We start from the raw sequence: 115,343 nt of genomic DNA, 5'->3' as shown, positions 1-115,343 counted from the left end.
CGAGACGATGCCGTGTTCATTGGCAAGCGCACCGTATTTCGTGGCGTTGGTCGAAAGCTCGTGCAGCGCCATGCCGAGCGTCTGGGATGCCTGCGGATCGAGCAACACAGCAGGTCCGGCAATGCTTACGCGCGAGGCGTCGTCGGGCGTAAAAGGTTTCAGCTGGTTTTTTGCGAGCTCGACAAGGTTGATGCCTTCGGTGGCATTGGCGATCATCAGGTCCGTCGAACGGGCGAGGCCAGAAACGCGCTTGCGGAAGGTTTCGGCAAAATCCGCGGCATTTTCCGCGCCCGACGCCGACTGGTTCAGCATGGCCTGGATGACGGTGAGCTGGTTCTTGGAGCGATGCGCCACCTCGCGCATCAGGAAACGCACCTCGTTTTCCGATTTCGCCCGGGCATCGGCGGCTTCCGACAGCGCACGCGAAACCGTTACCAGTTCAGAAATGGCATAGCGGCGCGCGGCAATCCGCTCGCCATGCCCCAGCCGGCGGGCATCCGCGGCAAGCAGGCGCACGTCGCGCGACAGGAGGCGCGCGATGCCGATGGCGCTGACGGCGGCAAGAAGCGCGAAAACCAGGCCCCCGATGGCCAGCCACAGGAACGAGGAAACAGCGGGCGCCTGCACATCGGCGGCTTTCGCCCAGGCGATCATGCGCCAGCCGGCAAGCGAGGAGAACTCTGTGACGACCTGGTAATCGGTCCCGTCCTGGCCCATGGTACTGACGCCAAGCCGGAGCGCCGGCACCACCCGCAGGAAGAACGGCTTGCCGCTTTCCTGCTTGTCATCCGTAGAGGCGATGACCGTGCCCCGGCTGTCGAGCACGGCGGCATTCCAGCCGGGAGACAGGATATCCGGATTGACGGCATGACGCAGTGCATCGGCATTCTTGGTCAGCGTCAAAAGCACATGGTCACCACTCGCAAGCCGCATGGGCTGATAGACGTTGAACACCCATCGCTGCGCGGTCTTGCCGAAGAAAAGATCGGAGACCATGCGCTCGCCACGTGCCAGCGCCATGCCGGCGGACACCGGATCGGAGGCCATCTTCAGCGGTGTGCCATAGGAGACACGCGTGTTGACGAGCTGATGCATCGTCTGATCGATGATCAGAAAATTGGTCTCCGTGCCTTCAAGCGTCTTGACCGCCTGCGCATGCAACGCAGCATAATCACCGTTTTGCAGGTTTTCCGAGGTCGAAAGGAAATTCAGCGTCGAGAACATGCCGGTAATCTCGCGCTCGACGGCGCGGTTCACGGCCGTTGTCGACGTGCGCAGCAGCGATTCGAAAATGCGCTCCTGGGCTTCGTTCGTGCGCTTCAGCACAACGATGGAAAAGAGGAAGGCCGGAATGACGATGACGAGGATCAGGCAGACGAGGTAGAAGGCAACCGGGTAGTGCATGCGCCGGCGGGCGTCGGCGGGCGTTGCGTCCACATCCCCAGCAGATACCGATCTGTCGGTCGGTGACATCGTCAACGGCCAGCCCTTTCCACCCTTCTCCCCAGAAAGACCGAACGGCAAAGCACCGCCCGGCGTACCCTGAAGCGAACCTCGCCAGCCCATAAAGCCTGTAGCTTATGGTGAAATCAAGTCGGGAGCCGTTGGTTCCGCCCCCCGATTATTAGCCCTGCTCTTAGCCCTGGAACACGCGCTTGGGTCGGAATTCGCCCCCGGCGATCTCACCGATCGCCACCAGCTTGCCGCGCGCCGAAGCATAGGCTTCGTCGGCCGAAACCGGCGCATCGCGGCCACGCACGATGATGGGATTGCCCATACGAAGGCGGTGCGCCTGGTCGTCGTTGATAACGATTTGCGGTAGGCTGGATAGCGCTTCGCCGGTATCGATCAGGAATGCATCGAGGGCCGCAAGCCGCTCGACCTCGTCCTCAATCTTTTCCAGCGCGACGAGATCGGCGAGCGGCACCATGTCGTCTTCGCCAAAGGGCGCGACGAAGGTGCGGCGCAGCGACGAAATATGACCGTAGCAACCGAGTTGACGGCCGAAATCACGGGCGAGCGCACGCACATAGGTGCCTTTGCCGCATTCGACTTCGAACCGGGCGGTATTCTCGTCAGAACCGATCAGCGTGAGCCGGTGGATTTCCACTTCGCGCGACGGGATTTCTACGACCTCACCTTCGCGGGCCAGGTCATAGGCGCGCTCGCCGGCAATCTTGATGGCCGAGAACTGCGGCGGGATCTGCTGGATGATGCCGGTATAGTCCGCGAGGATCGCCTGGATCTCGTCGGCGGTCGGCCGCTTGTCCGCACTTTGCGTCACCTCGCCCTCGAGGTCGTCGGTCGTACGCTCTTCGCCCCAGGTGACGGTGAATTCATAGATCTTGCGGCCGTCCATAACATAGGGGACCGTCTTGGTCGCGTCGCCAAGCGCGATGGGCAGCATCCCGGAGGCTAGCGGATCGAGCGTACCGGCATGGCCGGCCTTCTGTGCCTTGAACAGCCACTTGATCTTGGAAACAGCCTCGGTTGAGCCGAAATCGAAGGGCTTATCGAGGATCAGCCAGCCGGAAACCGGCCGGCCCTTGGGTTTGCGGGGTCTGGACATCTTGAACCTGGATTATTTGTCGTCTTCGCCGTCATCGGCGGAGAGATCGCGCGATACTTCCGGCGAGCGCAGGAGTTCGTCGATCTTCTTGTAATTGTCGAAACTGGTATCGTCGCGGAAGCGGACGTCCGGCATGTATTTCATCTGGCGCAGCTGCGAGCCCATACGGCCGCGGATATATTTCGCATTGCGGTTAAGCGCCTCGATGACCGTGTCGTGGTCCTTGACGCCGAGCGGCGTCACATAGGCCGTGGCATGCTTGAGATCCGGCGACATACGCACTTCCGATATGGAAATGACAGTCGTTTCAATCAGCGGATCGCGCACTTCGCCGCGCTGGAGAACCTGGGTGATCGCCGCGCGCACCTGCTCGCCCACGCGCAGCATGCGTTGCGACGGCGCTGAGGATGTTGCTCTTACCATGGTCGTCACCTTCAAAAAAATGCGAGCGCCGAAACGGTCCGGCGCTCGCACGATGTTTGGATCGCCGGACGCTTACAGCGTGCGGGTGATGTGCTCCACGCGGAAGCACTCGATTGTGTCGCCGGCGCGGATGTCTTCGTAGTTCTCGAAGGCCATGCCGCATTCCTGGCCCATCGGCACTTCGGACACTTCGTCCTTGAAGCGCTTGAGCGTCTTGAGCTTGCCTTCGTGGATGACGACGTTGTCGCGCACGAGGCGGACACCCGCACCACGCTCGACCTTGCCTTCGATGACACGGCAGCCTGCGACCTTGCCGACCTTCGTGATGTTGAACACCTCGAGGATCTCGGCATTGCCGAGGAAGGTTTCGCGGCGTTCCGGCGAGAGCAGGCCCGACATCGCTGCCTTCACGTCATCCACCAGGTCGTAGATGATGTTGTAGTAGCGGATCTCGAGACCGGCGCGCTCGGCGGCCGTACGAGCCTGGGCGTTGGCACGAACGTTGAAGCCGATGATGGCTGCGTTCGAGGCCTCGGCAAGCGAGATATCGGACTCGGTGATACCGCCGGCACCCGAATGGACGATGCGCGCGCGGACTTCGTCCGTGCCGAGCTTTTCGAGAGCACCGGCAATGGCTTCGATCGAACCCTGCACGTCGCCCTTGATGACCAGCGGGAACTCCTTGAGACCGGTGTTCTGCAGCTGGCTCATCATCTGCTCGAGCGAGCCGCGCGAACCGGCCTGGCGTGCCACCTGCTTTTCGCGGGCGAGACGCTGGCGGTATTCCGAGATCTCGCGGGCGCGGCTTTCGTTCTCGACGACGGCGAACTTGTCACCGGCGGCCGGGGTGCCCGACAGGCCGAGAATTTCGACCGGCATGGACGGGCCGGCTTCCTTGACATGTTCGCCCTTGTCGTTGACGAGCGCGCGCACACGGCCCCACTGGTCGCCGGCCACGATGATCTGGCCGGGCTTCAGCGTGCCCGTCTGGACGAGAACGGTGGCGACGGCGCCGCGACCGCGGTCGAGCTGGGCTTCGACGACGACACCCTCGGCCGTGCGGTCCGGGTTTGCCTTGAGATCGAGGATTTCGGCCTGCAGCAGCACGGCTTCGAGCAGCTTGTCCAGGTTGACGCGGTTCTTGGCCGACACTTCAACGTCGAGCGTTTCACCGCCCATGGATTCGACGAAGACCTCGTGCTGGAGGAGCTGGTTGCGCACCTTCTGCGGATCGGCTTCGTGCTTGTCGATCTTGTTGATCGCCACGATGATCGGAACACCCGCCGCCTTGGCGTGGTTGATGGACTCGATCGTCTGCGGCATCACGCTGTCGTCGGCCGCGACCACGAGGATCGCGATATCCGTCGCCTGCGCACCGCGGGCACGCATGGCGGTGAACGCCGCGTGGCCGGGGGTGTCGATGAAGGTGATCTTGTGACCGTTGTGCTCGACCTGGTAGGCGCCGATGTGCTGCGTGATGCCACCGGCTTCGCCGGCGACAACGTTGGCCTTGCGGATGGCGTCGAGCAGCGAGGTCTTGCCGTGGTCAACGTGGCCCATGATGGTCACGATCGGCGGGCGGTTTTCCAGATCGCCGGCATCGTCGGCAACGTTGAAGATGCCTTCTTCGACGTCGGATTCCGAGACGCGCTTGACGGTGTGGCCGAATTCGCTGGCGATGAGTTCAGCCAAGTCGGCGTCGATCAGATCGCCGGGCTTCATCATCTGGCCTTCCTTCATCAGGTACTTGATGACGTCGACGGCGCGTTCGGACATGCGCTGCGACAGTTCCTGAATGGTGATGGTCTCCGGCAGGATGACTTCGCGAACAACCTTTTCGCGGGTTTCCTGCATCTGGCTGCGCCGGAACTTCTCCTGACGGCGGCGCATGGCCGAGAGCGAGCGGCCACGCTGTGTCGCGTCCTCATCGGTCGAGGCTGTGGTCAGCGTCAGCTTGCCCTGGCGGCGGCCGTCGTCGGCCTTCGGACGGGCAGGAGCCTTGGCGGGTTCCGGGCGCTTCACGGGGCCGCGATTTGCAGGCGCGCCACCACGCGGACGCTTGTCGTCGTCCTCGTCGTTTTCGCGACGACGGCCGGCGACCGGCGTGGAAACCGGGCCGGGTGCCGGCGTGCGGCCGGGCTGCGGGCGGGTTTCGGCAGCGGCCGGAGCAGGCCTTGCGACCGGCTGCGCGACAACCTCTTCCACGACGGGCGCGGGAGCGGCGGCCTCAGCGGCGGCGCGTTCTGCCTCTTCCTTCTCGCGGACGAGACGGGCTTCTTCCTCGGCAACCCGGCGGGCCTCATCCTCGACCTTGCGGCGGGCTTCGTCCTCGGCGCGCTGACGGGCTTCGGCGGCGTCGCGGATCTGCGCTTCTGCAAGCGCGCGGCGACGGGCCTCGACTTCGTCAGGCGAAAGCTGGTTCAGCACCACGCCGCGCGGACGGTTCTGCTCGACCGGGCGCGAGGGCTGCTGGTGCACCGGGCGCGACGGCTGCTGTAAGGGGCGCGAAGGCTGCGGCGCGGGATGCGTCTGCTGCGGCTCCGGCTGGCGCTGCACGGGTGCTGCCGGCGCAGATGCCTGGCGATCTTCACCCGGACGGCTGAAGTGGCGTTTCGTGCGGGTCTCGACCACGACGGCCTTTGTGCGGCCACGACCCATGTCCTGGCGCACGGTTCCCTGCTGAACCCCCGAGGGCTTCAGGCTAAGGGTCTTCTTGCCAGCCACATTGATCGTCTTGTCGTCTTCGTTGTCGGTCATTCCGTTCCGTTCCTAAGATCAGAGCCGGATGCGTACCACCAGACTCTGTCGTTCAAATGTGTTCGTCCAATGCGATTTCGGCCGGCCGAATGCCGGTAACCGCGTCATTGGTTTGTCTGGCGAGCGCCACCCTGTGCCATCATTTGGCTGTCGCCCCGGTATTTCTCGAGCATGATTGCGCGCTTCACTACACCCTCACCCGCCTGCCCTGCAAGCGCTGCGGCATGGATAAACGCATTACTTCCCAAAAGGCCCTCCAATTCGCTCTCCGAAAAGAGCTTGAAGGAGGGTATTTCCGTTTCATCATCGGTGAGAAAGCTCGAAGCCTTCCGCGCCTGGTCTATTTTCCGCACACCGTCGGCCGCCGCATCCGTCGCATGGAAGACGGCAAGAGCCGCAAGCGCCCGTACGGCCTGATCAACCTTCGAGGAGCCCGTGATGAATTGACCCGCCTTGCGCGCCATGTTCATCATGCCGCCGAGCTGGGCGGCGATCAGCCGGTCCACCTCGGCGCCGAGATCGGGCGCCGCCTTGGCTTCCGTCTTCAGCGCACGCCCGAAAAGCTTCTTGGCGACCGCCTTGTCGACGATCGCCCTTTCAGCCTTTACCCAGCATCCGCGTCCGGGGAGTTGACGCTTCAGGTCCGGCACGACGCTGCCGTCGGGACCTGCGACGAAGCGGATCAGATCATCCGCCTCGCCCTTTTCGCGCGTCACGATGCACATGCGGTCGTTCACGCCGTCCTCGTCCTTCTTGCCCATATAGGTTTCCGTTTCTGCCAACGCAAACCGCTGTGCAAAATCAGCGGGCGACATGTTTATCGTTCAAGGACGCCGATCAGGCGTCCTGTTCGCCACCCTCGACGACCGGCTCTTCCTTTGCCAAGTCCTCTTCGGTGATCCAGCCGGCCGCAAGGCGGGCCTGGACGACCATGGCTTCAGCTTCGGCGCGGGAGACCTCGAACTTCGAGAACAGGCCCTCGAACTTCTTCGTCTCGCCGTCCTTGCGTTCCGACCAGCCGACGAGATCGTCCGCGGCGCAGCCAGCGAAGTCTTCCATAGTCTTGATGCCGTCTTCGCCGAGCGCGACGAGCATCTGGCTCGTCAGGCCGTCGATCTGGCGCAGGTCGTCGGAAACGCCGAGTTCCTTGCGCTTGGCGTCCATCTCGGCCTCGATACGGTCGAGATATTCGCGGGCGCGGGTCTGGATTTCCTGGGCCGTGTCTTCATCGAAACCGTCGATCGAGGCGATTTCGTCGAGATCGACGTAAGCCAGTTCTTCAACGGCGGCAAAGCCTTCGGACGCCAGAACCTGGCCGACCATTTCGTCGACGTCGAGCGATTCCATGAAGAGGTTGGTGCGCTCGTTGAATTCCTTCTGGCGGCGCTCCGACTCTTCGGCTTCCGTGAGGATATCGATGTCCCAGCCCGTCAGCTGCGAAGCGAGGCGCACGTTCTGGCCGCGGCGGCCGATGGCCAGCGACAGCTGCTCGTCAGGAACGACGACTTCGATGCGCTCGGCATCCTCGTCGAGAACGACCTTGGCGACCTCAGCCGGCTGAAGCGCGTTGACGATGAACGATGCCGGGTCCTGCGACCACGGAATGATGTCGATCTTTTCACCCTGAAGCTCGCCGACGACGGCCTGGACGCGCGAACCGCGCATACCGACGCAGGCGCCGACCGGATCGATCGACGAGTCGTTCGAGATGACGGCGATCTTCGCACGCGAACCGGGGTCACGGGCGACCGACTTGATCTGGATGATGCCGTCGTAGATTTCCGGAACTTCCATGGTGAAGAGCTTCACCATGAACTGCGGATGGGTACGCGACAGGAAGATCTGCGGGCCACGCTGTTCGCGGCGCACGTCGTAGACGAAGGCGCGGACGCGGTCGCCGTAGCGCATGTTTTCGCGCGGGATCATCTCGTCGCGGCGGATGATGCCTTCGCCACGGCCGAGATCGACGATGACGTTGCCGTATTCGACGCGCTTGACCGTGCCGTTGACGATCTCGCCAATGCGATCCTTGTATTCGTCGAACTGGCGGTCACGCTCGGCTTCGCGCACCTTCTGCACGATGACCTGCTTGGCCGACTGGGCGGCGATGCGGCCGAAATCCATCGGCGGCAGCGGATCGGCGATGAAGTCGCCGAGCTTGGCGTCCGGGTTGCGGTCGCGCGCCAGCTCCAGCGGGATCTGGGTCGAGTAGTCCTCGGCGTGATCGACGACTTCCAGCAGGCGCTGGAGGCGGATTTCGCCGGTCTTGGAATTGATGTCGGCGCGGATGTTTGATTCCGTGCCGTAACGCGAGCGGGCTGCCTTCTGGATGGCGTCGGCCATCGCGGCAAGCACGATCTCGCGGTCGATGACCTTTTCACGGGCCACGGCATCCGCGATCTGCAGAAGCTCAAGCCGGTTCGCACTGACTGCCATTGTCTCAGGTCTCCATGGTCGAGCCGGGTTTTTCGCCCCCGGCAATCGGGAGCGGCTGGGCCGCTCCGGTTCCGTCCTCTCCGTCCCGCCACTTCGGGCGAAACGCACGCACTTACTTATTCTTCGTCGTCGCCGTCTTCGTCGTTCTGGTTGGCCGCCTGCGCGGCCTTTGCCTTCTTGTCGGCAGCCAGCGCGTCGCGGATCAGCTCGTCGGTCAGGATCAGCCGGCCCTCGGCAAGCGCCGTGAAGGGAATGACGACCGTCGGCGCTTCGCCGGGTGCAGGCTGGTCACGCTCCAGCGTGAAACCGTTTTCGTCAGCGGCAACGATCTTGCCGCGGAAGCGCTTGCGGCTTTCGACGAGGATCGAGGTCTCGCATTTCAGCAGATGACCGCTCCAGCGCGAAAAGTCCGACTTGCGCACCATCGGCCGGTCGATGCCGGGCGACGACACTTCGAGATGATACGCCTTGTCGATCGGATCCTCAACGTCGAGCACCGGCGAAACGGCCATCGAGACGGTCTCGCAGTCTTCGACGGTCATGGTGCCGTCGGGACGCTCGCACATGATCTGCAACGTCGCGCCGTTCTGCGCCGACAGGCGCACGCGCACCAGCTGGTAGCCGATCTGCTCGATGGTCGGCTCGATTATGTCGGCAACGCGGCGGTCGAGGCCGGTCTCGACGATCAGGCGCGGCTCGATCGCCACGGTTTGCGTTTCACTCGTGTCGGACATGACATGCCCTCCCGGGATGGTCGTTATCATGCACCTGATCGCGGCAACAAAAAAGAGCGGGTCCTCGCGGGCCCACTCTTCATCTGACGATCAAGAATTTGGGAGTGATATAGACCGGGTTTGTCACAAATGCAAGGTCAGGCCTGAATGCGCCTGTGGGCGAGCGATTTGCGCGTCATCGCCTTGCCGCTTTTGTTCTTTGGACTAGATTGCAAGTGATCACTGCGTCGAGAATGAGTGCCCCACCGTGCCGGACCGGAAATCCCCCCTCGCCCCCTTCCGAAACGAAACCTTTCGGCTGATCTGGGCGGCGAGCCTGATCTCCAATTTCGGCGGGCTCATCCAGTCCGTCGGTGCGGCCTGGATGATGGCCTCGATCTCACCCTCCGCCAACATGGTGGCGCTGGTGCAGGCCTCGACCTCGCTGCCGATCATGCTGTTTTCCGTCGCCGCCGGCGCGCTCGCCGATAATTTCGACCGGCGCAAGCTGATGCTGACGGCGCAGTGTTTCATGCTGGCGGTCGCGATCGGCCTCACCCTCTGTACCTGGTATGGCGTCATCACGCCCTGGCTGCTTTTGACCTTCACCTTCCTGCTCGGCTGCGGGGTGGCGCTCAATAACCCGGCCTGGCAGGCCTCCGTCGGCGACATGGTGCCGCGAGAGGACCTGCCCGCCGCCGTATCTCTCAACAGCATGGGCTTCAACCTCACCCGCTCCGTCGGCCCAGCGATCGGCGGCGCGATCGTTGCCGCGGCTGGTGCCGCAGCCGCCTTCGCCGCCAATGCGCTCAGCTATTTCGCGCTGCTCTATGCGCTGATCCGCTGGAAGCCGAACGTCTCGCCGCGTGCCTTGCCGCGCGAAGATTTCGGCCGCGCCATCTCGGCGGGCCTGCGTTACGTCTCGATGTCGCCGAATATCGGCAAGGTTCTGCTGCGCGGTTTCGCCTTTGGTCTGGCGACCAGCTCCATCCTTTCGCTTCTGCCGCTGATCGCCCGCGATCTCGTGGCCGGCGGGCCGTTGACCTACGGCATCCTGCTCGGCTGTTTCGGCCTCGGCGCCATCGGCGGCGCGCTGATGAACGCACGGTTGCGTGAAAAATTCACCAGTGAGACCATCGCCCGCATGGCCTTCACCGGCTTCGCCATCGCAGCCACGGTATCGGCGATCAGCACTTCGGCGGCGATCACCGGCGCCGTGCTGTTGATCGCGGGCTCCTCCTGGGTCATGGCGCTCTCGCTGTTCAACACGACGGTGCAACTCTCCACTCCGCGCTGGGTCGTCGCCCGTGCGCTGTCGCTCTATCAGACCACCACCTTCGGCGGCATCGCCGCCGGCAGCTGGATCTGGGGCACGACCGCCGATACGCACGGCGCGCAGACCGCACTCCTCGCCTCCGCCGTCGCGATGATCGCGGGTGCGGCCCTCGGCCTGCGCTATGCGCTGCCCGAACTACAAAGCCTCAATGTCGATCCGCTCAACCGCTTCAGCGAGCCGGATCTGCCTCTCGACCTCAAACCGCGCAGCGGCCCGATCGTCATTCTCATCGACTACCAGATCGCCGAGGGCGACATTCCGGAATTCCTGGAGGCGATGACCGAGCGGCGGCGCATCCGCATCCGCGACGGTGCCGGTCAATGGGCGCTGATGCGCGATCTTGAGAACCCGACGATCTGGACCGAGACCTATCACGTGCCGACCTGGGTGGAATATGTCCGCCACAACCAGCGCCGCACCCATGCGGACGCCGCTAATGGCGAAAAGCTGCGCCAGCTGCACAGCGGCGCGGAGGACCCGCGCGTCCACCGCATGATCGAGCGCCAGACCATCGTCCCGCACGAATACGAGCGGTTCAAGCGGCAGGTGGACATGCACTAAGCGGAGGAAAGCCGCTTGGTGCTTTTGCTGGAAATGTTTTACCGCAGTTTAGATTTCAGCAAGGCATCCGGGTAGCAGGTCGGCGCAAGCCCGTTCTTCGCCTGCCAGTCGCCGAGCGAGCGGCGGGTCTTGTAGCCCGGCAGGCCATCGACCTTTCCGACATCGTAACCCTTGGCGACCAGCGCCTTCTGCATGGCCAGCACATCCGAGCGCAGCATCTTGCCGATATCGCCCCACTGGCCCTGGAACGCCCCGCCGCCATAGGCGATGCGATCGGCGAGATTGCCGAGGAAGAGCGCATAGAGGTCGGAGTTGTTGTATTCCTTGAGCACGTAAAAATTCGGCGTGACGATGAATTCCGGCCCATGCGTGCCTGCCGGAACCAACATCATGCCGGAAGCTTTGGCCTCGCCACCCGAAAAGCCCTTGCCGGAAATGCGCTTGATACCCGTCGCCGCCCAGGCCGAGATCGGCTTGGCGAGGTCAGGCCCCTCCTGCGCACAGGACACGCCATCGGGAATGGAGACCTCGTAGCCCCAGCTGCGACCGGCCTGCCAGCCCTTCTTGGCGAGATAGTTGGCAATCGACGCCAGGCTGTCCGGCACCGAGCCCCAGATATCGCGCACGCCGTCGCCGTCGAAATCGACGGCATATTGCAGGTAGCTGGTCGGCATGAACTGCGGCTGGCCGAGCGCGCCGGCCCAGGAGCCTTTCAGTTGCGCCACCGTGCGGTCGCCGCCATCGACGATGTGCAGGGCGGCGATCAGCTCCTTGCGGAAAAGGTCCTTGCGCGTCGACATGAAGGCCTTGGTGGCGAGCACCTCGACGGCAGAATAGGGGATCTTCGCGCTGCCGAAACCGGATTCACGGCCCCAGACGGCAACGACGATCTCGCCGGGAACGCCGAATTTCTGCTCGATCTTGCGCAGCGTCGAACCATGCGTTTTGGCAAGGCTGCGGCCGGTACCCGCCAGCCCCTGCAGGCGCTTTTCGGAGAAATAGGCACCCGGCGAGGAGAACTCCGCCTGGCTCTGCGCCTGCTCCTTCTTCGGCTTGGAGCCGGGCGGCACGAGATCGGGCAGATCCCAGTTGAGCGTCACACCCTCCATCGCCGCGCGAAAGGTCTTCTCGCTGACGCCGGTCTTCTTCGCAGCCGGCCAGAGATCCTTGTCGATCCATGCCCGGAACATCTTCTCGACCTCGGCCTTGGACGCGGCCGCCGCCGGCAGGGCCAAAGCGAGGGAAAACAGGGCGATGCCAATGGAGGCCTTCAAGGCTTTGCGCATGCTCAAAAGGGGTCTCCTCAGATCGCGGTGCGGGCGCGGAGTGCGGCCGTCAGGGTTCCTTCGTCGAGATAATCGAGCTCGCCGCCCACCGGCACGCCGTGGGCAAGCCGCGTGATCTTCACGTCTAGGCCCGAGAGCTGGTCGGTGATGTAATGCGCCGTCGTCTGGCCCTCGACGGTGGCGTTGACGGCGATGATCAGTTCGCGCACGCCGCCCTTCGCCACCCGGTCGACAAGGCCGCGGATGTTGAGATCGTCAGGCCCCACGCCATCGAGCGGCGAGAGCGTCCCGCCGAGCACATGATAGGCCGCGTTCATCGCGCCAGCGCGTTCCAGCGCCCAGAGGTCGGAAACGTCCTCGACGACGATGATCATCGCGTGGTCGCGGCGCACATCCGTGCAGACGGTGCAGGGATCGCTGGTATCGACGTTGCCGCAGCAGGAGCAGATGCGCACCTTGCGATGCGCTTCGCCCATCGCGTCGGCGAGCGGGCCGAGCAGCTGATCCTTCTTCTTGACGAGATGCAGCGCCGCACGCCGCGCCGAGCGCGGCCCGAGGCCCGGCACCTTGGCCAGGAGCTGGATGAGTTTTTCGATTTCGGGGCCGGTGACTCGTTTTGCCATTGCCGCTATCTAGAGCATTTCCGCGTTTCTTTGAATCGCGAAAACGCTCTGCCTTTTGTTTTGCGCAATTCCGGACGCAAAACCGCTTCGCACTTTTACTGGAATTGCTCGGCCCCATATCAAGAGGAAACGGAATCTTTGGAGATCGACGCTTGATCAAAATCCTCGCCGTCTGTACGGGCGTCGCCCGCCCCATCCCAGGCAAAGGCTACAAGACCGGCATTTTCAAGGTGCCGACCGATGCGGCCATCGTCGTCGATCGCGAGGGACTTCTGGGCGACGCGATTTGCAACCGAAAGCACCATGGCGGCCCGGAACAGGCCGTCTATGGCCTTGGCTCCGTGGATCTCGACTGGTGGGCGAAGGAGCTTGGCCGCAGCATCGAGCCCGGCACGCTGGGTGAAAATCTCGTCATCCAGGGTATCGACAGCCGCTCCGTCTCCGTCGGCGACCGGTTCGAGACGGAGAGCGTGCTTCTCGAAGTGACCTCGACGCGTATTCCCTGCAACACGCTGACGGCGAAGATGGGCGATCCCGGTTTCGCACGCCGCTTCATGCAGGCCGGCCGGCCGGGTTTCTACTGCCGGGTCCTGCGCGACGGCGTGGTGCAGGCGGGCGATGCCGTGACCTATACTCCGTTCCACGGTGACCCCGTCACCATGCCGGAACTGCTGCGTACCTACGGCAAGAACATATCCGAAGACGACCGCATCCGCTATCTCGCCGCCCCTATCGCCGACAAGTTGCGCGCCGCGCTGACCGGCTGATCAGCGCGCGGCAATCGCCGCCGCGGCACCCGCCATGGTGCCGGCGCTGAGCCGGTTGGCGATGCGCACGGCACGCGGGCTCTTCAGGAACAGGCGGGCGCGGGAGGCGAGGAACACCCAGGCGAGATCGATCGCCACGAGCACGACGAACATCGTCACGACCAGTTCGGCCCAGCCGACCAGCGTAACGGCGCCGAGATCGATGATCGCAGGCAGAAGCGCCACGTAGAACATCATGATCTTGGGATTGCCGAGCGTCACCGTCAGCCCGGCGAAGAACAGTTTTGCGCCGGAGCGCGCCTCGGGCAGCGCCTCCTCCCCGGTGTCGGTCGGCGCGAACCACATTTTCCAGGCGAGATAGAGCAGATAGGCGACGCCGAGCCATTTGATGGCGACGAAGGCGGCGTGGAAGGTTTCGGCAATCGCGGCAAGACCGAGCACGGCGAAGGTGAGCCAGACACCCTCGCCGATCCACATGGCGGCGAGGAAGGGCAGCACATCCTTAGGCCCGCGCGACAGCACGCGGGCAACGAGGGCGGCAATGCTCGGACCGGGCGAACCGGCCGCCATCATCAGCGCGCCGGCAAAGACAAGCAGGGTCATCAGGCTCATCGGAAATCCTCCTCGGGAGCCCTTACCCTACAGGATCAGAACGGCAGTTTGAAGCCGGGCGGGATCGGCAGGCCGGCGGTCAGCGCCTTGGTCTTTTCGGCCGCCTGGGCCTCGGCCTTGTCCTTGGCATCCTTGTGGGCCGCGACGATCAGGTCCTCGAGGATTTCGACGTCGTCTTCCTTGAAGAGCGAGGGATCGATCTTGAGGGCCTTGAGGTTGCCCTTGCCGTCGAGCGTGACGGAGACCATGCCGCCGCCGGAAGAGCCGTTCACCTCAAGGGCGGCGATCTCCTCCTGCATCTTCTCCATCTTGGCCTGCATTTCCTTGACCTTGCCCATCATGCCCATGATGTCGCGCATCGGTCTCTCCTCTTATTTTTGGATATTAATGTTCAATATCGTCGCCGGGCAGGATGTCACCCTCGGCGGATTCCGCTGCGGCCGCGACCACGACCGTCTCGGGCTCATCTTCGGTTTCCTGTACCTTGATCCGTACGTCGGTGATCTTGGCGCCGGGAAAGCGTTGCAGAATGGCCGCGACGTCGGGGTCCTGGCGCGCGTCCGCCACACGAGCTTCCTGCGCCATCGTTTCGGCTTCCGAAAGCGTGGGGCCACCGGCCTCGCGCGACAGAATGACCAGCCAGCGCTGGCCCGTCCATTCCTGGAGCCGGTTCGAGAGGTCGGCGACCAGCGATTTCGGCGCGTCGTCGGTCAGACTGATTTCCAGCTTGCCGGGCTCGACGCTGACGGGCCGCACGAAGGCGCGCACCAGCGCCCGGAGGCGGATATCGCGGTTCTTGGTGCAGAGATCGGCGACGTCGGAAATCGAGTTGACCGGGACTTTTGGCGCGGCGGCCGGCTGGGCGGCAGGCGCGGTCTCAACCCGGCCGACTGGCTGCGCGGCGGGCTCGGGCTGCGGGACGGGGCGCAGCATGGTGACGGCGCCACCACCGGCCTGAGCCCGCAGCGGCTGATCCGGCTGGCGCGCGACGGCGGAAACGGAAGCCTGCGCCGATGGCTGGCCGCCATTCCCGCCCGATGGCGGTGCTCGAAAACCGTTGCCGCCGCCGTCACCGCTGGTGAGGTCGGCGAGCCGGCGCGCGGCGTCTTCCGGTGAAGGCAGGTTGGCCGCATGGGCGAGGCGGATGATAACCATTTCGGCGGCCCCGGCCGGACGGCTGGAGGCCTCGGCTTCCGGAATGCCCTTGAGCAGCATCTGCCACATGCGCGACAGCGCCGTGACCGCGATGGAATTGGCGAATTCGACGCCGCGCACGCGCTCGACCTCGCTCAGCGACTGGTCGCCGGTCGCGTCCGGCACATATTTCATGCGGGTGACGAGATGGGTGAAATCGGCAAGGTCCGTTAGCACGACGGAGGGGCTGGCACCCGCCTCGTATTGCGCGGCGAATTCGGCAAGGGCTGCCGCGGCATCGCCCTTCACGATATGCGCGAAAAGATCGACGATGCGGGCGCGGTCGGCAAGGCCGAGCATGGAGCGCACGGCATCGACTTCGACGCGGCCGGCACCGTGGGCGATCGCCTGGTCGAGCAGCGACAGGCCGTCACGCGCCGAGCCTTCGGCGGCACGGGCAACCATGGCCAGCGCATCCGGCTCGAACTCGACGCCTTCCTTGCCGAGAATGGTGGTGAACAGGCCGACGAGATCCGACGCGCCGATGCGGCGCAGGTCGAAACGCTGGCAGCGCGACAGGACGGTGATTGGAACTTTCCGAATTTCCGTCGTCGCGAAAATGAACTTCACGTGCTCCGGTGGCTCTTCGAGCGTCTTCAAAAGGCCGTTGAAGGCCTGCGTCGAGAGCATGTGCACTTCGTCGATGATATAAACTTTGTAGCGCGCCGAAACCGGGCGGTAGCGCACCTGCTCGATGATCTCTCTAATGTCGTCGATACCCGTATGCGAGGCGGCGTCCATCTCGATGACGTCGACATGGCGGCCTTCCATGATCGCCTGGCAATGTTCGCCGGGCACACGAAGGTCGATCGTCGGCTTGTCGATCTCAGGGGTCTTGTAGTTCAGCGCGCGGGCCAGGATGCGGGCGGTCGTCGTCTTGCCGACCCCGCGGACACCCGTCAGCATATAGGCCTGGGCGATACGGCCGGTCTCGAACGCATTCGTCAGCGTGCGGACCATCGGCTCCTGGCCGACCATGAGGTCCGAGAAATTCTTCGGCCGGTACTTTCGCGCAAGGACGCGATAGGCGGCGGGCTTTTCGGTGGACGGTTTGGAGGTTTCGTCGCTCATCGACCCTGCCGTTATTCAAATGTCTGTCCCGACAGGACGGCCAGAAGCAGGACGGTAAGGTGGGAGGCTGGCACGATGACCCGTGCCGGAGCTCGTTGGGGCTGCTTCCTTCCGGACCTGACCCGGTTGGCGAGTGGCTCGTCCACCACCAACCTCCCGTCCCCCATATCGGCAATATTCCATCCGAATGCAAGCGCGGCTTATAAAAAACTGTTGGAGGGAATTCGGGCCCATGGCATGAATCGTTGATAACAGCATGCGGGAGAACCCGATGAGCGATTTTCGACCCGACGACCGGCTGGCGCGCGACAGCGATCTCCTGACGAAGATCGGCCTGTGCGAGCTGCGCCTTATGAAGGACAGCCGCTGGCCCTGGCTGGTTCTGGTGCCGCAGCGCCCTGATGTCAGCGAGATCTTCCACCTCACGCCGCTCGACCAGACCATGCTGACCTTCGAGACCACGCTCGTCGCCGAGGCGTTGAAGAAGGTGACGGGGGCAACGAAGATCAATACCGGGGCGCTCGGCAATATCGTGCGCCAGCTTCATGTTCATGTCATCGCCCGCAGCGAGGGCGATCCCAACTGGCCCGGCCCCGTCTGGGGCTTCGGCACCGCCGAGCCGCGCTCGGCCGAGGAAACCAAGGCCTTTTCAGCCAAGCTTTTGGACGCAATGACCCCATGAAGCCATCGCTTTTCGATCTCTATCGCCCGCATGCGGAACCCAGCACCATGGTGGCCTTTGCGGAAAACACGCTCGACCGCCAATCCGAACACCGCGCCGCCGATTGCCTGGAACAGGCCTTCAAGGCGGAAAACGTGCATGCCTTCGCGCTCGCCAGCGGCAAGCTCGTCGTCAAGCATGACGAGAAGATCATAGATCCACTCTTTGCGCCCTACGAGCTTGCCGAACTCGATCCTATCCCGGACGAATCCATCCTGCTCGGCTATCTCAAGAACGGTGAGCCGCGGCTGGCGATCCCCGTGCGGGCCGATCCCGATACGCTGCAGGAACCGCTGAAGGCCACCGACGGGCGCACGCTCTATCGCCAGCAGATGCTCGACGACGACCTGCTCGGCCAGTTCGCCCAGGCCTCCAGCCTGATGACCTGGAACGGCAACAACCGGTTCTGCGGCAAGTGCGGTTCGCCCACCCGCTCGGAGATCGGCGGCTATCGCCGTGTCTGCGAGGCCTGCAACCACACGATCTTCCCGCGCACCGATCCGGTAGCCATCATGCTGGTCATCGATATAGAACGGGACCTCTGCCTGCTCGGCCGCTCGCCGCACTTCCAGCCGGGCATGTATTCCTGCCTCGCCGGCTTCCTGGAGCCGGGCGAGACGATAGAACATACGGTGCGCCGCGAAACGCTGGAAGAATCCGGCATCAAGGTCGGCCGCGTGCGCTACCATGCCTCGCAGCCGTGGCCGATGCCGCATTCCCTGATGATCGGCTGCTATGCCGAGGCGATCTCCTTCGACATCCGCCGCGACGAGACGGAGCTGGAGGACTGCCGCTGGTTCACCCGCGACGAAACGGCCGAGATGATCGAGCGCAGCGCCACGTCCGGCACAGCAGCGGGCACCACCACGCCGCCGCCGAAGGGCGCCATCGCGCACCGTCTGATGCGCGACTGGCTGGACTGGAAGATTTAGAGCGTTTCAGCTTTTCTTCGAATCGCCGAATTGCTCCAGTTCTTTGTTTTTACGCAATTCCGGACGCAAAGCAGCTTCGCACTTTTGCTGGAATTGCTAGAACGCGCTGCGCATCGGATGCGCCCGGTAGGTGCCGAGGATACGCACCTTTTCCGAGAAGAAGCGCAGTTCGTCGAGCGCGCGACGGACATGCGCATCGTCGGGATGGCCCTCGATATCGGCGTAGAACTGCGTGGCCGTGAAAGTGCCACCGATCTGGTAGCTTTCGAGCTTCGTCATGTTGATGCCGTTGGTGGCGAAGCCGCCGAGCGCCTTGTAGAGCGCGGCCGGGATGTTGCGCACGTTGAAGATAAAGGTCGTGACGATGATCTCGTCCTCGACGCGTTCGGCGACAACGGGCTCGCGCGACAGGACAACGAAGCGCGTGACGTTGCTTTCGGTGTCCTCGACATTTTCCGCGATGATCGACAGGCCGTAGAGATCGGCGGCGAGACGGGGCGCCAGCGCCGCCATCGAGCGGTCGCCGGTTTCCGAGACGAGCTTGGCCGCGCCTGCCGTATCGCCTGCGATGACGGGCTTCCAGCCGTTGAGGCGCACGATCTTGCGGCATTGGCCGAGCGCATGGATATGGCTGTGGACCGTGCGCACCTCGTCCTTGGTCACGCCGGGCAGCACCATGAGTTGAAAGCGGATCGGCATGAAATATTCGCCGACGATGTGCAGGCGCGATTCCGGCAGGAGATGGTGGATGTCGGCGACGCGGCCGGCAATCGTGTTTTCGATCGGGATCATGCCGAGATCGGCATCGCCGTTCTCCACGGCCAGCAGCGCATCCTCGAAGGTCTGGCAGGGCAGCGGATCCATGGTCGGAAACATGTCGCGGCTCGCCATGTCGGAATTGGCGCCGAACTCGCCTTGGAAGGCGATGCGGTTGGTCTTCATGGTCATGGCAGGATCCGATCAGATGGGATTGGCCGCAAGCATCAGGCGGGCCTTTTCGAGGTCGGCGGGAGTATCGACACCAAGCGGAACCGTGTCAACGATCTCAACATCGATGCGCATGCCGGCTTCGAGCGCCCGAAGCTGCTCCAGCGATTCCCGCTTTTCCAGCGTCGAGGGCTTCAGCGCGACGAAGGCTTCGAGCGCCTTGCGGCGGTAAGCGTAGAGCCCGATATGGTGATAGAGCGGGCCATTGCCGTGCGGCGCCGTCGCGCGCGTGAAATAGAGCGCGCGCAACCGGTTTTCGCCGATCGGCGAACCGACGACCTTCACGACGTTCGGATTGGTCTTTTCGTGCTCGTCGCGGATTTCCGTCGTCAGCGTCGCGATATCGGTCGCGGCGTTTTCCAGCGGACGAAGTGCTGCGCGGATCGTTTCCGGATCGATGGTCGGCAGGTCTCCCTGCACGTTGATGATCAGCTCGGCGCGGCCGTCCGGATCGCTCTTTGTGAGCGCTTCATGGATGCGGTCGGAGCCGGACTGGTGGTCGACGCGCGTCATGACGGCCTCGAAACCGGCCGCAACGACGGCGTCGAAGACTGCCTGATCATCGACCGCCACCACGACGCGTCCGACATCGGCAGCGGCAGCGCGGCGCGCGACCTGTACGATCATCGGCAGGCCGGCAATATCGGCGAGCGGCTTGCCGGGGAGCCGGGTCGAGGCCATGCGGGCCGGAATGAGCACGAGGGTCTTGTCAAATTTGGCGGAATTCATCGCAGGCCCTTCAAAACCCCCGGGAAAAGTGTCAAAAAGTCTCAGTGCGGGGGCTACAATCACTGTTGCAACGAAGCAGCAAAAGACATAGGTTCCGCGCGATTTCAAGACTGGCGGGTATCAGGTCCGCCGGTCGCTAGGGGAGCGTTTGGATGAACTCTTATGTGAACATGGGCGTGGGTGCCCTGCTCGGCACCGTTTTCGTGTTGATGTCCGTGTCGATCGCTTCTGAAGGCATTTTCCATTCGGGCCATCCCGAAAAGGAAGGTTTCGCGATCGTCGCCGCCGAAGGTGGCGAAGAGGGTGCGGCAGGTGGCGGTGAGGCCGCAGCCGGCACGCCGATCGCGACCCTGCTCGCCAGCGCCGATGCAACGGCCGGCGAAGCCGTCTTCAAGAAATGCGCAAGCTGTCACACCGGGGAGAAGGGTGGACCGAACAAGGTCGGCCCCAACCTCTTCGACGTCGTCAACCGCCCGATCGCCTCGCATGAAGGCTTCAGCTATTCCGCAGGCATGACCACCTTCTCCGAAGGCCACAAGGTCGTTTGGGACTATGATCACCTGAACTTCTTCCTGGAAGCGCCGAAGAAGCACGTTCCCGGCACCGCCATGGGCTTTGCCGGCCTGAAGAAGGAAGACGAGCGCGCCAACCTGATCGCCTATCTGCGCACGCTCTCCGACAACCCGGCCGCCCTGCCGACCCCGTCGGCCGAAGGCGCTGCTGCGACCGGCACGGATGGTGCAGCTCCCGCCGAAGGCGGTGCTGCTGCCACGACCGAGGGCGGTGCAGCCGCTACGACGACGGAAGCCAAGCCCGCCGAGGGCGGCGCTGCAACGACCACGACCGAGGGCGCAGCCCCGGCCGAAGGCACGACGCAGGGCACCACGACCGAACAGCCGGCCGCTCAGTAAAGCAGGCCAAGCCAGAACACCGAAAACCCGGCCTTCGTGCCGGGTTTTTTGTTGCCTGCCAATAAAGGTTACTCTCGCTGTCGATAGGTTCAGCCTTGTTTGGGACTTCCATTTTCTTCCCTCGCTCACCTACCCTCCTCCGTCATCCTCGGCCTTGAGCCGAGGATCCATGCCACAAGCGAGGCGGTGCGGAGGTGTGGATCCTCGGCTCAAGGCCGAGGCGACGGAGGAAAGGGTGTGGCTCCCCTCACCCCAAAAGCCAGGCCCAGAAGGACACGGTGAACACGCCGAGCGCCGTCGTGATGGTAATGGTCGAGGACGCCAGGCCGTGGCCGACGCCGAAATGGTTGGCGAGGAGCCAGGCATTGACGCCGGTCGGCACGGAGGAGGTGAGCACCATGGCCGCCGTCCATTCCGGGCTGAGGCCGAGCAGGCGGCAGGCGACGTAGACGCAGCCCGGCAGCATCACCAGCTTGAGGCCGGTCATGGCGAGCGCGATGCCGGCATTGCCGCCGACCTTGTATTTGTTGAGCGCCATGCCGATCGAGACGAGGGCCGCCGGAGCCGCCATCGCCGCGATCTGGTCGACCACGACCTTGACCGGCCCGACCAGCGGAATGCCGCCGATGTGAAACACGGCACCGAGCGCCAGACCGATGACCAGCGGGTTGCGTACCAGGCTTTTACCGATGCCGAGAAGCAGGCTGGCGAAACTCTGCGGCTCGCGTGTGCCTTCCTTGCGCTCGGCCCGCTCCATCAGGATCGTGCCGGCGATCATCATGGTCGGCAGATGCACCGAGAGCAGTACCGAGATTGCGACAAGACCATCCTGCCCGACGACGCGCGCCACGAGCGGCAGGCCGATGAAGACCGTGTTGGCGAAGCCGGCGGAGACGCCGGCCAGTACGCCGATGCGCCGGTCGCGTTTGAAGCCGATCGTCGCGATCAGATGTGCCACCGTCCAGGTGACGGCGACGCCGCCGAAATAGGCGACCCAGATGCGCCAGGGCGCATCGCCGGCAAATTCGGCTTCCGCTATGGTGCGGAAGAGCAGCAGCGGCACGGCGACGCGGAAGACGAATTCGCCGAGCCCTTCCCCCAGTTCCTCCCGGAGGTAGCCGGTGCGCACGAGCAGCCAGCCGATAAGAATAAGTGCGAATACGGGAAGAACGTTGAGGGCGACGTCGGACATGATGATTCCGGGCAGGAAGCAGACGGCGGCGCGCACCATCTCAAGATGACGTCATGGGTAGAGCAATCGCCCGGAGGGGTCCAGCGCGATACGGCCGGAAAGCGCACAAATGAAAAAAGCGAGGGTTATCCCCCCGCTTCCTCATCCCGGTCTGGCCGGGGAAGTGTTTCGCGCTGTGCCAGTACATCCGTGGTCACTGCGGTTCGAAACACGACTTTCGTGTCTGACGAGGTTCTACCGACCCCCTGTTACAAGGGTATGACAGAAACCGTCCGTCGATGAGATGAAGTCTGCCCCGATATGGTTAACAAAAGGTTAATGCGCAAGACCGGTAAAAAAATTCGCAAATCCAGCGATTGAACCGGCGACGTCAAACGTCTTTCCCCTGGTTCCATGCGCCATGCCCTTTCCATCCCTCACGGCTTCCTGTCTTTCGATTGACAAGCCGGCTCCGGGTTCGGACAGTGGCGGCGGCAACGAGACGGCAGCGGTAGGAGGACTTGATGTCTAAACGCGCATTCCTGGGTTTCTCGGCACTTCTTCTTTCCGTGATCGCCTCACCGCCCCTGCCGGCCCAAGCTGAAGAGGCCCGCTCCGTCGTCACGACCGAGAACAGCGACTATTTCGGCTTCGACCTGCGCACCGTGCAGGACGTGACGCTCGACCAGTGCAAGAGCGACTGCATCGACGACCTCTCCTGCCGCGCCTTCACCTACAATCCCAAGGTGAAATGGTGCTTCCTGAAGAGCGACTTCAACCAGCTCAACCATTTCCAGGGCGCGATTGCCGGCAAGATCCTGAAGGCCGACACGGCCGCCGATATCGGCGCGGCACCCGCCATGCCTTTCATCAGCGAATATATGCTGACCGACGCCCGCTCGTTCCGCGACAATCTCGCGCTCGCCGCCGATCAGGCCGGCCAGGGCGCGGAAAGCCTCGCCTCGCTCGGCCGCATCGAAACGGCGTCGAGCCGCTTCGACCAGGCGCTCGCCGCCTATCGCGGTGCACTGTCGCTGGCGCCTGACGATTATTACCTTTGGATCGAGACGGCCGAGTCGATGGGCCGCGCCTATAATAACAGCTATCTGGCCGGCCAGGGCGCGCTGGCCGCGATCAACGCCTACCAGCTGTCGCGCACCACCGAGACGCGCGCGCGGGCGCTCGCGGTGCTCGGCGACACGCTCGACAAGTCGAGCAACTACCGCGCCGGCATCAACGCCTACAAGGCGAGCCTCGACCTGAAGGACGACGTCGCCGTCCGCTCGGCCTATCTCGGCCTGCGCGCGCGCCAGGGCTTCCGTATCGTCAACCATACGATCGATTCCGACAGCGCGACGCCGCGCGCCTGCGTGGAATTCTCCGAGCCCCTGGTGAAGTCCGGCGCCGACTACGCCTCCTTCGTCACGCTCGACGGCGCGGCACCGAAGGCCATCGAGGCCAAGGACCGGCAGATCTGCGTCGAGGGCCTGACCCACGGCCAGCGCTACAAGATCACCTTCCGCGCCGGCCTGCCGTCCTCGGTCGACGAGCCGCTGGCCGCCGCCTCCGACCTCGATATCTACGTGCAGGACCGCGCTGCCATGGTGCGCTTCACCGGTGACGGTTTCGTGCTGCCCGGCAGCGTTCGCCGCGGCATCCCGATCGTTTCCGTCAACACCGACAGCGCCGATCTGAAGCTCTACCGCGTCGGCGACCGCGCCATTGCGGGCCTGCTCAACGAAAGCCGCTTCCTCACCCAGCTCGACGGCTATTCCGCCAGCCGGATCGAAAGCGAAAATGGCGAGCTGGTCTGGGAAGGCAAGATCGAGATTTCGCCGGAGCTGAACAAGGACGTCGTCACCAGCTTCCCGGTCGACGAGGCGCTGCCGCAGCGCAAGCCCGGCGTCTATGTGCTGACCGCCGCCGCCTCCAACGGCCGCAGCAACGAGTGGGACACCAAGGCGACGCAATGGTTTGTCGTCTCGGATGTCGGCCTTACCACCTATGCCGGCACGGACGGTCTGAACGTCTTCGCCCGCTCGCTCGACACGGCCGGCCCGCTTGACGGCGTCGAGCTGCAGCTGATCGCCAAGAACAACGAAGTGCTTGGCACGGCGACGACCGATGCGGACGGCCGCGCGACCTTCACCGCCGGCCTGATGCGCGGCACCGCCGCCAACACGCCCGCCGTTATCCTCGCCAAAAAGGGTGAAGGCGATTTCGTCTTCCTCGACATGACGCGGGCCGGCTTCGACCTTTCCGACCGCGGTGTCACCGGCCGCCCGGCACCGGGCGCCATCGACGTGCTGGCCTGGACCGAACGCGGCATCTACCGCGCCGGCGAGACGGTGCATGCCTCAGCGCTTGCCCGCGACATCGAGGCGAATGCCGTTGAAAAACTGCCGCTGACCTTCGTCTTCAACCGACCCGACGGCGTGGAAGACCGCCGCATGGTGTCGGATGGCGCAGCGCTCGGCGGCCATACGATCGATCTGCCGCTGCAGGAAAACAGCATGCGCGGCACCTGGACCATGCAGGTCTATACCGACCCGAAGGGCACGGCGATTGCCGAAAAAACCTTCCTCGTCGACGACTTCGTGCCCGATCGCATCGAATTCGACATGACGAGCGAAGCCAAGGAGGTCGAGGCCGGCGTCGCCGCTCCGGTTTCCGTCGAAGGCCGCTATCTCTATGGCGCGCCGGGTGCGGGGCTGGAAATCGAGGGTGACGTCGCCCTGAAGCCGACCCATCAGGATCCCGCCTATCCCGACTATGTCTTCGGTCTTGCCGATGAAGAGGCGATCGAAGAGAGCCGCATTCCGCTCGAAGGCCTCGACGTGCTCGACGAGGACGGCAAGGCGACTTTCGACATCAATGTCGCCGATCTGCCGGCCACGACCCAGCGCCTCGAAGCGCTCGTGACGCTGCGCATGATGGAGGCTGGCGGCCGCGCCGTCGAACGCAGCCTCACTTTGCCGGTCAAGTCGGAAGGCGCGATGATCGGCGTGAAGCCGGAGTTCAAGGGCGACCTCTCCGAAAACACCGTCGCCAACTTCAACGTCATCACCGTCGGTGCCGATGGCAAGAAGCAGGCGATGCAGGGCCTGCCCTGGAAGCTGCTCGCCGTGGAGCGGAACTACCAATGGTATCGCGACGGCAGCTCGTGGCGCTATGAGCCGGTGCTCTCCACCTCGCAGGTCGCCAACGGCACGCTTGATGTCACTGCCGACGGCGGCAAGATTTCCGTGCCGGTGACCTGGGGCCGCTACCGCCTCGAAGTGGAAAGTCCGGAGCCGGAAGGCCCCGCCACCAGCGTTGAATTCGACGCCGGCTGGTATGTCGCCGCAAGCTCGACGGAAACACCGGATGCCCTGGAAATCTCGCTCGACAAGGAAAGCTATGCAGTCGGCGACACGGCCAAGCTGAAGGTCTCGCCGCGCCATGCCGGCCAGGTTCTCGTCACCATCGGCGCTGAAAGCCTGATCGCGACCCAGACGGCGGCCATCGGCGCCGAGGGCGGCGAGATTGACATCCCCGTCACCAAGGAATGGGGTCCCGGCTCCTATGTGACCGCGACGCTCTTTCGCCCCGGCTCCGACCAGGAAAGCCGCATGCCGATGCGCGCCATCGGCATCACCTGGCTGAAGGTCGATCCAGCGGATCGCAAGCTGAACCTCTCGCTCGACCTGCCGGAAAAGACTCTTCCGCGCCAACCGCTCGACATTTCGCTGAAGGTCGCCGGCGCCGGTGTTGGCGAAGAGGCCTACATCACGGTTGCCGCCGTCGATGTCGGCATCCTCAACCTCACCCGCTATGAAGCGCCTGACCCGGCCACCTGGTATTTCGGTCAGCGCCGCCTCGGCATGGAAATCCGCGACCTCTACGGCCGCCTGATCGATGGTTCGCTCGGCACGACCGGACGGCTGCGCACCGGCGGTGACGGCGGCGAAGGCGCCCTTCAGGGCGATCCGCCGAAGGAAAAGCTCGTTGCCTTCTTCGCCGGTCCGGTGAAGCTTGATGCCGACGGCAATGCCAAGGTGCGCTTCGACATCCCGCAGTTCAACGGCACCGCCCGCGTCATGGCCGTCGCCTGGACCAAGACCGGTGTCGGCAGCGCCTCGAAAGACGTCGTCATCCGCGATCCTGTCGTCGTGACCGCAAGCCTGCCGAAGTTCCTGGCGCCCGGGGACCGTTCGGACCTGCGCCTCGACATCGCCAACACGGATGCGCCGGCCGGTGACTACACGCTGGAGATCACCCACAATGCCTCCGTGATGGTCGAACAGACCGGTGCGAGCCAGACGGTGAAGCTCGAAGCCGGCGGCAAGACCGCGCTGACCCTGCCGCTGATCGGCGGCGAGATCGGCGATGGTCTCATCTCGCTCAAGCTCTCCAACGGCAACGGTATGTCGCTCGAACAGGCGCTTAACGTGCCGGTGCGCCCGGCCGCCATGCCGATCACCACGCGCCGGCCGCTCGAAATCGCCGCCAATGGCAGCCTGACGATCGACGACCAGCTGCTCGCCGACAGCCAGTTGGCCGGCGCCTCCGTCAGCCTCAGCGTGTCGCGGGCCGCCGCCTTCGACATTCCGGCGCTGCTGATGGCGCTCGATCGCTACCCCTATGGCTGCACGGAGCAGACCTCGAGCCGCGCCCTGCCGCTGCTTTACCTCAGCGAGCTTTCCAAGCAGTCCGGCCTGCCGGAAGACACGGAAACGCAGAAGCGCGTGCAGGATGCCATCTACCGCGTGCTGGCCAACCAGTCGTCCTCGGGCAGCTTCGGCCTGTGGTCGCCGGGTTACGGCGATCTCTGGCTCGATGCCTTCGTCACCGACTTCCTGACCCGCGCCCGCGAACAGAAGTTCGACGTGCCGGAACAGGCGATGCTGCAGGCGCTTTCCAACCTGCAGAACTCCATCTCCTATGATGTCAACGTCTCCACCCAGGGCAACGAGATCGCCTATGCGCTCTATGTGCTGGCCCGCAACCGCAAGGCCGCGATCAGCGACCTGCGCTACTATGCCGACACGAAACTGTCGGAGTTCTCCTCGCCGCTCGCCCGTGCGCACCTCGCCGCGGCCCTCGGCCTCTATGGCGATGCCCAGCGTGCGACGACCATCTTCGAAAATGCGCTCGGCCTCTCCCGCGACAGCGTCATGACCGCCAGCCTCGCGCGCACCGACTACGGCTCGTCGCTGCGTGACGGTGCGGCGATCCTGGCGCTTGCCGCCGAGGCACGGCCGGTTCCGGGCATCATTCCGGAGCTTTCCAAGCTTGTTGCCAAGCAATGGGAGAACAAGCGCTGGACCAGCACGCAGGAACAGACTTGGATGCTGCTCGCCGCCCGCTCCGTGAAGGATGCCGACAAGGACCTGAAGCTGGAGATCAACGGCGCAGCCCGCGACGGCGGCTATGCCGCGCAGATGACGGGCAAGTCCCTGCTGGAGAACCCGCTGACCATCGCCAACCGCACCAGCGAGCCGGTGTCCGCCGTGCTCACCACGGTCGCGGCGCCCATCGATCCGCTGCCGGCCGGCGGAGACGGCTTTGCCATCGAGCGCACCTACTACACGCTCGACGGCGAGGAGGCGAATGTCACGGAGGCCCAACAGAACGAGCGCTACGTCGTGGTGCTGAAGGTGACAGAGCACAACAACTGGGCCTCGCGCATCATCATCACCGACCTCCTGCCCGCCGGCTTCGAAATCGACAATCCGAGCCTCGTCGATAGCGCGAAGCTCGCCAATTTCGACTGGCTCGGCGAGACGGAAGCGGCGCATACGGAGTTCCGCTACGACCGCTTCGTCGCGGCCTTCAACCGCAGCGAAGGCGACAACCGCGACGTGACGCTCGCCTATGTCGTGCGCGCCGTGACCCCCGGCACCTATGACCTGCCGGCCGCCCAGGTGGAGGACATGTATCGTCCGCAATACTCCGCCCGCACGGCGACCGGCCGCATGCAGGTCGTCAAGGCCGAATAAGGGGTTCTGGTGATGGCGCTGTGGCGCAAACTTCTGATCGGTTCCCTCGGCGGGGCGGCAGCGATTGCCGCCCTCGCCTTCGGGCTCGATTATGCCGACCGTGCCTATCCGCCACCGATCGCGGTGGCGGAAACCGTCTCCAAGGAAGTGCTCGACCGCGACGGCCGCCTGCTGCGCGCCTTCGCGACCCCGGAAGGACACTGGCGGCTGAAGACCACGGCCGCCGATGTCGACCCGCAGTTCCTGCGCATGCTGGTGGCCTATGAGGACCGGCGCTTCAACGAGCACGGCGGCATCGACCCCTGGGCGCTGCTGCGTGCCGCCGGCCAGTTCATCGGCAATGGCCGCATCGTCTCGGGTGCGTCCACGCTCTCCATGCAGGTCGCGCGCCTGATCGAGCCGCGCGAAAGCCGCTCCATGACGGCTAAGCTGCGCCAGATGGCCCGCGCCATCCAGCTCGAGCGCCGGCTTTCCAAGGCGCAAATCCTCGATCTCTACCTGACGCTCGCCCCCTATGGCGGCAATCTGGAGGGCGTGCGCGCCGCAAGCCTCGCCTGGTTCGGCAAGGAGCCGAAGCGGCTTTCGGTGGCCGAGGCCGCCCTGCTCGTCGCCCTGCCGCAGCTGCCGGAAAAACGCCGGCCGGACCGCCATCGCGACGTCGCGGAAAAGGCCCGCGAACGCGTGCTGACCCGCCTTGCCGTCTCTGACATCATCGGCGAGGGCGAGGCCGAACGCGCCGGCCTGGAAGCCGTGCCGGACCGCCGCCGGCAGCTCCCCTCCTACGCCGCGCATCTCTCGGAACTGGCGCTGCGCAAGGACCCGAAGGCGATCAAGCACGAGACCTCACTCGACCGCACGGTGCAGGACGGCCTCGAAACCGTCGCCCGCGAGGCGGCCGAGCGGCTCGGCCCGAAGATTTCCATCGCCATGGTGATGGCCGATGCCCGCACCGGCGAAATCCTCGGCGAAGTCGGTTCGGCGGATTATTTCGACGGCAGCCGCGCCGGCTGGATCGACATGACGCGCATCCGCCGCTCGCCCGGCTCGGCGCTGAAGCCCTTCATCTACGGCCTTGCCTTCGAAGAGGGTCTTGTTGCGCAGGAAACCATTGTCGAGGACCGCCCCGCCGATTTCTCCGGCTATCGCCCGCGCAATTTCGACATGACCTATCAGGGCGATATCAGCGTGCGCAAGGCGCTGCAATTGTCGCTCAACGTGCCCGCGGTGCGCCTGCTCGAAGCCGTCGGCCCGACGCGGATGATGGTGCGCTTCCGTCGCGCCGAAGTGCGCCCCGAACTGCCACCGGGCGAAACGCCGGGCCTCGCCATCGGCCTCGGCGGCCTCGGCATCACGCTTCGCGACCTGACCCAGCTCTATGCGGCGCTCGCCAATCGCGGCATGCCGGTGCAGCTCGGTGATGGCATCACAGGCGATGCCAAGGTGATCGTTGGTGATCCGCTGCTCGATCCCGTCGCCGTCTGGCAGGTTTCCGACGTCCTCTCCGGCGTCACCCCACCGACCGGCAGCCGCCGCCTCGGCATCGCCTACAAGACCGGCACGAGCTACGGCTACCGTGACGCCTGGTCGGTCGGCTATGACGGCCGCCATGTGCTGGGCGTCTGGGTCGGCCGCGCCGACAATGGCGCGGTGCCCGGCCTGACCGGCTACGGCGCCGCGGCCCCCATCCTTTTCGAAGCTTTTTCACGCTCCGGCGTGGCCATCACCGCGCTTCCGCGTGCCCCGGCCGGAGCACTGCGCATCGCACAATCCGAATTGCCGGCAAGTCTCCGCCGCTTTTCGACGACAGCGAACGGGCTGGTGACGGTGGTTTCCCGCGAGCCCGCACCGCAGATCGTCTATCCGCCGGAAGGCGCCTCCGTCGAGCTCGGCGCGACAAAGGGCACCGACATCTCACCCCTCGTCCTGAAACTCCAGGGCGGCCGCGCGCCCTTCCGCTGGCTCGCCAACGGCAAAGTGCTGCCCGAGGCCTCGCGCCGGCGCACGACGCAATGGATGCCGGAAGGCGCCGGTTTCTCGACGCTGACGGTGATCGATGCGGCCGGGCGGGCGGCGAGTGTTCGGGTGTTTATCGAATAGCGGAGGTAGGCTGCCCCTCATCCGCCTGCCGGCACCTTCTCCCCGCAAGCGGAGAGAAGGAACACGCCGTAACGTTTTCCTGACTATTTAACATCGCGATGGGGCACGTCCCCTCTCCCCGCCTGCGGGGATAGGATTAGGGTCAGGGGCTTATCAATACCGCCCTTACTTCACCGTATCGGCAGGCACCCAGTTCGCCTTGCGTTTTTCCAGGAAGGCGGCGATTCCTTCTGCTGCTTCCGGCGTCTCCCAGGTATCGGCAAGCCGCGTCAGCGTCATCTCGATCACGGCATCGTCGATCGGCGAAGCGAGCGCGTGGGCCAGCGCCTTCGTCGCCGCGACGGCCTCCGGCGACGTTGCGAAATAGGGCTTGATCTCCGCCTCTACCGCCTCGTTCAGCGCCTCGGGTGCGACGACGCCGCTGACGAGACCGATGTCGCGGGCTAACGGTGCATCGAACAGCCGCGCGGATGTCGCAAAGCGCAGAAAGGCGGCGGGGCCGATGCGGGCGGCGACATAGGGGCTGATCGTCGCCGGGATGAGGCCGAGCCGGGTTTCCGTCAAGCCAAAGCGCGCGCCCTCCGCGGCGATCGCCGCATCGCAGACACTGATCAGGCCAACGCCACCGCCATAGGCCTGGCCGTTGACGCGGGCGATCAGCGGCTTGGGCAGGTCGCGCAGCGCCTTCAGCATCAAGGCGAGGCGGCGTGCCTCGGCGATGCGCGCCTCGCGGCTTGCGGCGATCTGCTCCTTCATCCAGTTGAGATCACCGCCGGCGCAAAAACTCTCTCCCTCGCCCGTCAGCACGACGGCGCGCACCGCCTTGTCCTCGCCGAGCAGGCCGGCCACGGTCGTGAGTTCGCGGATCATCAGACCCGACAGCGCATTGTGCTGCGCATGGCGGCGGAGCGTCAGGGCCGCCACGCCGCGACGATCGACGGATACGGAGATGGTTTCGAAATGCATGGTTCTCCCTCCGTTACGCGCTCTTGCGGATATCAGCCTTGCCGGTGATGCGCCGCGCGAAGGCCGCGGCCGCGGCCAACTTCTCGCGGTCAAGCCCGGTGTCATAACCCTCCGCCGCCAGCATGTCAGCGACGGCGAGCGTATCGACATTGCCGCGTGCGCCCGGCGCATAGGGGCAGCCGCCGAGGCCGCCAACGGAGGCGTCGAAGACCGTCAGCCCATGATCGAGCGCCACGCGGATATTGTCGAGCGCCAGCCCGTTCGTATCGTGGAAATGGCCGGCAAGGTTTTCCGGGAAGGCGACGGCGAGCACGACATCCAGCATGGCTGCGACTTCGGACGGGCGGGCGCGGCCGACCGTGTCGCCAAGGCTCACCTCATGGCAGCCGAGGCGCAGCAATTGGCTCGTTACGCGCGCCACCGCGCAGGGCTCCACCGGCCCGTCATAGGGGCATTGCACGACGCAGCTGACATAACCGCGAAGCAGGATGCCGTCCGCCCTCGCCGCTTCCGCCACCGGCCGGGCGCGCTCGATGCTTTCGGCAATCGAGCAATTGAGATTGGCGCGGGAAAAGCCTTCGGACGCCGAGAGGAAGACGGCGACCTCATTGACACCGGCCGCCTTCGCCGCCTCGTATCCCTTCATATTGGGCACCAGAGCCGCATAGGAAATGCCGGGCCGGCGCTTGATACCGGCCATGACCGCCGCGCCATCGGCCAGTTGCGGCACCCATTTGGGGCTGACAAAGCTCGTCGCCTCGATGCGCTGGAAACCGCAGTCGGACAACCGGTCGATCAGCGCGATCTTGTCGGCGGACGCGATGATCGCCTTCTCGTTCTGCAGCCCGTCGCGGGCGGCCATTTCGACAATCTCGATGCGTCCGCTCATGCCGCCTCCTCGGGCTCGAGCGACAGAAGCAGCGCCCCTTCCGCCACCTGATCGCCCACCGCCACGGGAAGCGTGGCCACCACGCCATCGCGCGGTGCGGCCAGCACCAGTTCCATCTTCATCGCCTCCATGGTGACCAGTGCGTCACCCTTGGCAACGCGCGCACCCGGCGCGGCCGAGACGATGCGCACCAGTCCGGGCATCGGCGCGACAAGCCGGTCGCCGCCGGACGCCGCCTCGTCATGATGGCCCGCCTCTTCAGCAAGCGCGAAGGCATGGCCGTGACCGCCAAAGAAGACGGCGATGTCGCGCCCCTCCCGGTGAACCGTTGCCGAAAACACATGCCCCTCGAAATCGGCCCGGACCGAACGGCCGTCCGCCGATTGCACGCGCAGCTCCGTCTCGATGTCATTGTGCTCGACGCAGAAGCGATCCGGCGCGAGCATCGTCACGCGCAGCGCATGTTCCGCGCCGCCATGGTCGAGAAAAACGGTCTGCACCGGCGCACCCCAGAGGCGGAAACCGCGGATTTTCCCCCAAGGATCCGGATCGGCTGCGGCCTTCAGAAAGCCCAGTACCGAAAGAGCGGCGAGCGCAAAGACCTCTTCGGGCGCTTGCGGATCAGCCAGCAGGGTCTCGCCGGCCCGACCGATCAGGCCGGTATCGACATCGCCGACGGCAAAGGCCGGATGGCGGCAGAGGCGCACGAGAAAGCCGGCATTGGTCGTCAGCCCGCCGACGCGGCATTGTTCCAGCGCCGTCTCCAGCCTAGAAAGCGCCTCCGCGCGGCTGCGGCCGTGGGTGATGACCTTGGCGATCATCGGATCGTAGAAGGGCGTGATGTTATCGCCGGCCCGCACGCCGGAATCGATGCGGGCACCGTCCGGCACATCGAAAACCGTCAGGCGGCCAATGGCGGGAAGGAAATCACGCGCCGGATTTTCCGCATAGAGCCGCGCCTCGAAGGCCCAGCCATCAATAGTCAGCTCCTCCTGCCGCTTCGGCAAGGGTTCGCCGGCTGCGACACGCAACTGCCATTCCACGAGGTCGAGGCCGGTGATCGCCTCCGTCACGGGATGCTCGACCTGGAGCCGCGTGTTCATTTCCATGAAGTAGAAGCGGTCCTGCCGAAGCCCCTCGGAGACATCGGCGATGAATTCCACCGTGCCCGCGCCGCTATAGCCGATGGCCGCAGCCGCACGCACCGCTGCCTGCCCCATGGCCGCGCGCATTTCCGCCGTCATGCCGGGCGCCGGCGCTTCCTCGATGACCTTCTGATGGCGGCGTTGCAGCGAGCAGTCGCGCTCGAAGAGATGCACGACATTGCGATGCCCGTCGCCAAAGACCTGCACTTCGATATGGCGAGGTTTGGCCATGTATTTTTCGACGAGCACGCGGCCGTCGCCGAAGGCGCTCTCGCCCTCGCGACGGGCGCTTTCCAGGGCAGCGGCGAAATCGGCGGGATCGTCCACCCGCCGCATGCCCTTGCCTCCACCGCCGGCACGCGCCTTGATCAGCACGGGAAAGCCGATCGCCGCGGCCTCGCCGGCCAGGAATGCGTCGTCCTGCTTTTTACCGTGATAGCCGGGCACAACGGGCACACCCGCCTTTTCCATCAGCGCCTTGGCGGCATCCTTCAGGCCCATGGCGCGGATGGCATTGGCCGAGGGGCCGATGAAGACGAGACCGGCGGCCTCCACCGCCTCGACGAAATCGGGGTTTTCCGAGAGGAAGCCGTAGCCGGGATGCACCGCCTGCGCGCCGCTCGCCTTGGCCGCCTCGATGATCGCGGCAACGTTCAGGTAGCTTTTCGCCGCTTCCGCCGGGCCGATGCGGATCGCCTCGTCGGCCGTCTCGACATGCAGCGCGTCACGGTCGGCGTCGGAATAGACGGCGACCGTCGCCACGCCCATGCGCCTTGCAGTGCGGATAACGCGGCAGGCGATTTCGCCGCGGTTGGCGATGAGGATTTTCCTGAACATCCCGGCTCCGCTTCTCATTGCGCTGCGATGGCCTCGACTTCGAGCATCCATTTCTCGTCGAAGATCGCGGCGATGACGACGCTCATCGCCGGTGCGACGGCGCCGAGATACTCGCTGCGGATCTCGCGATTGGCCATGGTGTGATGCCGGTCGGCGAGGAAAGTCGTGACCTTGACGAGATCGGCCTTCGACATGCCGGCCGCCTTCAGCTGCGCATCGATATTGCGCCAGACGAGCCGTGCCTGGTCCTCGAAACTCTCCGGCACCGTGTCATCGCCGGACACCGGGATTTGGCCGCTGATGAACAGCAACGTCTTAAAATCCGTAAGCTTCACGGCCTGCGAATAGCCGCCACGCGGGGCGGGTGCGTTCTTGGCATTGATGGTTTCGCGGTTCATGACATTGCCTCCTCTACATCCTGAAGATGCCGAAACGGGTGGGCTCGATGGGTGCATTGAGCGCCGCCGAAAGCGATAGCGCCAGCACATCACGCGTCTTGCGCGGATCGACGATGCCGTCGTCCCAGAGCCGCGCCGAAGCGTAAAGGGGATGACTCTGGCGGGCGAACATGTCGATGGTCGGCTGCTTGAAGGCGGCCTCCTCCTCGCCGCTCCAGCTGCCGCCCGTGCGCTCGATGCCCTCGCGCTTGACGGTCGCGAGTACCCCGGCCGCCTGCTCGCCGCCCATCACGGCGATGCGGCTGTTCGGCCAGGTCCAGAGGAAACGCGGCGAATAGGCCCGGCCGCACATGCCGTAGTTGCCGGCACCATAGGAGCCGCCGATCAGCACCGTCAGCTTGGGCACATTGGCGGTAGCGACAGCGGTCACCAACTTCGCACCATTCTTGGCGATGCCTTCCGCCTCGTATTTGCGGCCGACCATGAAGCCGGTGATGTTCTGCAGGAAGACGAGCGGTATGCCGCGCTGGGCGCAGAGCTCGATGAAATGCGCGCCCTTCAGCGCCGCCTCGGAAAACAGCACGCCATTGTTGGCGATGATACCGACAGGCAAGCCATGCAGGGCCGCGAAGCCGCAGACCAGCGTCGTGCCGAAGCGCGCCTTGAACTCGTCGAAACGCGAGCCGTCGACCACGCGGGCGATCACCTCGCGCACGTCATAGGGGGTGCGCGTATCGGCCGGCACGATGCCCAGCAGTTCTTCGGGATCATAGAGCGGCGCATCGCCCGCACCCGATTTCGTAACCTCTGGCTTACGCGTATTGAGGTTGGCGGCGATCTGGCGGGCGATACCCAATGCATGACGGTCGTCGCGGGCGAGATGATCGGCAACGCCGGAAAGGCGGGTGTGCACATCGCCGCCACCCAGGTCTTCGGCCGTGACGATCTCGCCCGTCGCGGCCTTCACCAACGGTGGGCCGGCGAGGAAGATGGTGCCTTGATTTTCGACGATGACGGTCTCGTCGCTCATGGCAGGCACATAGGCGCCACCTGCCGTGCAGCTGCCCATGACGACGGCGACCTGCGGGATGCCTGACGCAGACATCTGCGCCTGATTGTAGAAAATGCGGCCGAAATGATCGCGATCGGGAAAGACCTCGTCCTGGTTCGGCAGGTTGGCGCCGCCGGAATCGACGAGGTAGATGCAGGGCAGCCGGTTCTCCGCCGCGACTTCCTGCGCGCGCAAATGCTTCTTCACGGTGATCGGATAATAGGTGCCGCCCTTCACCGTCGCATCATTGCAAACGATCATGCATTCGCGACCCGAGACGCGGCCAATGCCCGCGATCATGCCACCGGAGGGCGAGGCGCCGTCATAGAGGCCGTGGCCGGCGGTGAGGCCGATTTCGAGGAAGGGCGAGCCGGGGTCGAGCAATTGCGCGACGCGGTCACGCGGCAGCAGTTTTCCCCGCGCAACATGGCGTTCCCGCGCCTTCGCCCCGCCCCCATCCATGGCGAGACTGGCGGCCTCCTCGACCAGTTTCAGCGCATCGAGCATCGCCTTGCGATTGGTCTCGAAGGTCTCGCTGCGGGTGTTCACGGCCGAGGGGAGGACCGGCATCACAGCGTCTCCTGGAAGATTTCGCGGCCGATGAGCATGCGGCGGATTTCGGAGGTGCCGGCGCCGATCTCGTAGAGTTTGGCGTCGCGCAGCAGGCGGCCGGTCGGGTAGTCGTTGATATAACCGTTGCCGCCGAGCGACTGGATGGCCTCGAGCGCCAGCTTCGTCGCCATCTCGGCGGAATAGAGAATGCAGCCGGCGGCATCCTTGCGGGTCGTCTCGCCACGGTCGCAGGCGGTGGCAACGGCATAGACGTAAGCGCGGCAGGCGTTCAGCGCGACATACATGTCGGCGACCTTGCCCTGCATCAGCTGGAACTCGCCGATCGGCCGGTCGAACTGCCTGCGCTCATGGATATAGGGCACGACCACATCGAGGCAGGCCGCCATGATGCCGAGCGGGCCGCCCGAGAGCACGACACGCTCGTAGTCGAGGCCGGACATCAGCACGTTGACGCCGCGCCCGACGGTGCCCATCACGTTCTCCTCCGGCACCTCGCAATCGGTGAAGACCAGTTCACCGGTGTTGGAACCGCGCATGCCGAGCTTGTCGAGTTTCTGGGCGGTCGAAAAGCCCTTGAAGCCCTTCTCGATGAGAAAGGCGGTGATGCCGCGCGGGCCTGCATCCGGGTCGGTCTTGGCGTAGACCACCAGCACATCCGCATCCGGCCCGTTGGTGATCCACATCTTGTTGCCGTTCAGCACATAGCGATCGCCGCGTTTGTCGGCGCGCAGCTTCATCGACACGACGTCGGAGCCCGCCCCCGGCTCGGACATGGCGAGCGCGCCGACATGTTCGCCGGAAATCAGCTTCGGCAGGTATTTTTCACGCTGGGCAGGCGATGCGTTGCGCACGAGCTGGTTGACGCACAGATTGGAATGGGCGCCGTAGCTCAGGCCCACCGAGGCCGAGGCGCGGCTGATCTCCTCCATCGCCACGCAATGGGCGAGATAGCCCATGCCGGAACCGCCGAACCCTTCGGGGGCGGTGATGCCGAGCAGGCCGAGATCGCCCATTTCGCGCCAGAGCGGCATGGGGAAATTGTTGCTCCGGTCGATTTCGGCGGCCTGCGGCGCGATGCGGTCCGTCGCGAACCGCCGCACGCTTTCCCTGAGCGCCTCGATATCCTCTCCGAGCCCGAAGCTCATGCCTGCGTCGTACATGTCCGTCCTCCCCTCGCAATCGTCAGGCGATTGCCTTTTCCTTTTCTTCCGTCCTGTCGAAAGCCGCTCGCTTTTCGGCCTCGCGCGCCTTCACGCGCTTTGCCGCCTCTTCCTTCACGGGGCCGTAGCCCCTGATCTCGCCGTAAAGCGAAAGCAGTGTAACGGCGGCGTCGAGATTGTCGCGGCGAAGACCTTGCAGCACATGCGCGACCAAGGCCTCGTAGTCGGCGATGAGCTGGCGCTCCATGCGGCGCTCGGCGGTGCGGCCGAACGGATCGAAGGCCGTGCCGCGCAGGCCCTTGAGGCTTGCCAACACACCGAAGGCCGGCAGCATCCAGCGGCCGAAGCGGCGCTTGCGCGGCCGGCCATTGGCATCCTCGCCCTTCAGGAAGGGTGGGGCGAGATTGAAGGCGATCTTGTAGTTGCCGTCAAACTGCTCGGCGAGACCGGCCTTGAAGGCGGGGTCGGTGAAGAGCCGGGCGACCTCGTATTCGTCCTTGTAGGCCAAGAGCTGGGCATAGACATGCGCCACCGTGCGCAACAGGCGATCATCCGGGCTGAGCGCCTTTTCCGCGTCCCGCACCCGCTCCACCAGCGCCCTGTAGCGGCGGGACAGCGCCGCATTCTGATAGGCCGTCAGGTACTTTGCGCGGTGCGCGATCAGATCCGTCGTCGGCATCGTTTCCAGCGTCGCGACTGGCTTGCCGGGATGCAGCAGGCGCTCGGCGCGGGCGGGATCGGCGGCGATGAGGCGGCCCCAGCTGAAGGCGGAGAGCGTGGCGTCGACGGCCACGCCGTTCAGTGCGATCGCCTGCTCGATCGACTGGCGGGTCAGCGGGATCAGCCCCTTCTGCCAGGCGTAACCGGTCATCAGGATGTTGGTTGCCATGGCATTGCCGGCAACCTTTTCGGCAACCGTCGTGAAGTCGAGCAGAGTGGACGCCTCACGCAGCGCCGCGCGCACCGTGCTCTCCACATCGCGGCGGCGGAAATCGAAATCGCGCTTGCGCACGAAATCGGCGACCGGGGTCAGCCGCGTGTTGATCACGCCCGTCGTGCGGTGGTGGTCGCAGAGCGTCACCGCATCCTTCGAGGAGGCGACCACATCGTCGGCGGCGATCAAGAGGTCCGCACCGCCGGTGATGATGCGCGGCGAGGAGACGTCCTGGTCGTGCAGGCCGATACGCAGGTGGCTCATGACGGCACCGCCCTTCTGGGCGAGGCCGGCCATGTCCAAAATCATCGGCGACTTGCCATCGAGATGGGCAGCCATGCCGAGGATGGCGCTGATGGTGAGAATACCCGTGCCGCCGATGCCGGCGATGGCGATGTTGTAGGACCGGTCACCGATCTTCACGATATCCGGGTCCGGGATGCCTGATATGTCCGGGTTCGAGCGCGCCGCCTTGCGCAGCCGGCCGCCCTCCACCGTCACGAAGGACGGGCAGAAGCCCTTGAGGCAGGAATAGTCCTTGTTGCAGGTCGACTGGTTGATCTTGCGCTTGCGGCCGAGTTCCGTGTCGAGCGGCTCGACGGAAACGCAGTTCGACTGGGTGGAACAGTCGCCGCAGCCCTCGCAGACGGCGGGATTGATCATAAGGCGGACCGGCGGGTCCTCCATCAGGCCGCGCGAGCGACGGCGGCGCTTTTCGGCGGCACAGGTCTGCACATAGACGATGGCCGAACAGCCGGGCGCCTCTCTGATGTCGCGCATCACCCGGTCCAGCTCGTCGCGGTGGCGTACGATGGTGCCGGGGGCGAGCGTGGAGGACGAATAGGCTTCCGGGTGGTCGGAGACGAGATAGATCGGCGCGACGCCCTCATCGAAGAGCTGGCGCGTCACCGCCTCGGGGCTGATCGGCCCGTCGACGGCCTGGCCGCCGGTCATCGCCACCGCATCGTTATAGAGGATTTTGTAGGTGATGTTGACGCGGGCGGCGACCGACTGGCGGATCGCCAGAATGCCGGAATGGTAATAGGTGCCGTCGCCGAGATTGACGAAGATGTGCTTCTCGTCGGTGAAGGGCGCGATGCCCGACCACGGCACGCCCTCTGCGCCCATATGGGTGAAGGTCGCGGTATCGCGGTCCATCCACTGCACCATGTAGTGACAGCCGATACCGGCCGTCGCGCGACTGCCCTCAGGCACCTTGGTGGAGGTGTTGTGCGGACAGCCGGAGCAGAAATACGGCACGCGCTCGATGGGCGCGGCATGCGTCTTGCGAATTTTTTCGCGCTCAAGAAGGTAAGCGAGCTCATCGGCGATGACCTTCTTCAGCCCAGCATCGAATTCGAAATGCAGGAGCCGCGCGGCAATCGCCCGCGCCACCATGCCGACCGTCAGCGCCTGCGATAGCGGCAGGAACGCGTGGTCGTCATGGTCGAACTTGCCGATGATGCGCGGCCGCTCGCCATGGTGCCAGTTGAAGAGCTGCTGCTTGATCTGGTTTTCGATGATCTCGCGCCGTTCCTCGACGACGAGCACTTCTTCCAACCCTCGCGAGAACTCGCGCACGCCTTCCGGCTCCAGCGGCCAAGGCATGCGGACCTTGTAGATGCGCATGCCGATCTCGGCCATCTCCGCCGGGCCGAGCGACAGCTCCTTCAGCGCCTGCAGCACATCCTCATAGGCCTTGCCCGAGGCGATGATGCCGAAGCGGGCGCGCGGCACGTCATGCGTCACCTCGTCCACCTTGTTGGCGCGGGCAAAGGCGATGGCCGCATACCCCTTGTAGGTCTGGAGACGCTCATCCTGCGGCAGCGGCGGATCGGGCCAGCGCAGATCGAGGCCGCCCGGCGGCAACTCGAAATCCTGGGGAATGACGAACTGGCGGCGCTCGCCGGCAAGGTCCACCGAGGCGGTCGTCTCGACCGTGTCGGAAATGAACTTCATGCCGACCCAGCAGCCCGAATAGCGCGACATGGCCGTGCCGAGCAGGCCATATTCGACGAATTCGTGGATGGAAGAGGGATAGAGCACCGGAATGACCGCCGACATGAAGGCGTGGTCGGACTGGTGCGGGATGGAGGACGATTTCGCCGAATGGTCGTCGCCGGCAAAACAGAGCACGCCGCCATGTTTCGAGGTGCCGGCGGCGTTGGCGTGTTTCAGCACGTCGCCGCAGCGGTCCACGCCCGGCCCCTTGCCGTACCAATAGCCGGCGACGCCGTCGTAACGCGCGCCGGGCGACAGGTGCAGCTGCTGGGTGCCCCAGACGGCGGTGGCGGCGAGATCCTCGTTGACACCGGGCCGGAACACGATGTCGTGCGCCGCCAGGTGTTTTCCGGCTTTCGCCAGCTGCTGGTCGTAGCCGCCAAGCGGCGATCCGCGATAACCCGAGATGAATGCGGCGGTGTTCAGGCCCGCGGCGCGATCGCGCCGCATCTGAACAATCGGCAGGCGCACCAGCGCCTGAATGCCGGAAAGGAAGATCCTCCCACTTTCCGCCGTATACTTGTCCTCGAGAGAAAAGCTCTGCTTCAGCATGACTTCCTCCTCGATGGCCCTCCTCCACGAAAGCCATCCTTCCTATGTAGGAGCTTACGCAGAGATTGGGAGGAGCGGGTCCTTATTTTCCCCTTGCAACATCACGATTTAGGGATGGCATCCGCAAAACCGGCCGGCAAATGCAACGCCATCCTACTGCGGCGTCAGATCGGAACCCGGTGCGTGTTCTTGAGTTCGTCGAGCGCGAAGCTGGAATTGACGAAACCGACGCCGGGAAGACGCAGCAGCGCCTTCTTCAGGATTTCCTCGTATTGCCGCACACTGCTTGTCAGCACGCGCAGCACATAGTCGTGGTCGCCGGTCATGGAATAACACTGCACGACTTCCGGCATGTTCTTCACCGCCTTCTCGAACTCCAGGAGCGTCGCCTCGTCATGCTGCTTCAGCCGCACGAAACAGAAGACCGAAACCTCGTACCCGACGAGCTTCGGCTCGATGGCGATGATGCGGCCGCGGATGATGCCCTGTTTCTCCATCTCCTTGATTCGCCGCCAGCACGGCGTATGGCTCAAGCCCACGCGCTCGCCAATCTCGGCAACCGTCAGCTCCGGCTCCGTTTGCAGGAGGCGCAGGATCTTGCGGCTCGTCTCGTCCAGCCCGCCCTCGGCCATGTCAAACCAGCCCGCGCGAGGAGAGATTGCGCATCAGCGCGGCGATGCCGAAGGTCCAGGGCGGGCATTCGGTGGAGAGGCGCACCGTATTGGCAAGCGCGCCCAGTTCCGCATTGGAGATCACCACCCGGTCGCCCGTCTTGTGGGTAAAACCCTGCCCCGGCGCATCGCGATCCTCGACCGGCGCAAACAGCGTGCCCATGAACAGCATGAACCCGTCAGGATACTGATGATGCTTACCGATGGTCTGCGCGACGAGATCGAGCGGGTCTCGGCTGATCTCACGCATCGCGCTGCGGCCCTTCAGCACGAAGCCGTCCTCCCCCTCGATCATCAAATCGAGATCGGCCTTGCGCACATCGTCGATCGAATAGGTCTCGTCGAACAGCCGGATGAACGGGCCGATGGCGGAGGAGGCATTGTTGTCCTTCGCCTTGCCGAGCAGCAGCGCCGAGCGCCCCTCGACATCGCGCAGGTTGACGTCGTTGCCGAGCGTCGCGCCCTTGACGCGGCCTGCGCTATCCACGGCCAGCACGATTTCCGGCTCCGGATTGTTCCACCTGGAAACCGGGTGCAGCCCGACCGACGCGCCCCAGCCGACCGACGACAGCACCGGTGCCTTGGTGAACACTTCTGCATCCGGCCCGATGCCGACTTCGAGATATTGCGACCAGACGCCCTCCTCGATCAGCGCCGCCTTGACCTTGGCGGCCGCTTCGGAACCCGCCTTCAGATCGCGCAGGCTGTCACCGATGATCGCGGTGACGCGCCCGCGCGCCTTTTCCGCCAGCGCCGGATTGCCGGCCGCCTTCTCCTCGATCACGCGTTCGATCATCGAGCGGGCAAAGGTCACGCCGCAGGCTTTCACGGCCTGCAGATCACAGGGGGCCAGCAGATGCAGGCGCGAGAAATTCCCGGCGCCCTCGACGGACGCCTCCAGCACGGCATCGAGCGTGCCGAGCGATTCGCAGGGGGCGGCGCGCGAAATCGCGACCGGATCGTCCTTTTCCAACAAGTCCCGCATGGTCGGAACGTCGTTCGAGGTGATGTCGCAGAGCCTGCCATCCCTGAGCACCACCACCGCCGGCCCCTGCACATCCGGCCGCCAGACGCGCCCGACAAACGTCCCCCGCGAAAAATCACCTGCCGTCACGCGCCGCTCCTCCACAATCGTCGTTGGACGTTGTAACGCGAAAAGGGCGGACGGGAACAGGGTGAAGATGCCGATCAACTGTTCCAGCGATTAGTTGTTCACTTGAGGTATCTGGTGGATTGGATTTAGAATGAATCATCCGGCTCTGCTGTACGGATTTTGCAGATGTATTCGTGGGCGTGAGGCGCTCAGCGTCTTGAGCTGCGGGCATCCTCTCGACTTGCCTATTGGTCCGGTGGGTGATTCGGTTTGGTCAGTCGGTGCTTTGTACCAGTTGCTTCGTAGATTATGTCAAAGCGCATCAGTCGAATATGGTGTTGCGGTTGCCCGACTGATCGGAGAAATTGATACCATTGTCAGTCAAGATGGCAGACCTGATAAGGCATGGTTTAGACTTGTGCTGTGAGGACTCCCAGCAGTCTTTTTGTCAGCATGAAATGCCTCTCATTTTGACCGGACAGTCGAAAAGAGGGCTCAAGCATAAGCTTGGGGGACAGACTTATGTCTAACGAGTATCAACGCGTCGAGATGATCACGGGTGACGTCTGCTGTGGACGGTGGACAATTGAGCAGAAGCTGCCGATCATCGAGCAGATTTTCGAGCCAAGCGAAACTGTATCTTAGACCGCTCGCCGCCATGGCGTTGCTCCCAATCTGGTTTACCGGTGGCGCAAGCTGTAGAATGATGCAGGTACTGCAGCGGCGGATTCTGTCGAGCCGGTTGTTGGCACTTCGGAAGTGAAGCTGGAAGATCGTAATCGCAATTCTGGAGCGCGTACTCGGCCGCAAGACGATAGAGGTCGATATACTTGGTGAGTCTCTGTCCAAAGCCTGATTCGACTGATCGGGGTGACTATCCCGCCTTTTCTGGAACACGCGCCTCGATCGGTGCATGGATGCGCTTCAATCCAGTCCCTCGAACAAGGCCGAGAACTGGGCGGCCGTCAAAATGCATTGCAGCATTCGGCCTGAAACGAGAGCGACAGCAGCGAGATAATTCGTGGCAAGGCGGTGGTATCTTGTGGCGATGCGCCGCCAGTTTTTGAGCCTGCAGAACAAGCGCTCAATGACGTTCCTCTGCTTGTATGCGCCTTGATCCAGCGGGTAAGATTTCTTTCATGCCTACGATGATGGGATGATCGCCTTTATGCGGGCTTGCCTAGCCAGTCTCGAAGGCTGTCAGCATTATATACCTTGTCGGCGAGAAGACGCTTTGTGGGGCGAGCGATCTCCAGCAAAGGAATTGCCATTCTGATGTCTGAGACATTTCCCGGCGTCAGGCTGAAGGCGACCGGTCTGCCGCGATCATCGGCCAAGCAATGGATTTTGCTTGTTCGTCCACCGCGAGACGTACCAATAGCTTGTGCCCAAGCCCCCCTCTGAGCCTTGTGCAGAGCGATGCGCTTTGATGTGCGTGCTATCGATAGATAGCTCATGCGGGACCGGCCCCTTGGCAGCCATCTTCTCGAAAATACGGTGCCAGATACGGCGGCGTGCCCGGTGATATCGGCTGTAGACTGTCTTTGCAGGGCCGTATTCAGCCGGGACATCACGCCAGCGGCAGCCGACTTTCAGGACATAGAGAATGCCCGAGATGATGCGCCGATCATCGACGCGCGGAGCACCCGGCTGGTTCTTGGGAATATGAGACTCGATTGCCGACCAAGCCTCATCCGAAAGCCAGAAAAGATCGCTCACCAAGAGCCTCCCTGCGGTCAAAACCGAATAAGCAAGGAACCAGCCAATATCGGCAATAGTTTGATCAGGTCCCCATCCTAGGGGAACTCGCATCCTCAAGCCGTTTGGAGACCAGACACACGATATTTTCCCAAAAAATAACTAACGTCATTTGCGCCAATTATAGATTCCTGCGAATATTGATCAAGCGGATTCATACGCCCCCCTCTCTTACCAATAGGTCGAACGATGCCCTCTCATCATATTTCTTGCAAAATTTTCAATGATTTTTTCAGTGCTTGCTACGGGGATTAACGTTATGCCTAACATTAATAAAATAATATTATACAATGCGCTTCACAAGGTTCTTTCCTTATTATTTATCATTATCGGTTCCACCGCTCTACCACATACGCTGTGTGCAAAAGAAAAATATCCGCCGAAATGGTTGTTTAAGTCAAATTTTTCAGAATGCTATAGGATTCCAAGCCTAGTCTCTATTGGGGTAAATCTTATAGCGGTTGCAGAGAGGCGCCATGGAACAAGCGAAAGCAATCCAGACCAGCCTTCTCTTGCGAAGAAAGAAAATTTTAACTCAAAAAAATGCATGGATTGGGGGTACATTGATCTTGTGATGCGCCGCTCTGTAGACGGGGGTCGTAGTTGGAACGAGCAGACATCGATAGTTAGATACAGTAATTTTTTGCAATCACCCTTTAACATGGCTCTGGCAGGCAATCCAACGTTACTGGAAACGAAAGGAAAATTGATACTTTTATTCAACGTCACCAGAAGTTCTGGTGAATATAATGGAGCCAAATGCTCAACGAAACAGCCCCCCGTAACTTGTGGTTATTATTTTTCCAACCAAATATGGAAGATTGAGAGTAGCAATCTTGGCTCGACATGGACTTCGCCAGAACTGGTCGATATCTCTACGCCTGTAACGGATATGGTTCGGGTTGGGCCTGGTCACGGAATTGTATTGTCCAATGGCGACCTTCTAGTCCCCGGCTATCCTTGGTTACTTAAGTCAAGTGACGGCGGTATAACTTGGAGGAAGGCGGCAACGACGCGTAATTCTCCGCTTCGCGGAGGCGAGACGGCTGCAGTGGAAATCCGGCCTGGTCATGTCTGGGCTTTATTGCGGCCTACAAAACGGACTGCGATAAAGAATAGAAGTTCCTATCCTTTTCGCCTGTCCGCATCCAGTTTTGATTTCGGCGATAATTACGAGACAATAGAAGTAAACAAAGCCTTTTTGTCTCCGCTTGTGCAAGCCGGACTCACCAAATATGGTGATCGCATCGTGGCTTCCTATCCCGCCGCAAGTGCTGAGCAAACTGAAAAAGGGCCTGATAATGAGTCGATTAGAGATCGGCGCAATTTGATGCTTTCAATCAGTACTGATGATGCAGAAAGTTGGAAACGCTGCGATTTAACGGAGGGAGCCGCAGGGTATTCGGATATCGCCGCGATGCATGGGGGACTTGCTCTGATATATGAAGGTAATATCGACGGCACCCTCAAAGATGACCCTCGTCAAGGTGTGATTTACCGCTTTGTGACTGACGAATTTATGGCGACTTGTATCTCTAAATAGCTACAACCTGTTTACTAGAGCAGATTGGACTTAATCCGGATTATGTCCGGCTGCCTCGAAATAGTGCCGCCAATCCTCTGGCTTGAAAGCGGGGAGACAATTGGCGACGACGGACCAGAGTTCATCGATGCTCCTAGCCGCCCCCTATCTGAGCAGAGCCTTGAGCTTCGAGAAGGCCATCTCGATCGGGTAAAAGTCAGGGGAGTATGGTGGCAAGAACTGAACCGCACCGGGTTTGCCGGAGGCTCCAACTTCTGAGGGAGTGGAGCCGATATGAGCAAGACAACGAACAAGTTTTCACCCGAAGTCCGCCAACGCGCCATTCGTATGGTGCTTGATCACGAGGCAGAGCACCCGTCGCGGTGGGCGGCCGTTTCATCTATTGCGGGCAAGGTCGGTTGCTCGCCAGCCACGCTCCATGAATGGGTGAAGAAGACCGAGGTCAACAGCGGCAAACGAGCAGGCTTGCCGAGCGACGCGGCCGAGAAGATGAAGGCTCTTGAGCGGGAGAACCGCGAGCTTCGTCAGGCCAACGAGATTTTGCGCAAGGCGTCTGCTTATTTCGCGATGGCGGAGCTCGACCGCCCCTTCAAACGATGATCTCGTTCATTGACGAACACCGTAGCGTGTTCGGGGTCGAGCCGATCTGCAGGCTTTTGCCGATTGCCCCATCAACCTACTACGAGAACGTCGCCAAGCGCTTGGATAGGGACCGCCTGTCGGTTCGCGCCCGCAGCGATATCGGCCTGAAGATCGAGATACGCCGGGTGTTCAACAAGAACTTCCAGCTCTACGGCGTGCGTAAAGTCTGGCGGCAGTTGCAGCGAGAAGGCTACGCCATCGCCCGCTGCACGGTCGCTCGACTTATGAGGTCGATGAGCCTGCAGGGGATCATTCGGGGAAAGCCGGTCCGCACGACATTCTCGGATAAGGCAGGCCCGAGCCCACTTGACCGGGTAAACCGCCAGTTCAAAGCCCCAGCACCAAAACAGGCTGTGGGTCTCGGACTTCACCTATGTCGCGACCTGGCAGAGCTTCGTCTACGTGGCCTTTGTGATCGACGTCTTTGCCCGGCGCATCGTTGGCTGGCGGGCGAGCCGGACGGCACATGCGAGCTTTGTCCTCGATGCCCTTGAACAGGCACTTCATGATCGGCGTCCCGTTCATGGCGGCGGGCTCGTGCACCATTCGGACAGGGGCGTTCAATACGTGTCCATCCGGTATTCCGAGCGGCTGGCAGAAGCTGGCATCGAGCCGTCTGTCGGAAGTGTCGGCGACAGTTATGACAATGCCCTCGCCGAAACGATCAACGGTCTCTACAAGGCCGAGGTCATTCATCGGCGCGGACCATGGAGGAACTTCGAAGCGGTGGAATTCGCCACTCTGGAATGGGTCGACTGGTTCAGCCACCGACGACTTCTGGAGCCCATCGGAAACATACCGCCAGCCGAGGCTGAAGAACGCTACTACGCCATGCTGGACGAACCGGCCATGGCCGCATAACTCAAACCAAATGGCCTCCGGCAAACCCGGTGCGGTTCAAAGCCTAGAGGCATCCGTTCAATGCAATCGATAGCCGACCAGGGCGGTAGATACCTAGTCTGTACCAAACACGTCTCGAGTAAAAACTTTGTCACGAACATCTGTGATGTCATCAGATAGGCGGTTTGCGACGATAATGTCCGCGCGTTCTTTGAACTTAGCCAGATCGCGTACGATTTCGGAGCGAAAGAACGTGTCTCCAATGAAATCGGGTTCGTAGATAATAACCGGAATGCCCTTCGCTTTAACGCGCTTCATGATGCCCTGGATGGAGGAAGCGCGGAAATTGTCCGAATCCGCCTTCATCGTTAGGCGATAGAGACCTACAACACCAGGATTGTGAGCAACGATCCTTGCTGCAAGGAAGTCTTTTCGAGTTGAGTTGGCGTCGACAACTGCACGAATAAGATTTTGCGGCACTTCATCAAAGTTGGCTAAAAGCTGTTTGGTGTCTTTCGGAAGGCAATATCCGCCATAGCCAAAAGACGGATTATTGTAGTGCCTGCCGATTCTCGGGTCGAGGCCTACACCTTCAATAATTTGGCGGGTATCGATGCCGTGCGACATGGCATAGGAGTCAAGTTCATTAAAATATGCAACACGCATGGCGAGGTACGTATTGGCAAAGAGTTTTATCGCTTCCGCTTCACCGGAGCCAGTGAAAAGTGCGGGAATGTCCTGTTTTACAGCACCTTGTTGCAGCAGTCGGGCAAAATGCCGCGCTTCGGACGTATCGGCGCCCATCACAATCCGTGAAGGGTGGAGATTGTCGTAGAGCGCCTTGCCTTCGCGCAAAAACTCAGGCGAAAAAAATATATGGCTATCGCCCCGGGCTTTCCTCAATGCATCTGTATAGCCCACGGGAATCGTGGATTTAATAACAATCGTTGCCGTACTATTGAGCTTGCGAACTTCATTTATGACGTCTTCCACACTTTTCGTGTCGAAGGAGTTATTATCCGGATCATAATTTGTTGGCGTTGCTACGATGACAAAGTCCGCGTACGAAAAGGCTTCTACATTGTCAGTGGTTGCCTTAAGTTGGAGCGGCTTGGTGCGCAGATAGGTTTCTATATCAGGGTCGAGGACCGGGGACGTGCGCTCATTCAATTTTGCAACACGATGTGTATCGATGTCATAAGCGATGACATGGTTGTGTTGAGCAAGAAGGATAGCGTTGGCGAGACCGACATATCCGATGCCAGCTACGGTGATATTAACCATTCGAACCTCTGAGTGGCAGGTTGGCTTTATATAATGCAGCGAAGCCGAAAGCCCTCGGTTTTGGGATTCAGAGACTACGGTTTCGAAACGAGACATTCTCCCTGTAGCAGGTTTCCAGGAGAAGAAACGTTCTTATGGCGTGTTATCCGACATGTGAATGAAGGAGCTTCTGGCCCCATTTTTGAGAGCGATACGGCAACGACGACACTATCTATTCATTGAGCTACCTCGTGTCGAGTCAATCAAAGTCGAAGCCGTTGTTATGATATAGGCTGGATCGTGAGCGACTTCGACGGCGAAGCCGGAACGAAAGTATATTTTTAAACCTGCGGCTACCGCAGAAAATATCCGAATTTTAGGGCTATCAATCGAGGTGTAAGGGCGCTCGGGGGGAACCCTCGGAATTCATGGGGATGAGTAACTCTATTCTCAGTAAATGTTTTACGGCTCTCACCAAAATGCTTTCCCCATATCGCTAACCGACGGCTGGCTAAGCTGGCAGCATTCCTCGCCCCAAGAAGCCGCAGGCTGCCTTGGAAGATTTTCCAGTAGCCTGGGTAACCTTTCGAAACGTCAGGGATATCCTTCTGTCGCGATTCACCTTCGTACCGTCCACGACATCTGACTTTCGGCCTGGAATTTCGTGTGTCCAGTCATATCGGCTCGCCCCCTTCAGCAATATGCATGAGCGTGGATGGAGCAACACAGCAAGTGATCTGCAACTGGACCGTTCCCGAAAAATCATCTCGCATTGGGATAAAAGGCTTATGGAAATGATCGTGTCATCGAAACATGGCACACAATCAACGTGGGCGCTTATGCCTTGACCCGGCAAATATTCATTCGCAATCACTTGATCTGGAAAATCAACGAAATAGCCGCGCGCGACCAATCGTTCCGCAAGCGTTTCAAGCCATTCAGGTAGCTTACCCAGATAAGTGTCTGCAGTGACGGCACGCGCTCTATAGTCATAGAGATACCCAAAATGCTGCACGCGGCGCTTAAGCGTATTGCTCCATTCTCCGGCGTCGAGTCGATCTTTGATTGCCTCTTCCTCCTCTCGGGAAAGGAATTCCGTAATGTACATGGCACCCGGAGGTAGGATTGCCGCATCTAAGGCGTGATCCATTTATGACCAATCCTCTCCTTTAACCGAAAAACGTAGGTCACAAATTCGTCGCTCTCGTCGACGGTTCCAACGCCGTCGTCCTTCGTCTTCACATGCGAGTAACCCACATAGTCCGAAAAGCGGAACGGATAGGCAACAGGCAATGCGTAATTATTGCGCTCGACCGCCCCATCCATATCAAAAGCTCCATCATAGTGGGAGCTATTTACGACGGTAATCGCGACTTGCCCTTCGCCTGAAAGATGCGCCGCTGCACTCTTAAGAAAACACCGCACCAGGATATGGTTGGGATTTCGCCCGTAACGAGGGTTACGACTGCCGACATTCGGGAACTGAAAAACGATTAAATCAAACCGTCTTCGGCCAAACCACTGGGATAGATTTGTGGCATCAACACTTGCCATCGTGCGAACGCCTCTGCTCCGCAGAACTCTCGCATTTTGGCTCGTAATATCTGAATACTCATTCGTTGGCTGAAAGGTCGTCGCCGTCATGTTCGATGTTGCGCTACCCAGTAAATCCGAGAGGGCTACGGAAAACTGAAGTTGCCTTCTCCCACTAGGAGTGTTGGCCCGGATTTCGCTACCGCTTTGAAATCGAAAGGTGCCTTAAAATCAAGAGCGCGTTTTAGCGCGATCGCGGAAAGCCAAAATCTTTGCCAGGCAATATTGTCGGCGATCCTTCGAACAGCATGATCACCCTTAGACATTGTGCCTTACCTCATGATCCGCTCATTTTTCACAAGCGTCTCATGAGAGATGGCGCCGAGGACGCTAACCTATCGATTAAGCAACCACTTCGCGTCGCAGAGAAATTTCAATTTCGTTAAGGCTTTGAAATTATTGCAGTTAATTTTCTTAGCATCTCTTGCCCGATTGAGAGAAATGTCGTGAGTAAAATTTTTCATCCCCGCGGAGCTAATCGGTGAACGAAATTTTAAGCAGCTGTGTCCCTGTAGGTGGGCGCTGAACACGGCCATCCCGAGAAAGAGCTTTTCGTCCACCTGGTGCGGGATGAATTCGCTCAACGCTCGTGGCGATGAGCGGTGCAAATTCTTCCGGCGTAAAGCTTGGGCGTCGATCGTCGACCCTCTTCCGGACCTTGATGTCGGGGATTTCGATCTTGCCGGTGTATCCCCCACTTCAGAGCCTGCTGGAAAAGGGCTCGAACGATCACAAGCTCGCCACGCTGGCGACTTATAGAAGGCACCTCGTGCTTGGCAGAGCGCCGCGGGATTTTGCCACCGCGTTCATAGCGGATGTATCCGATGTCTTTTCCCGGCCCGGTCGTCCAATAGGTTCGTCGCCATTCGATATAGCGTTCAATATCCGGTTCGCGGATTGCATCGATGGACTTGTCGCCCAAAAAGCCGATGAGATACCGGCGAATGACTGGAGGCCAATCCCTCGGTTGGTACTCGCTGCGATTACCACGCTCGCTCTCGCTTTCAACAAGCTTGATGAACTCCTCTGCGACTTCATGAAAAGGATGGATAGTCGCTGTCAGTCCGTTCTTTACGCGATAGTCCGCCTCACTCCACATCTGATACGCCCGATGATGGGCCTCGTCATAGTCATCGGTGTCGAGGCTTTTCCTGATCTGCTTGCCACCGGATGAAAAGCGCACGGACCAGATACTGTCTCCGGGTTGCCGAAAAAAAGGCTAAAAGGTTGTTTGTTCAGCTTCGTACGCTGCAACATGACACTCTCAAGTTGTTACGTTGCTAGCCACCATGCGCTAAAATTGTGCTACAGCGTGACTGTGGTAGGCACGCCAAGCCTTGAAGGAAAAGAGCAATTTTTCGGGGTGTGCTAGACGTGTGCTAGCGTATTTCCAGCGCAAGCGGGCTCAAAGAGCTTTTCGAAAATTCAATGAATTTAAGGGCTTAATGGTGCCCGGAGGCGGATTTGAACCACCGACACGCGGATTTTCAATCCGCTGCTCTACCAACTGAGCTATCCGGGCATCTGCTTGGATTTCTGTTGGAAATCCGTGGGGCGTTTGGTTTCGCCCCGGAAGCGAGCGGGGTTATAACATCTTGCAAAAATGTGTCCACCCCTATCGGCGGTTTTTTGCGGGAAAAATGACAGTCTTTTCAAGTTTATGAAAAGATTGGCTTTTTACCATGCGCATACAGCTCACAGATCGTCGTCTTCGGCTTTTTCCTCCCCGTCGGCAACCGGAATCGCATAGGAGCCGGAGAGCCAGCGGTTAAGATCGACATCGCGGCAGCGGTTCGAGCAAAAGGGGTAATGCTCGCGCGCCGAGGGGCGGCTGCAGATCGGGCAGGGCACCGCCTTGCGCAGCGGTGCGACGCTCGCGGCGGGCTTTTCGGGCTCGTCCGTCATCAGGTGTGCGCCCAGCCGGCATGCACATCGAAACCCTCGCCCGACAACAGCGTCAGGGTCTCGTAGAGCGGAAGGCCGACGACATTGGTGTAGGAGCCGACGAGCTTGACGACGAAGGTGCCGGCGATGCCCTGGATGGCATAGCCACCCGCCTTGCCGCGCCATTGGCCGGAGGCGAGGTATTGTTCGATATCGGTAGTCGACAGCCGCTTGAAGCGGACCTTCGTGTCGATGACCTTCTGGCGCAGGGTCCTGTCAGGCGTGATGAGGCAGACCCCGGTGAAGACGCGGTGGCTGCGGCCGGAGAGCAGATGCAGCGCGCTGGAGGCCTCGTCGATCATTTCCGTCTTCGGCAGGATGCGCCGGCCGACGGAGACGACCGTATCGGCGGAAAGGATGTAGCTGCCGGCGAAGGCCGGATCACCCTTGATGGCGGCAAGGGCCGCCTGCGCCTTGCCGGTCGACAGGCGCCGTGCGAGCGAGCGGGGATGCTCGGACCGCTTCGGCGTCTCGTCGATATCCATCGGCATCAGACGCGCGGGCTCGATACCCGCTTGCGCGAGCAGTTCGACGCGGCGCGGCGAGCCGGAGGCGAGGATGAGCTTGTCGGTCTGCGCCATGGGATCTCCGGGAAAGCGCCGGGGGCGCCGGATTTCGCTCTCGGGCCAGGGGCCGAACGAGGGCGTTGCCCCAGGACTTTGAAAAGCGTCTTACTTGAAACGGTAGGTGATGCGACCCTTGGTGAGGTCGTAAGGGGTCATCTCGACCAGCACCTTGTCGCCGGCGAGAACGCGGATGCGGTTCTTGCGCATGCGGCCTGCGGTGTGCGCGATGATCTCGTGCTCGTTCTCAAGCTTGACGCGAAACGTTGCGTTCGGGAGCAATTCCGTCACGATGCCGGGAAATTCGAGGACTTCTTCTTTTGCCATGTTCGAGCGGTATTCCTTGGAGGTGGATTTGGGGCATGCCTTATGCCGGCCCCGAAAAGTTGCCGGAAACTACACAATCCCCGGGGCTTTGTGAACACCGAAGCGCAGGCTTTCTGCATTTGCCGGAAACATGGCTGTTTTGCGCTCAGCCGGGGGGCTTCAAACGCTTCTCGATCAAGAGCTTCAGGTGCTCGCGCACGTCGCGATAGGAATGCAGAATCTGGTCGCGCGTCCCGGTGGCGACGGACGGGTCGGGGGTGGGCCAGTACATGACATCGACGGCCATGGAGCGGGTGAGCTCCAGGGCGGCGTGATGGGCCTCTGGCGCAAGCGTCACGATGAGGTCGAAATAATCGTCCTCAAGCTCGTCCAGCGAATGCGGCGCATGGCGGCCGAGCGACAGGCCGACCTCACCGAGCACGGCATCGACGAAAGGGTCGCGCTCGCCGGGGCGGATGCCGGCGGAGGCAACATAGGTGCCGGGCAGCAGGCTGCGGGCCAAAGTCTCGGCCATCGGCGAGCGCACGGCGTTCATGCGGCACATGAAGAGGATCGAACGGGGTGTCCGTGATGGGGATTTGTCGAGTGCCGGAAAAACACCCTCCATCCGCTTACCCGCGCCAATAGAGAACGCAGACGAGCGTGAACAGCCGGCGGGCGGTGTCGAAATCGAATTTGATCTTGCCTGACAGCCGGTCCATCAGGGTCTGCGAGCCTTCGTTGTGGATGCCGCGCCGGCCCATGTCGATCGCCTCGATCTGGCTCGGCGTGGAGGAGCGGATCGCCTGGTAATAGCTTTCGCAGATCAGGAAATAATCCTTCACGATGCGGCGGAACGGCGTCAGCGACAGGATATGGGTCGCGACGTCCTCGCCCCCCTCCGTGCGGATGGCGAAGACCAGCTTGCTGTCGAGAAGCGAGATATTGAGGCGGTAAGGGCCGCCAGCATGACCGACCGGCTCGAAGGAGTTTTCCTCGATGAGATCGAAGATGGCAACCGCACGCTCGTGCTCTACATCAGGCGTGGCGCGGCCGATCGTATCGTCCAGCACCACGTCGCACAGGCGGAAGTTGCCCTTCGTGCCCATGCCTCAGCTCTCCAGATTGAGCCGGATGGCGACGGAACGGGCATGGGCGCCAAGGCCTTCGGCCTCCGCCAGCGTCACGGCAGCAGGGCCGAGTGCGCGCAGCTGATCGGGACCGAGACGCAGGATCGACGTGCGCTTCATGTAATCGAGCACCGAAAGGCCGGAGGAGAAGCGGGCCGAGCGGGCGGTCGGGAGAACGTGGTTGGAGCCGCCCACATAATCGCCGATGACCTCCGGCGTGTGGCGGCCCACGAAGATGGCTCCGGCATTGCGAATCTCGGGCATCAGCGCATCGGGATCGGCAGTTGCGATTTCCAGATGCTCGGCGGCGATGCGGTTTGCCAGCGGCACGGCCTTCTTCAGGTCCGGCACCAGGATGATGGCGCCGAAATCCCTCCAGCTTGCGGCGGCGGTTTCCGCGCGCTCCAGCGTCTTCAGCTGGCGTTCGACAGCGGCCTCGACGGCATCGGCAAGCTCGATGCTGTCGGTGACGAGGATCGACTGGGCGCCGACATCGTGTTCGGCTTGAGCGAGCAAGTCGGCGGCGAGCCAGTCCGGATCGTTGTCGGCATCGGCGATGACGAGCACCTCCGAGGGGCCGGCGATCATGTCGATGCCGACGGTGCCGAAGACCTGACGCTTGGCGGCGGCGACGAATGCATTGCCGGGGCCGGTGATTTTGGCGACGGGCGCGATGGTCTCGGTGCCATAAGCGAGTGCTGCGACGGCCTGCGCGCCGCCGATGCGGTAGATTTCATCGACGCCGGCAATGCGGGCGGCCGCAAGCACGGCCGGATTGATCTCACCTTCCTTGGCCGGCACGACCATGACAAGGCGCGGCACGCCAGCGACCTTGGCCGGCACGGCATTCATCAGCACCGAGCTTGGGTAGCTCGCCGTACCACCGGGCACATAGAGGCCGACGGCATCGATCGCCGTCCAGCGCGAGCCGAGGCCGACGCCGATATCGTCTTCGTAGATATCGTCCTTCGGCATCGCGCGGGCATGGTGCTTTTCGATGCGCTGGGCGGCGAGTTCAAGGGCGGCGATGATCTTGGGATCGACGGCGTCATAGGCCTGCTCGATCTCTTCCAGCGATACGCGCATGGAGGTCACGGAAAAATCGAGACCATCGAACTTCTTCGAGTAATCGGCCAGCGCCTTGTCGCCGCGGGCGCGCACATCATCGATAATGCTGCGCACGACAGCGTTGACGTCTTCGGAGACCTCGCGCTTGGTGGTCAGGAAGGCAGCAAACCGGCTTTCGAAATCGCTGCTCTGGTAGTCAAGTCTGATCGCCAAGTCTGTCGTCCCTGTCGTCTCCCGGCAAATCTGCCGGTTCATGCATTCAAACCGCTGGATGGCGGGGTTTCAAGCTGGTTTCCCACGCTCCGCCGGTATCTGCAAGCTGAACTTCGACGCATTCCACATCGAGCGCTACGGAAGCATTGCCCGACAGCACGACATCAAGCGTTCCTTCCGGGCCTTCGCCCTTCGGCGTGAAGTTTACGGCGAGCAAGGAGAAAACGGCGCTCGTATCCTTGCGGTCGATACCGATGGAGCGCACGGCGTTGACGCGCTTGAACGCGACGACGGCGCGGCGGCGCTCGAAACTCTTGCCGCGGCCTGCGGCATTTTCCCAGACGAAGCGGTTGACGACGACCGAAAATACATGCTGGCGGGCGTCGAAGGCGAGGCCGTCGGTCTTGAAGACCGCATCCTGGAGATGGGCCGAGACGACGGCGAGGTCTTCCGCGTCGAGGGCGAGCAGTTTCAGGCTGTCCATAATCCGTGTCCTTCCCGTGGATGCCGCCAGATGCGGCATCCTGTATATTCGCTCAACGAGATAGGACGGCACGTGGCGGACTGCAACGCCGCCGCGTGGGAAAGATCAATCGCTGACGCGTTCGACGATGGCGCCGCAGCGGGTGAGCTTCTCTTCGAGGCGCTCGAAGCCGCGGTCGAGATGATAGACGCGCGAGACCATCGTCTCGCCTTCGGCGGCAAGGCCGGCGATGACAAGCGAGACGGAGGCACGCAGGTCGGTCGCCATGACGGGCGCGCCGCGCAGGCGCTCGACGCCCTCGATCTTGGCCGTCTGGCCGGAGAGCGAGATTTTCGCGCCGAGGCGGGCGAGTTCCTGCACATGCATGAAGCGGTTTTCGAAGATCGTCTCGGTGATGTGCGAAATGCCGCTCGACTTGGTCATCAGGCCCATGAACTGCGCCTGCAGGTCCGTCGGGAAGCCCGGGAAGGGATCGGTGACGACGTCGACCGGCTTGATGCCGCCGCCGTTGCGCACGACGCGGATGCCGCTTTCCGTGGAGGTGATCTCGGCGCCGGAACGGCGGATTGCCTCAAGCGCGGTGTCGAGGAGAGATGCTTCCGTGCCTTCCAGCACGACGTCGCCACCGGTCATCGCCACAGCCATGGCATAGGTGCCGGTCTCGATACGATCCGGCAGGACGCGGTGGCGCGCCCCGGACAGCTGGGTGACGCCCTCGATGGTGATGGTGGAGGTGCCCGCACCCGTGATCTTCGCGCCCATGGCGTTCAGGCACTTGGCGAGATCCTGCACTTCAGGCTCGCGGGCGGCATTGCCGATGACGGTCGTGCCGCGTGCGAGCGTCGCGGCCATCATGAGGACATGCGTCGCGCCGACCGAGACTTTCGGGAAGGTGTAGCGCGCGCCGATCAGGCCGCCGGCCGGTGCCGTCGCCTCGATATAGCCGCCGTCGATCTCGAGCTTGGCGCCGAGCGCCGCAAGGGCTTCGATGAAAAGGTCGACGGGGCGCGTGCCGATGGCGCACCCGCCGGGCAGCGAGACGCGGGCCTTGCCTTCGCGGGCGAGCAACGGGCCGATGACCCAGAAGGAGGCGCGCATCTTCGAGACCAGCTCGTAAGGCGCCGTCGTATCGACGATGTTGCGCGAGGTGAAGGTGACGGTGCGCGAATAGCCCTCGCCCTGGCGCTCGCGGCGACCGTTGACGGTGATGTCGGCGCCGTGGTTGCCGAGAATGCGGATGAGCTGTTCGACGTCGGCGAGATGCGGCACGTTTTCCAGCGTCAGCGTGTCGTCGGTGAGCAACGACGCGATCATCAGCGGCAGCGCGGCATTCTTGGCGCCGGAGATCGGAATGATGCCCCTGAGTTCGTTGCCGCCTACAATCCTGATACGATCCATATGCGATTACGGGCCGGGCCCGCCTTTCTTGAGATATAGGCTTTCGGAGATTGCGGCCTCTTTAGAGCATCGCGAAAGAAAAATGAAGACCGTGCCGCCCGCCCGCTTTCGCGCACGCCGGCTGGACACCCACCCCCGTAGCCTTCGTGGTGAAGACAGTGTCGACTAACCGCCCGATTCGTCTTTTTTTGCGGCAGAAGCGCTCCCGGGCAAACCCGTCGTTTCATCCGCCTCGCCGGCACGGCGCGCGCGCGCCTGCTGCTTGCGGCGCTGGAGATTGTCGCGCAGCGTCTTGGCCAGCCGCTCCGCACGGATCTCCGCCTCCGTCCTGATTTTCCCGCTTTTCGTCTCGTCCTTGCCGCTCATATCCCTTCTCATAATGAAAACAGGCACGCGAAAAAAGCACCGCCATCATCAGTTTGTTGCGATAATCGCAAAATCGCCGCTTGCGCTGCCCATCCACCTATGGCAATAGGCCCTCGCTCACGCGAAAGCGCCTTCCGCTTCGCAAGATGCTGCTATAGCTCAGGGGTAGAGCACTCCCTTGGTAAGGGAGAGGCCGAGAGTTCAAATCTCTCTAGCAGCACCATTCTCGTTCATGTCATCGCCAGGCAATGTTCTCCAATACTAATTGAAGCTTCGACCGTCAGGATTGCGCTGCAGCAATTGACACCACATACCGGTCCGTATAATTTCAAAGGGATTGGTAAGCTTAGGAGTTTTCGCGTCAACGTAGCTTCAGAGAACTGAACACGGCTGAAGCTTAGTATCGTGATTTATGCGCTTCTGAGCAGCTTATGTTATATTTGCTTCAGGGCGTATATCATGCGGCGGTGCGGCCTCGCATTCAAGTGAACTGTTCAGCTCAAGCTCTCCACCTTAAATCTTATGTTCGAATGGAGACCCGATGCCGTCTATCGCATTTGTGGCTGCGCATGACTCCGAGTTTAAATGGTGCCATGCCACCTCACGCCGCTTCGAACAAGCCGGCTGGGATGTAAGCTTTCATACCGTTATGTCCGACTTCAAAGCAACGCCAGAACAAGTCAGAAACTCAGGGCTTGATTTCTCAGCATTGCGTATATTGACGATGACGGAAGCCTTACAAGCGTGGTCCACGGAAAACGCCGTAGTTTTTGTTACAAATGGCGACCTTTGTGAAAAGTACCTACTCGCACTAAGGCAGGCCACGTCCTCCTCAACAACTCGTCCAATCATGATCGCGGCTTACTGTGGCGTGGTCGTCACCAATCATTTGGCCGGCTATCTAGCGCGGGCAAGCGCGGATATCGTCTGCGCGAACTCTCCATTTGATGCTGCCCTATTTTCGGCAGCGGCGGCGGAACTCAAGCTTCCTGAAAAACAGATTCTTCTCACCGGACTCTCTATCTTGCCGGAAGTCATCAAGCCGATGAGAACAGGAAAGATAGATACAATCATCTACGCGGATCAGGCCGCCATCCCCCCAAGCCCAAATGATCGCTTTTATATATATCAAAGCCTAGCGGAATATGCCCGCCGCCATCCTGAGCGCACGGTTTTGGTGAAGCCAAGGTTTCGCCCGGGAGAAACATCATATAAAAAAGCAACATATTCGCCGGAAGAATTTTTTGCGCAGACGAGAAAGATTCCCACCAATCTCAAGATCACATATGAACCGATCGTTCATTTGCTGCCAAAAATAGATTTGCTGATCACAATTTCCTCTACGGCTGCACTTGAAGCTATCTGCGAAGGGTGCCGCGTCGCGATCGTCGCAGACATCGGGCTGAAGGAAGCATTTGGCAGCCCAATGTTTGTCGGATCAGGCCTTCTGCGTACCTTTGCTCAAATTTCAGATGACGATCTGGGCAGCGCTTCAAGAGAGTGGTTGCGCCAGCACGAAATTGAGCGTCCAGGCGAACTCCTGCGCCAAATCAATGAAATGCATAAGGCGAACATATCAGGACAAATGCCGAGAATACAATCGGCATATCTCGAGGCGCGTTCACACTTCACGTCAAAACCCTATTCATTTTCCGCTCAGAAAAAAGGAAGGAAACAGAGGAAAATCACGGTTCGCCGACCTGCCGCTATCCGCGCATTCAAATGGATAAAGTCGCGGATAAAAAAAATTATAAGCGGCAACTTAAGGAGATAAACTAGATGTTCCGATTCAAGAAAATTTCTTCGGCGGCAAATGGAATTCTTTTACGAAAATCACGAGCGCCCAAGCGCTCTCCGCTTGCAATTGTCTTCAGCTCCGTTAACTCAAATGGCTTCAGCTATTTTAAATTATTTGAAAAATTTCCAGATATTCATGTTCTATATTTAAGAGATCCTGCCGATTTATGGTATACGGCGGGCATAAACAAAAAAGTGAAAAATTGGGCGCAACTCGTATCCGAAATAGCCGCGATCCAAAAAAAGCTTCAACCTACTGCGACGATGACGTTTGGCTCATCAATGGGAGGCTATGCCGCCCTGAAGCTGGCCGCTTCATTGCCATGTGATTTATGCGTGGCCACCTCGCCACAAACCATTCTAGATACAAGGTTGCCACACACACCAGCGAATTCTGTTCGCCCGGAAGATGCTGACTTGAAGGACTATATAGAAAAAAATCCGATGCATTTCTCCGTACTATATTTCGGAGCCGCAGACTTTGTGGATATTTACAACGTAAAGCGAATTAATTGGATTAATACGAAGATTGTTCCGGTTGCAGATCAAGATCACCTTGTTGCAGCCTATCTGACCCGAATTGGCGCCTATGATCGCATCATAAAGGCGTTTAGTAAGGGCGAGCATCTCGACTCTGTTGCGATAGACGGGTTCATCAACAGAGACGATGATTGCCTTGAAGGCAAGTCCGTTGCCATCATTAACAGAATGGTCGAGACCTGCTATTTAGGTGGCGATGACGCGATAGAGGTCATGGCGAAAGAGCTGGACACCCTAGAGGGAAATTGGGCAGACGCTCAGCATTTGGTTTCCAAGGTTTTACTGCGGAACAACGACCCTACGGGAGCCACACACTACGCGAGAGAGGCAGCGCGCCGCGCCCCTCTATCCATAACGATAGCGGACACATACGCATCGACACTTGTCGCAGCAGGAAGACGTGATGAGGCCATAGAAGCATATAGGCGTTGCCTAGTCATTCGACCGAAGCACTATTCAGCCCTATGCTCACTGAGCGAGCTACTACTTGCTCGTGGCCAGCGAACTGAAGCGGTGAAGCTTCTTAAGACCGCCATAGAAATCCGGCCACGCTTGCCCCGCGCCCGGACTATTCTGAATAGCCTGAAAACATCCCCCAGCGTCCCTGAAAGATAACGCCCTCAATGCACAACTTCCATTCTCTAAAAAGCAAGGCACGACGCGGCATTAAAAGTGCGCTGAAAAAATTTTATGCCTTAACCAAGACAAAAGAGGCAAAGCCGGATGCGCCGGCCATCACGAAGACAGTCAAAAAAACAACAACGGCCGCTCAGCCCGCAGAAAAACTGAACCGCTTAGATGCCTTCGTTATCGAGAGGGACTTATCTCACCTGAGATCAAAACTCAAAAAGATAAAATCCCCCAAGAAAGAGCTATCCCTACCTGAAATAGAAATATTATCGGAAGTAAAATTTGCTCAATTCGATGCAACAATAGGAGAGAAATATACTCCTCCCACATCAATCGCCTTTATCACGATTGCCAACGGGAAGTTTATACCGGGACTTGAAGGATTATTACTTTCCTTAATTAAGGTTTACCCCAATTTTTCTTGCGACTTCTTCGTTTTTCACGATGGAACTATCTCAAATTTCGCACAAAGTTGCCTACGCCAAATATACCATAATATTACATTTGAAACCCCTGACATGTCTTGGTTCGACCAGATTCCAAGCACTAGTGGAAACCACAAGCGTATTGGCAGCTTAGGGTACATGAACATCATGGCCCTAAAGAAAGATCAATACCAGCGGGTGATCCTTCTTGATTCGGACATGCTCATTCTTGGCGACATAAGCGCAACATGGCGCGGCCTATCCGCAAGGGATTTTCCAACAGACTATGTAGAGCCGAATCTGGTGTTGGGTTGCTATGACGTGGGAGTTAATCCTTACGTCCCGAAGAGCCCAGCAACAGGGAGGCACATAATCAACAGCGGAGTATTATCTCTCCCAACACGATATCTAGGGGAAAATTATTACCAAGAAATCGAAGACCTCGTTCGCAAGTCCAACAGGCCTTACTGCGAACTCCTTGACCGCTTTGCCGATCAAAAAATCTGGAACCAATTTCTTTCCAATAAAGATGTTGGCATATTGCCGATAAACTTCAACTGCAATGCCAGATACGTCGAAAACTTCCTCCAGATGGAGACTGACTTCGTCAGAATACTTCACTTTACGGGAAGCAAGCCCTGGTTCAGGACAGAATACCTGAATCGTGATGAAATTCCATTTAGTTCCAAGGGTGTGCGCGCAACTCACCCTATTTGGGCAGATAATTTCCGCAAATTAAAACAGGTCCATCGAGCCCATGTATATTTGCAGCACAGAAAAAATAATCCGCTTATATCCATCGCAAAAAAAGCGCAGATAGATAACGTCCCCGCATGCGTTTTCATTGGGAACGGGCCGTCGCTTGCACAAAGCGACCTGAACCTGTTTTCTGGATTTGAAAAATTTGTCTTTAACTGGTTCATCAACCACCCGAACTTCGACAGCATGCAGCCGGAACACCTGGTTCTGTCATCCCACATGCTGTTCGGCGGTTGGTGCGTTCAGAAGCCGGCTTTGCCAGAATCTTTTCTCACGCAATTATATGAAAAACGATGGCGCCCCAAATTGTGGATTAGCTACTACTTCAGACCCTATGTTGAAGCAATTGGCCTGAATCGCGATTTCGATGTCGACTATATCTTGCTTGAAAAGCCGTTCAAAAAATTCATTGATCAGTGCAGCAATCCGAATCTAGATATCAACGCCTTCGCGATGGACGGCCGCACAGGGGTCTTGACGGCCGCGCTCCCTATCGCAATTGCCTTGGGATATCGCCGCTTCGCATTGGTCGGATGCGATAGCAACTACAATCGCACGGGAGGATCGAACTACTTCTACGATTCGGCTCAACACCAATCCATGTCTACACGCGAAGATAGTTTGACAAGCACATGGACTGAAGACGGACGCGGCCATTTTGCTTATGTTGTCACGCAGCGGGAACTGCTTACAAGGCAGATGAGCTTCATCGACTTCACAATTGACGGCTCCTTACCACTTCCCAAAAGAGCGCTAAGTAGCTTGCACGCGCTTCAGGAGAACCCCGTCTGAAAGGCAGCGGATATATCCTCGCTCGGCGTAAATGCTTGAGCGAGGATGAAACTCTTTGCTTTCCTTAAATGTCTTGGAATACCGAAGTCGTCAGCAACGGCAACACTTTTTCACACTCCAGTATCCCTGAGACAATGTGGTAAAAAGTGCTGGCAGGGGTCGGCTCGTCGGTTATTGCTTGCCCTCGTGGCCATTTGTCATACCAAAGACCATCAATTGGATGATCCAGGAACAAATCAATCGCATCAAGAGCCTTTAACGCGGAATTCATATACGCCACGCGCTCACCTTGATCGGCATACAAAGCCAGCCTAACTGACGCTTTTAACCATTCAATCTGCGGCCAAAATCGAGCGGTGTCGTTATGAACGGTAAAGTCGTCATGCAACGTCATCATTACAACGTGGCGATCTTGGCAGATACCGTGCGCCTCCCCGATCTTAAAAAGCCGTCTCGCGCTGACAAGAGCACGCTCGTTTTCACGCCGGAAACCCCATTGTGCTAGTAGCCAAGCCCATTCGAACTGATGACCGGGTTCCACGATGCGACCTTGATGGCTAGGCATAGGAGTCCAATCATGGGCAAAGAATTCTCGAAGTACTCCAATATCGGCGTCAATCAAGCGATGCAGCGCCAAGAATCCTATTTCATCAGCAAGCTTCGTCCATTCCTTAGCGCTCCCGGTAATGCCCTCCCACGCTAAAGCCGCCTCGAACAAATGCATATGAGGGTTGGAGCACAATGGCTCGCGTGGAGGGCGCGCCTCCTCAAAACCTGCGTCTGGGTGTTTATAACTTTCCGTCAGCACCTGAAGTATATCAAGCGCGCGCTGTTGCTGAATTCTCATCCGCTCTGGTTGTGCTTCCGCAATCGCAGCCATAGAAAATATAGCAAATGCTTGATTATAAAGGTCGAAAGAATCGTCTATAAGTCGATCTTTTGCATCCGACAATGAACCGTATAGGCCGGTTTCAAGCTTATATATTTTATCAAACCAAGAACTGCCATGGTCTATCGCTTTTTCCCACTCGCCATTCCAGCCCGAAATACCAGCCATGGCGTAACAATAGACCTGCCGAGGTTGTACGCGCGCGCGCCGGTCATCGCCCGACATCGGTACAGCATCTTGCGTGATACGTTCGTAAAACCCCCCTTCAGGGTGAGAGGCGCCCTTGATCCACCACATGGGTAGTGCATATTGATCCAACCACTTTCGCAGCTGACTGACACGATCACACAAAGCTGATAAGTGCATCTCGTAAGCGACGGTTTCATTGGACATTCTGAAGACTCACAAATTAAACTATTTTATGTTCTAATATTACGAATTCTCATGCCTTACGTAACAGGATAGAGAATATCGAATTGAGCCATGGGAAATACTTTATTTTCCACCCTTGGTATTTCCTTCCAAGGAAACTCGACTCTCCTCTTTTCTCTATTAGATAATTACGTAGCGTATCCGACATTTCAGCTCTCGGGGATCGTTCATCGATGGGCACCCGCGGCTCTTTAGACATTCGGATCGCCTCTTCGATTAATCCGGCGATTGTTTTTTCAGGATCCGCCACATAGCGCGCCAGCCAGTTTGGATTGGGCAGCACCGTGCTTGGCAGCGTGATCTCACTAAATGTCTGAATGAGCCCTGAGTCTAAGAAATAGCCCAAACCATAGTCATCGTGAGCCCCAAAATCGCCAATAATTACGGTTGGAACCCCTGCATTGACCGCCTCGGCGGCGACAGTGGAACTTACAGTGAGGCAAAGAGAAGCTCTACTCAAAAGAGCACCGGCTTTTTCGGAGCTAAGCCTCAAATTATCCGGCCACCCGCCAATTTCCCGAGCCGCAGTCTTTATCAAGGAATCAATAGGATGCCATGTCCTATGCAAAGTTGCATCCTTACCGATCGCACGGGGTTTAATGATAAACTCCGTGGCCGGATATCGCTTCACCAGCGAGATCAACTGCTTAACGAGGAAGAGCCTTTCGTCATGATAACGCGGAATAACTGCCTGCTCAAAGAAAACAACCGGCCCACTTTTGGAAATTTTGGTATTTCGATCGATCTTCTCCAACAGGGAGGCTATCCCAAAAACACGTGCCCCGCTGCTGTCAACGCCGAAAGCAGTACACATACGCACAAAATCATCGTGGTCAGCCTGACAATTCAACCATACGAGGTCGCTGCTGGTTCGCATGGAATATCCGTCGAGAGCATAACGCAGCACGAGACCTGGATATACGGAAATGAGCAGTGGGCGGTTGGGACCAAGCTGCCTGAGGTAATGAACAAGGCGCCTTGTGGAGAGTCCCTCCAGACACGAAAGCACTATATCGAACTCACCAATCTCACCGCTTTTGCAGAAATCCTCCAGAGAGATCCACCGTACTCCTCCGGTCAATCTGAACGATTCAAGTTGCTCTTGGCTAAGTTGCCGCCCCGCGCGCGAGCGAACCAGCGCATACTCAAGCTGACAGCCCGCTGCTTGAAAATGTGGAGCGATTAAGGTGGCGGCATTCAAAAAGGAATCGTAACCGGCAAGCGCAAGAACACGCATCGCGTGCTCCTAAGCTATATGATCATTGGCAAGCAGATATTCGCTCAGTTCTCGCAGTGCGCCTTTTCCACCCGCGTGGTTCAGTATGACGTCGGCTATCTTTTTAATACTTGGATGAGCATCAGAAGGGCAGAAACTGAGACCACACGCTTTCATGCATTCGATGTCGTTAATATCATTACCGATGTAAGCGACCTCCGACCATGCCAGCATCGAACCCATGCGCCAGACCTCAAGAGCGCTGAGCTTATCCTCAACGTGGTGTTGAACTGCCATGTTGAGTTTTTCCGCCCGTGCGCGGACTACCGGATTCTTCTCCTTGGAAAGGATAAGGAGTTTAAGCCCTTTACGCCTGAGCATTTCGATACCCATGCCGTCGCTTCGGCTACAGTACACGGATTCGGATCCATCCTGGTGAACGAGGACGCGGTCGTCGGTATGAACACCATCAAAATCGGTAACAAGCGCCTTTATTCTTTCCACGCGGCCACGAATCCGAGAGCTATCGTGCAACTGCGCAAAAACCTCCGCCACGGACCAGTCATCGGGCGTATCGATCTCGACAGGAAGCATTTCGGTTGGCACTAAAATTGTTTTTCCGCAAAAGCGATTCTCGCTTTCAAGAAAAGACGATACGCGCATCGCATATATAGCGCCGTTTTCTCGATATCGAGGCGTCATGTCCTGTCGACGCTTGCGAGGTTTGGTGTGATCGTGCGTGATGCCCGAAGCAGTACCATCTGGAGCGATCTCCCAGATGAATCCGTGATCTTCAACAGCGCTGAACGCGCTGTCAGCGCGCTTTTCGACAAGCTGCCTCACCAGTTCGTCAATTTGTTCACTTGTTGTAAACGGCGAGGTGCATTGCAAAAACACTAGGACATCTGGAAGCGCGCCTGCAGTGTCTTGTACATACCGTAAAGCATGAACGAGAGCGGATTCGGAACTAGCCTGAGAACCGGAGATGTCATTTGGGCGCACAATCGCCGATGCACCAAACTCTTTCCCAACAGATAGGATAGCCTCGGAATCAGACGAGACATAAACTTGAGAAATAAGTTTAGAGCCAACAGCAGCCAGAACCGATCGCCCCAGCAGGGGGATTCCGTTCAGTGGTTTGATATTTTTTCCGGGGAGACCAACAGAGCCCCCCCGTGCCGGAATAACCGCTACTACCTGCATTTAGGAAACTTGCCGAATCTGGGCGCCGTGCTTTTCTTCACGCCATTTCAACTTATTACGCTGAACAAGCTCCACATCAAGCATTTCCGATTCTTTATAAGCAACTGCGAGACGGACATTCTTGAGGTCGCGGCAAAGGCGGCGCATACCATCAGGCTCAAGGCTGGCGGCATGGTCCGTGCCCTTCCATGTACGATCTAGCGTGAAGTGGCGCTCGACATATTCGAACTCACCGCGACCATAGATGTTACGGCCGATGAGGCCGGCAGTCATAGCGGCGATATCGGCAGCGATACCAAGATGATGTCCCGAGAAGCCGATGGACTTCACGCGATCGCCATAGCGTTCTTGAAGCCGGTTGATTTCGAGGACGCAAATATCATTAAAGGCGACAGGGTAGCCAGAGGTGCAAGCGTACAGCACGAGGTCTTTTGCACGGCCACGATCTTCGTAAAACTTCACCAGCCGATCCGTCTCGTCGTGCGTTGTCATGCCGGTCGAGACATGGATTTCGCCGTCGTAATTCTTGCAGAGATAATCCTGCAAAATATAGTGCTGGTTAGTTGCTGACGGCAACTTGATGAGATTAGGCTGGAGAGTCGTGATTTCTTGCGCCGAGGTCAAATCCCAAACCGAGGTCGAGTAGTCGATGCCCATGGCACGGCACTCTTCCTGCAACTCCCTGTGTTGGCCCACGGAAAATTCGAGATACTCACGATGCTCGCCGTAAGTTTTGCCATAAGCGTTGGCGGGAACCGGATGAGGCGCATCATACTCCTCAGGCGTAAGTAGCTCACGGTTATGACGCTTCTGGAACTTTGCGACGTGTGCGCCGCAAACTTTGGCAGCCACCCGTATAAGCTCCTTGGCGATATCCATATCACCCAAATGATTGCAGCCGATTTCGGCGATAACCTTGATTTCTTTCTGCTCTGTCATCTCGGATTCCTAGCGTGAAACTTAAAACCGTGCAGCTATGCGCACAGCAACTCTATGCCTCTCGGCGCCAGATACGGTGCCCCGGCGGAGTGGCTCGTACTCCTATAGATTTCCCGATTGCAATGCAACGTCCTGCGCGATCGGCAAACAATTTGAATATTGCCGCTCACAAAGATAACAATTTCACTTACTGGGCAAATTTAGGGCGCCGTCATAACGGACGATCGCTACCGATGGCAATCGAGTTGCCCGCGTCGGGAAAAGATAATAATCGTCAGATGCTTAGAAAAAGGCGCAAGCATCAAATTCGTGAAACGCTTTGGATTTTCAGCTGGTGCTCGTTCATGGTTGGCATCTGAATATTGGAGAACATCTCATGACCGTCATCGACACCCTCAGCCCCCGCTCCCTTCGGGCGCCCGAAAGCGGGATCGTCGAAGTCGTGAATTATGCGCGCGGTCGGGACGGTCTCATTCCGCTCTGGGTGGGCGAAGGGGATTTGCCCACGCCCGACTTCATCGCGCGCGCAGCCTCGGACGCGCTGTTGCGCGGCGAGACCTTCTATACCTGGCAACGGGGGATACCGGACCTTCGGGCTGCCTTGTCGCGCTATTATGCACGGCGTTTCGGAGCGGCGTTGCCGGCGGAGCATTTTTATGTCGTAGGGTCCGGCATGCAGGCGATCACGCTTGCGATCCAGGCACTCGTCTCGCCTGGCGACGACATGGTCTATCTGACACCGGCCTGGCCGAATTTTGCGGCGGCGGCCGAGCTTTCGGGGGCCAATCCCATCGCCGTGATGCTCGATTTCACCGGCGGACGCTGGCAGGTCGATCTCGATCGTGTCGAGGCGGCGATCACGCCGAAGACGCGCGTGCTCTTCATCAACACGCCCTCGAACCCGACCGGTTGGACGGCATCGCGCGCGGACCTGAAGAACCTTCTCACCATCGCGCGCCGTCATGATCTCTGGATCATGGCCGACGAGATCTATGCGCTTTATCATTACGCCGGAGAGAGAGCGCCGTCCTTTCTCGATGTGATGGAAGACGGCGACAGGGTCGTCTTCGTCAATTCCTTCTCGAAGAACTGGTCAATGACCGGCTGGCGCGTCGGCTGGATCGTCGCGCCGCCCGAAATGGGCCAGGTGCTGGAAAATCTCATCCAGTATTCCACCTCCGGCGTGCCGCAGTTCCTGCAGCAGGGTGCCATCGTGGCGCTCGACGAGGGTGATGCTTTCCTGCAGGCGAATATCGACAAGGCGACGAAGAACCGGGATGTGTTCTGCGATGCCCTGATCGCTACCAACCGGGTCGAGACGCTGAAGCCGGATGGTGCGCTCTATGCCTTCCTGAAGATCGACGGCGTGACGGATTCGCGCCGTGCGGCTATCGACATCGTCGATCGCACCAATGTCGGTCTGGCGCCCGGAACGGCCTTCGGTCCCGGCGGCGAACTCTTCATGCGTGCCTGCTTCCTGCGCGATCCCGAGCAGATCGCCGAAGCCGCCGACCGGCTCGCTGGCTATATCGCGGCGCGCTGAGGCTCCTCATAGCCGGGCGAGCACGAAATCCGCCCGCTCGGCCACCGATACTTTCGGCAGGATGATCGTCTCATAGCCGAGCGCCTGGTAAACCTTTTCAAGCCGCTCGTATTCGGCGCGTGCGGCCTCAAAGCCATGGCGACGCTCCGGATCGCCAGTATAGATTTCGGGCCACGGCGGCGTGAGGAAAACGCTAGCGTTGTAGCGGTGCTGCGTGGCAAGCGGGGCCAGGACCGGCTCGCCCGAATGGGCCTCCAGTGCCGAAGCGGCATCGATCAGCCCGCGATCGAAAAAGACCGGGCCTGGGTGATCCCGCATCGCCTTCCGGTCGGCCAATGCCATGACGATAGCGCGGCGCGCGAAGGCCGCAAGATCGCGCCAGGGTAAGGCCTCACCATCCGTTGCCAGCTCCTCCTGTACGATGCGGCGGCCGGGTTCCTCCACCGTCGCATGACCGCGTCGGCTGAGTTCCTCCAACAGTGTGGACTTTCCACCACCGGAACAGCCGGAAAGAACGATAAAACGGTCGGACATGGCCTTGTCTTTCTGACAGGAGGAACACGCAGGCGCAATTGCGGTTGCGTCTTGTCTTCGAGCGCGCTGATATGCGCGAAATTCGAGCGATTCGGGGGATGACATGGCGGTTCTGGTAACGGGTGGCGCGGGTTATATCGGCAGCCATATGGTCTGGGCGCTGGTTGACGCCGGCGAAGAGGTGGTGGTGCTGGACCGGCTTTCTACCGGTTTCCGTTGGGCGGTCGCGCCCGAGGCGCGCTTCTACGAAGGCGACATTGCGGACACCGCACTCTTGTCCACCATCTTCGGCGAAAACAGCATCGACGCGATCATCCATTTCGCCGGCTCTATCATCGTGCCGGAATCGGTCGCCGATCCCCTCTCCTACTACGAGAACAACACCGTCAAGTCACGGGCGCTGATCGCGGCGGCCGTGGCGGCCAAGGTGCCGCATTTCGTCTTCTCCTCGACGGCGGCCGTCTACGGCACGCCCGATGGCACCGAGCCGGTGCTGGAGACCGCCGCCCTTCGCCCGGAATCACCCTATGGCGCCTCCAAGCTGATGACCGAGATCATGCTGCGCGACACCGCCGCCGCCCATGATTTCACCTACACGGCGCTGCGCTATTTCAACGTCGCCGGCGCCGATCCGCGCGGCCGCACCGGCCAGTCCGGCGCGGGCGCCACGCACCTCATCAAGGTGGCGAGCCAGGCCGCGCTTGGCAAGCGCGACGGCATGGACGTCTATGGCACGGATTATCCGACACCCGATGGCACCTGCATCCGCGATTATATCCATGTCAGCGACCTTGCCAACGCGCATCTCAAGGCTTTGCAGCGCATGCGCGCCGGCGGCGGCTCGATCGTCGCCAATTGCGGCTATGGCAAGGGTTTCTCGGTGCTTGAGGTGCTCAAACAGGTCAAGGCCGTGTCGGGCCAGGATTTCCCGGTGCGGTTTGCCGGCCGCCGCCCGGGCGATGCTGTGCTGATCGTCGCCAATCCCTCCATTGCGATGACGGAGCTGAACTGGCAGCCGCAGCATGACGACCTCGATTTCATCCTGCGTACGGCGCTCGATTGGGAAGAGCATCTCGGCAAGCGCAACCAGATCTGAAAAGACACTCAGCTCTCGCCGAGCTCAGCCTTCTCATACGCAATGGCATGCTGGATGAGCTGCGCCCAGATGTGTTCATAGAAGTCGCCATCCAGGCCGTGGGCGCGAGCATTCCGGTTGGCGTTGTCGCGCACTTCCTTCACACGCGCCGGCACGTCGGCGGGAATGCCCAGACCCGCCTTAATCGCGGCGGCACGGCGGATGAAACTCCAGCGCTCCTCGAAGAGCGCCATCAGTGCCTGGTCGACACGGTCGATGTTTTCGCGGATTTCCGCCATCGTCGTGCAGTCTTCAGCCGTCTTCGCCATTCCGGTCTCCTTTTGCGAGACCCGGATAGCAGAGGAATGATCGGGGGGAAAGGCATCACGCTGTCGCGAGACACTAGGCCACATGCAGGCCCGGGGGTTAAGCAAAAGGAGGGTGCGGTCCTGTCTTTCGCTTGCGGGCCTGCATGCTGGCCGAGGCGGAACCTAGGCATACAAGCTGGCGCGAAGCTGGATGCGGTCACGTTACGTGAAGTTACGTTCCGATCGCTAATTTAATAATCAATCCAAGCCCTGTAACCGCAAGAACGCCTCCCACCCAGAGGGCGACGAACCACAGGAGCTTCCTGGCGGTCGAGGTCTCCGGCATCAGTGATAGCCCTCTTCCGGATCGATTTTGCCGCGGAACACCCAATAGGCATAAACGGTATAGCCGAGGATCATCGGGATCAGCACCATTGCGCCGACCAGCAGGAAGGACAGGCTCTCTTCGGGCGCCGCCGCCTGCCAGATCGTCAGCGAGGCCGGCACGATATAGGGGTAAAAGCTGATGCCGATGCCGGCGAAGCCGAGCACGAAAAGGCCGAGCGCCGCAAGGAAGGGGCGCGAATCGTGCTCGGTTCTCAGACCGTGCACCAGAAGCGTAAAGCAGCCGAGCACGAGGAGCGGCACGAGCAGGCTGAAGATCAAGGTCGGCCAGCCGAACCAGCGCTCGAAGTAAAGCGGCTCGAGGAAGGGTGTCCACAGACTGAAGATACCCATCGCCGCAAGCGTTCCCACACCGGCCTTCAAGGCATGGCTGCGCGCACGGGCGGCAAGGTCACCGCTGGTCTTCATCACCAGCCAGGTGGCACCAAGCAATGCATAGCCGATGACGAGCGCAAGGCCGGTCGCAATGGAAAAGGGTGTGAGCCAGTCCCACCAGCCACCGGCATAGGCACGGTTTTCCACGGGAATGCCCTGGACCAGCGCGCCGAGCGCCACGCCCTGCGTGAAGGCAGCGACCATGGAGCCGCCAGCAAAGGCGATGTCCCAGAGGAATTCGCCGCGCTTGGTACGCCAGCGATATTCGAAGGCGACGCCGCGGAAAATGAGGCCGAGCAGCATGAGGATCAGCGGCATGTAGAGTGCCGGCAGGATGGTGGCATAGGCGAGCGGAAACACCGCCATCAGCCCGCCGCCGCCCAGCACCAGCCAGGTTTCGTTACCATCCCAGACGGGCGCCACGGAGTTCATCATCACGTCGCGATCGTGTTTCTCCTTGAAGAACGGAAAGAGGATGCCGACGCCGAGATCGAAACCGTCGAGAATGACATAGGCGAGCACGGCAAAGGCGATGATGGCCGCCCACATGAAGGGAAGATCAAGCGCCATGGTGGTGGCTCCCGTTGCTGAGTGCGGCGGCCGGCGTGATGCCGGTGGAACGGAGCGGCCCTTCGGCAAGGTCGGGCATCGGATCGCGCGGCAGCCGGCCCATCAGGCGCAAAATGTAGAATGTGCCAGCGCCGAAAACGAGGAAATAGACGATGATGAAGGCAATCAGCGAGGTTGCCACGGCCGGTGCATCGATAGGCGCGACGGACTGGGCCGTCAGCAGGTGGCCATAGACCGTGTAGGGCTGGCGGCCGACTTCCGTCGTCACCCATCCGGCAAGCACGGCGACGAAACCGGCAGGCCCCATGGCGATGGCGGCGCGGTGCAGCCAGCGGTTCTCGCCGAGCGTGCCGCGCCAGCGACACCAGAGCGACCAGAGTCCAAGGCCAAGCATCGCAAAGCCGATGGCCACCATGATGCGGAAGGACCAAAAGACAACGGCGACGGGCGGTTGCAGTTCTCTCGACACCGTATCGAGCCCGGCAAGCGGCGCATTCAGATCGTGCTTCAAAATGAGACTCGATAGTTTCGGGATTTCGATGGCGTAGTCGACCCGCTGCTCGGCAGAATTCGGAATGCCGAAGAGGATGAGCGGCGCGCCGTCGGGGTGGCTCTGGTAGTGCCCCTCCATCGCCATGACCTTGACCGGCTGGTGCTCCAGCGTGTTGAGCCCGTGCATGTCTCCGGCAAAGATCTGAATGGGTGCGACGATGGCCGCCATCCACATGGCCATGGAGAACATCTTTTTCGCCCGCTTCGGCGCATCGCCGCGCAGCAGATGATACGCGCCGACCGCGCCGACGACGAGAGCGGTGGTGAGATAGGCGGCCAGCACCATGTGCACGAGGCGATAGGGGAAGGACGGGTTGAAGATCACTGCCCACCAATCGGTCGGAACGAACTGTCCCACCTCGTTCACGGAAAAGCCGGCCGGCGTCTGCATCCACGAATTGGCGGCAAGGATCCAGGTGGCAGAGATCAGCGTGCCCAGGGCGACCATCAGCGTGGCGAAGAAGTGGAGCTTCGGGCCGACGCGGTTGAGGCCGAACAGCATGACACCGAGGAAGCCCGCTTCCAGGAAGAACGCCGTCATCACCTCATAGCCCATCAAGGGGCCGATGACCGGTCCGGCCTTGTCAGAAAAGACGCTCCAGTTCGTGCCAAACTGATAGGACATGACGATGCCCGACACGACACCCATGCCAAAGGCGAGCGCAAAAATCGTCTTCCAGAAATTGAAGAGCGCGAAATAGACCTCGTCCTTCGTCCAGAGCCACAGACCTTCCAACACGGCGAGATAGCTCGCAAGCCCGATCGAGAAGGCCGGAAAGACGATGTGGAAGGAAACGGTAAAGGCAAACTGGAAGCGGGCAAGCAGCGTTGCGTCCAACTGTTCGAACATAGGCCACGTCCTTTCATCAGGCGGTCGCCGGCCTTCTCAAGCCCGCGGCCGCCGCAAAGGATGCGGCTTCTAACAGATAAAAGTCAATTCGGCGCACACGCCCACGTTGCCGCACCGCGACAATCGCCCGCGTGCGGCATTTCGCTCGGCCACACGGTAACAAAAAACCTCCGCCGGGGGGAACGGCGGAGGTTTGACAGGCCGGTCTTCAGGCCCGAGGCAGAGAGGGGACGCCTCGCAACAGACCTGGCCTATGGCCGCGGGTCGTCGCGGTTAGTGGCGCGGTGCGGCGTCGCCGTAGCGGTTGGCAGCCGGATCGACGTAATCGACTTTGCCCTGCGGACCGCTGTTGCTGATCGAAGCCGTGGTGGTCTGGTCGATAACCGGCTTGCCGGCGTTCGGGCCATACTGCTGAACATCGGTGCGGCCGAAATTCGGGTTCTCAGCGAAGGCGGCGCCAGCGGAAAGCGACAGGGCGGCGATGGCGATTGCAAACTTGTTCATGGTCTTAACCTTTCGAATTTGGGAGGATCAGCCGACCGGAGCTGCCGGTCGGCGAAGGGCCTATGTGAGGCGTCGATTAACGGCCGGCGTAGGGAGCGCCGTCGCCGTAGCGGGTCGAGGACGAAAGCGCGACTTCCTGGTTGTCAGCGGAAGCTGCATCCTTGTGCGACTTGATCGATGCGGTGATCGACTGGTCGACAGCCGGCTGGCTGGCCTGGAGGTCCGTGCGGCCGAAGTTGGGGTTCTCAGCGAAGGCGGCGCCAGCGGAAAGCGACAGGGCGGCGATGGCGATTGCAAACTTGTTCATGGTCTTAACCTTTCAGATTTGGGAGGATCAGCCGACCGGAGCTGCCGGTCGGCGAAGGGCCTGTGTGAGGCGTCGATTAACGGCCGGCGTAGGGAGCGCCGTCGCCGTAGCGGGTCGAGGACGAAAGCGCGACTTCCTGGTTGTCAGCGGAAGCTGCATCCTTGTGCGACTTGATCGATGCGGTGATCGACTGGTCGACAGCCGGCTGGCTGGCCTGGAGGTCCGTGCGGCCGAAGTTGGGGTTTTCAGCGAAGGCGGCACCGGCGGAAAGCGACAGGGCGGCGATGGCGATTGCGAACTTGTTCATGGTCTTAACCTTTCGAATTGGGAGGATTAGCCGACCGGACCTGCCGGTCGGCGATGGGCCTGTGTGAGGCCTTGATTAACGGTTTGCGTAGGGAGCGGCGTCGCCGTAGCGGAGAACCGACGCGCTGTCCTTGCTGACGGCGCGCTCTGCGGCGTTGCCGGACTTGATCGATGCCGTGGTGGTGTGATCGACGGCGACCTGGCGGCCCTGCGGGAAGTCGTTGGCGCCGAAGTTGGGGTTTTCGGCGAAAGCGGCACCGGCAGAGAGCGACAGGGCGGCGATGGCGATTGCGAACTTGTTCATGGTCTTACTCTTTCCTATCTGATGGGGAGCGGTCGGCCTTCCGGCGCGCTCCGGGCTTGTTTCTGACGTTTTGCTCAGCGGCTTGCGTAGGGAGCGCCGTCGCCGTAGCGATTGGCAGCAGGGTCGATGTGATCGACGACGCCGTCGGTTGCGGCCGGGCGTGCCATATGCCCAACCGAAGAAGTGACCGTCTGGTCGGTAATTGACTGGCCGGCTTTCGGGCCTGACGTGAAGACATCGGTGCGTCCTGCATAGGGATTTTCCGCGAAGGCGGATCCGGCCGTAAGGGCGAGCAGGGCGGTGGCAACAACGAGCTTCTTCATGGTGGTATTTCCTTTTGTTCTTGCGATGCTCTCCAAGAGGTTGCCCCTGAAGACACCTTTGATATGGACCCTCATTAAATGGTACGCAAGTTTGAGGGCGGTAAACTAATTGTCAATGAAACGTTGACGATCAAAGCGCCATTTTGAACGGCGCCAAGGCGCACGCAAAAGCGCCCGGCGACGGGTATCAAACCGCCCGGACAATCAGACCATCTCTTTGATTTTTAATATTTTTATGCGCCGCCGATCACCTTGAGACGCGGGTATTTATCCCTCGTCAAGAATTGTGGCACAGGAAGGCCAAGCGGCAATTTCAAGGTTTTGCAACTCGCGATCGATCACATCCGCGTGCTTTTTCACGGGCACCGAAGGCAGGTTTCGTGGGCGGACGGGTCATGAAAAATGACGAAAAGGTGGCGAAACGGCCCGCCACCCCTTGCAAGCGGCACCGGATTCGCGATGCACAAACCCGGTCCCTTGCAAAAAATCGGTCAAGCGGCCCGAAGATAGTGCTCGGCAAGCTCCGTCCAGAAGGCCGCGCCGACCGGAAGCAGGTCGTCATTGAAGTTATAGCCGGGGTGATGCAGCGATTTGTCGTTTTCGCCGCTCCGGCCGCCCAGGAAGAAATAGGTGCCGGGGCGTTCCTTCAGCATATAGGCGAAATCCTCGCTGCCCATGAAGGGGCGTTCGAGGTCGACCACCTTGTCGGCGCCGGCGAAACGGATCGCCAGGTCGCGCACGAGATCGGTCTCGGCCTTGTGGTTGATGGTCGCGTCGTAGAAGCGCTGGTAGTTGACCGTGGCGCTCATGCCGTAGCTTTCGGCCTGCCGCTCCGCAATGAGACGGATGCGGCGCTCCAGCTCGTCGCGCACGCCCGGATCGAAGGAACGGATGCCGAGCACGATCTCCGCGCGGCTCGGGATGATGTTGCTCGCCGAGCCCGAATGGAATGAACCGACCGTCACGACCGTCGGGTCGAGCGGGTGGATGTTGCGCGAGACGATGGTTTGCAGCGCCATGACGATGGAAGCGCCGCAGACGATCGGGTCCAGCGTCTCCTGCGGCTCGGCCCCGTGCCCGCCGACGCCGTTGACCGTGATGCGCGCCTCGTCGACCGCCGCCATGATCGGGCCTTCGCGCAGCGCGAACTGGCCGAAGGGCAGATTCGGCTCGTTGTGCAGCCCGAAGACGGCATCGCAGGGGAAGCGGTCGAACAGCCCCTCCTCGACCATAATCCTGGCACCGCCGAAATTTTCCTCGGCCGGCTGGAAGATCAGATGCACGGTGCCGTCGAAATTGCGCCGTTCGGCAATTGCCTTGGCCGCGCCCAGAAGCATGGTTGTGTGACCATCATGGCCACAGGCATGCATCTTGCCGGGCGTCTTGCTGGCATAGGGCAAACCCGTCTCCTCGAAGATCGGCAGAGCATCGATATCGGCGCGGATGCCGATGGACTTGCGACCGGTGCCGTTCACGAGCGTGGCGACGAGGCCTGTCGTCGCGAGACCGCGCGTCACTTTATATCCATAGCTTTCCAGATGGCGCGCAATGACGTCGGAGGTGCGGAACTCCTCGAGACCGAGCTCGGGATGTTCGTGCAGGTCGCGGCGGATCGCCACCATTTCGGGCATGGAATTTTGAAGAGACGTATGAATGGACATATCAGGCACCACGTGAAGGGATTTTGCTTTCGAAATAGCGGAAGGCCACGACCAGAATGGCGGTGAGGCAGAGATAGATGAGCGCGAGCAGCAGCAGCGGCTCATAGGTCAGATAGGTCGCCTGCCGCACTTTGGAGATGACGGCATAGACGTCGATCACGGTAATTGTTGCGACCAGCGGCGTCGATTTCAGCTGCAGCACGGTTTCGCCGTTCAACGTCGGCAGCGCACGATAGACGGCACGTGGCAGCCAGATGCGGCGGAACATGGTAAAGGGGCTCATGCCATAGGCGCGCGCAGCCTCCAGTTCGCCCGGTGGCACGCCGGCAAAGGCGCCGCGCATCACCTCACCCTCATAGGCGGCGAAGGAAATGGTCAATGCCGCCACGCCATAGGGCCAGGCTTCACGCAGATAGGGCCAGAGGAACGAACTGCGGAGACCGGGGAACTGCGGAAACAGCGAACCCAGGCCATAATAGAGCAGCCAGAGCTGAAGCAGCAGCGGCGTGCCGCGGATGATGGTGCAGAACCCTTTGGCCAGCATTTTCAACGGCCACGGCCCCGTCACCTGCACGAGGCCGATCGGCACGGCGAGAAAGAAGCCGAGGATCGAGGTGGCAAACAGCATCAGCAGCGTCACGCCGACGCCATAGGCCAGCGCACCGGAATATTTTGGCACCCATTCCCAGCGCATGAACCAGATGACGCAGAACACGAAGATCGCGGCGATCACCATCAGCACGATACGGTGCGGCTTGAAGAAGCTCTGCTTACTGGGCAGTTCGGTCAGCGCCATCGCCGAAACGGTTTGCTCCGTCATCACGCCGTCCTCGTCATGCCGCGCCGGTAGTGGCGCTCGATGAAGCCGATCAGAACGTTGGATACGAGCGTGATCATCAGATAGAGCACGCCCGCCGCGCAGAAGAAAAGAAGGTAGGCCTTGGTGCTGCCCGCCGCCTGGCGCGTCACCAATGTAAGTTCGGAGAAGCCGACGACCGCGAGCAGCGCCGTATCCTTCGTGGCGATGAGCCAGAGATTGGAGAGGCCGGGAATGGCGTGCGGCAGCATGGCCGGTAATGTGATGCGGCGCATGATCTGGGTGGGCGACATGCCGTAGGCGCGCGCCGCCTCGATCTGCCCGGCCGGCACAGCCTTGATCGCGCCGCGGATGACCTCGGTGGAATAGGCGCCCTGCACGACGCCTATTACGAAGATGCCGGCGGCAAGGCCGCTGATATCGACCTGTCCCCAGCCGAGAGCAGCGGAGATCTGGTTCAGTACATCCGTGCCGGCGTAATAGAGAATGAGAATGAGCACGAGTTCGGGCACAGCACGCACGAGCGTCGTGTAGACCTCTAGCAGGTCCCTGGTGACAGGGCCGCCATAAAGCTTGCCCATGGCACCGCCCGTGCCGAGGATGAGGCCCAGCCCATAGCCGCCGATGGCGATCTGGATGGAGTTCCAGAGCCCTGCCAGCATCACGCCACCCCATCCGGGCGGCTCGAGGGCAAGCAGGCTCCAGTTGATCAGCGATCCGGCATCAGCCATGAGATTTTCAGTCCGTTCGAAGGGAAAGGCCGGCGGCAAAAGCCGCCGGCATCAGGCAGACGCGCGATCAGCCGCCGTAGATGTCGAAGTTGAAGTACTTCTTGGAGAATTCGTCATAGGTACCATTGGCGCGGATCGCCTTGATGGCCGCATTGATCTTGTCCTTCAGCTCCGTCTCACCCTTGCGCAGGCCGACGCCGACGCCGAGGCCGAGGATTTCCGGATCATCCTTCACAGTGCCCTTCATGTCGCAGCAGGCCGAACCCTGCTCGGTCTTCAGGAAGTCGCCGAGCGCAATCGAGTCGGCCTGGACGGCGTCGATACGGCCGGCGGCGAGGTCGTTGTTGGCCTCATCCTGCGTCTGGTATTCCTTGACCGTCGCACCGGCGGGCGCGAAATACTTGTTGGCATAGACCTGGTGGATGGTCGCGACCTGCACGCCGAGCGTCTTGCCGGCAAGACCTTCCGGCGTCGCGTCGAACTTCGCATCCTTGGCGCCAATGATGCCCGGAGGCGAGTTGTAGTACTTGTCGGAGAAGTCGATCGTCTGCAGACGTTCCGCCGTGATCGACATGGAGCCGATGATCATGTCGATCTTGCTGGTGGTCAGCGCCGGGATGATGCCGTCCCAGGCGACGGGCGTGATGACGCAGTCGAGCTTCGCTTCCGCGCAGATCGCCTTCATGAAGTCCACTTCCCAGCCTTCCCAGTTGCCCGAGGCGTCCGGCGAGGTGAAGGGCGGATAGGGCTCGGCGGCAAAACCGACGCGGACCTGCTCGGCCGCGGCGCCCGAAATGGCCGAAAGGCCGATTACGGCGGCAAGGGCGATTGTCTTCAAGGCACTCTTCATGATTTTCCCTCTGTTGGTTTTTTTGCTTCTCAGTGGATGGAGCTGATGAACTTCTTCAGCCGCTCCGATTTCGGTGCGCCGAAAATCTCGTCCGGCGGGCCCTGCTCCTCGATGACGCCGTTCGCCAGGAACACGACGTGGCTCGCCACGTTGCGCGCGAACTTCATCTCGTGCGTGACGAGGATCATGGTGCGCTTTTCCTTGGCGAGATCGCCGATGACGGTCAGCACCTCGCCCACCAGTTCCGGGTCGAGCGCGGAGGTGGGCTCGTCGAACAGCATGACATGGGGCTGGATAGCGAGCGCACGCGCAATCGCCGCGCGCTGCTGCTGGCCGCCGGAAAGGAAGGCCGGATAGGCATCGCGCTTCTCGTGAAGACCGACGCGGCGCAGCAGCGTTTCGGCCCGCTCGATCGCTTCGTCCTTCCTGACGCCGAGCACATGCACCGGCGCCTCGATGACGTTTTCGAGGATCGTCATATGCTGCCACAGATTGAAGCTCTGGAAGACCATGCCGAGGCGCGAGCGCAGGCGCTGCACCTGCTTGCGGTCCGAAGGCATCATGCCGCCGTGACCGTCGCTCTTCATGCCGATCGTCTCGCCATGAATGGTCACCGTGCCGGCGCTCGGCAACTCCAGCATATTTATGCAGCGAAGGAAGGTCGACTTGCCCGAGCCCGATCCGCCGATGATGGCGATGACGTCGCCCTCATGCGCGGTGAGCGATACGCCCTTGAGAACCTCGAGCGGTCCGAAGCGCTTGTGCAGTTGCGTGACCGCGATAGCCTCGGCGCGTTCCGTCATCGTGGAGAGATCTCCAGCGCACGGAAAATCGATGCATGACACATGCCAAATTCCCCTGTTTTTCAGCGTTCCCGCGGGCATCTTCGGCCCGTCGTTTCGTCCTGTGGATTGCATCGTGGCACTTGTTAAGAAATTGTTCAAGCGTATAATAGCGTCGTCGCTGACTTTTCTGGCAGCACCAGCCTTCGATCAAAAATTCCTTGGGAGTATTGAATGACCGCCTACGGTTCGCAGGAAATGTCGGCCCCTCTGATGCGCGTTCTCATGCGCCGCCCCGGTTCCAGCCTCGCGGCCGCCGATCCCGCCAAGTGGCACTACGGCCCGACCTTCGATGGCGCGCGCGCCGTGCACCAGTACAAGGCCTTTGCGGACATGGTGGAGAAATCCGGCACCGAGATCATCTGGCTGGAGGACGACGGCGACGGCTTGGCCGATGCCATGTTTACCCATGACCCCTCGCTGATGTCCGACCATGGCGCCATCCTGCTGCGTATGGGCAAGCCGCTGCGCGTGGCCGAAACCGCACTGCACGAAAAAGCCTATGCCGAGCGCCAGATCCCGATCCTCGGCCGCATCGAGGGCACCGGCACCGTCGAAGGCGGCGACTGCATCTGGCTCGACGCCAAGACGCTGGTCATCGGCCGCGGCGTGCGCACCAACCAGGAAGGCATCGACCAGATTTCCGCGATCCTGGCACCCCACGGCGTGACGGTTCTCGCCTATGACCTGCCGCTCTGGCAGGGTGAAGAGGCTTGCCTGCATCTGATGAGCGTCATGAGCCCGCTGGCCGACAATCTCGCGCTGGTCTTCGCGCCACTCCTGCCTGCCGCCTTCTACCAGCTCCTGAAGAAGCGCGGCGTGACGCTGATCGAAGCGCCGGCCGACGAATTTCACGCCAGCAACGGCCTGTCGCTCAACGTGCTGCCGACGAAGCCCTACGAGGTCATCATGGTGGAAGGCTTCCCGGCCACGAAGGCAGCCATGGAAGCGGCCGGCTGCACCGTGCAGACCTTCGAGGCCGATGCGCTGTGCATCGCCTGCGAGGGCGGCCCGACCTGCCTGACGCGGCCGGTGCTGCGCCGCGCGGCTTAAAGCAGTTCCAGCAAAAGTGTGCGCGGTTTTGCGTCCGGAACTGCGTAGAAACTAGAGGAGACCATATGGCCCGCCGGACCTTCCATCGCGCCCCCGAGGCCGAACGCCGTCACGATCTGATCGAGGCAACGCTCGACTGCATCGCGGAATACGGGCTGGAAGGCGCGACGGTCCGGCAGATCGCCATCAAGGCAGGCGTCACCGCGGGCCTGATCCGGCACTATTTCCAGTCGAAGGAGCATATCCTTCAGGAAGCTTACCGCGTCGTCATCGCCCGGCTGACCGAGAAGGCCGAGCGGGTGTCGGGCGACGCGGAAACGCGGCTGCGCGACTTCATCATCATCAACCTGACGGAGCCGGTCGCCAACAGCCATAGCCTGTCACTCTGGGCCTCGTTCATCAGCCGGGTCAGCGTCGATCCGGAACTGGCCGCGATCCACCGTGAAGGTTACCTCAGCTTCCGCGACACGCTGGAACACCTGCTTGCCGATTTCCTCGCCGTTCGCGGCGCGGAGTCCTCGCCGGAACGCTGCCGCAGGCTGGCGATCGCCATCAACGGCCTGCTCGACGGTCTCTGGCTGGAAGGCTGCCTGGCCGGCGAACTGTTCGGCGACAGCGAACTGGTCGAGATCGCCCTGACCTCGATCGAAACCTTGCTTGGATTACGCCTGAGATCGGTCGACGCCCCCTCGTCTGGTCATTAAACCCCCTTTAAATTTTCAAATGCGGAGAACGGCCATGCGCTATGCGTCCATCACAGACCGGCTTCAGAACCTCGGTTCGGAAAAATGGGCGATCCACGCCGAGGCGCGACGCATGAAGCGCGAGGGCAAGGCAATCATCGAGCTCACCATCGGCGAGCCCGACGTGCCGCCGGATCCCGCCCTGCTGGCCGAGGCCGTGCGCGCCATGCATGCCGGCCGCTACCGCTATTCCAACGGCCGCGGCGAGCCCTCTGTCGTCGATGCCCTCGTGCGCAAATACCAGAAGCGCCGCAGCGATGTGACCGCCGAAAACGTGCTGTGTTTCCCCGGCACTCAGACCGCGCTTTTCGCCGTCATGCTCGGCCTCGTCGAGGCGGGCGATGCCGTGCTCGTTGGCGATCCGCTCTATGCCACCTATGAAGGCGTCATCCGCGCGACGGGCGCGGTGCAGGTCCCCGTGCCGCTGCGCCCGGAAAACGGTTTTCACATGAAGGCCGCCGACCTTGAGGCCGCCATCACGCCCGAAAGCCGCGTGTTGCTGCTCAACACGCCGCACAATCCAACGGGCGCCGTCTTGACCGCCCAGGAAATCGCCGAGATCGGCGCCGTCTGCCGCAAGCACGACCTCTGGATCGTCTGCGACGAGGTCTACGAACAGCTCGTCTTCGGTGCAGCCTTCGCATCGCCCTTCGACAATGCCGATCTCGCCGAGCGCACCATCGTCGTGTCCTCCATCTCAAAATCCCATGCCGCGCCCGGTTTCCGCAGCGGCTGGACAGTCGGCCCAAAAGAGTTCTGCACGCGCCTGCTTGCCGTGTCCGAGACCATGTTGTTCGGCGGTCAGCCTTTCATCGCTGACATGACGGCTTACGCGCTCGACAATCCGATCTCGACCGCCGCCACCATGCGCCGGACCTACCAGGCCCGTTCCACCCGATTCGCCGAAGCGCTGTCGCGCGCGCCCGGCCTGACGCCGCTTTCGCCGGAAGCCGGCATGTTCATCGTCGTCGACGTGTCCGGAACAGGCATGAGCGGCGAGGATTTCGCTTGGGCGCTCTTGCGCGAGGAAGAGGTCGCGGTGATGCCCGGTTCCTCCTTCGGCGTCGAGGCGGAGGGCTTCGTCCGCCTCAGCCTGACCGTGCCGGATGCCGATATCGACGAGGCCTGCCGACGCATCGCCGCACTCGCCGCCCGATCCACCCTGCCGAAGGAGCGCCGCGCATGACCACCAAAACCGTAGGCGAAGTTCTCGTCGATCTCTTGGAGGCCAACGGCGTCGAGGTCGTGTTCGGCATTCCCGGCGTTCACACCGTCGAACTTTATCGTGGCCTTGCCGCCTCGAAAATCCGCCACATCACGCCGCGCCACGAACAGGGCGCCGGCTTCATGGCGGACGGTTATGCCCGCGTCTCCGGCAAGCCGGGCGTCGCGCTCGTCATCACCGGCCCCGGCCTCACCAACACGATCACCGCGATGGCGCAGGCCCGGCAGGATTCCGTGCCGATGCTTGTCATCTCGGGTGTCAACAAGCGCGATTCGCTCGGTCATGGCCGCGGCCTCTTGCATGAACTGCCTGACCAGCAGGGCATGATGAAGACGCTGGCGCTCTATTCGCACACGCTGCTCAACCCTGCCGACCTGTCGCTTGTTGTCGAGCGCGCCTTTGCCGTGCTGCTTTCCGGCCGCCCCGGCCCTGTCCATATCGAAATCCCGACGGACGTGATGGCAAAGCCGATCGAGACGGGGAACTTCCCCGCCGCCGTCGCGACGCGCCCGCGCGCCGATGCCGAAACGCTGCAACGCGCGGCCATCCTCTGCACCAATGCCTCGCGCCCCGTCATCCTCGCCGGCGGCGGCGCGATCACGGCGGAGGAGGAAATCCGGGGGCTTGCCGAGCGCATCGGCGCGCCCGTCGTCACCACGGTCAACGCGCGCGGCATGCTAGCCGGCCATCCGCTCTGCGTGCCGGCCAGCCCCAGCATGAAATCCGTGCGCCGCCTGCTGTCCGAGGCCGACCTCGTCGTCGCCTTCGGCACGGAATTCGGACCGACCGACTACGACATCAATGTCGATGGCGGTTTCCCGCGGCTGCGCTCGCTGATCCGCATCGATATCGACGCCGCCCAGCTTGCCCGCACGCCGCAATCGGGCCTCTCGATCTTCTCCAGCGCCAAGACGGCGGCGGCCGGCATGCTCGGCTTTCTCGAAGGCCACAAGGTCATCAGCAACGGTGCCGCCCGCGCCGAGACGGCGCGAAAAGGCTCCTGGGCCGAACTGACGCCGAAGATGCAGGCGGAAGTCGGCGTCATCGACGCGATCTACCGCACGCTGCCCAAGGCGATCATCGTCGGCGACTCAACCCAGGCCGTCTATGCCGGCAACTATTATTGCGCGGCACCGCGGCCGCGCAGCTGGTTCAATGCCGCGACCGGCTATGGCGCCCTCGGCTTCGCCCCGCCGGCCGCCATCGGCGCGGCGCTGGCCGAACCCGATGCGCCGATCATCTGCCTCGTCGGCGACGGCGGCCTGCAATTCTCGTTGTCGGAAATCGGCTCGGCCGCCGATGCAGGCGCCCGCGTGATCTTCCTCGTCTGGAACAATGACGGCTACCAGGAGATCGAGAACTATATGGTCGATGCTGGTATCACGCCGGAGGGCGTCAAACCCTCCGCACCCGATTTCATCGCTATAGGCAAAGCCTACAGCGTGCCCTCCGAGCCCATCGCAGACGTCAGGGACCTGCCGGCCGCGCTGGAGCGGGCGGCCGGTCGCAATGGTCCGAGCCTGCTCGAAATCCACCAGACCAAAACCAGGGGTGCGACCGCCTGATTCGGCCGCATACAATTCCTGCGGGTTTTCGTCGCTGCAACCTGTGGCGGCCGGCTCTTTGCAAATCGTCGTTTATTTGTCATGGATGCCCGGCCGTTGCCTTATCCTGCGCTGACGGTCAAAAACGGACCGGGTAGAGGGTTGACGGAACAGCAGATATTCCCAGGGCAGGCGTACGAAAAGCCGTCCGCCGGCATTCACCCCCCCAATCCCACGCTTCTACGGCGCGCGCTCGACTGGGTGCCGCTCCATGACCTCATGGCCGCCCATGTCGATTTTTCCGGACGATTCGATCGCGCGGTAAAGCGCCTCGATGCAGAGGGTGGCCATGCCTTGCCTGCCGCACAGGCGCATTTCCATTTCTTCGATGCCCTTCTCTTTTCCGTCGATCCCAAGGCCATCACGACGCGCCTGCTCGATTATGTCGTGGACAACGGTCATATCCGCTGGATCGGCACACATTTCCTCGATGGAGGCGACTGGCGTGCCATTCTTGCTCCAGTGAGCAAATCATACTCCCATGCGGAGATCGTCGAGCTTTGCAAGTACCGGAGAAACTTCCAGGAAGGGCCGCGCTACAAACGATATGCCGAACGGATCGCCAAGGGAGAAACGGTCCACCGCAACCGCATAGCACTCGACACGGCCGACAAGCTCGACGGCTATTTTGAATACTATCTCGCCCTGATCTCCGATATCGAAAAGAACGGTATCGTGCCGCATTCCGATCTCGGCCTGCGCGGCCAGACCGGCCGTCGGCACCGCTGGACACGCACATTCTGGCAGGATTTCGCAGAACGCGACATCGGTGTTGCGATCGATGCGGATGGCCGGCTCGTTCGTCACACCAACGGCAAGCACCGCATGGCGGTGGCGCTCGCACTCGGTCTGCCGCGTATTCCTGTCGAAATCCGCATGGTGCACGCGCGCTGGCTGCAGCGCCAATCCGAGACGCTCGGCCTGTCACCAAAGGATGCGCTTCTCGCAACACTGGAAGACGCCCGCGCCAACGGCTGGCCGGCAACGTAAAAGGCCCGGCGGAAACCGGGCCTTTCTTGAAAATCGTGGCTCACGAGCCTCAGGCGGCCGGGCGGCTCTTCAGGAGGTCGCGGATTTCCGTCAGCAGCTGGACATCCTCCGGCGGCGGTGCGGGCTCGGCGGCACCGGCTTCCTTTTCCTTCTCCAGCGATGCGCGCATGCGGTTCACGCCCTTGATCATCAGGAAGATGATCCACGCGAGGATGAGGAAGTTGATGAGAACGGTGATGAAATTGCCGTAGGCGAAGACGGCGCCCTGTTCACGGGCGGCAGCCAGCGACGTCGCCGTCACATTGCTCGACAGCGCGATGAAGTAGTTGGAAAAGTCGAAACCGCCCCCGGTCAGCGCACCGACGATCGGCATGACAAGGTCGTTGACGATGGATTCGACGATCTTGTTGAAGGCTGCACCGATGATAACACCCACCGCAAGGTCCATGACATTGCCGCGGGCGATGAACGCCTTGAACTCGTTGAGCATAAGCCTCTCCTTTTGCTGCGACGCAAAAGCAAAGTAGTGCAGTTTTTCGTGGGAGGAAACTGCGATCCATCAATATTGAGAGGTTTATCCGCGACGTCTTTCCATCTCAGACCTTCGATGCAATTTCCTTCGCGCCCGCTTTGGCCTATTCTGCCTGCAAAGGCCGATGGACTGCGGGAGGAAGCATGCCGGGCTCGCTGATATTCGCGCTCGCGCTCGCCTATCTCCTGCTGCTCTTCGCGGTCGCGAGCTACGGCGACCGCAAGGCCAAGCGGTCCGAGCGCGTCTCGAAGGGCCGCCCGCTCGTCTATGCACTGAGCCTTGCGATCTACTGCACCTCCTGGACCTATTTCGGCGGCGTCGGCCTCGCGACGACCCACGGCCTCGAATTCGCCGGCATCTATATCGGCCCGATCCTGATGTTCACGCTCGGCATGCCGCTGATCCGCCGCATCGTGACGCTGGCCAAATCCGAACGCCTGACGTCGATTGCCGATTTCGTCGCCGCCCGCTACGGCAAGAACCCCGGCGTCGCCGCCGTTGTCGCGCTCATCTCGCTGATCGGCTACATCCCCTATATCGCGCTCCAGCTGAAAGCCGTGTCGAGTTCGGTCTCGGCCATGGTCGATACGACCGGCTTCGGCATCGCCGCCTCCGGCGGGCTTGTCGACCTGCCGCTGGTCGTCACGCTCTTCCTCGCCTGCTTCGCCATCGTCTTCGGCACCCGCCACACGGATGCGACGGAACACCAGGACGGCCTCATTCTGGCGATTTCGATGGAATCGCTGGTAAAGCTCATCGCCATCGCCTCCGTCGGCCTCTACGTGCTCTATGTGATGTTCGACGGGCCGGGCGATCTCTGGCGGCAGGCCGCGCAGAACGAGCGCGTCATGCAGGCGCTGACCTATGAGACGCCGATGGCGCGCTGGATCCTGCTTATCGTGCTCTCCGCCTTCGCCATCATCATGCTGCCGCGCCAGTTCCATGTGACGGTCGTCGAGAACCGCACGGCCGGCGAATTGCGCACCGCCGGCATCCTCTTTCCGCTTTATCTCGTCGCCATCAACATCTTCGTGCTGCCGGTCGCCATCGGCGGCGTCATGACCTTCAACGGCACCGGCGACGGCGATCTCTATGTGCTGACCTTGCCCTTTTCGCTAGACCAGCCGATGCTGACCCTGATCGCCTTCGTCGGCGGCTTTTCCGCAGCCACCGCCATGGTCATCGTTGCCTCGGTCGCGCTCTCCATCATGGTGTCGAACGACATCGTCATTCCCGTCGTGCTCCGGCGAAACCTCATCGGCGGCGTGGAGCAGCAGGACGACCTGTCGCGCATGCTGCTCATCATCCGGCGGCTGGCGATCTTCTTCGTGCTGCTGCTGGGATACGCCTATTACCGCGCCGCCACCGCCAATGCCGGCCTCGCCTCGATGGGCCTGCTCGCCTTTGCCGCCGTCGCCCAGGTCGCACCGACCATGCTTGGCGGCCTGTTCTGGCGCAATGCCAATGCGCGCGGCGCCATGGCCGGCATGATCTGCGGCCTCGTCGTCTGGGCCTATCTGCTGTTCCTGCCGAGCATCGGGGTGGCCGACAATGCCTATGTCGCCGAAACCATTCTCGGCTTCCTCTTCCCCGGCTCCACCATCTTCACCGGCGCGAATGCCGATCCGCTGGTCAACGCCACGCTCGTCGCGATGATGGTCAATATCGGCGCCTATGTCATCGGCTCTCTGACGCGCAACCCGACCTCGCTGGAGCGCCTGCAGGCCGGCACCTTCATCCGCTCGAAACCCCGCCTCGAACGCGCCTTTCGCGGCCGCCGCACGAAGGTCACCGTGCGCGATCTCAAGACCACCATCGCCAAATATCTCGGCGAGGAGCGCATGCAGCGCTCCTTCCACACCTATGAGCGGCAGGTCGGCCGCTGGCTGGAGGACAATGCACCGGCCGATGCGGCCATCGTGCATTTTTCCGAACAATTGCTCGGCAGCGCCATCGGCTCCTCCTCCGCCCGCCTCGTGCTCTCCCTCGTGCTTCAGCGCATCGACGACACGCCGACGGACACCGACTGGCTGCTCGACCAGGCCAGCGAGGCGCTGCAATACAATCAGGACATGCTGCAGACGGCGCTCGGCCAGATGGACCAGGGCATCGCCGTCTTCGACAGCGCCGGCAACCTCACCGTCTGGAACCGTCGCTTCCGCCAGTTGCTCGACCTGCCGGAATATGTCGGTCAGGTCGGTTTCCCGCTGTCCGACATCGTGGAAATCCTCGCCGAGCGCGGCGATATCGCGGAGGAGGAGCGCGCGGCCACCATCACCCGCACCATGACCTATGACGAGCCCTTCGCGCTGGTTTTGGCCGGCGGCGAGCGCATCGTGGAAGTGCGCACCAATGCCATGCCGGAAAAGGGTTTCGTCTCGACCTATACCGACATCACCGACCGTGTGGCCGCCGACCGCGCGCTGAAACAGGTCAACGAAACGCTGGAACACCGCGTCGCCGAGCGCACCGCCGAACTGACCCGCGTCAACACCGAGCTTGCCGAAGCGCGTGCCGCCGCCGAAGAGGCCAATATCGGCAAGACCCGTTTCTTCGCCGCCGCCGGCCACGACATTCTCCAGCCGCTCAATGCCGCCCGTCTCTATTCCTCCTCACTGGTCGAACGACTCGGCGAAACGGAGAACCGCGAAATGATCCACAACATCGATTCCTCGCTGGAATCGGTGGAAGCGATCCTCGGCGCTGTCCTCGACATTTCCCGTCTCGATACGGGTGCCATGAAGCCGCGCGTGCAAACGGTGGCGCTGAAGGACCTGCTGAAGCGCATCGAGACCGACTTCGCGCCGATGGCGCGGGCGAAGAACCTCAAGCTGACCGTGCTTTCCAGTTCGCTCGCTATCCGCACCGACCCCAACCTTCTGCGCCGCGTCGTACAGAACCTCGTGTCGAACGCCATCAAATACACCCAGTCCGGCAAGGTGCTGGTCGGTGTGCGCCGCAAGGGCGGGCACGCCGTCATCCAGGTGCTCGATTCCGGCATCGGCATTCCCGCCTCGAAGTTCCGCACGGTCTTCAAGGAGTTCGCCCGGCTCGACGAGGGGGCGCGCACCGCGCCCGGCCTCGGCCTCGGCCTCTCCATCGTCGACCGCATCTCGCGCGTGCTGTCCCATCCCGTCGAGCTGCAATCGACGCCCGGCCGCGGCACCAGCTTCAAGGTGCGCGTGCCGGTCGATGCCGCTGCCAGCCGCCACATTGCCGACAAGCCGGCCGCGGTGCCCGTCAGCGACGAGCCGCTGAAGGGTCTGCGCGTGCTGTGCATCGACAATGAACCGAAAATCCTCGACGGCATGCGCCTTCTGCTGTCCGGCTGGGGTTGCACGGTGACGCTCGCCGAATCCGTCGCGGCCGTCGAAGCATTGGTCGCCGCCGGTCCGCCTGCCGTCGATGCCGTGATCGCCGACTACCATCTCGACGACGGCACCGGCATTGCGGCCATCGCAAGACTCCGCACCGCGCTTGCCCGCGAGGTCCCCGCCCTCCTCGTCACCGCCGACCGCACACCGGAGGTGCGCGCAGAAGCCGACCGAGACAATATCCTCGTGCAGAACAAACCGGTGCGCCCCGCCTCCATGCGCGCCTGGCTGACGCAGTTTTCAGCGTTGCAGCGGGAGGCGGCGGAGTAAGATCAGGCCGCCGCCTGAGCGGCGCCGATCTTGCCGAGCTGGATGACCGCCTGGGTGCGGCTATCGACATTGAGTTTTAGCAGGATTGCCGAGACATGCGCCTTGATGGTCGCCTCGGAGACGCCGAGTTCGTAGGCGATCTGCTTGTTGAGCAGACCTTCGGCCAGCATGGCGAGCACGCGGGACTGCTGCGGCGTCAGCGTGCGCAGCCGTGCGATGAGATCGGCCACCTCGCCGTCCTGTTCGGGCCCCCGCACATAGCCGCCGGGTGTGTAAATATTGCCGGCCAGCACCGAAGCGATGCCTTCACGAATATCTTCGATGGACGCCGATTTGGAGATGAAGCCGGAGGCGCCGAGATCGAGCGCACGGCGGATGGTGACGGGATCGTCGCTCGCCGAGACGATGACGACCGGCAGGCTCTGGAATTCGGCGCGCAACGAGATGAGGCCCGAGAGGCCGCTGACGCCCGGCATGGCGAGATCGAGCAGCAGCAGGTCGGCATTGGGGTTGGTCTCGGCGGCCTTGCGCGCCGCCTCGAAATCGCCGGCCTCGACGATATCGGGATTGCCCTCCATGCCCGTCAGCGCCTGTTTCAAGGCGCCGCGAAACAGCGGATGGTCGTCCGCGATGATGATCGTGAGTGCCGATGCCATGCGCTCCCTCCCAAGAGTAAATGGCCCAAGAGTATGGGACCTGACGACGGAGGCGGCGCGGGCGCAGGCTCTCCGTCAGGTCTTCTGCGGGTCCGCGCCTTTCTCGGGAACGGCTTTCTCCTCTCCGTCCTCGAGGTTTTTCACGATGCCCATGAACCTCTGCATCATCTTTTCCATGACGGTCATGGTCCGGTCAATCTCTTCATCCGTCGGCAGCGACGGTTTTGCATCCGTCAGCGCAGTTGTGCCGCCCTTTTCCAGCGCTTCAACGCGCTTGGTGAGGAGATCGAGCTCCTTCTCGAAGGCCGCGCGCTCGTCGGCCGCCATGCGGCAGACGATCTGGCCGTTCTGCTCGCGGCAGAGCGAGATATCGCCCGAGGCGGTGTCGAGACGGATGAAACCGGTATCGGTCTTTTCCATGCGGTAGCGGCCCTCGCCGTCCGCATGGGCGGAGCCGGCGAGGATGAGGGCGGCGAAGGTCAGGGGCAGGGCAGAGATTCGCATGCAAAATCCTCCAAGAGCCGGTTTCCGGGGCTTTCACCGGTGGACATCTGCCGTTCTTTCCGGCAAGCGCTACCGTAAAGACGGCAGGCAAGGGAGAAACGGACGCGATGGCCAAAACAATCTATAAGATCGTTCCGGCAAGTCTGTGGCAAAATGCCAAGGCAGCGGGGATTTTCGAAGGCGCCGCCATCGACCTGACCGATGGCTATATCCATTTCTCCACCGCCCCGCAGGCAAAGGAAACCGCCGCCCGCCATTTCGCCGGCCAGACGGACCTGCTGCTCGTCGCCGTGGATGGCGATGCGCTCGGCGACAAGCTGGTCTTCGAGCCGTCGCGCGGCGGCGATCTCTTCCCCCACCTCTATGCCGCCCTGCCGCTATCCGCCCTGCTCTGGGAAAAACCCCTGCCGCTCGGCGCCGACGGTGCCCACCAGTTTCCGGAGATGCTGTGATGTCCCTGCTTTCGACGCTTGGCCGCAAGGGCCTCTTCCTCTTCGATCCGGAAACCGCGCATGGCCTGTCCATCACCGCGCTGAAGACCGGCCTCGTGCCCGCCTGCCCCGCCAAGGCCGATCCGCGGCTAACCCAGACCATCGCCGGCCTGACCTTCCCCAACCCGATCGGCCTCGCCGCCGGCTACGACAAGAATGCCGAGGTGCCGGAAGCGCTGCTGCGCCTCGGCTTCGGCTTCACCGAGATCGGCACCGTGACGCCGCGCCCGCAGGACGGCAATCCGAAACCGCGCATCTTCCGCCTTGTCGAGGACGATGCCGTCATCAACCGCCTCGGCTTCAACAATGAAGGCCATGCCGCCGCGCTGGAACGGCTGAAGGCCTGCCGGCGCGATGCGCTGATCGGCGTCAATATCGGTGCCAACAAGGACAGCGAAGACCGCATCGCCGACTATGTCGCGGGCATCCGCACCTTCTACGATGTCGCGCGCTACTTCACCGCCAACATTTCCTCACCCAACACGCCGGGCCTGCGTGATCTCCAGGCGAAGGAAAGCCTGCATGCGCTGCTCTCCGCCGTGCTTTCCGCCCGCGCCGAGGAAGCGACACGCAGCGGCCGCCAGGTGCCGGTCTTCCTGAAGATCGCACCCGATCTCACCGAGGAAGGCCTCGACGACATCGCCGAAGTGGCGCTCGCCCACCCGCTCGATGGCCTGATCGTCTCCAACACGACCCTGTCGCGTGCCGGCCTGCGCAACGTCGCCCATGCAGGCGAGGCCGGCGGTCTCTCGGGAAAACCGCTCTTCGAGAAATCGACCGTGGTGCTGGCCAAGATGCGCAAGCGCGTCGGCGAGGCCCTGCCGATCATCGGCGTCGGCGGCGTCTCCTCGGCGGAAACGGCGGCGGAGAAAATCCGCGCCGGCGCCAACCTCGTGCAGCTCTATTCCTGCATGGTCTATGCCGGCCCGACGCTACCGGGCGAGATCGTCAGCGGCCTCTCGCGAATTTGTGATCGGGAGCAGCTCGCCTCGATTTCCGCGCTGCGCGGCACCCGCACCAGCTATTGGGCCGATCGCGCCCTCTGATCGCCACGCCCGCGTCATAGCGGAACCAAAGTCCTCCCGCAGGGTTTAGCTCTTGCGGGTGGAGTGTTCGGCAAAAGCCGATTCGCATCGACGGTAGCCTGCACCGATCCCGCCTGATAACGGCCAAAAGGCCAGGAAGGGATGACACCATGGACGATCAGAGCGAACGGATCCGCAAAAGGGCGCACGAGATCTGGGAAGAGGAAGGCCGGCCGGAGGGCCGCGAATATTCGCACTGGCTGCGCGCCAGGGCCGATATCTACGCGGAAGATGCCGAAAAGTCGAAACGGCCGGAAAATCCTCTCGATCTCCTGGGTCTCAGCCTCGGAAGCATCCAGCCGGCTTGAATGCCGGCTGCTTTGCCGGAGATCAGTTCCGGTTTGCCTGGGAAAACTGCCGGCCGGCGAGCGCCGGCAGGCGCAGCGCCAGGAAAATCCCTCGGAAGGCCAAAAAGAGATTGAGCGCCAGCCACAGGCCATGATTGCCGAACAGCGGCACGAAGACGGCGAGCGCTGCGAGATAGCCGACGAAAGCCGCCAGCATCATGTTGCGCATGGCGCTCGACCAAGTCGCGCCAATGAAGACTCCATCCATCTGGAACGCCAGTGCCCCGGTGATGGCCGTCAGGGCCGCCCAGGGCAGGTATTTCGCCGCCTCGGCCCGAACGCTCTCCGTGGTCGTCAGCAGGCCGACGATATCGCCGCCAAAGATCAGGAAAAGCAAGGTGGTGACGACGCCAAGCCCGAGCGACCAGAGGAAGGTGAGTTTGACAGCTCTGTCGAAGGCCGGCCGGAAATTCGCCCCGAAGGCGCGCCCCACCAGCTGTTCGGCCGCGTTGGCGATGCCGTCGAGATAATAACCGGCGACGAGGAAGATGTTCATGAGAACCGCATTGGCCGCCAGCGCCAGCGGTCCCATGGAGGAGCCGATGCGGGTCATGATGGCGAAGGCGCCGATCAGCACGAAGGTGCGGATCATGATATCGCGGTTGAGCGAAAACAGAGCCTTCAGCCGCGCCGGCGCAAAAATTTCCGCCCGCGAGGGACGGTCGGCGCGTTCGAAGCGCGAGACGACGATGGCAAGCCCTGCCAGCGTACCGACAGTTTCGCCGGTGAACGTGCCCCAGGCGATGCCGGCGATGCCCCAGCCGAGCCCGAGGCCGAATGTGATCGACAAAACGATGTTGATGCCGTTGATGATCGCCTGCAGCAGGAGCCCCGTCATGCCCTGCCCGCGCCCGAGCACGAAGCCGAGCAGCGCATAATTGGCAAGCGCCATGGGTGCGGAAAGCACGCGGATCATGAAATAGGTCGAGGCGACCTCGGCCACTTCCGGCGTCGGCGCCATCAGGAAAAGCCCTGCGGACAGCAACAGCGGCGAGAGCAGCATCAACACCAGGCCCGAACAGAGCGCGATGGTCAGCGAGCGCCAGAAGATCGCCTGCTCCTCGCGCCGGTCGCCGCGGCCGAAGGCCTGCGCCACCAGTCCCGTCGTCGAGGCGCGCAGGAAATTGAAGCTGCCGAGCAGGAGATCGAAAATGACGGCGGCGACGGCCATGCCGGCCAGCGCATCCGCCGATCCGAGCCGCCCGGCCACCGCCGTATCCGTCAGGCCGAGCAGCGGCGTCGTGAGAAAGCCGAGCGTCATGGGAATAGCGATCGCCAGCACCAGCCGGTGCGTCACCTCGAAGGGACCGGACCCGTCGTTTTCGCTCACCGTCGTGGCACTCATGCAAACTCCCCCTCAGGCCGGCTCTATTTCGCGTCCATCCGGATCGGCGTCACCGGCAGGAGACGCAGCGAGCGGACCATCGCGGCAGTCTGCGTCTTGTATTTGAGAAAATGCGGTGTGGCGAGGTGCGCCTGATAGGCCGCCTCGTCGGCATAGACTTCCAATAGCCGCACCCTTTCCGGCGCCTCGTCGATCGACACGGCATGCAGCATCAGCACGCCCGGCTCGAGCCGTATCGAGGCCTCGATCTCCTCGGCGAGCAATGCCTTGTAGGCATCGAGCTCTGCGGGATCGATCTCCAGATCCGCCATGCGCACGATCCTGCCGCCCACGCGTGCTCCTCAGCCTGACAGCACCATCGCCCAGTATGGTCGGCCGCCTGAAGCCGGATTCGAAACGACGGCAACGCCGAGCCCGCGATAGCTGGCACCCAGCATGTTGACGAGATGTTTCGGCGAGCGATACCAGGCGTCGAAGGCTTCCGCGGCGCTGTCCTGACCCACGGCGATGTTTTCCGCCGCCGGCAACGCGACCTCCATGCCCTTCATGCGCTTCAAGAAATTCGCGCCGAAGCCGATATTGTGCTCCATCTTGCCGGCGGAGGCCATGCGGCTCGCCTGATCCATCGCCGCACGTTGCGCCTGCTTGTCGATGACGAGCGCCGACAGGCCACGCTCGGCGCGAAGCTTGTTGACGAGGCCAAGCGAGGCGGCCGTCTGGTCGCTGCCGGTGCCGGCCGAAGGCGCCAGCACGCTGGTGGTTGAACAGCCGGCGGCAAGCGCCGCGATGGCCGCCGCCGATGCGGCAAGGAAGGTGCGACGGGTCAGCATGGTCAGCGGCGATAGCTCAGAAGGCGGATGAGGATGAAGACGGGAATGACGATCACAGCACCGAGCAACAGGTAATCGCCGAGGCGGCCAAGTGTCTTGAAGCCGGTGTGCCAGAGATCGAGGACAAAATCGCGCACGGCAAAGAGAATATCATCAGGGTAGAGCCCGAAGATCGACATCAGGAAGCCGACGGCCACCGACAGGATCAGAAGCTTGATGAGCACGCGCAGCGGGCTATCGCCCAGAAACCCGTTCACGCCATTCGACATCCGCTGATTCTCCAAAATTCGTTAGACCCTGAGATAAGCGTTCGTCCCGCCTGCGGCAAGCAACGGCCGCTCACGAGAATTCGCTTGCCTTTTGCCGCCGCCCTGCCATGTAGCGGCCATCCGTTTCCAGATCCGAGCCCCCATGACGAGCCCGCATTTCTCCTCCGGCGATCTCATCGCCGACCGCCGCGCCGATTATGCCCGCATGTTTGCGGAATCGGGCGAGTTCGCGGAGGCGCAGGAACTCATGGAACAGGCGCTCGAGCAGGTGCCGGGCTGGGCCGCCGGCTGGTTCCGGCTCGCCGAATATGCCGAGAAATCGGGCCGGAAGGAGGCAGCCGCCGCCGCGCTTGAAAAGGTCATCGCGCTCGACCCCTCGGATATTTTCGGTGCCAGCCTGAAACTCGCCGTGCTCGGGATGGCGGAGGCCCCCGCCGCCCCGCCGATGCACTATGTCGAACGCCTGTTCGACGACTATGCCGACCGCTTCGACACCGCGCTGGTCGAACGCCTCGACTACACCGTGCCGCAGACGCTCGCGAAACTCGTACGCAAACATACCGGCGACGATGCGCATTTCGGCCTCGTCGCCGATATCGGCTGCGGCACCGGCCTGTTCGGCGTCGAGTGCCGTCGCAATGCCAGCCGCCTCGAAGGCTTCGACCTCTCCGCCGGCATGCTGGCCAAGGCCGGAGAGAAGGCGGTCTATGACCATCTCGCGCAGGCCGACCTTTCGCTGCCGGCAGAAGACAGCGGCCTCTTCGGCGATCTGTCGGAAGCCCGCGCCGATCTCGTCAGCGCCGCCGACGTGCTGATGTATCTCGGCGATCTCGGACAGGTGTTTGCGAGCGTATCGCGGCTGGCCAAGCCCGGCAGCCTCTTCGCTTTCTCGGTGGAGGACGGCGGTGATGGCGACGCGCCTTCGCTGCGCCCGTCGCTGCGCTACGCCCACCCCGAGGCTTTCATCTGCAAGCGGATGGCTGAGACCGGCTTCGATCTGGTGGCGCTGGAAAAGAGCGTGATCCGCCAGGATGGCGGCCTGCCGGTGCATGGGCTGCTGTTCCTTGCGCGGCGCCAGCGATAGGCTTCACGCAAGCGACGACGCCCTATACAACGATAACATCATCGGAGATCGGCCATGGACGGCGACAAGCGGCGTTTCGGCTTCTGGAATCCCACACCCACCCGCCACACACCGCTGGAAGATGCGCAGGGCCTGTTTGCGAGCAGCATGATCGCGGCACTGGGACTGGCGCTGATGAGCAGCGCCGGGCTGGTTGCCAGCGGCACCGCCGGCGTCGCCTTCATCCTGCACTATCTCACGGGTATCAGCTTCGGCATCTATTACACCGTCGTGAACATCCCCTTCTACATTCTCGCGCTGAAACGCCTCGGCTGGGCCTTCACCATCAAGACCGTTCTGGCCGTCACGATGACCTCCATTATCACCGAGTTCCAGCCGCATTTCGTGCGCATCGAAAGCATCGATCCGATGTGGACTGCGGTGCTGGCCGGCATCCTGCTCGGCTTCGGCCTGCTCGGCCTTTATCGCCATCGCGCCAGCCTCGGCGGCGTGGGGGTGCTCGCAGTCTATCTGCAGGAACGCTTCGGTATCCGCGCCGGTCTGGTGCAGCTCGCCTTCGATCTCTTCGTGCTGATCGCCGCTTTCGCCGTCGCCGCCCCGTTCATCGTGCTGTGCTCGGTGGTCGGCGCCGTGGTGCTGAACCTCTTCCTCACCGTCAACCATCGCGCCGACCGCTATATCGCGATGTGATCCCTAAACGCATTCGGCCCTCCCGGATACCGGAAGGGCCGAAGACCTGCTTGGGTCAGGTTGCATGCGTCGAATGCTTAGTCGAACTGCATGCTGCCCGGATCGGAATCGCCGTAGCGGTTGGCGCCCGGATCGGCCAGCTGCTCTCTGGTCTCGTTCGGGACCTGACGCGACGTGTCGTTCGACGTGATGGACGCCGTGGTGCCCATATCGAGGTTGTTGACCGCAGGGTTCATCACCTCCTTGCCGGCATTCGGGCCGGACTGGATGATGTCGGTACGGCCGACATAGGGGTTTTCGGCGAGGGCCGCGCCGGCAGAAAACGAAAGGGCGGCCAGAGCAAGAACAATCTTCTTCATGGGAAATCTCCTATCAATTTCTCTGTCACGGGGCGGTAAACGGAGGGGCCGCAAAAAAAGTTTCATCTTTCTGCTGCGGTAACGGCCTCGTGTATGCCCTGTGAAAAACCGGCATCGTCTTCAAAGCCTCATGTTTCAGCGGGTGGCGGAGATAGTTGCAGGGAACGCTTTTTTTTCCGCCCGCGTGGATTAGCTTAACGCCGTGTCCGATTCTCACCTCAGCCAAGCCGCACAGGGCCTCTCTCTGTTGTCCCCGTCCTTCACCCGCTGGTTCGCGGACAAGGGCTGGCAGCCGCGCGCACACCAGATGGAGCTTCTCGCCCGCGCCCATGCCGGCGAGAGCCTGCTTTTGATCGCCCCCACCGGCGCCGGCAAGACGCTCGCCGGCTTCCTGCCGGCGCTGACTGATCTCGCCCAGCGCGGAAGGATCCCGCCGGGCTCCGCCTTCACCGGCATCCACACGCTCTATATCTCGCCGCTCAAGGCGCTCGCCGTCGATATCGAGCGCAACCTGATGAAGCCGGTCTCGGAAATGGGTCTGCCGATCACGGTGGAGACCCGCACCGGCGACACGCCGCAAGCCAAACGCCAGCGCCAGCGGCTGAACCCGCCCGACATCCTTCTGACGACGCCCGAGCAGGTGGCGCTGCTGATTGCCAACGGCGAGGCACCTAGGTTCTTCAAGGACCTGAAATACATCATCTTCGACGAGTTGCACTCGCTCGTCACCTCCAAGCGCGGCCATCTGCTGTCCCTTGGCCTCGCACGCCTGCGCCGCCTGGCACCCGGCCTGAAGACCATCGGCCTCTCGGCCACTGTCGCCGAGCCGATGGACCTGCGCCGCTGGCTGGTCGCGCAAACGCCGGATGCCGAGCATCACGCCGGCCTCGTCACCGCGCCTGGTGGCGCCAAGCCTATCATCACCATCCTCAAGAGCGAGGCCCGTGTGCCCTGGTCCGGTCATCAGGCGAAATACGCCATGCCGGAGGTCTATGAGGCGATTAAGCAGCACAAGACCGCACTGCTCTTCGTCAACACGCGCAGCCAGGCGGAAATCCTCTTCCAGGAGCTCTGGAACATCAACGAGGACACGCTTCCGATCGCGCTGCATCACGGCTCGCTCGATGTCGGCCAGCGCCGCAAGGTCGAGCAGGCCATGGCGGAAAACCGGCTGCGTGCCGTCGTCGCCACCTCGACGCTCGATCTCGGCATCGACTGGGGCGATGTCGATCTCGTCATCCATGTCGGCGCGCCGAAGGGCGCCTCGCGCCTTGCCCAGCGCATCGGCCGCGCCAATCACCGCATGGACGAACCGAGCCGCGCCATCCTCGTGCCGGCCAACCGTTTCGAGGTAATGGAGTGCCAGGCGGCGCTCGACGCCAATTATCTCGGCGCGCAGGACACGCCGCCCGTCGGCGACGGCGCGCTCGACGTGCTCGCCCAGCACGTGCTCGGCATGGCCTGTGCCGCCCCGTTCGACGAGGATGCGCTCTTTGCCGAAATCACCACCGCCTCGCCCTATACCGGACTTTCGCGCGAAAAATTCGCCCGCATCGTGCAGTTCGTCGCGACCGGCGGTTATGCGCTGAAGACCTACGAGCGCTATGCCCGCATCCGCAAGACGGCGGACGGCCTGTGGCGGGTCTCCAATCCTGGTGTCGCCCAGCAATACCGCCTCAATCTCGGCACCATCGTCGAAATGCCGATGCTGAACGTGCGCATGGTCAAGCGCGGCGCCAAGGGTGCCGTCGGTCGCGGCGGGGCGTCGCTCGGCAAGGTCGAGGAATATTTTCTCGAAATGCTATCCCCCGGCGATACCTTCCTGTTCTCCGGCAAGGTGCTGCGTTTCGAGGGCATTCGCGAGAACGAATGCCTCGTCAGCCAGGCCTTCTCGCTCGATCCGAAGGTGCCGGCCTATGCCGGCGGCAAATTCCCGCTCTCCACCTATCTCGCCGATCAGGTGCGCGCCATGCTGGACGATCCCGAGCGCTGGGGCGCGCTGCCTGAGCAGGTGCGCGACTGGCTCGCTTTGCAACGCGATGTCTCCTCCCTGCCGAAGCGCGACGAGTTGCTGATCGAGACCTTTCCGCGCGGAAGCCGCCATTACATGGTGGCCTATCCCTTCGAAGGCCGCCTCGCCCACCAAACGCTCGGCATGCTGCTCACCCGCCGGCTGGAACGCGCCGGCCGAAGGCCGCTCGGGTTCGTCGCGACCGATTATTCGCTCGCCATCTGGGCGCTGGACGACCTCGGCTACAGTTTCGCCATCGAGCGGCCGTCGCTTTCGAACCTCTTCGACGAGGACATGCTGGGCGACGATCTCGAAGCCTGGCTCGACGAAAGCTTCATGCTGAAGCGGACCTTCCGCAATTGCGCCGTGATTGCCGGTTTGATCGAGCAGCGCCATCCGGGCAAGGAAAAGACCGGGCGGCAGGTCACGGTCTCCGCCGACCTGATCTACGACGTGCTGCGCAGCCACGAGCCGGATCACATTCTCCTGGAGGCGACGCGCAACGATGCGGCGGCGGGGCTTTTGGATATTCAGCGATTGGGCGATATGCTGATGCGAATCAAAGGCCACATCACCCATCGCCGTCTTGACCGCATCTCGCCGCTCGCCGTGCCGATCATGCTGGAAATCGGCCGGGAGACGGTGGCGGGCGAGGCGCAGGATTCGCTTCTGGCCGAAGCCGCCGAGGACCTCATCGCCGAGGCGATGGGCGAAGACAGTGTTTAGGACGTGACGAATACGCATGCAGAGACTGGCGCTGGCATCGATGGAGATACAGGATTTCGGCGCGGTCTCCGCCCGCACCGTCGTGGCCGGCGTCGAGGCCGTCTGCGATCCGCTCGGCGCGCTCTATCTGCCGGAAACCCGCCTGCTCGTCGTTTCGGACCTGCATCTCGAAAAGGGTGCGGCCTTTGCCCGCCGCGGCATGATGCTGCCGCCCTATGACACGCTCGCCACGCTGAAGGTGCTGGAAGCCGTCATCTTGAGGCACGACCCGGCCATCGTCGTCAGTCTCGGCGACAATTTCCACGACCGCATCGGCTCCGCGCACCTGCCGGAAATCTTCCGCAGCAAGATCGCTGATCTTGCGCGCGGCCGTGAATGGATATGGATCAACGGCAACCACGATCCCGACGGCACCGTCGACCTGCCCGGCCAGTCGGCCGACGAGCTGCACTATGCCGGCCTCGCCTTCCGCCACGAGCCGTCGCTCCTGTCGCCCGCCGGCGAGATCGCCGGGCATCTGCATCCCGCCGCCACCGTGATCCGCCGCGAAAAGGCGGTGCGCCGTCCCTGTTTCGCGACCGACGGGAAGCGCCTGCTGATGCCAGCCTTCGGCATCATGACCGGTGGTCTGGATCTACGCCACAAGGCGATGACCGGCCTGTTCGACCGGCCGAACCTCATCGCCCACATGCTCGGCCGCGACCGCATCTACTCGGTGCGCTTCACCAATCTCAGGAGCTAGCTTTTTACCAGCCGCAGGATCGTCGATTCGCCGCCGCCCCGCTCTTCCGTCACCACGAAGACGGATCCGTCGGGCGCGACCTTGACGTCGCGGATCCGCGCGTCGAGCGGGACCCGTTCCTCATGCGCGACCTTGTCGCCCTCCATATGCAGCACGACGAGGCCCTTGCTGACGAGGCCGCCGATCAGGAAGGCGCCCTTCCATTCGGGAATGGCGTCGCCGGTGTAATAGGCCATGCCGGAGGGGCCGATGACGGGATCCCAGTAATAGACCGGCTGCTCGGTGCCTTCGAGCGCGGTGATGCCCTCGCCGATCGGCGCCCCGCTATAGTCGACGCCATAGGTCACCTTCGGCCAGCCGTAATTCTTCCCGGCCTCCGGCCGGTTCAGCTCGTCGCCGCCCTTCGGGCCATGCTCCACCGTCCATAGCCGGCCCTGATCATCCAGCGTCGCGGCCTGGAGATTGCGATGGCCGAAACTCCAGATTTCCGGCTGCGCGCCCTCCGTCTTGGCGAAGGGATTGTCGTCGAGCGCCTTGCCCTCGGCATCGATGCGGAAAACCTTGCCGAAACCGCTGGCGAGATCCTGCGCGCCGACACGGGTTTCAGGGTCCGAGCGCTCGCCGACCGTCACGTAGAGCTCGCCCTTCGGCCCGAAGACGAGGCGCGAGCCGAAATGTTTGTCGCCGTCATAGGTCCGCATCTGCCGGAAGATGACCTTCACCTCCTGCAGCAGAAACGTGCCGTCCTGCTCGATGAGTTTCGCGGAGGCGACCGAGGTGCCGTTGCCGCCGTCGCGCGGCTCGGAGAAGGAGAAGTAGATGCGGTTCGAGCGCTCGAAATCCGGCGCCAGCGCGACGTCGAGCAAACCGCCCTGCCCGCCCGACATCACCTCGGGCACGCCCTCGATCGGCGGGCTCGCCTGTCCGTCGTCCTGGAAGACGACATGCATGGTGCCGTCCTTCGCCGTCACCAGCATACGGCCATCCGGCAGGAACTCCATGGCCCAGAGATGCGGCAGGCCCTTAGCGACGACATCGACGCTAATCTCGGGAATAGCATCGGGAAGCGAAGCCCGTGTCTGGTTTTCGAAGGCCGGCTTTTGGTCAGGGGCATTTGCCTCCTTCGTTTCCGCCACCTTGCCCGCCTGGGCGAAGGCCGGGCCGGCAAGCATTGCGGCTGCAAGAAGGGTGCCGGTGAGAAGGGGACTGATCGTGCGCATGGTGGTTTCCCTTGTTCGAGGCGTGGCAGGTCCTATGTTGAAACCCGCCTTAACCGCCGAAGGGGTCAGCACCGTGATTTGTTTCAACACGCCTCTTCAAGAAATGGTTATCGCGCTCAGGCCGCACTCTGCGGCGCATAGCGTGCGAGGACCGCACCGTTCGACAAGGGCTTCGCCTCGCTGAGGTCGAAGTCGCGCCGCGCGCCGTGCTTGAAGAAGGGCGTGCCCTTGCCGAGCTGAACCGGCACGATCGCCAGCATCACCTCGTCGACGAGGCCCGCCGCGAGCAGGGCGTCGCAAAGAACGGCGCTACCGAAAATATAGATCGGTTTGTCGAGCGTCTGCTTACGCCTTGAAATCTCGCCGACGATATCGGCCGTCACCGCGGTGTTGTTCCAGTCGGAGGACGCGATCGTGCGCGAGCCGACCAGCTTCGGCAGGGCATTCATATAGGTCTTCACCTCGCCCTCCTCCTCCGCCGAGGTCCAGTAGGCCTTCATGCCCTCATAAGTGATCCGGCCGAAGACCAGCAGGCCGGCCGTCTTGCCGAAGTCGCTGCTCAGCGCTTCCAGTTCCGGCCCCCAGGCGCGGTTGTGAAAGTCGAGATCCCATTTCTTCTCGCCTTCGAAGAAACCGTCGAGCGTCACGAGATTCCAGATGATCACCTTTGCCATCGCCTTGCCCTCCCTTTCGCGGCCATGCCGCGCCTGATGTAACCAGTTGCTATTTGCAACTGGTTGATGGATAGCAAAACTGATTGTATTATGCAAGCAGTTTTGGAGAATCGTATGAAAGACTCGAACCGGTCCGGCTGCCCGATCAATCTGACGCTGGAAATTCTCGGCGACCGCTGGAGCCTCATCGTTCTGCGCGACATGATGTTCGGCAACCGCCGGCATTTCCGCGAGCTTCTGACGAAATCGGAAGAAGGCATCGCCTCCAACATCCTCGCCGACCGGCTGAAGCGCCTCGTCGCGGAAGGGCTGATCACCAAGGAAGACGATCCGAGCCACAAGCAGAAGGCGCTTTACAGCCTGACCGAGATGGGCATCGCGCTGGTGCCGGTCTTCGCCATGATGGGTGCCTGGGGCCGGCGTTTCCTGCCCGTCACGGAGGAACTGTCGATCCGCGCCGAACTCCTGGAGGACGGCGGCCCCGACATGTGGGCGGCCTTCGCGGACGAGCTGCGCGCCATCCACATGGGTGCTCCCATGCCCGCCCGCTCCGTCTTCGGCGAATTGCAGGCCGCCTATGAGGCGGCCGTAGCGCGGCGCGCCGGCTGATCAATCCTTGCGGAAGACCACGCTGGCAAGCCAGCCGGTCAAGAGCGCCAGCGTCACCGAGAAGGCGCCGTAGGCCAGCGAATTGTTGTAAGCGGCGTTCGAGATCATCTGCTCGATGCCGGTCTTCATCACACGCAGCGGCAGCGCCTTTTCAGCGATGAAAACGCCATCCCTGAAGAGATGCGCGCGCACCACATGGGTGCCGTTCGGCACGCTGGCCGGCAGCTTGACGGTCGCCTTAAAGAGGCTCGCGCTGATGAACTGCACACCGCCGGGATCACGCTGGTAGAAGCCGCCGCTTTCCTTCAGCCGGCGGAAGGCGTCGCGGAATTCCGTGATATTGCTGCCGTCGCCGACATAGCCGATCGGCGACAGGCGGATATGGTGGATGCCGACTCCGACACCGTTCAACATGGCGGTCGGGGCGATGGTCTCCAGATCGCGGGTGCTCGACAGCGAATAGGATTCCGGCACGAGCTCGAAGGTCATCGAGCGGCGGTTGACCCATATGCCGAAGATACGCTCCTTGACGCGCACCGTGTTGTTGTCCTTCGGGCCTTCCAGCGCCACGACGATATCGTATTTGCTCTGGGCGAGCAGCGCCGGGTCATAGCCTTCGATGGCGCCGAAGATCGTCAGGTCCGCGCCACGGAAATCCGAGGAAATGGCGATCTCGTCGGTGGAAATGCCGATCTCGAGCTTTTCCGGGAAATTGACGGGCTTGTCCTCCAGCACCTGCGCGCCGGCCGGCACCGCAAGGCCGATGAGGAGAAGGAGGGCGGCGAGCGCTCTCATCGATAGACCCCCTCGCTGACGACGGAGTAGATATCGGCGGGCGTATGCACGAGATCGACGGCGAGGCGGGCACCGACGGCAAGCACCAGCAGCGCCAAGAGCGCACGCAGCTGTTCGCCGCGCAGCTTCTGGCCGACGCGCACGCCGTATTGCGCGCCGATGACGCCCGCGACCATCAGGATGAAGGCGAGCACGATATCGACCGCATGGTTCGCCGTCGCCTGCACGATCGTCGTATAGGCGGTGACGAAGATGATCTGGAACAGCGAGGTGCCGACGACCACGTTGGTCGGGATGCGCAGGAGATAGATCATGGCGGGAACCATGATGAAGCCACCGCCGACGCCCATGACGGAGGTCAGTATGCCGATGCAGAAGCCGAGACCGACGACCGGAATGACGCTGAGATAGATCTTCGACTTCTTGAAGCGCATCTTGAGCGGCAGGCGGTGCACCCAGCTGTGCTGGCCGGGCCGGCGCAGCGAGACGGGCTGGTTCTTGGCCGAACGGCGCAGCGCCCGGATGCTTTCAAGCAGCATCAGCGTGCCGACGGTGCCGAGCAACGCCACATAGAGCAACGAAATGACGAGGTCGAGCTGGCCGACGCTGCGCAGCAGTGCAAAGATCCAGATACCGACGGTGGCGCCCGCCAGACCGCCGACCAGAAGCACCGTGCCGAGCTTCACATCCAACGTGCCGCGCCGGAAATGCGACAGCGAGCCGGAGACCGAGGAGGCAACGACCTGGTTGGCGCCGGTGGCGACCGCGACGACCGGGGGGATGTTGTAGAAGATGAGCAGCGGCGTGATGAGGAAGCCGCCGCCCACGCCGAACATGCCGGAAAGGAAACCGACGGCCGCGCCCATGCCGAGAATGATGAAGATGTTCACCGACAGCTCTGCAATAGGCAGGTACACAGTCACAACGATACCCCGATCGGCAATGTTTCCGCTCTCGCGGAGGCCACGTCTCTGTCAGCCGCTTTCCCCGTCCTGCGCCTGCCGCGGCTCCTATCGGCAGGCCGTGAATGCAGACAAGCGCCCCACCGCGAAAAGGGAACCCCTCCATCGGTCGGTCGCGCCCCGCATCACGCAAGGATCGGTCTTCGGACGAGCCCATGCGGCACGCCCTTCACCCCTCATCGACGAGGACGTTTCACGAACGCCTTATCATCTTGGAGAGACATGAATTTTCTACTGCATAATTCCGCAAATCGGGGCCGATTTAAGGATGAAATCGTGCATCGCACACAAAATGCCACAACGCCTGTTGCACATCGTGATCAGCGTGCGGCGTTGTGGTGAGCGTCATGCCCGCGGGTTGGACAAGCCAACCGGAGAAGCCCTTGCGTGGGCTCCTTCCAGAGAAAGCCGATCAGCTCGGCTGCTTGTTGCGCTTCAGGAGTTCGTTGACCAGCGCGTCGTCGATCTCGCCCGTCTCGGCCTGCCCGACGGACTTCTGGAAGGACTTGATGGCGGCGACGGTCTTCTTGCCCATCTCTCCGTCCGGCGTGCCGGCGTTGAAACCATTGTTGTTGAGGATGGCCTGGATGTTGCGGATGGCCTTCTTCATGTCGACGCTGGCGGTCTTGGTCGGCTTGCCGACCCATTCGTCGGGCAGTTCGGCCGAGTTCGCCTTGTCGTCCAGCGCCTGCGGCTTCCACAGCTCGACCTTCGCCTTGGCGTCGGAAAGCTGCTCGGGACGCATGGCATTGGCCACCTCGTCGCGCTTGGCGCCGGCATCGCGGTCGCCGTCGCGGGCGGCAATGGCGAACCACTTGTAGGATTCGACCAGGTCCTGCTTCACGCCGTTGCCGCGCGCATAGAGGATGGCGAGGTTGAACTGGCTGTCACGCACACCGAGTTCAGAGGCCTTCTGAAACCACTTTGCGGCCCCTTCGAAATCCGGCTGTGCCGTTCCGGTGCCCGTGGCGAGCAGAACAGCGAGGTTATGCATGGCGCTGGCATTGCCCTTGACGGCTGCTGCCTCATAGAGCTTGCGTGCCCGCTCCAGGTCGCGTTCGACGCCCTGGCCCTTTTCGTAGAGATTGGCGAGGCGGTATTCGGCCGGGGCGAAACCGCGCGCCGCCGAAAGCTCATACCAGTGCGCGGCCTGCGCGAGGTCGGTCGCCACACCGCGGCCGTCCGTGTAGCGCGCGCCGATCTCAAACAGCGCGAGCGCGTCGCCCTCGGTCGCAGCCTTGGAGAGCGACGGCGGGGTGATGGCCTCGGGAACGACGATGGCTGCCGTCTCGATCGTATCGACCGGTGCCTTTTCGGCGGCGGACGTGTCCGTGCCGGCAACCGGCCCGGCGTCCGGCGTCGTCACCGGCTCGAAGCCGGCCGTGTCGGCATCGCTGCCGGCCGCAGGCGCGGCCAGCATATCGGAGCCCGACGTCGGGATCGCCGTCGTCTCGGCGGCAGCAGCCTTGTCGTCGCCGGCCAGAACGTCATCCGCCGGAGCGGGATCGGCCAGCGCCTTCGTGTCGGCCTTGTCTTCTGTGACGGGCGCAGCAGCCGTATTGGCCGTCACGGCTTCGCCGGAACCGGTGGTCGTTTCAGCCGGCTTGGCATCGGAATTGACAGAGGTCTGCTCGACGATAACAGGCGCATCGTCGCCGCTGATGACGGCCGTGACGAGCGGATAGGACATGATCGCCAGGAGCACGGCACCGACGGCGAGCAGGATCGGCCGGCGGTGGCGCGCCAGCGCGGAGGCGGGCTTGTCGCCGGCCTTTGCCGGCTTGTCGCCCTTCTTGGCCGGAGCGACGCGCGAGATGGCATCGGCCTCCTCGGCGGCAATCTTGGCGGCGCGGCGGGCGGCGGCGATCTGCTGGGCGGCCTTGTCACCTTCGCCTGAAGTCACGGAACGGGCCCCTGCGGTCTGGCCGGCGCGCACGCGCTCCAGGATGCGGCGCACGTCCGGCACGCCCGAGCCGGGCTCCAGCAGCTGGTTCGCCTCTTCCGGCGCCAGTTCGTCGACCGGATCGAGCGCCGGTGCCGGATCGATCTGGTGGCGCTCGGCGACGGCGGCGGTTTCCTTGCGGCCCGGTGCGAAGCGGCGCTTCAGGCCGGCGAGCAGGCCGCCCTTCGCCTGGGGCTCGGCGGCGACGAGCGCCACAACCTGCTCAGCCGCATCCTCGACAACAGGGCGTTCCGGAACGTCGATATGCTCGACCTCGACTTCGGCAAAGCGGCTTTCCTCGCGCGGTGCTTCGGCCTCGGCCTTGCGGCCCGCATTGCCGAAACCATCGTCGTCGAAGGGATAGTCGTTGCCATAGAGGCTGGCAGCGGGCTCTTCGGCGCGGCCGAAATCCATGGCCGGCATCTCTGCACGGGGCATTTCCGCGCGCGGCTGGACGGCCTCGCGGCGGCCAAACGTTTCGCGCGGGGCGTCGAGCTGTTCGAGGCGACCGGCGATCTGCACCAGCGTGTCATGCAACGCGTCGAAGGTGCGCGCCGTGCGCTCCTCGCTGGAGCGGGTCAGGTCTTCCAATGCGCGCAGGTCGTCGGCCAGGCCGGCGATCGCTTCCATGTCGACGGCGGCCGCACTGGTCGGCCCGGCATGACGATAGGCTTCCATGACGGCTTCCGCTGCCTGGCGGGCAGCCTCGACGATATATTCGTCGTTGGTCGCCATATAGTCTTCGATCGTCGCGAGACGGTTTTCAACGTCCGGCGAGGTCGCGGCAATGCCGGCGGACGGCGTGCTGATCAGCGTCGAGAGATGGGCGATCTGTGCCTCGAGACCCCGGAGGGCTTCGTGGTCACCCGCTGGCGCGACGCGCGTGGCATCAAGGCGGTCCGCAATGGCCGACAGGCGGCCTTCGATCTGCGAGAAGCGGTCGTCCTGGAACGGGCTGCCAACGGGTGCGGTATCGAGATTGTCGATGCGGCGGGCGAGTGCATCCAGCCGCTCGGCAAGCACGTCGTTGACGCTGCCCTGGTCGAGCGCATCGATCTTGCGCGAGATATCCGAGAGATAATAGGCAAGCTCGTCGCTTTCGCGGGCGGGTGCCGCCTGCTGGCTCTGCTCCAGCATCAGCGACAGCTGCTCGATGCGCTCTTCGAGGCGCAGCGCCGCGCGCTCGTTGGAAAGCTCCTCGATGCGGCTGGCCAAAGCCTCGATGCGCAGGCCAAGACCCTGATCAGGAGCCGGCGCCGGGCGATGGGCGATCATGTCGAGCTGACCGGCGAGATCGGCGATGCGGCCTTCCAGGCGCTGCATCATGGTATTGTCGACCGACGCGGACTGCTGCATGCGGCCGGCGGCGGCGATGGCGCGGCTGATCTCGTCGAGGCGCGTATCGAGACCTTCGAACTGCGAGGTGACGGCGGAAACGAAATGGCGATCGTCCGGTTGTTGCGCCTGACGGGCCAGCATGTCGATGGCGCGCGCGATCGTCTCGATCTTGCCTTCCAGCGCGTGGATCGCCGGCGTCGCGCTGATCGCACCGATCTGTGCCTTCAGCTCGTCGAGCCGGTAGGCGAGCGCCACCAGTTCGTCGTCGCGGGTCTGGTCGAAGGCGGAGAGCTTCTTCTCGACGCCGGTCCAGCGGTCTTCCATGCGGCGCACGGAATCCTCGCGGGCGAGGCCGTCAAGCACCGAGCGCAGCTCGTCGAACTCGACGCGCAGGCCGTCTGTCTGGCTGGACTGGCGGCCGAGCTGGCCGATGCCCGCGGAAAGACGCGTCAGCTCTTCGCGCACGTCGTCGTTATTGCCACGGCCCTCGGCCATCTGGCGGATGCCGCGGATTTCCGAGCGCAGCGACTGCATCTCGCGCTCGAGACCGTCGGCGATGTCCTTCTTGAGGTCCTGGCGCAGCGAGACGAGTGCCTTGGCGATGTCCTCGACCGAGTTGTCCGCACGGGCGGGTGCGGCGTGCTGAGCGGCATAGGCGGGCTGCCGTTCACCGTAAGCGGCCTGCTGCCCGCCATAGGCGACAGCCTGGTTGCCATAGGCAGCATGCGCCTGCTGGGCTGCGGCGTGATGATCAGTCGAAACGGGGCGGCGTTCCAAACGCTGGGCGACGCGCTCGCGGCCGCCTTCGATGGCGCGCTGGCGCTGCATGATTTCGGAGACCGGGTCCTCGCGCAGCGGGATGGCGCGCTGCTGCGGCTCGTAGCGGGCCTGCTCGCCGCGCGGCGCATAGCGTTCGTCGCTGCGGGGGCGCGTGTCGCGGCCACCGGCCATCAGACCTTCGATGCGGGCTTCCAGCCCCTCGATGGTGCGATTGAGCGCGTCGAGCGAAGAGCGTTCGCCGGGACGTTGCGGGTTTCGCGATCCGTTCATCTTTCGCCTCACTTTGGCGGCCGCCTCGGCCTGCCGGGAGATACGCTTGAAAGCGCTGCCGCCCGGCTGCGCCCTTCATTCCATTCGGCGGGATCGTCCCTGTCCGTCCCGGCCGGAAGCCGGGCGCCACAGAGGGGAAACGAGATGATTCCCGATCCCACGCCCTCAGACGCCACAATTCACGAAACGTGGTAAACAAGCGGTTAACCGGCTCGGAAATTTTTTAACGATTTGCTCATAGAATGGCGTTCGGGAGGAATGGCGACCGGTTGCGGCACAGCACCCCGCCCAGAGGCGCATCCGCATCGCGTCCCTGACATCATCCATCCCGCCGCCTTCCCCATCCGACGAAAAATTCACCGCCCTTGCGTTTTGACGTTTACGCAAACGTCAAAGTTTTATAGTATCCAAACCCAAGGAGCGGACTCACGTCCGCGGGATAGGTGAGGAACGCAAGCAATGCCGATCTACAAGGCCCCCGTGAATGACACGCTTTTCATCTTGAACGACGTCCTGTCGCTGGAGCGGTACAACAACCTGCCCGGCTTCGCCGATGCGACGGCCGACATGGTGGAAGCGATTACCGGCGAGGCCGCCAAGGTCGCTGAAGAGGTGCTCTTCCCCGTCAACCTTTCCGGCGACCAGGAAGGCTGCGTCCGCAACGACGACGCGACGGTGAAGACGCCGAAGGGGTTCAAGGAAGCCTACGACCTCTACCGCCAGGGCGGCTGGATGGGTCTTGCGGTACCGGAAGAATTCGGCGGCCAGGGCCTGCCCTATATCCTGCACACCGCCGTCGGCGAATATATGTCGTCCGCCAATATGGCGCTCACCATGTATCCCGGCCTGACGCAGGGCGCGATCGCCGCGATCCTCGTGCACGGCTCCGACGAACAGAAGGCCGCCTATCTGCCGAAGATGGTCGAGGGCACTTGGACCGGCACGATGAACCTGACGGAGCCCCATTGCGGTACCGACCTTGGCCTGCTCCGCACCAAGGCCGTGCCGCAGGCCGACGGGTCCTACAAGATATCAGGCCAGAAAATCTTCATCTCGGCCGGCGAACACGACATGTCCGAAAACATCGTGCACCTCGTGCTTGCTCGCATCGAGGGCGCGCCCGAGGGCGTGAAGGGCATCTCGCTGTTCATCGTGCCGAAGTTCGTTCTGAAGGACGACGGCACGCCCGGCGAGCGCAACACGGTCGCCTGCGGTGCCATCGAACACAAAATGGGCATCCACGGCAACGCCACCTGCGTCATGAACTATGACGAAGCGAAAGGCTTCCTCATCGGCGCGGAGAACAAGGGCCTCAACGCCATGTTCGTCATGATGAACGAGGCCCGCCTCGGTGTGGGCCTGCAGGGCCTGTCGATTGCCGAAGTCGCTTACCAGAACGCCGCCAATTATGCCCGCGAGCGTCTGCAGGGCCGCTCACTGTCCGGCGTCAAGAACCCCGAAGGCAAGGCCGATCCGCTGATCGTGCATCCCGACATCCGCCGCACCCTGATGACCATCAAGGCCTGGACGGAGGGCGGCCGCGCCTTCACGCTGTGGACCGCGCTGAAATCCGATATCGCTCACCGCTCCGCCGACGAGAAGGAACGCCAGGCCGCCGACGACATCCTCGGCCTGATGACCCCCATCCTCAAGGGCGTGCTCACCGACAAGGGCTTCGACCATGCCGTGATGGCCCAGCAGGTCTTCGGCGGTCATGGCTATATCGAAGAACACGGCATGAGCCAGTATGTGCGCGATGCGCGCATCGCCATGATCTATGAGGGCGCCAACGGCATCCAGGCGCTCGACCTCGTCGGCCGCAAGCTCGGCATGAACGGCGGTCGCGCCGTCATGGCGCTCTTCAAGGAAATCGGCGATTTCTGCGAGGAGAACCGCAATGACGAGAAGCTCGCCTACTTCACCAAGCACCTCAAGAAGGGCTTGAACGACCTTCAGGTGGCGACCATGTGGTTCATGCAGAACGCCATGGCCAAGCCCGACAATGCCGGCGTCGGCTCGACCGACTACATGCACCTCTTCGGCCTCGTCGTCATAGGCTACATGTGGGCCAAGATCGCCAAGGCGGCGGAAGCGGGCCTTGCGGGTGGCGCGGGCGAGCGGGAGGATTTCCTGAAGAACAAGCTGATCACCGCAAAGTTCTTCATGGACCGCCTGATGCCGGAAACCGCGCTCCGCAAGACCCGCATCGAGGCCGGTGCCGACACCACCATGGAACTGGCGGCAGAGGCATTCTGATACTTCGCCCCTCTTCCCATCAGGAGACGGGGGGCTACAGTCGCAGGCCGCGAGCCAGGAATTCTAGGGCGCCTTTGCGCCGTCAGGGAGAAGAGAATGACCGACGTCTTCATCTATGATCACGTGCGCACCCCGCGCGGGCGCGGCAAGAAGGACGGCTCGCTGCACGAAGTGCCGTCCGTGCGTCTCGCCGCCAAGGCTCTCGAAGCGGTGCGCGACCGCAACGGGCTCGACACGACCAAGGTTGACGACATCGTCATGGGCTGCGTCGATCCGGTCATGGACGCCGGTTCCGTCATCCCCAAGGCCGCCGCCTTCGAAGCCGGCTATTCGACCAAAGCGCCTGGTATCCAGCTGTCGCGTTTCTGCGCCTCCGGCCTCGACGCCGTGAATCTCGGCGCTGCCAAGATCGCCCAGGGTGCCGATGATATCGTGATCGCCGGCGGCGTGGAGAGCATGTCGCGCGTCGGGCTCGGCATGTCCGGCGGTGCCTGGTTCATGGATCCCTCGGTCAACTTTCCGGCCTATTTCATGCCGCAGGGCGTCTCGGCCGATCTGATCGCCACGAAATACGGCTTCTCCCGCGACGACGTCGACGCCTATGCCGTCGAGAGCCAGAAGCGCGCGGCGCACGCCTGGCAGAACGGCTACTTCAACAATTCCGTCGTGCCGGTGAAGGACATCAACGGCCTGACGATCCTTGCCCATGACGAACACATGCGCCCCGGCACCGACATGCAGGCGCTCGCCCAGCTGCAACCCTCCTTCCAGATGCCCGGCGAGATGGGTGGCTTCGAAGCCGTCGCCATCCAGGCCCATCCGGAAATCGAAGGCATCAATTACGTCCACCACGCCGGCAACTCCTCCGGCATCGTCGACGGCGCCGCCGCCGTGCTGCTCGGCTCGAAGGAAGGCGGCGCCATCCTCGGCAAAAAGCCGCGCGGCCGCATCAAGGCCTTCGCCAATATCGGCTCCGACCCGGCGCTGATGCTGACCGGCCCCGTCGACGTCACGGAAAAGCTGCTCGCCCGCACCGGCATGACGCTCTCCGACATCGACCTCTTCGAACTCAACGAAGCCTTCGCCGCCGTGGTGCTGCGCCACATGCAGGCCTTCGACATCCCGCACGACAAGATGAACGTCAACGGCGGCGCCATCGCCATGGGCCACCCGCTCGGCGCGACCGGCGCGATGATCCTCGGCACCGTGCTCGACGAGTTGGAACGCCGCGACCTCAATACCGCGCTTGTCACGCTCTGCATCGGCGCCGGCATGGGCACGGCCACGATCATCGAACGGGTCTGACCATGACGCACCCGACCCGCCGCAGCTTCCTCGCCCTCATCGGAACAGGCCTCATCGCCTCCTCCGCCGAGGCCGGCGACAGCTTCACGCTGTCGGGCACCGTCACCTATGTGGCGAAGGGCGCCATTCCGCCCGGTCGGCTGACGATTCGGCTGGAAGAACAGGGCGTCATGGACGTCGCCGCCCGGCAGATCTCGCAGGCCACGGTCATCAGCAAGGGCAACCGGCACAGCATCCGCTTTACGATGCGGGTCCGGCGTTCGGCGCTGCGCAAGGCGATCGATCCGGGCTTCACCATCCGCCTCGAACGGCACGGCCGGCTCATCGCCACCAACACGACGAAACAGGGATATAGCGGCCGGGGCAAGGCCTCGCTGCAGATCGAACCCATTCTCTACTGAGGGGGAACACCCATGAGCGCATACAAGAACTTTTCCATCGAGACCGACGCCGACGGCATCGCGCTGGTCACCTGGGACATGCCCGACAAGTCGATGAACGTCTTCACCGTCGAGGTGATGGATGAACTCGACACAATCATCGACCAGGTCGTGGCCGACAGCGCCATCAAGGGCGCCGTCATCACCTCGGGCAAGTCCTCGTTTTCCGGCGGCGCCGATCTCTCGATGATCAAGGCGAGCTTCGACCTCCTGAAGGATGCGCAGGCCAGCGATCCCGCGACCGCCGTGCAAAAGCTGTTCGACGCCACCGGCCGGATGACCTGGCTGTTCCGCAAGCTGGAAACCTCCGGCAAGCCCTGGGTTTCGGCCATCAATGGCACCTGCATGGGCGGCGCCTTCGAAATGTCGCTCGCCTGCCACGGCCGCGTCGCCTCGAATGCCAAGTCGGTCAAGATCGCTCTCCCGGAAGTCAAGGTCGGCATCTTCCCCGGTGCCGGCGGCACCCAGCGCGTGCCGCGCCTTGCCAATGCGCAGGACGCCTTGCAGATGATGACCACCGGCTCGTCGCTCACGGCCGCCCGCGCCAAGGCGATGAACCTCGTGCATCAGGTGGTCGAGCCGGACCAGCTCATCCCCGCCGCAAAGCAGATGATCAAGGACGGCCTGAAGCCCGTCCAGCCATGGGATGAAAAGGGTTTCAAGGCCCCCGGCGGCGGTATCTGGACACCCGCCTCCGCCCAGCTCTGGCCGGCCGCCCCCGCGATCCTGCGCCGGGAGACATCGGGCAACTATCCGGGCGCGCTCGCCATCCTCAAATGCGTCTACGAGGGCCTTCAAGTGCCCTTCGAGACGGGCCTGAAGATCGAGCAGCGCTACTTCACCCATATCCTCCAGACGACCGAAGCCTTCTCGATGATCCGGTCGCTGTTCATCTCCATGCAGGAGCTCGGCAAGGGCGCGCGCCGCCCGGCCGGCGTTCCGAAGTCGGAGATCAAGAAGGTCGCCGTCGTAGGTGCCGGCTTCATGGGCGCGTCGATCGCCTATGTGACGGCCGCCGCCGGCATTCCGGTCGTGCTCATCGATCGCGATCAGGAAGCCGCCGACAAGGGCAAGGCGCACTCCCAGGGCCTCGTCACCGGCGCCATCGGCAAGGGCCGCATGACGAAGGAAGAGGGCGAGAAGCTGCTCTCCCTCATCACGCCGACGCCGGACTATGCCAGCCTTGCCGACGCCGATCTCGTCATCGAGGCCGTTTTCGAGGACCGCACGGTCAAGAAGGAAGTCACCGAGAAGATCGAGGCCGTGCTGAAGGAGGATGCGATCTTCGCCTCCAACACCTCGACACTGCCGATCACGGGTCTTGCCAAGAACTCCAAGCGCCCGAACCAGTTCATCGGCATCCATTTCTTCTCGCCGGTCGACAAGATGATGCTGGTCGAAGTGATCCTCGGCAAGGAAACGGGCGACAAAGCGCTCGCCACCGCCTTGGATTATGTCGCCGCCATCAAGAAGACGCCGATCGTCGTCAACGACACGCGCGGCTTCTACGTCAATCGCTGCGTCTTCCGCTACATGGCCGAGGCCTATGACATGCTGATCGAGGGCGTGCCGGCGGCGATGATCGAGAATGCCGCCAAGATGGCCGGCATGCCGGTCGGCCCGCTGTCGCTCAACGACGAGGTCGCCGTCGATCTCTCCTACAAGATCTTCAAGGCCTCCATCGCCGATCTCGGCGCCGAATCCGTCGATCCGCGCCATATGGAGCTGGTGACGAAGCTGGTGGAAGGCGAAGGTCGCCTGGGCCGCAAGGCTGGCAAGGGCTTCTACGACTACCCGCCGAAGCCGGCGAAGAAGAAGCTGTGGCCGGGCCTGAAAGATCTCTACCCGCAGCAGAAGCCCGAAAATGTCGATATCCAGGTGATCAAGGAGCGCCTGCTCGGCACCATCGCGCTGGAAGCCGCTCGCACCATGGAAGAAGGCATCGTCACCGATCCGCGCGAGGCTGATGTCGGCTCCATCCTTGGCTTCGGTTTCGCCCCCTATACCGGCGGCACGCTGTCCTACATCGACGGCATGGGCGTGAAGACCTTCGTGGCGCTCTGCGAAAAGCTCGCCGCGAAATAC

The 115,343-nt window shown here is 62.0% G+C and carries 100 protein-coding genes, 2 tRNA genes, 1 other RNA gene, 3 pseudogenes and 1 other annotated feature (2 of these 107 cut by a window edge); of the genes and pseudogenes, 35 read left to right on the top strand and 71 right to left on the bottom strand.

The features are described 5' to 3' along the window. The 7 genes from D0Y60_RS06855 to rimP all read right to left on the bottom strand — a co-directional run. Nucleotides 1–1,437: the 5' portion of a sensor histidine kinase gene (locus D0Y60_RS06855; protein ID WP_245409103.1), read on the bottom strand. The gene continues 246 nt to the left of window position 1, outside the view; 1,437 of the gene's 1,683 nt are visible here — the first part of the coding sequence; its start codon is at nt 1,435–1,437; the stop codon falls past the left edge of the window. Nucleotides 1,438–1,636: 199 nt separating this feature from the next. Continuing rightward, nucleotides 1,637–2,569, bottom strand: coding sequence for a tRNA pseudouridine(55) synthase TruB (gene truB, locus D0Y60_RS06850; protein WP_117368076.1), 933 nt, complete (start codon nt 2,567–2,569; stop codon nt 1,637–1,639). Between the two features lie 12 nt (nt 2,570–2,581). After that, nucleotides 2,582–2,992: a 30S ribosome-binding factor RbfA gene (rbfA, locus tag D0Y60_RS06845; protein ID WP_117368074.1), complete on the bottom strand. Its 411-nt coding sequence runs from the start codon at nt 2,990–2,992 to the stop codon at nt 2,582–2,584. Between the two features lie 72 nt (nt 2,993–3,064). Further along, the gene (gene infB, locus D0Y60_RS06840) at nt 3,065–5,749 is read right to left on the bottom strand and encodes a translation initiation factor IF-2 (RefSeq protein WP_117368072.1); all 2,685 of its coding nucleotides are present in this window, start codon (nt 5,747–5,749) and stop codon (nt 3,065–3,067) included. Nucleotides 5,750–5,853: 104 nt separating this feature from the next. Continuing rightward, nucleotides 5,854–6,510, bottom strand: a complete 657-nt coding sequence (locus D0Y60_RS06835) for an RNA-binding protein (protein ID WP_117368070.1) — start codon at nt 6,508–6,510, stop codon at nt 5,854–5,856. Nucleotides 6,511–6,586: 76 nt separating this feature from the next. Further along, nucleotides 6,587–8,185, bottom strand: a complete 1,599-nt coding sequence (gene nusA / locus D0Y60_RS06830; RefSeq protein WP_117368068.1) for a transcription termination factor NusA — start codon at nt 8,183–8,185, stop codon at nt 6,587–6,589. Between the two features lie 116 nt (nt 8,186–8,301). Beyond that, nucleotides 8,302–8,919, bottom strand: a complete 618-nt coding sequence (gene rimP, locus D0Y60_RS06825) for a ribosome maturation factor RimP (protein WP_117368066.1) — start codon at nt 8,917–8,919, stop codon at nt 8,302–8,304. 247 nt (nt 8,920–9,166) lie between these two features. On the opposite strand from rimP, the gene D0Y60_RS06820 reads away from it, so the two are divergent. Continuing rightward, nucleotides 9,167–10,795: an MFS transporter gene (locus D0Y60_RS06820; protein WP_117368064.1), complete on the top strand. Its 1,629-nt coding sequence runs from the start codon at nt 9,167–9,169 to the stop codon at nt 10,793–10,795. A 38-nt stretch (nt 10,796–10,833) separates the two neighbouring features. On the opposite strand, the gene D0Y60_RS06815 is transcribed toward D0Y60_RS06820, so the two are convergent. Beyond that, a complete protein-coding gene (locus D0Y60_RS06815) occupies nt 10,834–12,081 on the bottom strand; it encodes a lytic murein transglycosylase (protein ID WP_117368062.1) in 1,248 nt (415 codons plus the stop codon). A 17-nt stretch (nt 12,082–12,098) separates the two neighbouring features. Further along, nucleotides 12,099–12,704, bottom strand: a complete 606-nt coding sequence (gene recR, locus D0Y60_RS06810) for a recombination mediator RecR (protein ID WP_117368060.1) — start codon at nt 12,702–12,704, stop codon at nt 12,099–12,101. A 155-nt stretch (nt 12,705–12,859) separates the two neighbouring features. Between recR and D0Y60_RS06805 the strand changes: the two genes are divergently transcribed. Continuing rightward, the gene (locus D0Y60_RS06805) at nt 12,860–13,471 is read left to right on the top strand and encodes an MOSC domain-containing protein (protein ID WP_117368448.1); all 612 of its coding nucleotides are present in this window, start codon (nt 12,860–12,862) and stop codon (nt 13,469–13,471) included. On the opposite strand, the gene D0Y60_RS06800 is transcribed toward D0Y60_RS06805, so the two are convergent. From D0Y60_RS06800 to ffs, 4 genes are all read right to left on the bottom strand, one after another. Beyond that, on the bottom strand, nt 13,472–14,083 hold the full coding sequence (locus tag D0Y60_RS06800) for a LysE family translocator (RefSeq protein ID WP_117368058.1): 612 nt from the start codon (nt 14,081–14,083) through the stop codon (nt 13,472–13,474). It abuts the gene before it with no gap. Between the two features lie 35 nt (nt 14,084–14,118). After that, nucleotides 14,119–14,442, bottom strand: coding sequence for a YbaB/EbfC family nucleoid-associated protein (locus tag D0Y60_RS06795; RefSeq protein WP_117368056.1), 324 nt, complete (start codon nt 14,440–14,442; stop codon nt 14,119–14,121). 25 nt (nt 14,443–14,467) lie between these two features. Next, nucleotides 14,468–16,348, bottom strand: coding sequence for a DNA polymerase III subunit gamma/tau (locus D0Y60_RS06790; protein WP_117368054.1), 1,881 nt, complete (start codon nt 16,346–16,348; stop codon nt 14,468–14,470). Nucleotides 16,349–16,407: 59 nt separating this feature from the next. After that, nucleotides 16,408–16,505: signal recognition particle sRNA small type (ffs, locus tag D0Y60_RS06785), an RNA gene on the bottom strand. Nucleotides 16,506–16,619: 114 nt separating this feature from the next. Between ffs and D0Y60_RS06780 the strand changes: the two genes are divergently transcribed. Together D0Y60_RS06780 and nudC are read left to right on the top strand one after the other, a co-directional pair. Beyond that, nucleotides 16,620–17,030 carry an HIT family protein gene (locus D0Y60_RS06780; protein ID WP_117368052.1) on the top strand — a complete coding sequence of 137 codons (411 nt, stop codon included), beginning with the start codon at nt 16,620–16,622 and terminating at the stop codon, nt 17,028–17,030. Continuing rightward, complete coding sequence (gene nudC, locus D0Y60_RS06775; protein ID WP_117368050.1) at nt 17,027–18,001, top strand: NAD(+) diphosphatase; 975 nt, start codon at nt 17,027–17,029, stop codon at nt 17,999–18,001. The genes D0Y60_RS06780 and nudC overlap by 4 nt, the downstream gene beginning before the upstream one ends. A 96-nt stretch (nt 18,002–18,097) precedes the next feature. Here nudC and D0Y60_RS06770 read toward each other — a convergent pair whose 3' ends face one another. Next, on the bottom strand, nt 18,098–18,949 hold the full coding sequence (locus D0Y60_RS06770) for a prephenate dehydratase (RefSeq protein WP_117368048.1): 852 nt from the start codon (nt 18,947–18,949) through the stop codon (nt 18,098–18,100). Between the two features lie 12 nt (nt 18,950–18,961). Next, nucleotides 18,962–19,717, bottom strand: a complete 756-nt coding sequence (locus D0Y60_RS06765) for a 3-deoxy-manno-octulosonate cytidylyltransferase (RefSeq protein ID WP_117368046.1) — start codon at nt 19,715–19,717, stop codon at nt 18,962–18,964. Nucleotides 19,718–19,869: 152 nt separating this feature from the next. On the opposite strand from D0Y60_RS06765, the gene D0Y60_RS06760 reads away from it, so the two are divergent. Then, on the top strand, nt 19,870–20,628 hold the full coding sequence (locus D0Y60_RS06760) for a cytochrome c family protein (protein WP_117368044.1): 759 nt from the start codon (nt 19,870–19,872) through the stop codon (nt 20,626–20,628). 247 nt (nt 20,629–20,875) lie between these two features. Here the strand turns inward: D0Y60_RS06760 and D0Y60_RS06755 are convergent, their stop codons facing one another. After that, nucleotides 20,876–21,820, bottom strand: coding sequence for an AEC family transporter (locus D0Y60_RS06755; protein WP_117368446.1), 945 nt, complete (start codon nt 21,818–21,820; stop codon nt 20,876–20,878). Nucleotides 21,821–22,323: 503 nt separating this feature from the next. On the opposite strand from D0Y60_RS06755, the gene D0Y60_RS06750 reads away from it, so the two are divergent. Together D0Y60_RS06750 and pbpC are read left to right on the top strand one after the other, a co-directional pair. Then, the gene (locus D0Y60_RS06750; RefSeq protein ID WP_117368042.1) at nt 22,324–27,780 is read left to right on the top strand and encodes an alpha-2-macroglobulin family protein; all 5,457 of its coding nucleotides are present in this window, start codon (nt 22,324–22,326) and stop codon (nt 27,778–27,780) included. A gap of 12 nt (nt 27,781–27,792) precedes the next feature. Further along, a complete protein-coding gene (gene pbpC, locus D0Y60_RS06745; RefSeq protein WP_117368040.1) occupies nt 27,793–29,877 on the top strand; it encodes a penicillin-binding protein 1C in 2,085 nt (694 codons plus the stop codon). Nucleotides 29,878–30,042: 165 nt separating this feature from the next. Here the strand turns inward: pbpC and D0Y60_RS06740 are convergent, their stop codons facing one another. From D0Y60_RS06740 to D0Y60_RS06700, 9 genes are all read right to left on the bottom strand, one after another. Continuing rightward, nucleotides 30,043–30,843 (bottom strand): crotonase/enoyl-CoA hydratase family protein, encoded by an 801-nt coding sequence (locus D0Y60_RS06740; protein WP_117368038.1) that lies wholly within the window; start codon nt 30,841–30,843, stop codon nt 30,043–30,045. Between the two features lie 13 nt (nt 30,844–30,856). Beyond that, the gene (locus D0Y60_RS06735; RefSeq protein ID WP_117368036.1) at nt 30,857–31,732 is read right to left on the bottom strand and encodes a hydroxymethylglutaryl-CoA lyase; all 876 of its coding nucleotides are present in this window, start codon (nt 31,730–31,732) and stop codon (nt 30,857–30,859) included. After that, nucleotides 31,729–33,714: an acetyl/propionyl/methylcrotonyl-CoA carboxylase subunit alpha gene (locus D0Y60_RS06730; RefSeq protein WP_117368034.1), complete on the bottom strand. Its 1,986-nt coding sequence runs from the start codon at nt 33,712–33,714 to the stop codon at nt 31,729–31,731. Before D0Y60_RS06730 ends, D0Y60_RS06735 begins: the two co-directional genes overlap by 4 nt. A 14-nt stretch (nt 33,715–33,728) precedes the next feature. Continuing rightward, nucleotides 33,729–34,112 carry a RidA family protein gene (locus D0Y60_RS06725; RefSeq protein WP_117368032.1) on the bottom strand — a complete coding sequence of 128 codons (384 nt, stop codon included), beginning with the start codon at nt 34,110–34,112 and terminating at the stop codon, nt 33,729–33,731. A 13-nt stretch (nt 34,113–34,125) separates the two neighbouring features. Continuing rightward, nucleotides 34,126–35,733, bottom strand: coding sequence for a carboxyl transferase domain-containing protein (locus tag D0Y60_RS06720; protein WP_117368030.1), 1,608 nt, complete (start codon nt 35,731–35,733; stop codon nt 34,126–34,128). Then, nucleotides 35,733–36,881, bottom strand: coding sequence for an isovaleryl-CoA dehydrogenase (locus D0Y60_RS06715; RefSeq protein WP_199564124.1), 1,149 nt, complete (start codon nt 36,879–36,881; stop codon nt 35,733–35,735). Before D0Y60_RS06715 ends, D0Y60_RS06720 begins: the two co-directional genes overlap by 1 nt. A gap of 37 nt (nt 36,882–36,918) precedes the next feature. Then, on the bottom strand, nt 36,919–40,383 hold the full coding sequence (locus tag D0Y60_RS06710; RefSeq protein ID WP_117368026.1) for an indolepyruvate ferredoxin oxidoreductase family protein: 3,465 nt from the start codon (nt 40,381–40,383) through the stop codon (nt 36,919–36,921). Between the two features lie 164 nt (nt 40,384–40,547). After that, complete coding sequence (locus tag D0Y60_RS06705) at nt 40,548–41,015, bottom strand: Lrp/AsnC family transcriptional regulator (RefSeq protein WP_117368024.1); 468 nt, start codon at nt 41,013–41,015, stop codon at nt 40,548–40,550. A gap of 1 nt (nt 41,016) precedes the next feature. Beyond that, nucleotides 41,017–42,168 (bottom strand): fumarylacetoacetate hydrolase family protein, encoded by a 1,152-nt coding sequence (locus D0Y60_RS06700; protein WP_117368022.1) that lies wholly within the window; start codon nt 42,166–42,168, stop codon nt 41,017–41,019. A gap of 501 nt (nt 42,169–42,669) precedes the next feature. Between D0Y60_RS06700 and D0Y60_RS24835 the strand changes: the two are divergent. Then, nucleotides 42,670–43,000 (top strand): annotated as a pseudogene (locus tag D0Y60_RS24835) (transposase); the annotation flags it as partial. A 71-nt stretch (nt 43,001–43,071) separates the two neighbouring features. Here D0Y60_RS24835 and D0Y60_RS06685 read toward each other — a convergent pair. Next, nucleotides 43,072–43,866, bottom strand: a pseudogene (locus tag D0Y60_RS06685) (IS5 family transposase). A 298-nt stretch (nt 43,867–44,164) separates the two neighbouring features. Here D0Y60_RS06685 and D0Y60_RS06680 point away from each other — a divergent pair. Beyond that, nucleotides 44,165–45,448: a sialidase family protein gene (locus D0Y60_RS06680; protein ID WP_158565414.1), complete on the top strand. Its 1,284-nt coding sequence runs from the start codon at nt 44,165–44,167 to the stop codon at nt 45,446–45,448. 273 nt (nt 45,449–45,721) lie between these two features. After that, nucleotides 45,722–46,951, top strand: a pseudogene (locus D0Y60_RS06675) (IS3 family transposase). Continuing rightward, nucleotides 46,003–46,119: a sequence feature (AL1L pseudoknot), on the top strand. Its footprint overlaps the pseudogene before it by 117 nt. A 93-nt stretch (nt 46,952–47,044) precedes the next feature. Here D0Y60_RS06675 and D0Y60_RS06670 read toward each other — a convergent pair. From D0Y60_RS06670 to D0Y60_RS06600, 14 genes are all read right to left on the bottom strand, one after another. Beyond that, on the bottom strand, nt 47,045–48,214 hold the full coding sequence (locus tag D0Y60_RS06670) for a nucleotide sugar dehydrogenase (RefSeq protein ID WP_117368018.1): 1,170 nt from the start codon (nt 48,212–48,214) through the stop codon (nt 47,045–47,047). A gap of 490 nt (nt 48,215–48,704) precedes the next feature. Then, complete coding sequence (locus D0Y60_RS06665; RefSeq protein ID WP_117368016.1) at nt 48,705–49,343, bottom strand: alpha-ketoglutarate-dependent dioxygenase AlkB; 639 nt, start codon at nt 49,341–49,343, stop codon at nt 48,705–48,707. Beyond that, a complete protein-coding gene (locus D0Y60_RS06660) occupies nt 49,328–49,921 on the bottom strand; it encodes a Rossmann-like fold-containing protein (protein WP_117368014.1) in 594 nt (197 codons plus the stop codon). Before D0Y60_RS06660 ends, D0Y60_RS06665 begins: the two co-directional genes overlap by 16 nt. 445 nt (nt 49,922–50,366) lie before the next feature. Then, nucleotides 50,367–50,969, bottom strand: coding sequence for a hypothetical protein (locus D0Y60_RS24585; RefSeq protein ID WP_147324500.1), 603 nt, complete (start codon nt 50,967–50,969; stop codon nt 50,367–50,369). Nucleotides 50,970–51,232: 263 nt separating this feature from the next. Next, nucleotides 51,233–51,308 (bottom strand) — tRNA-Phe (locus D0Y60_RS06645). Nucleotides 51,309–51,481: 173 nt separating this feature from the next. Then, complete coding sequence (gene yacG, locus D0Y60_RS06640) at nt 51,482–51,691, bottom strand: DNA gyrase inhibitor YacG (protein ID WP_117368008.1); 210 nt, start codon at nt 51,689–51,691, stop codon at nt 51,482–51,484. After that, entirely contained in the window at nt 51,691–52,311 is a 621-nt protein-coding gene (locus tag D0Y60_RS06635) for a Maf-like protein (protein WP_117368007.1), read from the bottom strand. The genes yacG and D0Y60_RS06635 overlap by 1 nt, the downstream gene beginning before the upstream one ends. Nucleotides 52,312–52,401: 90 nt before the next feature. Further along, a complete protein-coding gene (gene infA, locus D0Y60_RS06630) occupies nt 52,402–52,620 on the bottom strand; it encodes a translation initiation factor IF-1 (RefSeq protein WP_007759621.1) in 219 nt (72 codons plus the stop codon). A 145-nt stretch (nt 52,621–52,765) separates the two neighbouring features. Continuing rightward, nucleotides 52,766–53,227, bottom strand: coding sequence for a low molecular weight phosphatase family protein (locus D0Y60_RS06625; RefSeq protein ID WP_117368005.1), 462 nt, complete (start codon nt 53,225–53,227; stop codon nt 52,766–52,768). A gap of 4 nt (nt 53,228–53,231) precedes the next feature. Beyond that, nucleotides 53,232–53,708 carry a UPF0262 family protein gene (locus D0Y60_RS06620; protein ID WP_117368002.1) on the bottom strand — a complete coding sequence of 159 codons (477 nt, stop codon included), beginning with the start codon at nt 53,706–53,708 and terminating at the stop codon, nt 53,232–53,234. A 3-nt stretch (nt 53,709–53,711) separates the two neighbouring features. Further along, the gene (gene hisD, locus D0Y60_RS06615) at nt 53,712–55,010 is read right to left on the bottom strand and encodes a histidinol dehydrogenase (RefSeq protein ID WP_117368000.1); all 1,299 of its coding nucleotides are present in this window, start codon (nt 55,008–55,010) and stop codon (nt 53,712–53,714) included. A 46-nt stretch (nt 55,011–55,056) separates the two neighbouring features. Then, nucleotides 55,057–55,494, bottom strand: coding sequence for a DUF2948 family protein (locus D0Y60_RS06610; protein ID WP_117367998.1), 438 nt, complete (start codon nt 55,492–55,494; stop codon nt 55,057–55,059). Nucleotides 55,495–55,599: 105 nt separating this feature from the next. Then, the gene (gene murA / locus D0Y60_RS06605) at nt 55,600–56,892 is read right to left on the bottom strand and encodes a UDP-N-acetylglucosamine 1-carboxyvinyltransferase (RefSeq protein WP_117367996.1); all 1,293 of its coding nucleotides are present in this window, start codon (nt 56,890–56,892) and stop codon (nt 55,600–55,602) included. A gap of 165 nt (nt 56,893–57,057) precedes the next feature. Then, complete coding sequence (locus tag D0Y60_RS06600; RefSeq protein ID WP_199564116.1) at nt 57,058–57,258, bottom strand: hypothetical protein; 201 nt, start codon at nt 57,256–57,258, stop codon at nt 57,058–57,060. Between the two features lie 148 nt (nt 57,259–57,406). Between D0Y60_RS06600 and D0Y60_RS06595 the strand changes: the two genes are divergently transcribed. The 4 genes from D0Y60_RS06595 (at nt 57,407) to D0Y60_RS06585 (ending at nt 62,201) form a co-directional block, all read left to right on the top strand. Then, nucleotides 57,407–57,481: transfer RNA gene (locus D0Y60_RS06595), tRNA-Thr, on the top strand. A gap of 318 nt (nt 57,482–57,799) precedes the next feature. Next, a complete protein-coding gene (locus D0Y60_RS24580; protein ID WP_147324499.1) occupies nt 57,800–59,032 on the top strand; it encodes a DUF6716 putative glycosyltransferase in 1,233 nt (410 codons plus the stop codon). Between the two features lie 5 nt (nt 59,033–59,037). After that, on the top strand, nt 59,038–60,210 hold the full coding sequence (locus D0Y60_RS06590) for a tetratricopeptide repeat protein (RefSeq protein WP_117367988.1): 1,173 nt from the start codon (nt 59,038–59,040) through the stop codon (nt 60,208–60,210). A gap of 8 nt (nt 60,211–60,218) precedes the next feature. Then, nucleotides 60,219–62,201, top strand: a complete 1,983-nt coding sequence (locus tag D0Y60_RS06585; protein ID WP_117367986.1) for a glycosyltransferase — start codon at nt 60,219–60,221, stop codon at nt 62,199–62,201. A 64-nt stretch (nt 62,202–62,265) separates the two neighbouring features. Here the strand turns inward: D0Y60_RS06585 and D0Y60_RS06580 are convergent, their stop codons facing one another. From D0Y60_RS06580 to D0Y60_RS06565, 4 genes are all read right to left on the bottom strand, one after another. Further along, nucleotides 62,266–63,456 (bottom strand): AGE family epimerase/isomerase, encoded by a 1,191-nt coding sequence (locus tag D0Y60_RS06580; RefSeq protein ID WP_117367984.1) that lies wholly within the window; start codon nt 63,454–63,456, stop codon nt 62,266–62,268. Between the two features lie 76 nt (nt 63,457–63,532). After that, nucleotides 63,533–64,759 carry a DUF6716 putative glycosyltransferase gene (locus tag D0Y60_RS06575; RefSeq protein WP_117367982.1) on the bottom strand — a complete coding sequence of 409 codons (1,227 nt, stop codon included), beginning with the start codon at nt 64,757–64,759 and terminating at the stop codon, nt 63,533–63,535. Nucleotides 64,760–64,768: 9 nt separating this feature from the next. Beyond that, nucleotides 64,769–65,941 carry an acylneuraminate cytidylyltransferase gene (locus D0Y60_RS06570; RefSeq protein ID WP_117367980.1) on the bottom strand — a complete coding sequence of 391 codons (1,173 nt, stop codon included), beginning with the start codon at nt 65,939–65,941 and terminating at the stop codon, nt 64,769–64,771. Next, on the bottom strand, nt 65,942–66,880 hold the full coding sequence (locus D0Y60_RS06565; RefSeq protein ID WP_117367978.1) for an N-acetylneuraminate synthase family protein: 939 nt from the start codon (nt 66,878–66,880) through the stop codon (nt 65,942–65,944). A 14-nt stretch (nt 66,881–66,894) separates the two neighbouring features. On the opposite strand from D0Y60_RS06565, the gene D0Y60_RS24575 reads away from it, so the two are divergent. Next, nucleotides 66,895–67,239, top strand: coding sequence for a hypothetical protein (locus tag D0Y60_RS24575; protein ID WP_147324498.1), 345 nt, complete (start codon nt 66,895–66,897; stop codon nt 67,237–67,239). Nucleotides 67,240–67,256: 17 nt separating this feature from the next. Beyond that, the gene (locus tag D0Y60_RS06560; protein WP_117367976.1) at nt 67,257–68,423 is read left to right on the top strand and encodes a pyridoxal phosphate-dependent aminotransferase; all 1,167 of its coding nucleotides are present in this window, start codon (nt 67,257–67,259) and stop codon (nt 68,421–68,423) included. Between the two features lie 6 nt (nt 68,424–68,429). Here the strand turns inward: D0Y60_RS06560 and D0Y60_RS06555 are convergent, their stop codons facing one another. Continuing rightward, nucleotides 68,430–68,957, bottom strand: a complete 528-nt coding sequence (locus tag D0Y60_RS06555) for an AAA family ATPase (protein WP_117367974.1) — start codon at nt 68,955–68,957, stop codon at nt 68,430–68,432. A 103-nt stretch (nt 68,958–69,060) separates the two neighbouring features. On the opposite strand from D0Y60_RS06555, the gene galE reads away from it, so the two are divergent. Further along, nucleotides 69,061–70,053, top strand: coding sequence for a UDP-glucose 4-epimerase GalE (gene galE / locus D0Y60_RS06550; protein ID WP_117367972.1), 993 nt, complete (start codon nt 69,061–69,063; stop codon nt 70,051–70,053). 8 nt (nt 70,054–70,061) lie between these two features. On the opposite strand, the gene D0Y60_RS06545 is transcribed toward galE, so the two are convergent. From D0Y60_RS06545 to D0Y60_RS06485, 13 genes are all read right to left on the bottom strand, one after another. Then, entirely contained in the window at nt 70,062–70,361 is a 300-nt protein-coding gene (locus D0Y60_RS06545; RefSeq protein WP_117367970.1) for a chorismate mutase family protein, read from the bottom strand. Between the two features lie 324 nt (nt 70,362–70,685). Then, nucleotides 70,686–71,690 carry a cytochrome d ubiquinol oxidase subunit II gene (gene cydB, locus D0Y60_RS06540; RefSeq protein ID WP_117367968.1) on the bottom strand — a complete coding sequence of 335 codons (1,005 nt, stop codon included), beginning with the start codon at nt 71,688–71,690 and terminating at the stop codon, nt 70,686–70,688. Then, complete coding sequence (locus D0Y60_RS06535; protein ID WP_117367966.1) at nt 71,680–73,092, bottom strand: cytochrome ubiquinol oxidase subunit I; 1,413 nt, start codon at nt 73,090–73,092, stop codon at nt 71,680–71,682. Before D0Y60_RS06535 ends, cydB begins: the two co-directional genes overlap by 11 nt. Nucleotides 73,093–73,365: 273 nt before the next feature. Further along, the gene (locus D0Y60_RS06530; RefSeq protein WP_117367964.1) at nt 73,366–73,596 is read right to left on the bottom strand and encodes a hypothetical protein; all 231 of its coding nucleotides are present in this window, start codon (nt 73,594–73,596) and stop codon (nt 73,366–73,368) included. 76 nt (nt 73,597–73,672) lie between these two features. Then, nucleotides 73,673–73,903, bottom strand: coding sequence for a hypothetical protein (locus D0Y60_RS06525; RefSeq protein ID WP_117367962.1), 231 nt, complete (start codon nt 73,901–73,903; stop codon nt 73,673–73,675). 76 nt (nt 73,904–73,979) lie between these two features. Continuing rightward, nucleotides 73,980–74,210, bottom strand: coding sequence for a hypothetical protein (locus tag D0Y60_RS06520; protein ID WP_117367962.1), 231 nt, complete (start codon nt 74,208–74,210; stop codon nt 73,980–73,982). 75 nt (nt 74,211–74,285) lie between these two features. Next, nucleotides 74,286–74,513 (bottom strand): DUF680 domain-containing protein, encoded by a 228-nt coding sequence (locus D0Y60_RS06515; protein ID WP_117367960.1) that lies wholly within the window; start codon nt 74,511–74,513, stop codon nt 74,286–74,288. Nucleotides 74,514–74,587: 74 nt separating this feature from the next. Further along, nucleotides 74,588–74,836: a hypothetical protein gene (locus D0Y60_RS06510; RefSeq protein WP_117367958.1), complete on the bottom strand. Its 249-nt coding sequence runs from the start codon at nt 74,834–74,836 to the stop codon at nt 74,588–74,590. A gap of 491 nt (nt 74,837–75,327) precedes the next feature. Then, a complete protein-coding gene (locus tag D0Y60_RS06505) occupies nt 75,328–76,497 on the bottom strand; it encodes a M20 aminoacylase family protein (RefSeq protein WP_117367956.1) in 1,170 nt (389 codons plus the stop codon). A gap of 1 nt (nt 76,498) precedes the next feature. After that, nucleotides 76,499–77,317: an ABC transporter permease subunit gene (locus D0Y60_RS06500; RefSeq protein ID WP_117367954.1), complete on the bottom strand. Its 819-nt coding sequence runs from the start codon at nt 77,315–77,317 to the stop codon at nt 76,499–76,501. Next, complete coding sequence (locus D0Y60_RS06495) at nt 77,317–78,045, bottom strand: ABC transporter permease (RefSeq protein WP_117367952.1); 729 nt, start codon at nt 78,043–78,045, stop codon at nt 77,317–77,319. The genes D0Y60_RS06500 and D0Y60_RS06495 overlap by 1 nt, the downstream gene beginning before the upstream one ends. Before the next feature lie 67 nt (nt 78,046–78,112). Further along, entirely contained in the window at nt 78,113–78,895 is a 783-nt protein-coding gene (locus tag D0Y60_RS06490; RefSeq protein WP_117367950.1) for a transporter substrate-binding domain-containing protein, read from the bottom strand. Nucleotides 78,896–78,924: 29 nt separating this feature from the next. Continuing rightward, nucleotides 78,925–79,698, bottom strand: a complete 774-nt coding sequence (locus tag D0Y60_RS06485; protein WP_117367948.1) for an ATP-binding cassette domain-containing protein — start codon at nt 79,696–79,698, stop codon at nt 78,925–78,927. 213 nt (nt 79,699–79,911) lie between these two features. On the opposite strand from D0Y60_RS06485, the gene D0Y60_RS06475 reads away from it, so the two are divergent. From D0Y60_RS06475 to D0Y60_RS06455, 5 genes are all read left to right on the top strand, one after another. After that, entirely contained in the window at nt 79,912–80,790 is an 879-nt protein-coding gene (locus D0Y60_RS06475; RefSeq protein WP_117367944.1) for an arginine deiminase family protein, read from the top strand. Between the two features lie 65 nt (nt 80,791–80,855). After that, nucleotides 80,856–81,494 carry a TetR family transcriptional regulator C-terminal domain-containing protein gene (locus tag D0Y60_RS06470; protein WP_117367942.1) on the top strand — a complete coding sequence of 213 codons (639 nt, stop codon included), beginning with the start codon at nt 80,856–80,858 and terminating at the stop codon, nt 81,492–81,494. 34 nt (nt 81,495–81,528) lie between these two features. Further along, nucleotides 81,529–82,719 (top strand): pyridoxal phosphate-dependent aminotransferase, encoded by a 1,191-nt coding sequence (locus D0Y60_RS06465; protein WP_117367940.1) that lies wholly within the window; start codon nt 81,529–81,531, stop codon nt 82,717–82,719. Beyond that, nucleotides 82,716–84,323, top strand: coding sequence for a 5-guanidino-2-oxopentanoate decarboxylase (locus D0Y60_RS06460; RefSeq protein ID WP_117367938.1), 1,608 nt, complete (start codon nt 82,716–82,718; stop codon nt 84,321–84,323). The genes D0Y60_RS06465 and D0Y60_RS06460 overlap by 4 nt, the downstream gene beginning before the upstream one ends. Before the next feature lie 141 nt (nt 84,324–84,464). Next, a complete protein-coding gene (locus D0Y60_RS06455; RefSeq protein WP_147324497.1) occupies nt 84,465–85,352 on the top strand; it encodes a hypothetical protein in 888 nt (295 codons plus the stop codon). Between the two features lie 49 nt (nt 85,353–85,401). Here the strand turns inward: D0Y60_RS06455 and mscL are convergent, their stop codons facing one another. Continuing rightward, nucleotides 85,402–85,842 (bottom strand): large conductance mechanosensitive channel protein MscL, encoded by a 441-nt coding sequence (gene mscL / locus D0Y60_RS06450; protein ID WP_117367934.1) that lies wholly within the window; start codon nt 85,840–85,842, stop codon nt 85,402–85,404. A gap of 185 nt (nt 85,843–86,027) precedes the next feature. Here mscL and D0Y60_RS06445 point away from each other — a divergent pair, with 185 nt between their 5' ends. Continuing rightward, nucleotides 86,028–89,528 (top strand): PAS domain-containing hybrid sensor histidine kinase/response regulator, encoded by a 3,501-nt coding sequence (locus D0Y60_RS06445; RefSeq protein WP_117367932.1) that lies wholly within the window; start codon nt 86,028–86,030, stop codon nt 89,526–89,528. A 2-nt stretch (nt 89,529–89,530) separates the two neighbouring features. Here D0Y60_RS06445 and D0Y60_RS06440 read toward each other — a convergent pair whose 3' ends face one another. Beyond that, nucleotides 89,531–90,184 carry a response regulator transcription factor gene (locus D0Y60_RS06440; protein ID WP_117367930.1) on the bottom strand — a complete coding sequence of 218 codons (654 nt, stop codon included), beginning with the start codon at nt 90,182–90,184 and terminating at the stop codon, nt 89,531–89,533. A 75-nt stretch (nt 90,185–90,259) separates the two neighbouring features. Beyond that, complete coding sequence (locus D0Y60_RS06435) at nt 90,260–90,688, bottom strand: hypothetical protein (protein ID WP_117367928.1); 429 nt, start codon at nt 90,686–90,688, stop codon at nt 90,260–90,262. A gap of 107 nt (nt 90,689–90,795) precedes the next feature. Here D0Y60_RS06435 and D0Y60_RS06430 point away from each other — a divergent pair, with 107 nt between their 5' ends. From D0Y60_RS06430 to D0Y60_RS06420, 3 genes are all read left to right on the top strand, one after another. Further along, nucleotides 90,796–91,140 (top strand): DUF952 domain-containing protein, encoded by a 345-nt coding sequence (locus tag D0Y60_RS06430; RefSeq protein WP_117367925.1) that lies wholly within the window; start codon nt 90,796–90,798, stop codon nt 91,138–91,140. Beyond that, nucleotides 91,140–92,225 carry a quinone-dependent dihydroorotate dehydrogenase gene (locus tag D0Y60_RS06425; protein ID WP_117367923.1) on the top strand — a complete coding sequence of 362 codons (1,086 nt, stop codon included), beginning with the start codon at nt 91,140–91,142 and terminating at the stop codon, nt 92,223–92,225. Before D0Y60_RS06430 ends, D0Y60_RS06425 begins: the two co-directional genes overlap by 1 nt. Before the next feature lie 149 nt (nt 92,226–92,374). Next, nucleotides 92,375–92,572: a DUF2934 domain-containing protein gene (locus tag D0Y60_RS06420; protein WP_117367921.1), complete on the top strand. Its 198-nt coding sequence runs from the start codon at nt 92,375–92,377 to the stop codon at nt 92,570–92,572. Between the two features lie 22 nt (nt 92,573–92,594). On the opposite strand, the gene D0Y60_RS06415 is transcribed toward D0Y60_RS06420, so the two are convergent. Genes D0Y60_RS06415 through D0Y60_RS06400 form a run of 4 tightly spaced genes read right to left on the bottom strand, consistent with a single transcriptional unit; the run spans nt 92,595 to nt 95,055 of the window. Further along, a complete protein-coding gene (locus D0Y60_RS06415; protein ID WP_117367919.1) occupies nt 92,595–93,956 on the bottom strand; it encodes an MATE family efflux transporter in 1,362 nt (453 codons plus the stop codon). Between the two features lie 23 nt (nt 93,957–93,979). After that, on the bottom strand, nt 93,980–94,267 hold the full coding sequence (locus tag D0Y60_RS06410; RefSeq protein ID WP_117368444.1) for an antibiotic biosynthesis monooxygenase: 288 nt from the start codon (nt 94,265–94,267) through the stop codon (nt 93,980–93,982). A gap of 30 nt (nt 94,268–94,297) precedes the next feature. After that, entirely contained in the window at nt 94,298–94,786 is a 489-nt protein-coding gene (locus D0Y60_RS06405; RefSeq protein WP_117367917.1) for a CAP domain-containing protein, read from the bottom strand. A 2-nt stretch (nt 94,787–94,788) separates the two neighbouring features. Next, entirely contained in the window at nt 94,789–95,055 is a 267-nt protein-coding gene (locus tag D0Y60_RS06400; protein ID WP_117367915.1) for a DUF6460 domain-containing protein, read from the bottom strand. A 142-nt stretch (nt 95,056–95,197) separates the two neighbouring features. Here D0Y60_RS06400 and D0Y60_RS06395 point away from each other — a divergent pair, with 142 nt between their 5' ends. Both D0Y60_RS06395 and D0Y60_RS06390 read left to right on the top strand, forming a co-directional pair. Then, nucleotides 95,198–96,139 carry a methyltransferase domain-containing protein gene (locus D0Y60_RS06395; RefSeq protein ID WP_117367913.1) on the top strand — a complete coding sequence of 314 codons (942 nt, stop codon included), beginning with the start codon at nt 95,198–95,200 and terminating at the stop codon, nt 96,137–96,139. 54 nt (nt 96,140–96,193) lie between these two features. Next, the gene (locus D0Y60_RS06390; protein WP_117367911.1) at nt 96,194–96,829 is read left to right on the top strand and encodes a YitT family protein; all 636 of its coding nucleotides are present in this window, start codon (nt 96,194–96,196) and stop codon (nt 96,827–96,829) included. Between the two features lie 77 nt (nt 96,830–96,906). On the opposite strand, the gene D0Y60_RS06385 is transcribed toward D0Y60_RS06390, so the two are convergent. Then, on the bottom strand, nt 96,907–97,188 hold the full coding sequence (locus D0Y60_RS06385) for a hypothetical protein (protein WP_117367909.1): 282 nt from the start codon (nt 97,186–97,188) through the stop codon (nt 96,907–96,909). 202 nt (nt 97,189–97,390) lie between these two features. Here D0Y60_RS06385 and D0Y60_RS06380 point away from each other — a divergent pair, with 202 nt between their 5' ends. Further along, nucleotides 97,391–99,925, top strand: coding sequence for a ligase-associated DNA damage response DEXH box helicase (locus tag D0Y60_RS06380; RefSeq protein WP_117367907.1), 2,535 nt, complete (start codon nt 97,391–97,393; stop codon nt 99,923–99,925). 16 nt (nt 99,926–99,941) lie between these two features. Further along, nucleotides 99,942–100,667, top strand: a complete 726-nt coding sequence (gene pdeM, locus D0Y60_RS06375) for a ligase-associated DNA damage response endonuclease PdeM (RefSeq protein WP_117367905.1) — start codon at nt 99,942–99,944, stop codon at nt 100,665–100,667. Here pdeM and D0Y60_RS06370 read toward each other — a convergent pair. Then, the gene (locus D0Y60_RS06370) at nt 100,664–101,887 is read right to left on the bottom strand and encodes a PQQ-dependent sugar dehydrogenase (protein ID WP_117367903.1); all 1,224 of its coding nucleotides are present in this window, start codon (nt 101,885–101,887) and stop codon (nt 100,664–100,666) included. The genes pdeM and D0Y60_RS06370 overlap by 4 nt on opposite strands. A 116-nt stretch (nt 101,888–102,003) precedes the next feature. Beyond that, a complete protein-coding gene (locus tag D0Y60_RS06365; protein ID WP_117367901.1) occupies nt 102,004–102,561 on the bottom strand; it encodes a dihydrofolate reductase family protein in 558 nt (185 codons plus the stop codon). A gap of 114 nt (nt 102,562–102,675) precedes the next feature. Between D0Y60_RS06365 and D0Y60_RS06360 the strand changes: the two genes are divergently transcribed. After that, entirely contained in the window at nt 102,676–103,170 is a 495-nt protein-coding gene (locus D0Y60_RS06360; protein WP_117367899.1) for a helix-turn-helix domain-containing protein, read from the top strand. Here D0Y60_RS06360 and D0Y60_RS06355 read toward each other — a convergent pair whose 3' ends face one another. From D0Y60_RS06355 to D0Y60_RS06345, 3 genes are all read right to left on the bottom strand, one after another. After that, nucleotides 103,171–103,965: a TIGR02186 family protein gene (locus D0Y60_RS06355; protein WP_117367898.1), complete on the bottom strand. Its 795-nt coding sequence runs from the start codon at nt 103,963–103,965 to the stop codon at nt 103,171–103,173. Further along, entirely contained in the window at nt 103,962–104,888 is a 927-nt protein-coding gene (locus D0Y60_RS06350; protein ID WP_117367896.1) for a sulfite exporter TauE/SafE family protein, read from the bottom strand. The genes D0Y60_RS06355 and D0Y60_RS06350 overlap by 4 nt, the downstream gene beginning before the upstream one ends. Nucleotides 104,889–105,339: 451 nt before the next feature. After that, nucleotides 105,340–109,257: a peptidoglycan-binding protein gene (locus tag D0Y60_RS06345; RefSeq protein ID WP_117367894.1), complete on the bottom strand. Its 3,918-nt coding sequence runs from the start codon at nt 109,255–109,257 to the stop codon at nt 105,340–105,342. Nucleotides 109,258–109,716: 459 nt separating this feature from the next. Between D0Y60_RS06345 and D0Y60_RS06340 the strand changes: the two genes are divergently transcribed. The 4 genes from D0Y60_RS06340 to D0Y60_RS06325 form a co-directional block, all read left to right on the top strand. Then, nucleotides 109,717–111,513, top strand: a complete 1,797-nt coding sequence (locus tag D0Y60_RS06340; protein ID WP_117367892.1) for an acyl-CoA dehydrogenase — start codon at nt 109,717–109,719, stop codon at nt 111,511–111,513. A 96-nt stretch (nt 111,514–111,609) separates the two neighbouring features. Next, nucleotides 111,610–112,818, top strand: coding sequence for an acetyl-CoA C-acetyltransferase (locus D0Y60_RS06335; RefSeq protein ID WP_117367890.1), 1,209 nt, complete (start codon nt 111,610–111,612; stop codon nt 112,816–112,818). 2 nt (nt 112,819–112,820) lie between these two features. Continuing rightward, nucleotides 112,821–113,219 carry a YbaY family lipoprotein gene (locus tag D0Y60_RS06330; RefSeq protein WP_117367888.1) on the top strand — a complete coding sequence of 133 codons (399 nt, stop codon included), beginning with the start codon at nt 112,821–112,823 and terminating at the stop codon, nt 113,217–113,219. A 12-nt stretch (nt 113,220–113,231) separates the two neighbouring features. Further along, nucleotides 113,232–115,343 carry the 5' portion of an FAD-dependent oxidoreductase gene (locus tag D0Y60_RS06325; RefSeq protein WP_117367886.1) on the top strand. The gene runs 99 nt beyond the window's last position, so only the first 2,112 of its 2,211 coding nucleotides appear in the window; the start codon lies at nt 113,232–113,234; the stop codon falls past the right edge of the window.

Source organism: Shinella sp. WSJ-2 (assembly GCF_003432075.1).
Taxonomy (GTDB): domain Bacteria; phylum Pseudomonadota; class Alphaproteobacteria; order Rhizobiales; family Rhizobiaceae; genus Shinella.
Note: the sequence above shows the minus strand (reverse complement) of the source record. Positions and strands in the feature narration are given on the sequence as shown.

Bases quoted from the DNA above. Each gene is read 5' to 3' on its own strand.
- galE (WP_117367972.1), top strand. From the start codon at position 69,061: ATGGCGGTTCTGGTAACGGGTGGCGCGGGTTATATCGGCAGCCATATG.
- D0Y60_RS06720 (WP_117368030.1), bottom strand. From the start codon at position 35,733: ATGCCGGTCCTCCCCTCGGCCGTGAACACCCGCAGCGAGACCTTCGAG.
- mscL (WP_117367934.1), bottom strand. From the start codon at position 85,842: ATGCTCAACGAGTTCAAGGCGTTCATCGCCCGCGGCAATGTCATGGAC.
- cydB (WP_117367968.1), bottom strand. From the start codon at position 71,690: ATGGCGCTTGATCTTCCCTTCATGTGGGCGGCCATCATCGCCTTTGCC.
- D0Y60_RS06335 (WP_117367890.1), top strand. From the start codon at position 111,610: ATGACCGACGTCTTCATCTATGATCACGTGCGCACCCCGCGCGGGCGC.
- D0Y60_RS06415 (WP_117367919.1), bottom strand. From the start codon at position 93,956: ATGAGTGCCACGACGGTGAGCGAAAACGACGGGTCCGGTCCCTTCGAG.
- D0Y60_RS06500 (WP_117367954.1), bottom strand. From the start codon at position 77,317: ATGACGGAGCAAACCGTTTCGGCGATGGCGCTGACCGAACTGCCCAGT.
- D0Y60_RS06405 (WP_117367917.1), bottom strand. From the start codon at position 94,786: ATGCTGACCCGTCGCACCTTCCTTGCCGCATCGGCGGCGGCCATCGCG.
- D0Y60_RS06585 (WP_117367986.1), top strand. From the start codon at position 60,219: ATGCACAACTTCCATTCTCTAAAAAGCAAGGCACGACGCGGCATTAAA.
- D0Y60_RS06735 (WP_117368036.1), bottom strand. From the start codon at position 31,732: ATGAGCGGACGCATCGAGATTGTCGAAATGGCCGCCCGCGACGGGCTG.
- D0Y60_RS06635 (WP_117368007.1), bottom strand. From the start codon at position 52,311: ATGGCGCAGACCGACAAGCTCATCCTCGCCTCCGGCTCGCCGCGCCGC.
- D0Y60_RS06525 (WP_117367962.1), bottom strand. From the start codon at position 73,903: ATGAACAAGTTTGCAATCGCCATCGCCGCCCTGTCGCTTTCCGCTGGC.
- D0Y60_RS06365 (WP_117367901.1), bottom strand. From the start codon at position 102,561: ATGGCAAAGGTGATCATCTGGAATCTCGTGACGCTCGACGGTTTCTTC.
- D0Y60_RS06710 (WP_117368026.1), bottom strand. From the start codon at position 40,383: ATGCTGAAGCAGAGCTTTTCTCTCGAGGACAAGTATACGGCGGAAAGT.
- D0Y60_RS06565 (WP_117367978.1), bottom strand. From the start codon at position 66,880: ATGACAGAGCAGAAAGAAATCAAGGTTATCGCCGAAATCGGCTGCAAT.
- D0Y60_RS06765 (WP_117368046.1), bottom strand. From the start codon at position 19,717: ATGAATTCCGCCAAATTTGACAAGACCCTCGTGCTCATTCCGGCCCGC.
- D0Y60_RS06665 (WP_117368016.1), bottom strand. From the start codon at position 49,343: ATGGATCACGCCTTAGATGCGGCAATCCTACCTCCGGGTGCCATGTAC.
- D0Y60_RS06475 (WP_117367944.1), top strand. From the start codon at position 79,912: ATGACCGCCTACGGTTCGCAGGAAATGTCGGCCCCTCTGATGCGCGTT.
- D0Y60_RS06610 (WP_117367998.1), bottom strand. From the start codon at position 55,494: ATGGACAGCCTGAAACTGCTCGCCCTCGACGCGGAAGACCTCGCCGTC.
- D0Y60_RS06730 (WP_117368034.1), bottom strand. From the start codon at position 33,714: ATGTTCAGGAAAATCCTCATCGCCAACCGCGGCGAAATCGCCTGCCGC.
- D0Y60_RS06560 (WP_117367976.1), top strand. From the start codon at position 67,257: ATGACCGTCATCGACACCCTCAGCCCCCGCTCCCTTCGGGCGCCCGAA.
- D0Y60_RS06705 (WP_117368024.1), bottom strand. From the start codon at position 41,015: ATGGCCGAGGGCGGGCTGGACGAGACGAGCCGCAAGATCCTGCGCCTC.
- D0Y60_RS06755 (WP_117368446.1), bottom strand. From the start codon at position 21,820: ATGTCCGACGTCGCCCTCAACGTTCTTCCCGTATTCGCACTTATTCTT.
- D0Y60_RS06515 (WP_117367960.1), bottom strand. From the start codon at position 74,513: ATGAACAAGTTCGCAATCGCCATCGCCGCCCTGTCGCTCTCTGCCGGT.
- D0Y60_RS06470 (WP_117367942.1), top strand. From the start codon at position 80,856: ATGGCCCGCCGGACCTTCCATCGCGCCCCCGAGGCCGAACGCCGTCAC.
- D0Y60_RS06740 (WP_117368038.1), bottom strand. From the start codon at position 30,843: ATGCATTTCGAAACCATCTCCGTATCCGTCGATCGTCGCGGCGTGGCG.
- D0Y60_RS06575 (WP_117367982.1), bottom strand. From the start codon at position 64,759: ATGCGTGTTCTTGCGCTTGCCGGTTACGATTCCTTTTTGAATGCCGCC.
- D0Y60_RS06535 (WP_117367966.1), bottom strand. From the start codon at position 73,092: ATGTTCGAACAGTTGGACGCAACGCTGCTTGCCCGCTTCCAGTTTGCC.
- D0Y60_RS06815 (WP_117368062.1), bottom strand. From the start codon at position 12,081: ATGCGCAAAGCCTTGAAGGCCTCCATTGGCATCGCCCTGTTTTCCCTC.
- D0Y60_RS06395 (WP_117367913.1), top strand. From the start codon at position 95,198: ATGACGAGCCCGCATTTCTCCTCCGGCGATCTCATCGCCGACCGCCGC.
- D0Y60_RS06760 (WP_117368044.1), top strand. From the start codon at position 19,870: ATGAACTCTTATGTGAACATGGGCGTGGGTGCCCTGCTCGGCACCGTT.
- D0Y60_RS06390 (WP_117367911.1), top strand. From the start codon at position 96,194: ATGGACGGCGACAAGCGGCGTTTCGGCTTCTGGAATCCCACACCCACC.
- nudC (WP_117368050.1), top strand. From the start codon at position 17,027: ATGAAGCCATCGCTTTTCGATCTCTATCGCCCGCATGCGGAACCCAGC.
- D0Y60_RS06355 (WP_117367898.1), bottom strand. From the start codon at position 103,965: ATGAGAGCGCTCGCCGCCCTCCTTCTCCTCATCGGCCTTGCGGTGCCG.
- D0Y60_RS06620 (WP_117368002.1), bottom strand. From the start codon at position 53,708: ATGGGCACGAAGGGCAACTTCCGCCTGTGCGACGTGGTGCTGGACGAT.
- D0Y60_RS06370 (WP_117367903.1), bottom strand. From the start codon at position 101,887: ATGCGCACGATCAGTCCCCTTCTCACCGGCACCCTTCTTGCAGCCGCA.
- rimP (WP_117368066.1), bottom strand. From the start codon at position 8,919: ATGTCCGACACGAGTGAAACGCAAACCGTGGCGATCGAGCCGCGCCTG.
- D0Y60_RS06545 (WP_117367970.1), bottom strand. From the start codon at position 70,361: ATGGCGAAGACGGCTGAAGACTGCACGACGATGGCGGAAATCCGCGAA.
- D0Y60_RS06520 (WP_117367962.1), bottom strand. From the start codon at position 74,210: ATGAACAAGTTCGCAATCGCCATCGCCGCCCTGTCGCTTTCCGCCGGT.
- D0Y60_RS06410 (WP_117368444.1), bottom strand. From the start codon at position 94,267: ATGGCGGATCTGGAGATCGATCCCGCAGAGCTCGATGCCTACAAGGCA.
- pdeM (WP_117367905.1), top strand. From the start codon at position 99,942: ATGCAGAGACTGGCGCTGGCATCGATGGAGATACAGGATTTCGGCGCG.
- nusA (WP_117368068.1), bottom strand. From the start codon at position 8,185: ATGGCAGTCAGTGCGAACCGGCTTGAGCTTCTGCAGATCGCGGATGCC.
- pbpC (WP_117368040.1), top strand. From the start codon at position 27,793: ATGGCGCTGTGGCGCAAACTTCTGATCGGTTCCCTCGGCGGGGCGGCA.
- D0Y60_RS06555 (WP_117367974.1), bottom strand. From the start codon at position 68,957: ATGTCCGACCGTTTTATCGTTCTTTCCGGCTGTTCCGGTGGTGGAAAG.
- D0Y60_RS06400 (WP_117367915.1), bottom strand. From the start codon at position 95,055: ATGTCGAATGGCGTGAACGGGTTTCTGGGCGATAGCCCGCTGCGCGTG.
- rbfA (WP_117368074.1), bottom strand. From the start codon at position 2,992: ATGGTAAGAGCAACATCCTCAGCGCCGTCGCAACGCATGCTGCGCGTG.
- D0Y60_RS06835 (WP_117368070.1), bottom strand. From the start codon at position 6,510: ATGGGCAAGAAGGACGAGGACGGCGTGAACGACCGCATGTGCATCGTG.
- D0Y60_RS06790 (WP_117368054.1), bottom strand. From the start codon at position 16,348: ATGAGCGACGAAACCTCCAAACCGTCCACCGAAAAGCCCGCCGCCTAT.
- D0Y60_RS06460 (WP_117367938.1), top strand. From the start codon at position 82,716: ATGACCACCAAAACCGTAGGCGAAGTTCTCGTCGATCTCTTGGAGGCC.
- D0Y60_RS06670 (WP_117368018.1), bottom strand. From the start codon at position 48,214: ATGGTTAATATCACCGTAGCTGGCATCGGATATGTCGGTCTCGCCAAC.
- D0Y60_RS06430 (WP_117367925.1), top strand. From the start codon at position 90,796: ATGGCCAAAACAATCTATAAGATCGTTCCGGCAAGTCTGTGGCAAAAT.
- D0Y60_RS06330 (WP_117367888.1), top strand. From the start codon at position 112,821: ATGACGCACCCGACCCGCCGCAGCTTCCTCGCCCTCATCGGAACAGGC.
- D0Y60_RS06340 (WP_117367892.1), top strand. From the start codon at position 109,717: ATGCCGATCTACAAGGCCCCCGTGAATGACACGCTTTTCATCTTGAAC.
- D0Y60_RS06780 (WP_117368052.1), top strand. From the start codon at position 16,620: ATGAGCGATTTTCGACCCGACGACCGGCTGGCGCGCGACAGCGATCTC.
- D0Y60_RS06530 (WP_117367964.1), bottom strand. From the start codon at position 73,596: ATGAACAAGTTTGCAATCGCCATCGCCGCCCTGTCGCTTTCCGCTGGC.
- D0Y60_RS06750 (WP_117368042.1), top strand. From the start codon at position 22,324: ATGTCTAAACGCGCATTCCTGGGTTTCTCGGCACTTCTTCTTTCCGTG.
- D0Y60_RS06435 (WP_117367928.1), bottom strand. From the start codon at position 90,688: ATGCGAATCTCTGCCCTGCCCCTGACCTTCGCCGCCCTCATCCTCGCC.
- D0Y60_RS06425 (WP_117367923.1), top strand. From the start codon at position 91,140: ATGTCCCTGCTTTCGACGCTTGGCCGCAAGGGCCTCTTCCTCTTCGAT.
- D0Y60_RS06495 (WP_117367952.1), bottom strand. From the start codon at position 78,045: ATGGCTGATGCCGGATCGCTGATCAACTGGAGCCTGCTTGCCCTCGAG.
- D0Y60_RS24580 (WP_147324499.1), top strand. From the start codon at position 57,800: ATGCCGTCTATCGCATTTGTGGCTGCGCATGACTCCGAGTTTAAATGG.
- recR (WP_117368060.1), bottom strand. From the start codon at position 12,704: ATGGCAAAACGAGTCACCGGCCCCGAAATCGAAAAACTCATCCAGCTC.
- D0Y60_RS06385 (WP_117367909.1), bottom strand. From the start codon at position 97,188: ATGAAGAAGATTGTTCTTGCTCTGGCCGCCCTTTCGTTTTCTGCCGGC.
- D0Y60_RS06345 (WP_117367894.1), bottom strand. From the start codon at position 109,257: ATGAACGGATCGCGAAACCCGCAACGTCCCGGCGAACGCTCTTCGCTC.
- D0Y60_RS06445 (WP_117367932.1), top strand. From the start codon at position 86,028: ATGCCGGGCTCGCTGATATTCGCGCTCGCGCTCGCCTATCTCCTGCTG.
- murA (WP_117367996.1), bottom strand. From the start codon at position 56,892: ATGGATCGTATCAGGATTGTAGGCGGCAACGAACTCAGGGGCATCATT.
- D0Y60_RS06510 (WP_117367958.1), bottom strand. From the start codon at position 74,836: ATGAAGAAGCTCGTTGTTGCCACCGCCCTGCTCGCCCTTACGGCCGGA.
- D0Y60_RS06570 (WP_117367980.1), bottom strand. From the start codon at position 65,941: ATGCAGGTAGTAGCGGTTATTCCGGCACGGGGGGGCTCTGTTGGTCTC.
- infB (WP_117368072.1), bottom strand. From the start codon at position 5,749: ATGACCGACAACGAAGACGACAAGACGATCAATGTGGCTGGCAAGAAG.
- D0Y60_RS06590 (WP_117367988.1), top strand. From the start codon at position 59,038: ATGTTCCGATTCAAGAAAATTTCTTCGGCGGCAAATGGAATTCTTTTA.
- D0Y60_RS06770 (WP_117368048.1), bottom strand. From the start codon at position 18,949: ATGACCATGAAGACCAACCGCATCGCCTTCCAAGGCGAGTTCGGCGCC.
- D0Y60_RS06580 (WP_117367984.1), bottom strand. From the start codon at position 63,456: ATGCACTTATCAGCTTTGTGTGATCGTGTCAGTCAGCTGCGAAAGTGG.
- truB (WP_117368076.1), bottom strand. From the start codon at position 2,569: ATGTCCAGACCCCGCAAACCCAAGGGCCGGCCGGTTTCCGGCTGGCTG.
- D0Y60_RS06600 (WP_199564116.1), bottom strand. From the start codon at position 57,258: ATGAGCGGCAAGGACGAGACGAAAAGCGGGAAAATCAGGACGGAGGCG.
- D0Y60_RS06800 (WP_117368058.1), bottom strand. From the start codon at position 14,083: ATGAGCCTGATGACCCTGCTTGTCTTTGCCGGCGCGCTGATGATGGCG.
- D0Y60_RS06715 (WP_199564124.1), bottom strand. From the start codon at position 36,881: ATGAGCTTCGGGCTCGGAGAGGATATCGAGGCGCTCAGGGAAAGCGTG.
- D0Y60_RS06505 (WP_117367956.1), bottom strand. From the start codon at position 76,497: ATGTCCATTCATACGTCTCTTCAAAATTCCATGCCCGAAATGGTGGCG.
- yacG (WP_117368008.1), bottom strand. From the start codon at position 51,691: ATGACGGACGAGCCCGAAAAGCCCGCCGCGAGCGTCGCACCGCTGCGC.
- D0Y60_RS06490 (WP_117367950.1), bottom strand. From the start codon at position 78,895: ATGAAGAGTGCCTTGAAGACAATCGCCCTTGCCGCCGTAATCGGCCTT.
- D0Y60_RS06465 (WP_117367940.1), top strand. From the start codon at position 81,529: ATGCGCTATGCGTCCATCACAGACCGGCTTCAGAACCTCGGTTCGGAA.
- D0Y60_RS06485 (WP_117367948.1), bottom strand. From the start codon at position 79,698: ATGACGGAACGCGCCGAGGCTATCGCGGTCACGCAACTGCACAAGCGC.
- D0Y60_RS06420 (WP_117367921.1), top strand. From the start codon at position 92,375: ATGGACGATCAGAGCGAACGGATCCGCAAAAGGGCGCACGAGATCTGG.
- D0Y60_RS06680 (WP_158565414.1), top strand. From the start codon at position 44,165: ATGCCTAACATTAATAAAATAATATTATACAATGCGCTTCACAAGGTT.
- D0Y60_RS06625 (WP_117368005.1), bottom strand. From the start codon at position 53,227: ATGGAGGGTGTTTTTCCGGCACTCGACAAATCCCCATCACGGACACCC.
- D0Y60_RS06795 (WP_117368056.1), bottom strand. From the start codon at position 14,442: ATGCGCGACATCATGGGCATGATGGGCAAGGTCAAGGAAATGCAGGCC.
- D0Y60_RS06440 (WP_117367930.1), bottom strand. From the start codon at position 90,184: ATGGCATCGGCACTCACGATCATCATCGCGGACGACCATCCGCTGTTT.
- D0Y60_RS06725 (WP_117368032.1), bottom strand. From the start codon at position 34,112: ATGAACCGCGAAACCATCAATGCCAAGAACGCACCCGCCCCGCGTGGC.
- D0Y60_RS06360 (WP_117367899.1), top strand. From the start codon at position 102,676: ATGAAAGACTCGAACCGGTCCGGCTGCCCGATCAATCTGACGCTGGAA.
- infA (WP_007759621.1), bottom strand. From the start codon at position 52,620: ATGGCAAAAGAAGAAGTCCTCGAATTTCCCGGCATCGTGACGGAATTG.